Source organism: Pseudomonas sp. PVC-5-1 (assembly GCF_057444345.1).
In genome coordinates, this window is sequence record NZ_CM172024.1 from 3273030 (window position 1) to 3387615 (window position 114586).

A 114586-nucleotide genomic window follows, 5' to 3' on the forward strand; every position below is an offset into this window, starting at 1 on the left:
ACGATGCCGCGGGACATCGTGCTGAAGGTCACCACCGAACGCCTGGACGACGGCACGCTGCTGCGCCACCTGAGCGCCGAACCAGACAGGATCCCCAAGGTAGATGGGCTGATCCGTGTGCAGCAGCTCAACGGCGAGTGGCGGATGAAACCGCTGGGTGAGCGCAGGACCGAGGTGACTTACCAGCTGCAAGCCGACCCTGCCGGGGATGTGCCGGGGTGGCTGGCCAACCGGTTTGTGGTGGATGCGCCAGTGGTGACGTTGCGGACCCTGCGAGCGGTGGCCGAGCGCCAGCCCTAGAGGGTATTGAAAACCTGCACCGGCCTCATCGCCGGCAAGCCAGCTCCCACCTCGACCGCATTGGCCTCAAGCCATACGCAAACACTGTGGGAGCTGGCTTGCCGGCGATGGGCCGCAAAGCGGCCCCAACCCTGTCAGATCCCGCCACCCGCAAGCAATTGCGTCATCACCTCGGCCAGCGCCTTGACCATCACATCCGCCGTCGGCCGGTGGACGATGACGATTTCATAGCTGTCGACCTCAGGTAGCCCCTGCTCCGCACCGAGCACCCGATGCTCGCCGGTCGCCGCCCGTGGCGGCAGCAGGCTGATGCCCATGCCATCGGCGACCGCTGCCTGGATGCCGCTGAGGCTGGAACTGGTGAAGCTGATGCGCCAACGCCGGCCCATGCCTTCGATGGCGGTAATCATGTCGTCGCGGTACAGGCCGCGGGGCGGGAAAGTCACCAGCGGGATCGGGTCCAGTTCGAAGGCGGGCGTGCGCGCGCTGTCGATCCACTGCAGGCGCTCGGGCCAGCAGGCCACGCCTTCGCGGCTATTGCGCCGCTGCTTGAGCAACACCAGGTCGAGCTCACCGTTGTCGTAGGCCTGGCTGAGGTCGCGGCACAGGCCGCTGGTCACTTCCAGCTTCACCTGCGGGTGCAGCCGGCTGAACGCCGACAGCGCATTGGTGGTACGCCCGCCCACGAAGTCCTCGGGCACGCCAAGGCGCACGGTCATGCCAACCATCGCCCCGGCCAAGGCTTCGAGCATCTGGTCGTTGAGGGCCAGCATGTGCCGGGCATAGCCGAGCAGGGTCTGCCCGGCGTCGGTCGGCAGCACGTCGCGATTGCCACGCACCAGCAGACGGTGGCCAACCATATCCTCCAGGCGGCGCACCTTCTGGCTGATGGTCGATTGGGTGGAGTGCAGGCGCGCAGCAGCCGTGGTGAAGCTGCCGCAATCGGCCACCACGACAATGGCACGCAGCAGGTCGAGGTCGAACAGGGCCCTATTCGATTTCACGCTGATGGACATCTTGGTATTCAACTTTTGAATGGCAAGACTGACTTCTATCACGCCACCTGCTGCACCGCAACGCACACCGCTAGTCGCCGACTGCCACGCCTTCGCGCCGAGGGTCGGCACCACCCGACCAACCCTCGCCACTGCGCTGGATGATCTGCATGCCACTGGTCATGATCATCGGCGTCACCTCATGCCCCCAGGCTGCCAACTGCCGGATCAGTGCCGGGCTGGCCAAACCCGCCTCTACTTCGGTGCCGGCATTGCGGCTGCCGAAGTTGGGCAGGCCGGCGGCCTGCTGCGGGTCGAGCTGCCAATCCAGCAGGCCGATCAGCGCCTTGTTCACGTAGCCGATGATCTGCGAGCCGCCGGGCGAGCCCAGGCTGGCCACCAGCTCGCCGGAAGCTTGCGAGAACACCAGGGTCGGCGCCATGGCCGACAGCGGCCGCTTGCCCGGTTGCACCCGGTTGGCCACGGGCTTGCCTTGTTCCCGGGGGATGAACGAGAAGTCGGTCAGGTGGTTGTTGAGCAAGAAGCCCTTGACCATCAGGTGCGAGCCGAACGCTGCTTCCACCGAAGTGGTCATGGCCAGGGCCTGGCCGCGGTCATCCACCGCGCTGAGGTGCGAGGTGGAAATGCGCAGCGGCGAACGGTCAGGCGCCAGGGCCAGGTCGGCCCCCTGCGGCTGGCCCGGGCGGGCGCGCTTCATGCTGTACTCGCCGACCTGCGCGGCGCGGCTGGCCAGGTATGTGGAGTCGGTCAGGGCCTTGAGCGGCACCGGCACGTAATCGCTGTCGGCCAGGTACTGGGCGCGGTCGGCATAGGCCAGGCGCTCTGCCTCGGCAACCAGGTGCACGGCCAGCGGCGGGGCTTCCAGCCCGGCAACGGTCGAAGTGCGCAGCGGCCGCATGGCGGCAAGGTCGCGCTGTGGCGAAGCCCGCTGCAGTGCCTCCAAGATGCCCAGGGTCTGCAGCACCGTCACCCCGCCCGACGATGGCGGTGGCATGCCACAGATGCGCCAGGCCTTGTAGGGGCCACACAGTGGCTCGCGCACCTTGGCTCGGTACTGCTGCATATCCTGCAGCGACAGGTAGCCGGCATTGGCATGGCTGCGCACCTGCGCGACGATGGCTTCGGCGATCTCGCCGCTGTAGAACACCTCGGGGCCCTGCTCGGCAATCTGCTCGAAGGTTTGCGCAAGCTCGGGGTTGCGCAAGGTAGTCCCCACCGCCAGTGGCTTGCCCTGTTCATCCAGGAAGTAGCGGGCCATGGCGGGTGAGCGGGCAATGAACGGGTCGCCCGCCACCAGGGTGTGAAGGCGTTCGGAAACCGCGAAACCGTTGCGCGCCAGCGCAATGGCCGGGGCGAACAGGTCGCGCCAGGGCAGCTTGCCGTGCTGCTCATGGGCCAGCTTCAGGGCACGCAGAACCCCTGGTACGCCCACCGAACGCCCGCCGATCTGCGCCGTCCTGAACGGCATCGGTGAACCATCGGCTTGCAAGAACAAGTTTTCCGTGACCGCCGCCGGGGCTGCCTCGCGGCCATCGAAGGCCTGCACGCGCTGGCCGTCCCAGTAGAGGATGAACGCCCCGCCGCCAATGCCGCTGGATTGCGGTTCGACCAGGGTCAGCACCATCTGCATGGCGATGGCCGCGTCGATGGCGCTGCCACCGGCACGCAGCATCGCCCGCCCCGCTTCGCTGGCCAGCGGGTTGGCAGCTGCGGCCATGTGCCGGCTGGCATGCACCGGCTGCAGGCCAGTGCGGTAGCCGGAGGCCAGTTCCGGTGGCGCGGGCAGCACCTGGTCGGCACAGGCCCAGCCACTGGCAGCTACCAGGCACAAGGCGCCCATCAGGGGGGTGGAGAATGTCATCGTTGTGCTTCCTGCCATTACCTATTCAGCACGGCACTGTCTGTCATGCGCAAACTTAACTTCAAGCCCTGGCGTGTTTTTTCTAGGATGCGGGCAGGTCATCGAGGAGCCTGCCCCATGCGTTCACTACTTGCTGCGATGCTGTTCGCCCTGTGCACCAGCCTTGCCGCCCACGCCGAGAGCACTGCCATGGACAACCGCCTGCACAACGCTGCCCGTCACGATGATGTGCGCACCCTGCAACAACTGCTGGCACAAGGTGCGCAGCTGGAGAGCCGTGACGAGCAAGGGCGCACTGCCCTGCTGGTGGCCACCCACGGCAACCACATTGCGGCCGCGAAAGCGCTGATCGAGGCCGGTGCCAATGTGAATGCCAAGGACAACATCGACGACAGCCCGTACCTGTATGCCGGGGCTCGTGGCCTGAACGACATCCTGAGGCTGACCTTGAGCCACGGTGCCGACCTCAAGAGCACCAACCGGTATGGAGGCACTGCGCTGATACCCGCCGCCGAACGCGGGCATGTCGAGACCGTGCAGTTGCTGATCGATGCCGGGGTGGACGTGAACCATCTCAACCGCCTGCACTGGACTGCGCTGCTGGAGGCGGTGATCCTCGGTGACGGCGGGCCGCGGCATGTGGAGATCGTGCGCCGGCTACTGGCGGCCGGGGCGGATCGGCAGATTGCCGACAAAGATGGGGTGACCGCGCTGGAGCATGCGCGGCAGCGGGGGTATCGGGAGATGGAGGCGTTACTGGCCCGCTAGGCAAGGTTGCATGGCACGGGCTTCGCCCGTGATCGCCGGCAAGCCAGCTCCCACCAGGACCGCATCGACTCCAAGCCATGCGCGGTCCCTGTAGATGCAACTGTCCTGTGTTGCCTGTCCTGGCCTCATCGCCGGCAAGCCAGCTCCCACAGGGATAGCGCCTGGCTCGAGGCCGATGCGGTCGAGGTGGGAGCTGGCTTGCCGGCGATGAGGCCAGGACAAGCAGCACAGGACCTCAGGCCACTTCTTCGAACGGCAGCCCTACATAGTTCTCGGCAATGTTCACCAGCCCCGCCGGCGAGGTCAGGAAGTACTCGCGGTCGGCTTCCTGCATCTTCTGGTCCCAGGCGTCCTTGTGGCTGCCGAAGTCATGCAGCAGCTGGGTCATGAACCAGCTGAAGCGCTCGCCTTTCCACACCCGGCGCAGGGCCAGCGGCGAATACTGCTGCAACAGGTCGGTGCGCCCTTCGCGGTACACCTTGACCAGGATCCGGTACAGGTAGTTGACATCCGATGCTGCCAGGTTCAGGCCCTTGGCGCCGGTCGGCGGGACGATATGCGCAGCATCCCCTACCAGGAACAGGTGGCCATACTGCATCGGCTCGACCACCAGGCTGCGCAGCGGCGCGATGCTCTTCTCCAGGGCCGGGCCGGTCACCAGGCGCGCAGCCACGTCTTCGGGCAAGCGTGCCTTCAGCTCCGCCCAGAAGCGCTCGTCGGGCCACGCCTCCACCTGCTCGTCCAGCGGCACCTGCAGGTAGTAGCGGCTACGGGTGTGCGAACGCTGGCTGCATAGCACGAAACCGCGTTCGTGGTGGGCGTAGATCAGTTCGTGGTTGACCGGTGGCGTGTCTGACAGCATGCCCAGCCAGCCAAACGGGTAGACCCGCTCGTACTGCTTGAGGATGCCCTCGGGGATGCTCTGCCGCGAGACACCGTGGAAGCCGTCACAACCGGCAATGTAGTCGCAGTCCACCCGGTGCATCTGGCCGTCTTTTTCGTAGGTCAGGTAGGGCCGTTCGCCCTTGAGTTCGTGCGGCTGGACATTGCCTGCCGAATAGATGATCGGCGCACCGCTGGCTTCACGTGCCTGCATCAGGTCACGGGTGACTTCGGTCTGGCCGTATACCATCACCGTCTTGCCACCGGTCAGGGCCTTGAGGTCCAGGCGTTGGCGGCGCCCGCCGACCAGCAGTTCGACACCCTCGTGTACCAGGCCTTCACGCTCCATGCGCTCGGCCACACCGGCTTCACGCAGCAGGTCGACCGTGCCTTGCTCCAGCACCCCGGCACGGATGCGGCCAAGCACGTATTCGGGCGTCTGGCGTTCGACGATGACGGTATCGATACCGGCCTTGTGCAGCAGTTGGCCCAGCAGCAGGCCAGACGGACCTGCACCAATAATTGCGACCTGAGTTTTCATTGTTGTTGTCTCTGTGCGGACGATGCCGGCCCTGGACTGGCAGTGGGGCGGCATCTGCTGTTAGGGTTTGCCCTTGCATTTTTACTGGCAAAAACAGCCATTGAAGTGTGCTATCCCATGCATAACCTGCACTTTTACAAAAAACGTTCGATTAACGGACAGGCCTGCACGCATGAAATCCACCCTTCCCGGTGTCCCCTTGTTCAAGTTGTACGGCGAAAACCAGGCCTGGCCCGGCACCGACCTGCTGCACTGCGAGTCGATCCCGGCACGTAGCCGTTTGCATCACTGGGAAATCAAACCGCACCAGCACGCCGAGCTGTTCCAGTTGCTGTATGTGCAACGCGGCCGGGCCGAAGTGGAGATCGAGGGGGTACGCAGCGCCATCAGCGAAGCGGCAATCCAGGTGGTACCGCCGATGACCGTGCACGGCTTTCGCTTCAGCGCCGATATCCAGGGGCATGTGCTGACCTTTGGCACGGCACTGGTGGCCAACCTGGAGCAGCGCCTGGGCGCGCCGCTGGCGGTACTGGCGAAGGCGGCGTGTTACCCGCTGGGCCGGGACCGGGTGCATCTGCGCAGCCTGATCGACACCCTGCAGCAGGAGTACCAGGGCAACGCCCCGGCGCGGGCGGCCTTGCTCGAAGCACTGGTGACGGCGCTGATGGTGTGGATCAGCCGCCGCCAGCAGCTGGTGCAGGCACCGCGCAACCGCGATGAACGTGACCGCCACTTGCTGGGGCAGTACCTGCGCCTGGTCGAGGCGCATTACCGTGAGCACCTGTCGGTGGAGGATTTTGCCGCGCGGTTGAATATTCCGAGTCTGCAGTTGAACCAGCTGTGCCGGGCACTGAGTGGGCAGACCGCGCTGCAGGTGGTGCACCAGCGGTTGCTGCTGGAGGCCCGGCGCAACCTGATCTATACGCGGATGAGCATCGGGCAGTTGTCGGATAGCCTGGGGTTTACCGACCCCACCTATTTTGCCCGGTGGTTCAAGCGGTTGAGTGGGCAGACACCGAATGGGTATCGCAGGTCGGGGTTGTCTGAGTAATTTTTTCGCCTGTGCTGGCCTCTTCGCGGGCTTGCCCGCGAAGAGGCCGGTACAGGCAACACACATTCCGCGCCCCTGCTTGACGTATACGTCAACCTGCCCTCAGGATACCCGCATACCCCACGCCGAGCCCCAGCATGAGCACCCAGACCTACAGCATTTCCGACCTGTCCCGCGAACTGGACATCACCACCCGCGCCATCCGCTTCTATGAGGAACAGGGCCTGCTGAGCCCCGAGCGCCGTGGCCTGGAGCGTATCTATTCGGCGCGTGACAAAGTCAGTTTGAAACTCATCCTGCGCGGCAAGCGCATCGGCTTTTCGCTGGCCGAATGCCGCGAGCTGATCGAACTGTACGACCCCTCCAGCGGCAACCTCAAGCAGCTCAACAGCATGCTGGCGAAAATCGCCGAGCGCCGCGCCCAGCTGGAACAGCAGATGCTCGACATCCACCAGATGCAGCTGGAGCTGGACACCGCCCAGGAGCGCTGCGAACAAGCCCTGGCCGCCACCCTGAACAACAAAGACAACCGCTGAACGCCACAGGAAACCCGCCATGTCCTTGCCCAAACACGTCCGCCTGGTCGAAGTAGGCCCCCGCGACGGCCTGCAGAACGAAGCCCAGCCCATCAGCGTCGCCGACAAGGTGCGCCTGGTGGACGACCTCACCGAAGCGGGCCTGGCCTATATCGAAGTGGGCAGTTTCGTCTCGCCCAAGTGGGTGCCGCAAATGGCCGGCTCCGCCGAAGTGTTCGCCGGCATCCACCAGCGCCCGGGTGTCACCTATGCGGCGCTTGCCCCCAACCTGCGCGGTTTCGAGGACGCCCTGGCCGCCGGCGTGAAGGAAGTGGCGGTGTTCGCCGCCGCCTCCGAAGCCTTCTCGCAACGCAACATCAATTGCTCGATCAGCGACAGCCTCAAGCGCTTCGAGCCGATCATGGAAGCCGCGCGCAACCACGGTGTGCGCGTGCGCGGCTATGTGTCGTGCGTGCTCGGCTGCCCCTATGAAGGCAAGGTCAGCGCCGAGCAGGTCGCCCCGGTGGCCCGTGCCCTGCACGACATGGGCTGCTACGAGGTATCGCTGGGTGACACCATCGGCACCGGTACCGCCGGCGAGACCCGGCGCCTGTTCGAGGTGGTCGCGGCACAGGTACCGCGCGAGCAACTGGCCGGGCACTTCCACGATACCTATGGCCAGGCCCTGGCCAACGTGTATGCCAGCCTGCTCGAAGGCATCAGCGTGTTCGACAGCTCGGTGGCCGGGCTGGGCGGCTGCCCCTATGCCAAAGGCGCTACCGGCAATATCGCCAGTGAAGACGTGGTGTACCTGCTGCAGGGGCTGGGCATTGAAACCGGCATCGACCTGGACCGACTGATCGCCGCCGGCCGCCGCATCAGCAGCGTGCTGGGCCGCGACAACGGGTCGCGGGTAGCACGGGCGCGCAGCGCGCAATAAGTCATACGGGTGTCACATTGGTGTGGGTGAAGTGTTACCGCCCCCACGTTTTGCAGCAAAAAATCGGGTAACAGGGAAACAAATCGGCAGAATTTCAGGCCGGTCGATTTCGACCGAAATCGCCAAGTGCTTGATTTTAAAGGGTTTGAAAAAGTTGGCACGCACCCTGCTATATCTCTGGTACAACAACAAAAAGAATGTGACACCCAATAAAAACAACAGGTAACGGCTCTGACATAACAAGAACAACACGGCAGAGGCGTAGCAAGCAGATTTTTTTGGAGTCGACACGCTTTTCAGGGGTACGCCCCGCGGTCTGGCACAGAACAATAAAACTACCTCCAGGTAGCGGCAGCCAGTTCGGATCAGCAATGATGAAAGCAGGTCAGCGCTCAAAAAAATACGTTTGCTCTTGACCCCGCATGGGGGTCGCCCGCAACACCAGGACAGGCTGACAAAAACAAAAACAGGCCGGTCCCAATAATAAAAAAAGAGCAGGCAACAACGCTTTGAGGGGAGCTTCGGCTCCCCTCAGTGCTTCCTGCCCTCTTCCTCCTCCTGCTTTCCCTCATCCTGCCCTTCGAGCTTGTCCACCAGCAACGGCATCGTGCCCAGCACCAGCAGGGCCAGTATCGTGCTGATCAACGCCGTGGCTTCGCGGCCCATGCCGGCTGCCGTACCGATGGCGGCGGTCATCCACAACCCGGCAGCAGTGGTCAGGCCCTTCACATGGCTGGCGTCCTGGCCGTTACCCTTGAGAATGGTGCCCGCACCCAGAAAACCGATACCGGCGACAATGCCCTGGATCACCCGGCTCAGCGCTTGCTCGTCGGCCCCGGCCATGCTCGGTGTCAGCACGAACAGCGCGGCGCCCAGCGAAACCAGCATATGCGTACGCACCCCGGCGGCCTTGCCCTTGTGCTCGCGCTCGAAGCCCAGCACAGCGCCAAGCAGGGCTGCCATCAGCAGGCGTACGAGGATTTGCGTGACCTCGCGCTCGTCGGTGATATCGGCGAATTCGGCCTGGATTGCTTGCCAGATGAGGTCCATTGCTTTCTTCCCATGTGGAGCATTGTGTTGTCAGGCCCGGCCCGCGAAGAGGCCAGGCCTGCCATCTGCAAGGGTTGACCCCCGAACAAATGACAAAGTGCCGTTCAGCCTGCTGATGCAGCAACCTTCCCCTCAGCACGGTCCACCCTGTAACCACCCCCAGGAGGACCACTCCATGCCCATTGAAATCGACGAAACCACCCGCCGCTGCACCCTGATCGCCGAAGACCTGCGCATCGAGGGTGATGGCCCGTCCATCGAAATCGTCACCGACGAACAGCTGCGCATGTCCGTGGCCCTGCTCGCCGGCCAGCGTGTGCCCATCACCGAAGCCGAGGCCGATGCACTGACTGTGGCAGGTGCGGTGGATAGCCGCAGGCATCTGAAGGCCAGCACGCCAGGCTCGGTAATCTGAGGCCTGGCGGGGCCTGCCGGGAAATCTGATACGGTTTTTATCGCAAAATCTGAGTCTGTGCTGATAACAGCCTCAGGGCCATAGTGCTCATGCCTGATCGAGGCCTGATGAGCACCGAGCCATGAACGATAGAATCCCTTTTACAGAGATCGCCACCGCCCCAGCCAGCCCCCAGCCACGCCGCGCCGACAATGGCATCCATACCCGCAGCTTCACCGGGCTGTACCGCAACCTGCGCATCGGCTTCGCCGGCGCCCTGTTCGTGCTGTTCTTTGGCACCGCCTGGCTGAACTGGAACGGCCGCCAGGCCGTGCTGTGGGACCTGGGCAACAGCAAATTCCACATCTTCGGCGCCACCTTCTGGCCGCAGGACTTCATCCTGCTGTCGGCGCTGCTGATCATCTGCGCCTTCGGCCTGTTCGCCATCACCGTGTATGCCGGCCGCGTGTGGTGCGGCTACAGCTGCCCGCAAAGCACCTGGACCTGGCTGTTCATGTGGTGCGAAAAGGTCACCGAGGGCGACCGCAACCAGCGCATCAAGCTGGCCGCCGCGCCCTGGAGCCTGAACAAACTGGCCCGTCGCACGCTGAAGCACAGCCTGTGGCTGGCCATTGGCGTGCTCACCGGGCTGACCTTCGTCGGCTACTTCACCCCGATCCGCCCACTGGCCGCGGAACTGTTCACCTTGCAACTGGGCGGCGTCGCGCTGTTCTGGGTGCTGTTCTTCACCGCCGCCACCTACATCAATGCCGGCTTGCTGCGCGAAGCGGTGTGCCTGCACATGTGCCCCTATGCACGCTTCCAGAGCGTGATGTTCGACAAGGACACCCTGGCGGTCGCCTATGACCCGCGTCGCGGCGAAGCCCGTGGCCCACGCAAGAAAGGCAGTGACCTCCGCGCCCAGGGCCTGGGCGACTGCATCGACTGCACCTTGTGCGTGCAGGTGTGCCCCACCGGCATCGATATCCGCGACGGCCTGCAAATGGCGTGCATCGGTTGTGCGGCGTGCATCGATGCCTGTGACGGGGTAATGGACAAGATGGGCTACGCCCGTGGCCTGATCGGCTACAAGTCCGAACGCAGCCTGCAAGGTGGCACCACCCATTGGCTGCGCCCACGCCTGCTGGGCTACGCCGCCGCGCTTGGGGTGATGATCGCGGCACTGGTGGTGGCCTTGCAGCTGCGCCCGATGGTGTCGCTGGACGTGATCAAGGACCGCGGCCTGTTCCGCGAGAATGCCCAGGGCCAGATCGAGAACATCTACCTGCTCAAGGTCATCAACAAGACCGAAAGCACCCGGCACTATGAGCTGCGCCTGCTGGACGCCGACGGCTTCAGCCTGCAGGGCAAGACCTCCTTCGTGATCCCGGCCGGTGAAATGAGTGAACTGCCGGTGTCGGTGGCGATGCTCGCCGAGCGCCCGGCCAGCAGCTCGCAGACGCTGAGCTTCGAAATCAGCGAGCGCGACGACCCCGCCATCCGCAGCGTGGCCCACAGCCGCTTCGTCGCGCCGATGAACCGTTGATCCCTTACACTGATTCCACCTTGCCTGCCAGGCTTCGACAGAAGGCCAGAATGAAACGCTACGAACGCTTTGCCGACGACATCGCCGAACTGATCCGCTCCGGGGTGCTGGGCCCCGGCCAGCGCGTGCCCTCGGTGCGCTATGCCAGCCAGACCCACGGGGTCAGCCCGTCCACCGTGTTCCAGGCCTACTACCTGCTGGAGCGGCGCGGGCTGATCCGCGCCCGGCCGCGCTCGGGCTATTTCGTCAATGCCCACGCCCCGCGCCAGTTCAGCGAGCCGCAGGCATTGCAGCCGGTCAGCGAGTCCACCGATGTCGACGTCAGCGCGCTGGTGTTCTCGATCCTCGACTCGATCAAGGACCCCAACACCGTGCCGTTCGGCTCGGCCTTCCCCAGCCCCGAGCTGTTTCCGCTGCAACGCCTGTCGCGCTCGCTGGCCAGCGCCAGCCGCAGCATGGACCCGCGCATGGTGGTGACCGACCTGTCACCCGGCAACCCGCAGCTGCGCCGGCAGATTGCCCTGCGCTACATGGTTGGCGGGCTGATGCTGCCGATGGAGGAGCTGCTGATCACCAACGGCGCGCTGGAAGCCCTGAACCTGTGCCTGCAGGCCGTCACCCAGCCCGGTGACCTGGTGGCCATCGAAGCCCCCGCCTTCTATGCCTGCCTGCAGGTACTGGAGCGTCTCAAGCTAAAGGCCGTGGAAATTCCTGTGCACCCGCGCGAAGGCATGGACCTGGGCGTGCTGGCGCAAACGCTGGAGAAACACCCGGTCAAGGCCGTGTGGTGCATGACCAACTTCCAGAACCCGGTGGGCGCCAGCATGCCGGAGGCGAAAAAACAGGCACTGGTGGAGCTGCTGGCGCGTCATCAGGTGCCATTGATCGAAGACGACGTGTACGCCGAACTGTACTACGCGCAACAGGCACCCAAACCGGCCAAGGCCTTCGACACCCAGGGGCTGGTGATGCACTGCGGCTCGTTCGCCAAGAGCCTGGCACCTGGCTACCGCATCGGCTGGGTGGCAGCCGGGCGCTTTGCACAGAAGATCGAGCGGCTCAAGCTGATGACCTCGCTGTGCGCCTCGATGCCGGCGCAGGCGGCCATCGCCGACTACCTGCAGCACGGCGGCTACGACCGCCACCTGCGCAAGCTGCGCTATGCCCTGGAAGGCCAGCAGGCCAACATGCTGGCGGCCATCGCCCGGCACTTTCCGGCGCAGACGCGGGTCAGCCAACCGTCCGGCGGCTACTTCCTGTGGCTGGAGCTGCCCGAACAGATGGACGCCCTCAAGCTGTTCCACATGGCCTTGGCCCAAGGCATCAGCATCGCCCCCGGGCCGATCTTCTCGCCCACCCGGCGCTTCGGCAACTGCATCCGCCTGAACTACGGCAGCCCCTGGCATGAGGATGCCGAACGGGCCATGGAAACCCTGGGGCGGATCATCCGCTCGTTCTGATGACTGGCGCCCCGGCAGGCGGCTATAGTTGCTTGATCCGCTCACCGGGCCCTCGCCATGCAAGCAGACTCGCTCCCGTCATTGGCACAACTGCAAGCGCGTGTCGCAGAACTGGAAGCTCGCCTGGCAGAGCGCGACGACACTGCACAGGCCCACATCCAGCTACTGGGCGAACTGCTCGACAACAGCCGGGCCAACGTGTTTGCCGCCGACAGCGAGATGCGCCTGGTCGCGATCAACCGCACGGCCCGGGAAACCTTCGAGCATTACCGGGGCTTCGTGCCGCAGATCGGCGATTACGTGCCACAAATTCTGCTCAACCACCCTGACATCATGGGCCGCCTGGCACCGGTGTGGCCACGCGTGCTGGCCGGCGAAGCCTTCATCGACACTATCTCACTCGGCCCCTCCGATGCCCCCCGCCATTACGAAATCCGCTATCACCCATTGCTCGATGCACAACAGCAAGTCCAGGGCGGGTACCTGTTCGCCTATGACATCACCGAGCGCATGGCCGAGCAGGAACGCCTGCGCCAGGCCGAAGAGGCCCTGCGCCAGTCGCAGAAAATGGAGGCGGTCGGCCAGTTGACCGGCGGCATCGCCCACGACTTCAACAACTTGCTGGGTAGCCTGCTTGGCGCGCTGGAGCTTGCAGAGCAGCGCCTGGGCGAGCAACGCCTTGCCGACACCGCCCGCATGCTCGGGCTCGGCCGCAGCAACGCAATGCGCGCCGCAGCGCTGGTGCAGCGGTTGCTGGCCTTTTCGCGCCAACAGACGCTGATGCCACAAGCGGTGGATGTGCACCGCCTGGTCGCCGACATGCATGACCTGATCCGCAGCTCGACCGGCCCGCACATTGACTTCCAGGACCGCACGCTGGCCGCGCAATGGTCGATCCGCATCGATCCGCAGCAGCTGGAAAACGCTCTGCTCAACCTGTGCATCAATGCCCGTGACGCCATGCCGCTGGGCGGCACCTTGCGCATCGGTTGTGAAAACGCCGATCTCGCAGCGGCCGAGGCCAAGCGCCTGGACCTGCCGACGGGGCACTATCTGCACATTCGTGTCGAGGACACCGGCGTGGGCATGCCCAGTGAGGTGCTGCAACACGCTTTCGAGCCCTTCTTCACCACCAAGCCGCTGGGCCAGGGCACTGGCTTGGGATTGTCCATGGCCTATGGTTTTGTTCGCCAGTCCGGGGGGCAGTTGCTGATCGACAGCGTCACCGGGCAAGGCACTTGCGTTCACCTGTACCTGCCCCGTGACCAGAGCGCTTGCGCAACCGGCCACGGCGAGCCAGCCACATCCGCCACCGCGACGTTGCAGCCGCGGATGCACCGGATCATGCTGGTGGCGGACCAACCGGCCCTGCGCCTGGTACTGGTCGAAGTGCTGACGGAACTGGGCTATCAGGTGCAGGCTTTCGAGAGTGGCCACCGGGCTCTGGAATCGTTGCAGAAAGGGCCGCCACCGGACCTGCTGATCACCGATGTCGGCCTGCCTGGGCGACTCGACGGTTACCAGCTTGCAGAGGCCTGCCAGGACCTTGTGGCGGATGCCCCGGTATTGCTGATTACCGGCTACGAAACTGCCGAAACGGTGCACTGTGCCCGGCCCGGCAGGCGCACCGAACTGCTGCACAAACCCCTCGACCTGAACACCCTCGGCGAACGGATCGAGCGCCTGTTGGGCATTGCGTCACACCCGCGTTGACTGGCTATTCGCCTGTTGCCGAACACGCTAAAGTCTGGGCTTCATCCACTGTCGGACGTCGGCATGCCCTCCCGCGACCTGCTTTCACTGCGCCAACAAGTCGAAGCCCTGCAGCAACAGAACGCGCTGCTGGAAGCCCGCCTGGCAAGCCATCAGCAACACGATCAGGACTTCTACCGCTCGCTCTTCGACACCATGGACGAAGGCTTCTGCATCATCGAGTTCTTCGACGGCCCGCACGGCCCACTGAGCGACTATGTGCATGTGCTGGCCAATGCGGCCTATGCCAAGCACGCCGGCATCCCCAACGTGGTCGGGCAGAAACTGCGCGAGATGGTGCCCGATGAGGCCGACGATTGGGTCGCCCGTTATGGCGCGGTGCTGCGCACGGGCGAGCCGCTGCATTTCGAGCAGGAACTGGTCGCCACCGGCCATGTGTTGTCGGTGACCACCTTCCGCGTAGAGCCTGCCGAAAAGCGCCAGGTGGCGGTACTGTTCAAGGACGTCACTGCACGCCGACGGGCAGAGCAGGCCCTGCAGCGCCTGAACGAGGAACTGGAACAACGGGTGAATGCGGCACTGGCAGAACAGGCCAAGGCCGAGGAAGCCCTGCGCCAGGCACAGAAGATGGAAGCGGTCGGCCAGCTCAGTGGCGGCATCGCCCACGACTTCAACAACCTGCTGGGCGGCATCCTCAGTGCCCAGGAGCTGATGCGCCAACGCCTGGAGCAATCCCGTTTCGACGCCCTGGAGCCATTGCTGAAGCTGTCCAGCGGCTCGGCGCAGCGGGCCTCTTCGCTGGTACACCGGCTGCTGGCATTTTCCCGTCAGCAGACCCTGCAGCCCTGCTCCACGCAGGTGGCCACGCTGGTGGGCGGCATGGAAGAGCTGCTGCGCCGCACCATCGGCCCCTCCATCACCCTGACCAGCCAATTCCCCTGCCAGCTATGGCCGACCTTCATCGACCCGCCGCAACTGGAAAGCGCCCTGCTCAACGTGTGCATCAATGCCCGCGATGCCATGCCTGCCGGCGGCGTGATCGATATCCTCGGTGACAACCTGCTGCTCGACGACCAGCAAGCCCGTGCACTGGAACTGCCAGCTGGCGAATACGTACGGCTGAGCATCAGCGACAACGGCAAGGGCATGTCGGCGGAGGTGGCCGAGCGCGCCGTCGACCCGTTCTTCACCACCAAGCCCATGGGCCAGGGCACTGGGCTGGGCTTGTCGATGACTTATGGTTTCGTGCGCCAGTCGGGCGGGCAGCTACGGGTGTTGTCGACACCTGGCGAAGGCACCCGCATCGAGCTGCTGCTTCCCCGCCACCACCAGCACCCCGAAGCCCCGGCACCCAGGCCACTGCACACACTGCTGGAAAAAAGCAGCGGCGCCACGCAGCGTATCCTGCTGGTCGAAGACCAGGCCGCCTTGCGCGTGGTCGTCTGCGAGGTGCTGGAAGAACTGGGTTATCGGGTCGATGCATTCGAGAACGGCCCGGCTGCCCTCGCCCATCTGCAAGCTGGCGAGCGGCCAGACCTGCTGTTGAGCGATATCGGCCTGCCCGGCGGCCTGAATGGCCGCCAGTTGGCTGAACGTTGCCGCGAGCGCCACCCCGACCTCAAGGTACTGTTCATCACCGGCTACGACGAAAGCGCGGCGCTCAGTGACGGCCAGTTGTTGCAAGGCACTGAGGTGCTGACCAAGCCGTTCGAGCTGGCAGTGCTGGCCGAACGGGTACGCACGCTGTTGGAGGATTGACCGGCGCGTTCAGCGCCCGCCGCCCAGGTCGATGAAGCTGCCGGTGGAGTACGAGGCTTTGTCCGAGAGCAGCCAGAGGATGGCCTCGGCCACTTCCTCCGGGCGCCCGCCGCGGCCCATGGGCAAGCCGGGCTCGAGCTTGCTGACCCGGTCGGGGTCGCCCGACAGCGCGTGGAACCCGGTATGGATGTAGCCTGGCCGCACACCATTTACCCGCACGCCCTCGCCTGCCACTTCCTTTGCCAGGCCAATGGTGAAGGTGTCGAGGGCGCCCTTGGAAGCGGCATAGTCCACGTATTCGTTGGGCGAGCCCAGGCGGGCGGCCACCGACGACACGTTGACGATGGCCCCGCCCGGCCCGCCGTGCCGGCGTGCCATGCGCTTCAGTGCGTGCTTGGCGCAGAGCATGGGGCCGACGACGTTGGTCTTCATGACCTTGAGCAGGCGGAACTCGGACATGTCCTCGACCCGGCTTTGCTGGCCAATGGTGCCTGCGTTGTTGACCAGCGCGGTGACCGGGCCGAGTTCTTCGTCAACGCGCTGGAACAGCTGGATGACCTCATCCTCGACACTGGCGTCGGCGCGCACGGTGATGGCCTTGGCGCCCAGGGCTCGGACCTGGCCGAGGATGTCCTCGGCGGCCTGGTCGTCGGCGTGGTAGTTGATGCAGATGCGGTAGCCCTGACGGGCGGCCAGCAGCGCCGTGGCGGCGCCGATGCCGCGGCTGGCACCGGTGATGACTATGACTTGCTCCATGGGTCTGCCAATCGTTTGGAAAGGGAGCATCGACAATAGGGGAAAAGGCAGCGCGTGGGAATGACCTTTCCTTCTGCTACTGCGTGGGTTTGCCTTGCCCGGGAAACAACGTCTCGAACCGCGGCGTCGCCCGCGCAACGAAACCCAGCCCCTGGTGCATGATGAAGTAGGCAGCGATTTCATTCCGCTCGGCGAAGGCATAGCCTTCCTCCGGGCCCAGCACCATCAACAGTGTGTCCAGGGCATCGGCACGCAACACCGAAGGGTCGACCACCGACACTGCCGCCAGCGCGTGCTTGACCGGCCTGCCGACACGGGGATCGAAGGTGTGCGAATAACGCTGGCCACCTTCCTCGAAATAGTTGCGGTAATCGCCGGCGGTGGCAACGCCGTAGCCATCCAGGGCGATGGCGCGCTCCACTTGCTGTTCGCCCCCACCACTCGGTACCTCGAGGGCGATGCGCCAGGGCGAGCCATCCGGTTTGCGGCCAACCCCCTTCAGTTCGCCGGTGATCTCGACCAGATAGGCCTGGATACCCAGGGCCGCAAGCCTGTCACCCACCCGATCCACTGCATAACCGGCGAGCATGCTGTCGAAATCCAGCTGCGCCGCCACATCCTTGCACAGCTTTTCTCCATCCAGGTGCAAGTGCTGCAGGCCTACCCGTGCCTGCTCCCGCGCCAGCGTGCTGGCATCCGGCACCTGTCTGCCGCGTGACTGTGGGCCGAAGCCCCAGAGGTTCATCAAGGGCAAAACCGTCAGGTCGAAAGCCCCGCCACTCTGGCGGAACAGAGAAACACCGTACGCCAGCAATTGCTGCATCTCTTGCGGCACTGCCTGACAGGCGCCGGCCGGCAGGTTGTTGAAGCGGGAAACCACGGAATCGCCGCGCCAGTTGGAGAACTGCTTGTCGAGGGCCTGGAGAACAAGCTCGACTTCGGCCTTTACCTGCCGCGAATCGGGCGTCTGTGCAGTGGGTACGTACTGGATCGAATACGTACTCCCCATGGTCGGCCCGCCAAAGCGTTCAATCCTGTCGCCGCAGCCATACAGCAACGTCACCAGCATCACCAGCAGGCTTGCGCGCATCATTGGACACCTCGCAGACTCTGGCCGCCCGTTCGCGGCGCAGGCTATTTCACCAGAGTTGCGAGATGGCAATTGGCCTACCGTTCATCAGCAAACCTGGTCAAAAACCGAACAAACTCCTCTTCGAACACTCTGATCTGCGCGGGTGATCATTCATCCCCCTCCCTTTCCGCTTAACGTCCCGGAAGCAATAAAACAACCATGTGCATAAGCGCACAGGGGCGTTCTTTGCCCAAAAATTGGAGGACATTACATGTCTAGCCATTCGTTGCAGAGCGTCGAACGCCTGCAGAGCCGCATCCGCGCCCAGCGTCAGCCGCAACAGAAACCTTTCTGGCGCCGTCTGCTGGCCATCGCCTCATCCTCTCAGCGTAGTTGGCACGGAGGGATCGAGCTCAGGGGATACAAGGAACTATCCAACGCCACGACGGTTGCCCCGGTCGTGGTCGGTAAAATCCAGCTGGCGATTCCGCTCGGGCGGGGTCGGCGGTTTGTCCAGCCTTGCGTGCAGCCGGGGCAGCATGTGCGCAAGGGCGAAGTGATCGGTATTGGCGACAACACCACCGCTTGGGTGCATGCCAGTACCTCCGGCATCGTGGACCGGATCGATCACGTCTTCGCGGCCGACTCGGCCGAACCAGTCATGGCCGTCATCCTGAACGCAGATGGCCTGGACGAGTGGCTCGAACGCCCGGCACCGGGCCTGCCGCAAACGCCAGAGGCGCTGGTCGAGCACGCATTGCAGATGGGCATAGTCGGCCTTGGTGGTGCGGGTTTCCCCACGGCCCTCAAGCTGGCCGGCGCACAGCAGCCCGACCTGCTGCTGATCAACGGTGCCGAATGCGAGCCCTTCCTTACCTGCGATGACCGCCTCATGCGTGAAAATGCCGAAGCGTTGATCGAGGCCGCCGACTATGTCGCCGCGCTGCTGGGAATAACGGCAACCCGTTTCGGCATCGAAACCAACAAACCGGAGGCGATGGCCACGTTACGTGCCGCCGCACGCCAGGCGCGCACCCGGGTCGAGATTTGTCCACTTCCGGAGCGTTACCCAGCAGGTGGGCAGCCGTTGATGATCAAGAGCCTCAGTGGCCGCAACCTGGCCCCGGGGAGCCGCCCCGCCGATATCGGCGTCCTCGCCCTGAATGTCGCAACGCTCTACGCGCTGGGCCGGGCCGTCTTCCAGGACGAACCACTGACCAGCCGCGTGCTGACACTGACCGGTGACTGCGAGCGCCCCGGCAATGTGCGGGTGCCGGTGGGTTACCCGGTCAGCGAACTGCGCGCGATTGCTGGCGCGTCCCCCACAGGGCAGTTGACCCAGGTCGGAGGCCCGATGATGGGGCAGCCGCTACCGGACGCCAACGCCTTCGTCAGCAAGACCAGCAGTTGCCTGATTTTCGGCGCCGAGCGCTACCTGCCGGCTGCTCGCCCCGCCAGCAGTTGCATTCGCTGCACGCGCTGTGTGGATGTCTGCCCGATGTCGCTGCGGCCGCTGGACCTCTACGCTGCCGCCGAGCGCCTGGACAAGGCCAGCCTGCAGGAACTGCGCCTGGACGCCTGCATCGAATGCGGCAGCTGCAGCAGCATCTGCCCAAGCAATATCCCGCTGCGCGAACGCTTCCGCCAAAGCAAGACGGAGGTCCGCGCATGAGCCTGATACGCCACCCCATCCCGCAACGGCTGCGCACGGTGATGCTGCTGGTCGTCCTGTGCCTGCTGCCGGGCACCGCCCTGTATGCCTGGCAATTCGGCGTCGTGGTCTGGTTGCAGGTGTTCTGGTGCGTGCTGTTCGCCCTGGGCTTCGAAGCCGCCCTGCTGCGCCTGCGCGGGCATGACGTACGCAAGGGTTTGAGCGACCTCAGCTGGCTGGTGCTGGGCCTGATACTGGCTCGGGCATTGCCGCTGATGGTGCCGTTGTGGATGATCGCCCTGGCCAGTTTTGCTGCTCTGGCACTGTGCAAGCACGCCAGTGGAGGCCTTGGTCGCAACCGTCTCAACCCTGCCATGGTTGGCCTGGGGGTGGTTGCCATCTGCTTCTATCAGCAGTTGTACCCCGCGCCATCGAACCATGCCCCCTGGACCGCAACCCTGGACGCCAAGGCGGTTCTGCTGCAACAGCTACAGTTGGTGCCACGCCTGGAGCTCGATGCGTTCGCCGGCGCCACTCAACTGGCGCAGAACGAGTTCACCCATATCACCCACAATCTTTCGGGGTTCGGCTACATTGCCGGCGGTTTGCTGCTGGCTTCGCTGCGGGTGATCCGTATCGAGATTCCGCTGGCGATGATCGCGAGCACAGTATTGCTGTGCATGGCTGCCGGCCACAGCCTGCAGGAAGCCGTTTACAACCTCAGCCTCGGCGGCTATCTCTTCACCGCCTTCTTCATCGCCACCGATCCGGTCACCAGCCCCGATACCCGCGCCGGTCGCATCCTCTTCGGCGTGACCGTCGGCACGCTGACCGAGCTGATTCGCGAGTTCGGCCTTTACGCCGATGGCCTCTGCTTCGCCGTGCTGGCCGGCAACCTGCTGGTGCCGCAAATCGACCGGTTGGTGCTGCGCATGCAGCGGCCCTGGTACGCAGCAGCGAGTGCCTGACATGGCATTTGGCAAAGAGCCTGGGCCTTGTTCTGGCCCGGCTCAGTGCCCTGCCGACGCCGGCCCCGCCTTGGCGGTAAAGGGCGGTTTGGCGAACCACACCAGCAGGATCAACCCGGCAAACACCCAGGTCATCAGGGTGAAGTAGTCCACCGTCGACATCATGTACGCCTGCCCGTTGAGTATCTGCTCCAGCTGCGCATAGCTCTGCGGGCTGGCCCCGCCCAGCTGCTCCAGGGTATGCCGCGTGGCCGGGTCGAACTGGCTGATGTGCTCGCTCAGGTAGGCATGGTGCTGGTCCGCCCGGCGAATCCAGATCCAGGTGGTCAGCGACGCCGCGAAACTGCCGCCCAAGGTACGCAGGAAGGTCGCCAGGCCCGAGCCATCGGCGATCTGCTGCGGTGGCAGGTCGGACAGCAGGATGCTCAAGGTCGGCATGAAGAACAGCGCAACGCCAATACCCATGAACAACTGCACCAGCGCCACATGCTGGAAGTCCACCTCGCTGGTGAACCCGGCACGCATGTAGCAGCTGCTGCCGATCGCCAGGAACGCCAGCCCGGCCAGCACACGCAGGTCGAAGCGGTGCGCGTACTTGCCCACGAACGGCGACATCAGCACCGGCAACAGGCCGATCGGCGCCACCGCCAGGCCGGCCCAGGTAGCGGTATAGCCCATCTGCGTCTGTAGCCACTGCGGCAGGATCAGGTTGATGCCGAAGAACCCGGCATAGCCCCCTACCAGCACGATGGTGCCCACGCGGAAGTTGCGGTGCGCGAACAGGCGCAGGTTGACCACCGGGTGACGGTCGGTCAGTTCCCAGATCACGAACACCGCCAGGAACACCAGCGAGACCAGGCTTCCGGCAATGATGAACGACGATTCGAACCAGTCCAGATCGTTGCCTTTGTCCAGCACCACCTGCAAGGCGCCAACGCCGATGATCAGCGTCAGCAGGCCGATGTAGTCCATCGGCTGGCGACTGGTGACCACCGGCCGGGTGCGCATCTGCTGGCGGACCACGGCGGCGGCGAACAGGCCGATGGGCACGTTGATGAAGAAGATCCACGGCCAGCTGTAGCTGTCGGTTATCCAGCCGCCGAGAATCGGTCCGGCAATCGGCGCCACCACCGTGACCATCGCCAGCAGCGCCAGGGCCATGCCGCGCTTGGCCGGGGGATAGACGGCGATCAGCAAAGTCTGGGTCATCGGGTACAACGGCCCGGCCACCACACCCTGCAACACGCGAAAACCGACCAGCTCCGGCATCGACTGGGCAATACCGCACAGGAACGAGGCCAGCACGAACAGCAGCGTGGCCCAGATGAACAGCTTCACCTCGCCAAACCGTCGGCTGAGCCAGCCGGTGAGCGGCAAGGCAATGGCGTTGCTCACCGCGAACGAGGTGATGACCCAGGTGCCCTGCTCGTAGCTCACCCCCAGGTTGCCGGAAATGGTCGGCAAGGCCACGTTGGCGATGGTGGTGTCGAGCACCTGCATGAACGTCGCCAGCGACAGGCCGATGGTGGTCAGCAGCAGGCTCGGCGGCGTGAACTGGGCAGCAGCGTTGTTGCTCATCGCTGGGCCGTCTTGCCGGTTGCGCTGTTTTCGTGGATCAGCCGGGCGATCAGGTTGTCGGCTTCGACCAGCTGGCGGTCATACACCTGGGTGGTATAGCTGGCCTGCTGCGGTGGCTGCAGGGCCAAGGTCGGGCCGCTCTGGTCGTGCAGGTCGACCTCGACCACGGTGGACAGCCCGATACGCAGCGGGTGGTCCTTGAGCTGGTCGGGGCTGAGGTGGATGCGTACCGGCACGCGCTGGACGATCTTGATCCAGTTACCGGTGGCATTCTGCGCCGGCAACAGGGCGAAGGCGCTGCCGGTACCAGCGCCAAGGCTGTCGACCGTGCCGCTGTACTTGACCTCGCTGCCGTACAGGTCGGCGCTGATCTGCACCGGTTGGCCGATACGCATGTCGCGCAGCTGGGTTTCCTTGAAGTTGGCATCGATCCACACCTGGTCCAGCGGGATCACCGCCATGGTCGCGGTACCCGGTTGCAGGCGCTGGCCCAGCTGCACGGTACGCTTGGCAACGTAGCCGGTTACCGGTGCCACCAGGGTGGTGCGGGCATGGTCGAGGTAGGCCTGGCGCAGGTCGGCGGCGGCGGCCATCACCTCGGGGTGCGAGGACACCACGGTGTCGTCGACCAGTGCGCTGCTGGTGCTGAGCTGCTGGCGTGCACTGTTGACGGCGGCCTCGGCCACGCTCAGGTCGTCGCGGGCATGGGACAATTCTTCCGCAGCTATCGCGCCGCTGTCGGCCAGTACCTTGCGCCGGTTGAAGTCCTGGCGGGCCTTGCGCAGCTCGGCCTGGCGGGTTTCCAGCTGGGCCTTGAGCGCGTCGACGTTGCTGTACAACCCGCGCACCTGGCGCACGCTGCGCGCCAGCCTGGCTTCGGCGGCCTGCAAGGCCACCTGGCTGTCGGCCGGGTCGAATTGCAGCAATACCTGGCCGGCGTGGACCAGGTCGCCGTCATCGGCACCGATGCTGGTGACAGTGCCGGTGACCAGCGGGGTGATCTCTACCACGTTGCCGTTGACGTAGGCATCGTCGGTGCTTTCGTGCCAGCGCCCGACCAGGCTGTACCAGGCCCAGGCTCCGACGCCGGCAAGAATCAGCAGCAACACCAGGCCAAGCAGCCAGGCCTTGCGCTTGCGCGACGGTTCGGGCGCGGCGGAGGGAGTCGGGGTGTCTGCGGGAGTGGCCATGGCAATACCTTGGATAATTCGTGACAGGGATCAATGATCGCCGAAGCGGCGGATCGTCAACGGGTCGCCGGCAGCGAGCAGGACCTTGGCCAGCAGGCCTTCCAGGGTCGCGAGCTCTTCGGGTGCCAGCGCGCCGCACAGCTCGTTCATGGCCGCCGCGCCGATTTCCGGCAGGCGGTCAGCCAGGCGCTGGCCATCGGCGGTAAGCGCCAGGCGCACCTGGCGACGGTCGTCGGCGCAACGGTTGCGCACGATCAGCTCCTTCTGCTCGAGGCGGTCGAGCATGCGGGTCATCGATCCGCTGTCCAGGCCCAGGTACCGGCACAGCTCGGCCGGGGTGTCCACCTGGTACTGGGTGACGATGATCAGCACCTTGAACTGCGCGGCGGTGACGCCTTCGGATTCGAGGTGCCAGTCGAGAATGCGGTCCTTCAGGATCGCCGCCCGGCCAAGCAGCATGCCGATGGCGCAGGTCTGGAAGTTTTCGGGAGAGAAATGGGCCATCGGAGACTGCTCGGGTAATTGTGTGGAAATATTACTGCCTAGGCAGTGAATGTCAAAGCTTTGATTAGGTTGCTATGGAAAATTTCATGATTTCTGCCCCTTGCGCCCCCCTGTAGGAGCGGCCTTGTGTCGCGATGGGCCGCAAAGCGGCCCCGCAATTTCTGTTGGGGCACAAAACCTGGGGCCGCTTCGCGCCCCATCGCGACACAAGGCCGCTCCTACAGGGCCATGCGTCAAGGCCTGCTACGGTGTTCGCAGGCCCAGTGCCTCCACCGCCCCGCAGGCAATGGCCATGCCCACCAACTCCGCCAGGCTATCGGCCTGCAACCGCTTCATCACCCGCCCCCGGTACAGGTCCACCGTCTTCACGCTGACGCCCAGCCGTTCGGCAATCTCGCGGTTGTTCAACCCTTGGGCCAACGGCACGAACACGTCGCGCTCGCGCGGGGTCAGGCCATCGATGCGCGCCTGCACCCGGGCCAGCGCCTGGTCGTCCTGGCGTGCCCGCCCGGCGCTTTCCAACGCGGCCTGCACGCTGTCGAGCAGCAACTGGTCGTTGTAGGGTTTCTCGATGAAGTCGCAGGCGCCGGCCTTGAATGCCCGCACCACGATCGGCACATCGGCATGCCCGCTGACGAATATCACCGGCAAACCCAGGCCACGCTCGCGCATCGCCTGCTGCACCGCCAACCCGCCCAGCCCCGGCATGCGCACATCCAGCAGCACACAGGCCGGCCCATCGTCGACGCAGGCGTCGAGAAACGCCTGCCCGCCGGCGAACGGCAAGGCCTGCAAACCCACCGACTGCAACAACCACACCGTCGAGTCGCGCATACCCTGGTCGTCATCGACCACATACACCTTCGCTTGCACCGCCATCTCCCCTTACCCCCTGCTGACCGCCAGGCGGCAGCACAGTACCAGACCGCCATTGTCACCGGCTCGCGCCCACAGGCTGCCGCCAAAACCTTCGATCAGGCTACGGCTCATGCTCAGGCCAAGGCCCAGGCCGTCGGCCTTGCTGGTGGTGAACGGCGTGAAGATTTCATCCAGGCACTCGGGCGCCACGCCCGGGCCCTGGTCCGCCACCTCGACCAGCACGCCATCACCATCGCGCGCAGCGCCCAGCAGGATACGTGACGGCCGCTCGCCATGCTGCTCGCGGTTGGCATCGATGGCGTTGCGCAACAGGTTCAACAGCACCTGCTCCAGCAGTACCCGGTCGGCATACACCAAGGGCAGCTGCGCGCTCATGCGCAACTCGACCACCACCTGGTCACGCGCGGCTTCCCAGGCGCACAGGCGCATGGCTTCGCCGGCCACCTCGGCCACGTCCAGAGCCTGCAGGCGGCGCGGCCCCTTGCGCAGGAAGGCGCGCAGGCGGCGGATCACTTCGGCGGCATGGGTGGCCTGTTCGCTGATGCGCTGCAGGCCCTGCCCTACCCGCTCTCGGGCCTGCGGGTCGCGCTCCAGGCCCAGCAGGTAACGCTGGCTTGCGTTGGCATAGTTGACCACCGCGGCCAACGGCTGGTTGATCTCGTGGGCAATGCCCGAAGCCAGCTCGCCCAAGGTGGCCAGCCGGGCACTGTGCGCCAGGCTTTCCTGGGCCTCGATGCGCAGGGTGATGTCGCGAGACACGCTGACCACCTCCACCACCGTGCCGGTGTAGGTTTCGCGGATGGCCCGGCTGGCGATTTCGAACCAGCGGTAGCCGCCTGCGGCCTGGCGCACTCGGCAGGTCATGGTGTGGTAGCCGTCCTGGTCCAGGGCGGCGGCGGCCTGGCGCAGCACCTGGCGGCGCTCGCGCGGGTGCAGCAGGGTATGTACGGCCATGCCGCGCAGTTGCTCGGGCCACAGGCCAAGCAGGCGGAATGCTGCCGGCGAAGCATCGAGAAAACGGCCATCGGGGCTATGCCGGGAGATCAGGTCGGTGGTGTTCTCGATGATCAGCCGGTACAGGCGCCGGGCGCGGCTGGCCTCGCGTGCGCCATGACGCTCGTCGCTGGCGTCGCGGCCACGCGCCAGCACCTGCTGGCCCTGGTCGTCAGGGATGAAGCTCCACAGCACGATGCGTTCACCGACCTGCACCTCGACATCGGCGATCGCCCGGCGCTGGCGCAGGCAGGCGCGCACCAGGGCGGCGCAGTTGCCCGGCAGCCAGCTGGCCAGTGCCGGGCCTTCATCGACCCAGGCCTGCAGCGCCGGGTTGAGTGCCAGCGGCCTGGCGTCGCCGGCCAGCATCAGGCTGGGTTGCGGGTCCTTGGCGAGCAAGGGATAGGCAGTGTTGTCCACGGTAGGCGGCTCGTTGTTATAGTAGTTTTACTATATTGCTATAGTCGATATTCCTAATACCATAGCGACTCGCGTAAAACTGCGACAAGGGGAGCGGCCCACCGTCCGCCTCCCTGCACCCTGAACAGAGCTAACAATCAGCCACCGGGGGTCAAGCGCACAGGTTGTGCCTGCCTCCTCTACAGGATTACCGCATGTCGATCTATGCCCAGGGCCTGATGCCCGCTGCCGTCAACCATGTCGCCCTCACCCCGCTGAGTTTCATCGAACGCACCGCTGCCGTATATGGCGATTATCCGGCGGTGATCCACGGTGCCATCCGCCGTAACTGGCAGCAGACCTACCAACGCTGTCGGCGCCTGGCCAGCGCCCTGGTGGGCCGGGGTATCGGCCGTGGCGACACCGTAGCGGTGATGTTGCCCAACATTCCGGCCATGCTCGAAGCCCATTTTGGCGTGCCCATGACCGGCGCCGTGCTCAATACCCTGAACGTACGCCTGGACGCCGAGGCCATCGCCTTCATGCTGCAGCATGGCGAGGCCAAGGTACTGATCACCGACCGCGAGTTCCACACGGTCATCGAGGCTGCCCTGGCCTTGCTCGAGCACCCGCCATTGGTGGTGGATGTGGATGACCCGGAGTACGGCGAAGGCCGTGCGGTCAGCGAACTGGATTATGAAGCGTTCCTCGCCGAAGGCGACCCGGACTTTGCCTGGGAATGGCCCGATGACGAGTGGCAGGCGATCTCGCTCAACTACACCTCCGGCACCACCGGCAACCCCAAGGGCGTGGTCTACCACCACCGTGGCGCTTACCTGAACGCCCTGGGCAACCAGATGGTCTGGGGCATGGGCCATCGCCCGGTGTACCTGTGGACCCTGCCGATGTTCCACTGCAATGGCTGGTGCTACCCATGGACCATCACCGCGCTGGCCGGCACCCATGTGTTCCTGCGCCGGGTCGACCCGCAGAAGATCCTGACCCTGATCCGCGAGCACCGGGTCAGCCACCTGTGCGGCGCGCCGATCGTGCTCAACGCCCTGGTCAACATGCCCGAGGCAGCCAAGGCGGCCATCGAGCACCCGGTGCAGGCCATGGTCGCCGGCGCCGCGCCACCTGCAAAGGTCATCGGCGCAGTGGAAGAGATGGGCATCCAGGTCACCCACACCTACGGCCTGACCGAAGTCTACGGCCCGGTGACCGTGTGTGCCTGGCATGACGAATGGGATGAACTGTCGCTGGAAGAGCGGGCACGGATCAAGTCCCGCCAGGGCGTGCGCTACCCGACCCTCGACGGCCTGATGGTCGCCGACCCGCAAACCCTCGAGCCGGTACCGCGCGACGGCAACACCCTGGGCGAGATCTTCATGCGGGGCAACACGGTGATGAAGGGCTACCTGAAGAACCCCGAGGCTACCGCCGAAGCCTTCCGGGGCGGCTGGTTCCATACCGGTGACCTGGCCGTGTGGCATACCGACGGCTATGTCGAGATCAAGGACCGGCTCAAGGACATCATCATTTCCGGTGGCGAGAACATTTCCACCATCGAGGTCGAGGACGCCCTGTACAAGCACCCGGCGGTACTGGAAGCCGCGGTGGTGGCGCGCCCGGATGAAAAGTGGGGGGAAACCCCGTGCGCATTCATTGCCCTCAAGCCGGGCCGCGAAGACACCCGCGAAGCCGACATCACCAGCTGGTGCCGCGAGCACCTGGCCGGGTTCAAGGTGCCGAAGACCGTGGTGTTCGGCGAACTGCCCAAGACCTCCACCGGCAAGATCCAGAAGTACGTGCTGCGCGACCGGGCCAAAGCCCTCTGATCCAGTGGTGGCCTCTTCGCGGGCATGCCCGCTCCCACAGGGACCGCACCGGCCTCGCACCCTGTGCTTTACCTGTGGGAGCGGGCATGCCCGCGAAGAGGCCAGCCCATGTTTCCATTATTCCAAGAGCCCCCGATGACTACCTACTCCGCCCCCCTGCGCGACATGCGCTTCGTCCTGCATGACGTGTTCAACGCCCCGGCCCTGTGGGCCCGCCTGCCCGCCCTGGCCGAGCGCATCGACGCCGATACCGCCGATGCCATCCTCGAGGAAGCAGCCAAAGTCACCGGCCAGCTGATTGCCCCGCTCAGCCGCAACGGTGACGAGCAAGGCGTGCGCTTCACCGCTGGTGAAGTCACTACACCCGACGGCTTCCGCGAGGCCTGGCACACCTACCGTGAAGGCGGTTGGGTCGGCCTGGGCGGCAATCCTGAACATGGCGGCATGGGCATGCCGAAAATGCTCGGTGTGCTGTTCGAAGAAATGCTCTACGCCGCCGACTGCAGCTTCAGCCTGTATTCGGCATTGAGCGCCGGCAGCTGCCTGGCGATCGATGCCCACGCCAGCGAAACACTCAAGGCCACCTACCTGCCGCCCCTGTACGAAGGCCGCTGGGCTGGCACCATGTGCCTCACCGAACCCCATGCCGGCACCGACCTTGGGCTGATCCGCAGCCGCGCCGAGCCCCAGGCCGACGGCAGCTATCGCATCAGCGGCAGCAAGATCTTCATCACCGGCGGCGAACAGGACCTGACCGAGAACATCGTCCACCTGGTGCTGGCCAAACTGCCGGATGCGCCCACCGGCGCCAAGGGCATCTCGCTGTTCCTGGTGCCCAAGTACCTGGTCGAGGCCGATGGCCGCCTGGGGGCGCGCAACGCCGCCCATTGCGGCTCGATCGAACACAAGATGGGCATCAAGGCCTCGGCCACCTGTGTGATGAACTTCGATGGTGCCGTCGGCTACCTGGTCGGCGAGCCGAACAAGGGCCTGGCGGCGATGTTCACCATGATGAACTACGAGCGCCTGTCCATCGGCATCCAGGGCATCGGCTGTGCCGAGGCGTCCTACCAGAGCGCCGCCCGCTACGCCAACGAGCGCCTGCAAAGCCGCGCCGCCAGCGGCCCGCAGGCACAGGACAAGGTTGCCGACCCGATCATCCACCATGGCGATGTGCGGCGCATGTTGCTGACCATGCGCACCCTCACCGAAGGTGGCCGGGCGTTTGCCGCCTACGTCGGCCAGCAGCTGGACCTGGCGCGCTACGCCGAAGACGCCGGCGAGCGCGAACATGCGCAGCGCCTGGTGGCGCTGCTGACGCCGGTGGCCAAGGCGTTCTTCACCGACAACGGCCTGGAAAGCTGTGTGCTCGGCCAGCAGGTGTATGGCGGCCATGGCTACATTCGCGAATGGGGCCAGGAGCAGCGTGTGCGCGATGTGCGCATCGCGCAGATCTATGAAGGCACCAACGGCATACAGGCCCTCGACCTGCTCGGGCGCAAGGTGCTGGCCGACGGTGGCCAGGCGCTGGCCGGCTTTGCCGCCGAGGTGCGGGCCTTCAGCGTGGATGCGCCGCTGCACCGTGAAGCCCTGCAAGCGAGCCTGGCGCGGCTGGAGGCGACCAGCGCCTGGCTGCGGGCGCGTGCCGGCGAGGATGCCAACCTGGTCAGCGCGGTGGCGGTGGAATACCTGCAGCTGTTCGGGCTGACTGCGTATGCCTACATGTGGGCGCGTATGGCGGCGGTGGCGTTGGCCAAGCGTGACGAGGATGCCGCGTTTCATGGGGCCAAGCTTGCGTGTGCGGAGTTCTTCTTCCAGCGGGTCTTGCCGCGCGGGTTGGGGCTGGAGGCCAGTATCCGGGCGGGTAGTGGCAGCCTTTATGGTTTGGAGGCGGCGCAGTTCTGAGAGACCATGGGGGCGCTTTGCGCCCCATCGCGACACAAGGCCGCTCCTACAGGGGAACGCGATTCCATGTAATCGATGGACTCGCCCCCGCCGAGGCATCACAGTGCCACGGTGGCGTTCTAAGAAGCCAACGGCAGCGAGGGCGAGACCATGAAAAAGCATAGTTCCAAGCAAGGTTCCCTGTCGTCCACTGATGTGGAGCTTTGCACAACCATCTGTGTAGACCTGGCCAAGCAGGTCTTTCAGTTAGCAGGCGAGGATGCTACCGGTCGGGTGATCTACGAAGATCGCATCAAATCCCGTCAGGCCTTTCATGATTTCCTGCTCAGGTTGCCAGCGACAGTGACCGTCTTGATGGAGTGCGGCCCAGGTGCACAAGCCTGGGCAAGGCTGCTGCAGGCCAAAGGTAATGCGGTTCGCATCCTGCCTGCGCAACGAGTCGCCGAACACCGCAGCGGCGCGAAGAACGACCGTAACGACACCCATGCCATTTTGCGCGCCGGTCGCGATACCAGTATTGCCTCGATATCGATCAAGAGCACCACAGCACTGGCTATTCAAGCACTGCACCGTATCCGCCGCGGCAACATCAAGCGGCATACCGCGCTGGGTAACCAGATACGTGGTTTGCTGCTTGAGCATGGCGTATCCATGCCACAGGGCGACGCTGCGATTGGTAAGCATGTGCCGCGGTCTCTTGAGGATGCCTCTTTACCTTTGCCCGACCTATTGCGTGAGTTGCTCGATGAGCTGTTGACGGACTGGCTGTCTCTGGGTGAACGCATTGCGGGGCTCAGTAGACGGCTCGAAGCGACAGCCCGGGAGGATAAAGTCGCACAGCGACTGGTCACCATTCGTGGCGTAGGCCCTATCATCGCCACGGCGATCGTGGCGAAACAGACCGAGCCCAGCCGCTTCGCCAGTGGCCGAATGTATTCCGCCTTCTTCGGTATCGTGCCCGATCAGCACAGCAGTGGAAACAAAGTCAGATTGGGCAGGATGAGCAAGCGAGGTGACGGCTACATACGTAGCCTGATGATCCAGGGCGCACATGCTGTCTTGAGTCAGCTAAGGCCTGATTCCGATCAGCCAGACGATCGCCGCCTCTTGCGCTGGCTATCCCGCCTTGGGCGCAAGGAAGCGGCGATCAGACTGGCTAATCGAAATCTGCGCATTATCTGGGCCCTGTTACAGAACGACCAGGTTTATCAACACAAACCGAACAGCAACCCGGAGGCTGCCATGAGCCTCTGACCAACCGAGTAATGCCACCGGGGCGCTAAGCGCTCCAACCCCTGCTAGTGAACATTGACCCCTGGTAAGACCGTCGCAGACTGATGCCTCCGCTCCTACAGGCCCGATGCAGTGGCCTCAATGTAAACGGCACGCTGCGAGCTCACCACGATGTCGGCCAGAAGCAAAAAGCTTCCTCGAACAGGCCTGATACATAGATGCAACCGGGTTCCTATGTTCAAAAGCAGCTAGACAGTGTGGGCGAGTCCATACATAGGAGCGGCCTTGTGTCGCGATGGGCTGCAAGGCAGCCCCAACGATTTCAGCCTGAATTTACCTGCGCGAAGGGTTCTCAAACGCTGAAAAACCATCACCAATCCGACGAAAACCGGCACAACTGATAGTCATTCGCCATTACCTCGGTTCTCGGGAGCCCTCCAGCAAGGGTAGAATGCGCAAAACCCGGAGCCGCAATGAACCACGACCGCCTCAATCCCAGCCCAGACGATGCCATCACCGACGCCGCCGCGCACTGGTGCATGCGCCTGCACGCCGAAGATTGCTCGGTGGCCGAGCGCGAGGCGTTCGCCCGCTGGCTGGCGGCCGACCCGCGGCATGCCGAGGAATACCAGGCAATGCTGGAAATCTGGCAAACCGCAGACCTGCTGCCGCGCAATGCCACCGTCATCGACTTCAACCCGCCGCTGCAAAAGGCCGCGCGCCAGCGCAACTGGCGGCCGCTGGCATCCGCCGCCGCGATCGCCCTGGCAGTGCTGCCGCTGGCCGGCTGGGTGGGCTGGGAACAAGGCTGGCTGCCCAATCGCTACCAGCACTTCGAAGCTGGCGCGCACATGCAGACCGTGCAGCTGAGCGACGGCAGCACGGTGCAGCTCAACCTCAACACCGAGCTCACCTACCTCAACTACAAGGACCAGCGCCAGGTCACGCTCAAACGTGGCGAGGCGTTCTTCAAGGTGCAGCACGACAGCAGCCACCCGTTCATCGTGCATGCCGGTCGTGGCCAGACCCGCGTCACCGGCACCCAGTTCAACGTGTGGAAGTACCAGGACCAGGTCAAGGTCACCCTGGTGGAAGGTTCGGTACTGGTATCCAGCGACGGCAGCACCGGTGGCTACCGCCTGGGCCCTGGTATGCAGGCCAGCTATCACAAGGGCGACTTCGAGCCGCAACTGGAGCAAAGCGAGGACTACGGCAACAGCCTGGCCTGGCGCGACGGCAAGCTGGTGCTCGACAACCTGAGCCTGGAACAGGCCCTGCCGATAATCAACCGCTACCTCGACGCACCGCTGCTGCTGGCCGACGCCAGCACTGGCCGCATCCGCATCAGCGGTATCTACAACACCCGTGAGGTGGGGCGCCTGGTCAACAACCTGCCCAAGGTGCTGCCGGTCTACCTGACCCGCAGCAAGGACGGCAGCACCGTGCTCAACCGCATCTCGCCGCCGCCCGACAAGGGCTGACGCCCTCCCCGTCTTACAGCGTCATCGCCGCCAACCAGCCGAACGCCAGCAATGGCAGGTTGTAGTGGATGAAGGTAGGCACCACGGTGTCCCAGATATGGTGGTGCTGGCCATCCACGTTCAACCCCGAGGTCGGGCCCAGGGTCGAGTCCGAGGCAGGCGAGCCCGCGTCGCCCAGGGCACCGGCGGTACCCACGATGCAAACGGTGGCCAGCGGGTCGAAGCCCAGCTGCACGCACAGCGGCACGAAGATCGCGGCCAGGATCGGCACGGTGGAGAACGACGAGCCGATGCCCATGGTCACCAGCAGGCCCACCAGCAGCATCAGCAAGGCACCGACGCCCTTGCTGTGGTCGATCCACTGCGCCGAGGTTTCCACCAGGCTGTTCACCTCACCGGTGGCCTTCATCACGTCGGCAAAGCCTGAGGCGGCAATCATGATGAAGCCGATCATGGCCATCATCTTCATGCCTTCGGTGAACAGGTCGTCAGTGTCCTTCCAGCGCACGATGCCCGACAGCGAGAAGATCAGGAAGCCGACCATGGCGCCGATGATCATCGAGTCCAGCCACAACTGGACGATGAACGCCGAGGCAATCGCCAGCCCGGCCACCAGCAGGGTCAGCGGGTTGTACTGCACGCTCACCTGCTCCACCTGCTCGATGCGCGCCAGGTCGTAGTCACGCTTCTTGCGGTAGCTGACGAATACCGCCAGCAACAGGCCAGCCAGCATGCCAGCGGCCGGGATGGCCATGGCGTGGGTGACATTCACGCCACTCACGTCGACACCCGCGCGGGCGACGTTGGCCAGCAGGATTTCATTGAGGAAGATGTTGCCAAAGCCCACCGGCAGGAACATGTACGGGGTGATCAGGCCAAAGGTGATCACGCAGGCGATCAGCCGGCGGTCGATGCGCAGGCGGGTCAGCACGTACAGCAGCGGTGGCACCAGCAAGGGAATGAAGGCGATGTGGATAGGCAGGATGTTCTGCGACGACACTGCCACCACCAGCATCAGGCCCACCAGCAACCATTTGACCTTGCCGCCACTGGCATGGCCCTGGCGGTCGATCATGGCCAGGGCGCGGTCGGCCAAGGCATGGGCCAGGCCGGACTTGGCGATGGCCACGGCAAACGCGCCCAGCAGTGCATAGGACAGGGCTACCGTGGCCCCGCCGCCGAGGCCGCCGTTGAAGGCCTTGAGCGTACCTTCGATGCCCAGCCCCCCCACCAGCCCACCGGCCAGGGCCCCGACGATCAGGGCGATGACCACGTGCACGCGGGACAGGCTGAGTATCAGCATGATGCCGACCGCGGCGATCACTGCATTCATGGTTGGCTTACCTCATTGCGACAGAAAAAAAGCGCGCACTGTGAAGCAGTGGGCAGCAGATGTCAAAAGCGCCATGTTGCGGCGGATTACACGGAGGGCTGAAATTTAAATTGAATGTTTGAATAAAGAAAAAATGGGATGGGCCGATATGGTGGGAAGGCTGGGAGATGCCTGGCTGGAGATTTCTGTCGCCTGTGATATCGAGCGCCGCCCGCGCGGCGCTTCGCAGCACAAGGCTGCTCCTACATCTGTTTCGGGCCAGTTATTCCTGAGGTGGAGGCGCTCGGCCCCTTGGCGTCCATCTCGATATCGTGTCGGACAAACAAGGCGGTCGCACGCGCTGGCGCAAGCGTTACTGGCCCGAAACAGATGTAGGAGCAGCCTTGTGCTGCGAAGCGCCGCGCGGGCGGCGCTCGATCTCACAGACGACACACATCTCCAGCCAGGCACCTCTCAACCCCGCCCAGCCCCAAAGCCATAACCCTTACTGTCCAAAAAAAGGGATACGCCCCATGCCTTTGCGACAACTTTCCATCCAGTGGAAGATCACCCTGCTCGCCGGTCTCTGCCTGGCCGGCATCGTCACCCTGCTCGTCGGCCTGTCGCTGTATCGCATGGACCACAGCTCGGACCTGGTCAAGGCCAGCAGCATGCAGATGCTGACCGAATCGGCCCAGTCGCGCATCGAGTCGCAGGGCGAGGTGCAGGCGCTGAACATCCGCCGCCAGTTCATGGACGCCTACCAGTACGGCGCCGGTTTCGCCCGCCAGGTGCTGTTCCTGCGCGAGCAGGCGGAAAAGCGCTTTCTCGATGCCTTCGACCTGCGCGAGGACATGACCCGCCAGGTGCGCGCCGCCCTGCAGGCCAACCCTGAACTGCTCGGCCTGTCGCTGGTATTCGAGCCCAACGCCCTGGACAACAAGGACAGCCTGTTCGCCGGCAAGGCAGAACTGGGCAGCAACGAAACCGGGCGCTTCGCCCTGTACTGGTCGCAGCCGCGTGTCGGCCAGCTGACGGCCATGGCCCTGCCCGAACATGACATGGCCAACACCGAGATCGGCCCCAGCGGCCAGCCAGCCAATACCTGGTGGGTGTGCCCGCGCACATCCGGCAAGGTGTGCGTGGTGGAGCCCTACTTCTACGACATCGATGGCCAGCAGGTGCTGATGACCAGCATCGTCTTCCCGCTGGCAGTCGACGGCAAGGTGATCGCCACCCTGTCCATCGACATCAACCTCAACAGCCTGCAGGCCCTGAGCCAGGAGGCCAGCCGCAGCCTGTACGAAGGCCGCACCACGGTCGGCATCCTCAGCCCGGTCGGCCTGCTGGCCGGCTACAGCGCCGATGCCAGCAAGCTGGCCCAGCGCTTCGACCAGGTCGACACCGCCAAGGGTGCCGAACTGGTGCGCAAGCTGGCCGACGGCAAGATGACCATCGTGCACGACCAGCAGCGCCTGAAGGTGCTGGCCGCCTTCCAGCCGATTCCGGATGCCCAGCCCTGGGGCGTGCTGCTGGATGTGCCGGAAAACGCCCTGACCGGGCCGGCCGAAGCGCTGAAACAGGAACTGGACGCGCTGAACACCAGCGGCACCCTGCTGGAACTTGGCCTGGGCCTGGCGGCGGCGATCGCCGGCCTGCTGATGGTGTGGCTGATGGCCCGCGGCGTTACCCGGCCGATCCTCGGCGTGGCAAGCATGCTCAAGGACATTGCCAGCGGCGAAGGTGACCTGACCCGCCGCCTGACCTACCAGAAGCAGGACGAACTGGGCGAACTGGCCGGCTGGTTCAACCGCTTCCTCGACAAGCTGCAGCCGACCATCGCCGAGGTCAAACGCTCGGTGCAGGCCGCCCGTGGCACCGCCGACCAGTCTTCGGCAATTGCCACCCAGACCAGCGCCGGCATGGAGCAGCAGTACCGCCAGGTCGACCAGGTGGCCACTGCCTCGCACGAGATGAGTGCCACCGCCCAGGACGTCGCCCGCAGCGCCGCCCAGGCCGCGCAGGCCGCCCGCGATGCCGACCAGGCCACCCGCGAAGGCCTGGCGGTGATCGACCGCACCACCCACAGCATCGATGCCCTGGCCGCCGACATGAGCAACGCCATGAGCGAAGTGGAGGGCCTGGCGCAGAACAGCGAGAAGATCGGTTCGGTGCTGGAGGTGATCCGCTCGATCGCCGAACAGACCAACTTGCTGGCGCTCAACGCCGCCATCGAGGCGGCCCGCGCCGGTGAAGCCGGCCGTGGCTTTGCCGTGGTCGCGGACGAGGTGCGCAACCTGGCCCAGCGTACCCAGGAATCGGTGGAAGAAACCCGCCAGGTGATCGAGGCCTTGCAGAACGGCACCCGCGAAGTGGTCGGGGCCATGGACAACAGCCACCGCCAGGCCCAGAGCGGCGTGCAGCAGGTTGGCCAGGCAGTCACCGCGCTGCAGCGCATCGGCCAGGCAGTGACGGTGATCACCGACATGAACCTGCAGATCGCCTCGGCCGCCGAGGAGCAGAGCGCAGTGGCCGAGGAGATCAACAGCAACGTGGCGACCATCCGTGATGTCACCGAATCGCTGTCGGGGCAGGCCAACGAGTCGGCGCGGGTAAGCCAGTCGCTGAACAGCCTGGCCAACCAGCAACAGGCGCTGATGGACCAGTTCCGCGTCTGAGTCGCTTGCAGGCCGCTGCCAATCGCGTGCAGCGGCCTTCCTGCCGGGCCTGGAGCCGGTCGTCTACACTTGCGGCAACTCAGTAGCGTCACTCCAAGAGGCCCCATGAAAAAGATTCCGACGCTGCTGGCCGGCCTGCTGCTCGCCGTCGGCCTGGCCAGCACCGACAGCGCCGCCTCCGCAGAACGCACCACGCCCATCCGCTTTGGTGCCATCGGCTGGGAAAGCGGCGCACTCACCACCGAGATCCTGCGCCTGATCGTCGAGCGCGGGTATGGCTACCCCACCGACACCCTGCCCGGCAGTACGGTCAGCATGGAAGTGGCGCTCGCACGCAACGACCTGCAAGTAATCGCCGAGGAATGGGCCGGGCGCAGCCCTGCCTGGGTCAAGGCAGAACAGGCCGGCCAGGTGTTCGCCTTGGGCGACACGGTCAAGAACGCCGAAGAAGGCTGGTGGGTACCGGCCTACGTGATCGAGGGCGATGACGCGCGCAAGCTGAAAGCCGTGGCGCCGGAATTGCGCAGCGTCGAGGACCTGAAACGTTACCCGCATGTGTTCCGCGACCCCGAGTCCCCCGGTAAAGGGCGCTTTCTGAATAGCCCCAGCGGGTGGACATCCGAAACCGTCAACAGCCAGAAACTCAAGGCCTACGGGCTGAATGATCTCTATACCAACTTCCGCAGTGGCTCCGGGGCTGCAATGGATGCCGAAATCGGCTCGGCCATCCGCCGTGGCCAGCCGGTGCTGTTCTACTACTGGAACCCGACCCCTTTGATGGGGCGTTACAAGCTCATACGCCTGCAAGAGCCGCCGTTCGATGCCCAGGCCTGGGCCACCCTCACCGATGCCGGCAACCCCGAGCCCAAGGGCAGCAGCTCGCTGCCGGCCAAGTTGTCGATTGGCGTATCCAAGGCCTTTCGCGAGGGCTACCCGGAGCTGGTGAGCGTGTTCGAGCGGGTCGATCTGCCCATCGACCGACTGAACAAGGCACTGGCCGACATGAGCGAAAAGCGAACGCCGCCCCGCGACGCGGCCCTCACCTTCCTGCGCGATAACCGCGAGGTGTGGAAAGCCTGGTTGCCTGCGGACATTGCCACCAAGGTCGAGGCCAGCCTGTGAGCGGCGGCTTCCCCGAGGCCCTGCAATTCTCCTTTGCCGACAGCGTCAACCGCCTGGTCGACTGGCTGGTACTGCATTACGGCGATCACCTGCGCAGCGTCTCGGACCAGTTGCTGCAACTGCTGGTCGGCCTGGAAACCCTGCTGCGCCTGCTGCCGTGGTGGCTGCTGCTGTTGCTGATCGGCCTGCTTGCCTGGCATGCCAGCCGCAGCGTGCTGCGCAGCGCGGTACTGGTGGCGCTGCTGGCCCTGATCGGCATGCTCGGGTTGTGGGACAAACTGCTGCAGACCATGGCGTTGGTGCTGGTCAGTACCGGCCTCTGCGTGCTGGTGGGCGTGCCGCTGGGCATCCTGCTGGCTGCCCGGCCGCTGGCGAAGCGCTTGCTGTTGCCGGTACTGGATGTGATGCAGACATTGCCGGCCTTCGTTTACCTGATCCCGGTGCTGATGCTGTTCGGCCTGGGCAAGGTGCCCGCCGTGTTCGCCACACTGATCTATGCCCTGCCACCGCTGGTGCGGCTGACCGAACTGGGCCTGAGCCAGATCGACCCTTCGCTGCTGCAAGCCGCCCATGGTCTTGGCGCCAGCCGCTGGCAGCGGTTGCGGCGCATCGCCCTGCCGCTGGCGCTGCCGAGCATCATGGCCGGGCTCAACCAGTCGGTGATGATGGCCCTGTCGATGGTGGTGGTGGCTTCGATGATTGGCGCCCGCGGGCTGGGCGAGGACGTGCTGTCGGGGATCCAGACCCTGAATGTCGGCCAAGGCGTCGAGGCCGGGCTGGCGATCGTCGCCCTGGCCATGGTGATCGACCGGATCAGCCAGGCTTATGGGCGTGGTGGGCGTTGAGGAGTATTGCCGCTACCAGCCTTTCGCAGCACAAGGCGATTCCCTGTGGGAGCGGGCGTGCCCGCGAATGGCCCAACGCGGTGTATGGCACCGGCTACGCCGGTGTTCGCGGGCTTGCCCGCTCCCACAGGAACCGCGCATTTTCTGAGCCTCGCGCCAAACCTGTGGGAGCTGGCTTGCCGGCGATAGGGCCGGGCCTGACAATGCAGCTCTGTCAGCTTGAAACCGGACCTCACCCGCATGTCCCTCAAAGCCTTGCGCACCCTGGTGACCATCGCCCGCCACGGCACCTTCGCCCGTGCCGCCGACCTGCTCAGCCTCACCCCTTCGGCGGTAAGCCTGCACATCAAGACCCTCGAAGACGAACTGCAGGTGACCTTGTTCGACCGCAGCCGCAGGCAGGTGTCGCTGACCGAAGCCGGCCAGTTGGCGGTGGCCCGCGCCGAGACCATCCGGGCTAGCTATGACGAACTGGCCGACGCCCTGGCCAGCGGCCCGAGCCTGCGCGGCCGCCTGCGCCTGGGGGCGATCCACACGGTGCTGGCGCGGCGCCTGCCCAAGGCGCTGGTGTGGATCAAGGCGCACCATCCGCAGCTGCATGTCAGCGTGGCCTCCGGCATGTCGGCAGAACTGGCACGGCGGGTGGAAGACGGCGAACTCGATGCGGCGATCACCACCGAGCCGGTCAGCCCCTACCCGCAAAGCCTGGACTTCACGCCGTTGTTCGAAGACCGCTTCTGGGCGATCGCCAGCCCCGACCTGGCCGGGCTAAGCGTGCCGCAGTTGCTGGCCAGCCAGCCGTTCCTGCGCTTCGACAAGCGTGCCTGGGCCGGGCGGCAGATCGAGCAGGAGCTGCGCCGCCAGCATCTGCAGGTGAGCGAGCAGATGGAACTGGACAGCCAGGAAGCGCTGGCGCGCATGGCGGTGATGGGCCTGGGCGTGGCAATCATCCCCATGGCCGATGACGACCTGCAACGCTTGCCACCGGCTACCTGCCTGCCATTTGGCGAACCACAGCTGACCCGGCGCGTGGTGTTGCTGGAGCATGAGAAGAGCCAGCGGCGGCATTTGAGCGCGGTGCTGAAGACTGCGCTGGAGGCGTGAAGGTTCGCAGGGCCTTGTAGGAGCGGCCTTGTGTCGCGAAAGGGCCGCAAAGCGGCCCCGGCAATTTTGTGGCGATGCCGATATCCTGGGGGCGCTTCGCTCCCCTTTCGCGACACAAGGCCGCTCCTACAAGAGCCAGTATCGACTTCAACCATGCATTTTTTCTCAACGGTCAGTGCAGAAAACAACGTTTTTACAGATCGATCCGCACCCGTAGTCTGTGCCCCGTACCCGACCACGGAACGTCGATCATGCTCCACCTGCTGCTGACTACCCTGCTGCCGATCATCCTGCTGATTGCCCTGGGCACTTTCCTGCGCCTGCGCGGCTTTCTCGCCGATAACTTCTGGCCCGGCGCCGAGCGCCTGAGCTATTACGTACTGCTGCCGTCGCTGTTCCTCCATGGCCTGGCCACCGCCAACCTCGATGGCGTACCGGTGCTGGGCATGGTTGGCGTGCTGATGCTCTCGACCCTGGCCGGGGCCGTGCTGCTGGTGCTGTACCAGGGCGCCATGAACCACGACGGTGCCGACTTCACCTCGGTGTTCCAGGGCGGCATCCGCTTCAACAACTACATCGGCGCCACCCTTGCAGCGGGTATCTACGGCAGCGCCGGCATTGCCCTGGCAGCGGTGGCCAACGCCGCCATCGTGCCACTGGTCAACCTGCTTTGCGTGCTGGTGTTCGCCCGCTTCAGCGCCCGCCATAGCTCACCGGCCACGGTGCTGCGGGCCATCTTCGCCAACCCCTTGATCGTCGGTTGCGCCGGCGGGTTGCTGCTGCGCGCCAGTGGGCTGGGCTTGCCAGCGGGTATCGAACCCACGGTCAAGGCCCTGGGCCAGGCCGCCCTGCCGCTGGGCCTGCTGTGCGTCGGCGCAGCCCTGGGTGGCGCCCGCCTGGGCCAGCAGGTGCGCCCGCTGATGGCGGCGTCGGCATTCAAGTTCCTGGTCATGCCGTTGACCACCTGGGGCTTGTGCCGCCTGCTTGGCCTGGGTGGCCAGGCAGCGGTGGTGGCGGTGCTGTTCCAGGCACTGCCGACCGCATCATCTTCCTATGTAATGGCCCGGCAAATGGGCGGTAACGCACCGCTGATGGCCACCATCATCGCCCTGCAGACCGTGTTGGCTGCCGCCACCCTGCCTTTGGTGCTGATGCTTGCGCTTGGCTAGACTGTGAACCAGCCCACAGTTCGGGAGCTTGCATCATGCGCCTTTCGTGGATGGTGATCGGCCTGGTTTCGGCCCTGCTCGCAGGCCCCTTGCACGCGGCCGACCCGGCCAAGGCTACCGTCGCCGAGGACAAGGCCGAGGTACTCGAGGAAAAAGTGGTGAATGACACACCACCCCCGAAAAAGGCCGAGACCCTCACACCCGGCGAAGCGCAAGCAGTGGACCCGGCCGGCCAGGCGCCGCTGGATGACAGCATCACCTGCCTGGCCCGCACCATTTACTGGGAGGCCAAGGGTGCCGACGCCGAAGACATGGCCGCCGTGGCCAACGTCGTGCTCAACCGCCTGGGCCACGATGGCTTCCCGGATACCATCTGCGGCGTGGTCAAGCAGGGGGTGGAAAGCAAGGCCTGCCAGTTCTCCTGGTGGTGCGACGGGCGCCCGGACCAGGTCGAAGAAGCGCAACGCTACGACATTGCCAAGGAGATCGCGCGCAAGGCGCTCAACCAGCAATTGAGAGACCGCACCGGGGGTGCCTTGTACTTCCATGACCGCAATGTGCACCCGGACTGGGCCAAAGCCTACCGCCGGACGGCGCAGACCAGGCATTTTCTGTTCTACAAACCGAACCAGGCGGTGGCGCGCTGATAGCCGCCGGGCGCCAGCAAACCGGCAGACAGGCGTGATTAGATAGGAATGATTACCAACTATTCGCACTTTTCGGATGAACAGTGGTCTACTCCCTCTTTTGCCGCCAGCAACGAATGTTGGCGTTCTCATTGCTTTGCACGAGCCCGGGCCAAAAGCCCCGGGCTTGTGTAGGATGAGCAGCGCGAACCCCGACGCTGCCAGTCATAGGGAGATCCACATGCGCGTCCTGTCATCCGTTGCCGCCTTGTCGCTGGGCCTGCTCGTCTCGGCCGGGGCCATGGCTGCCACCGGCGAAGAAGCGCAACTGATCGATTCGATCAATGTCTACCGCAGCAAGGCCCAGCCCTGCGGTGGCGAAGCGTCGTTGGAACTGCCGCCGCTCAACAGCGATAACCGCCTGGCGCTGTCGCCAGAGGGTACCCGCGACCTGCAGCAGGCCATGACCCGCGCCGCCTACCCGATGGTCAACGTGCAGGCCATCAGCCTGTCGGGGCCACGTGATGCGCGCGCTGCCATGCATGCCATCGAAGAGAGCTTCTGCCAGGTGGTGCTGGACCCGCAGTTCGTCGATATCGGCGTCAGCCAGGAAGGCCGCGACTGGCGCATCGTGCTTGCCCGGCCGCTGCTCAGTGGCCGCCTGGGCGACTGGCAGGCCGAGGGGCAGAAGGTGCTGCAGGAGATCAACGCCGCGCGCAAGGTGCCGCGCCAATGCGGTGGCCAGCCCTTCGCCGCCGCCCCCGCACTGAGCTGGAGCACGGTGCTGGCCGGGGTTGCCGCCAATCACACCCGGGCCATGGCCAACCAGAATTTCTTCGACCACATCGACAAGGATGGCCGCACCCCTGGGGACCGGGCAGAGTTGGCCGGTTACCTGTACCAGCAGATCGGCGAAAACATCGCCGCCGGGCGTGACACCGCGCGCAAGGTGGTCGATGGCTGGCTGGATAGCCCGGGGCATTGCGCGACGCTGATGAACCCGGACTTCCGTGAGCTGGGCGCTGCGTATGCAGTGGACCCGAAGAGTGATGCGGGGATTTACTGGACAGGGTTGTTCGGGACGCCGCAGTAAGCCCGGCTGACGCGCTTTATGTAGGAGCGGCCTTGTGTCGCGAAAGGGGTGCGAAGCGCCCCCAGGATATCGGCATCGCCACAAAATTGCCGGGGCCGCTTTGCGGCCCTTCGCGACACAAGGCCGCTCCTACAGAGTGCGCGCCGGGCTTCAGGGCGAGATATTGCCGTCACGCAACGCTTGGGCCGTGCAACCAAACCGTCGCCGCACGCACTTGCCCAGGTAACTGGCATCGCCCAGGCCCACTTCATCGGCAATCTGCGCCAGGCTGTGGCTGGAATTGAGCAAACGCCAGCGCGCCTGTTGCAGGCGCATCTCCAGCCACCATGCCTTGGCGCTCATGCCATGGCTGGCGTGAAACTGCCGGTCCAGCTGGCGCCGGCTGATGCCCAGCTCAGCCGCCAACTGCTCCGCGGTCAACGGCGTACCCAGGTGATGACGCATCAATGCCTGCGCACGCTGCACCTGCCGCCCCTGCCCGGCCCCCAGCTCCAACGAGCGCAAGGCATGGCGGCTATCGCGGGTTTCATCCACCAGCATGTCGGCCAGGCCCTTCAGCGCCCTGGCCCTCCCGCAGGCGCGTGACAACAGCGCGACGGCCAGGTCGATGGCCGCGGTGCCGCCGGCGCAGGTGATGCGGCTACCGTCGATGCAATACAGTTGCTCACTCAGTACCTGCAAATGCGGGAAGGCTGCACGGAATTCGGCTTCGTGGCGCCAGTGCACCACTACCTTGTGCCCCTGCAGCAAACCGCAGGCGGCCAACAGGAAAGCACCGTTGTCGACCGCCACCAGCTTGACGCCAGCCTTGCCGGCCTGCCTGAGCAAGGCCCGGTAGCGAGGTGCCAGCGCGGCAGTGGCCATCGCGTTGCGCCCGCCGAACACCACCAGGTAGTCGAAACTGGCCAGCTCGAGCTGGCCAGCGACGGCCTCGACCTGCACCACCGCGCCACTGCTCGAAGGCACCGGGTCGAGGGTCAGCCCTGCCACGGTCCAGCTGCAGTAGCGCTGCTGGCTGTAGTCCTCGTCGTCGGCGCTGAAACGCAACTTGTCGAGAAAGGCGCCGAACGGCAGCAGGGCAAAATCCGGTAACGGCAAGATCAGCAAGCGGATGTCGGGCAGCATTGGCATCGCGTCCAGAAACGACCATTCAATGTCCGGATCATACCCTTGCCCGACAAGATCGGCGCCATAGACTGGCGCCCTCTCCATCAACAAGGCATTCCCCACCATGGCACTCGACACCTGGCTCATCTACCTGCTGGCGAGCATCGGCCTGTCGCTGACCCCAGGCCCCAACAGCCTGCTGGCCCTGACCCACGGCGCCCTGTATGGCGCACGCCGGACGTTGTTCACCATCGTCGGCGGGGTGTTTGGCTTCAGCGCCCTGATCGCCCTGGCCATGTTCGGCCTCAGCGCATTGCTGCAGGCCTCGGCCTCGGTGCTGAGCGTGCTCAAGTGGGCGGGTGGCGCCTATCTGATCTGGCTGGGTATCCAGCTGTGGCGCAGCCCGGGCCTGCACCTGGAACTGACCGCGCAAAGCGCGCGGCTGGGCAATGCCGGCCTGTTCCGCCAGGGCCTGCTGTCGGCCATGGCCAACCCCAAGGTGCTGCTGTTCTACGGCGCTTTCCTGCCGCAGTTCATCGACCCGCAGCGTGGGTTGCTGCTGCAGTTCGTGGTGATGGCGGCAACCTTTGCCAGCGTCGAGTTCCTGGTCGAATACCTGTTGGCACGCCTGGCGTTTCGTATCCGGCCATGGCTGGCCAAGGGGGGCAAGGGCTTCAATCGCTGCTGCGGCAGCCTGTTTGCCTTGATTGGTGTGGCGTTGCCGCTTGGGCGGTAGCACTACGCAAAGGCTGTCGCGATCGTACAGGGATCGCGACAACCTGTGGGCTCGCATTCAACCCCGGCGCGCTTTGGTCAGGAAGATGATCAAGGCCACGCCCGGCAACCCCGCCCCCACCAGCGCCACACCCTGCCAGCCAAACTGGCTGAACACCGCACTGGCCACCGCCGAACCCAGCGCCCCACCCAGGAAGATGCTGGTCATGTACACCGCGTTCAGCCGCCCGCGGCTGGCCGGGTCCAGCGCGTACACTTCACGCTGGCCGATGACCATGTTCATCTGCACCGCAAAATCCAGCAGCACGCCGGTCAGGCCCAGGCCGATCACGCTGTAGCCCGGCACCGTCAGCCCCAGCAACAGTGCCGCCGGTGCCAGTAACAACGCCAACAGCGAACCGGCCCGGGCATGCCCGGCATCGGCCAGGCGGCCGGCCATGGGTGCGGCGACGGCGCCTACCGCGCCCACCAGGGCGAATACCGCGATCTGGCTCTGCGACAGGCCATGCTCGATTGCCAGGGCCATCGGCACCGCCGTCCAGTACAGGCTGAACGCCGCGAACATCAGCGCCTGGTACAGCGAGCGCTGGCGCAGCAAGGGATAACGGCGCAGCAGCGTGAGCAGCGACAGCATCAGCCCGGCATAGCTGGCCTTGTGCTCGGGCACCCGCCGCGGCAAGGTCAGGGCCAGCAGCAGGATGATCGCCAGCATCACCCCGGCAGCGCCAATGAATACCGCCCGCCAGCCGAAGTAGTCGGCCACCAGGCTGGACAACGGCCGCGCCAGCAGGATACCCAGCAGCAGGCCGCCCATGATGTTGCCGACCACCCGCCCACGCTGCTGCTCCGGCGCCAGGTGCGCCGCCAGCGGAATGAGCATCTGCACCGCCACGGAACTGAAACCGATCAGCAGTGCATAGCCGAGGAACAGCTGGCCCTGGCCGCTGCTGCTGGTGCCCGCCAGCAGCAGGCTGACGCAGGCCAGCACGGCGGTAGCCACCATCAAGCGGCGGTTTTCCAACAGGTCGGCCAGCGGTACCAGCAACAGCAGGCCCAAGGCATAGCCCAGCTGCGTGAGCGAAACGATGAGGCTGGCATGCTCGGTGGACAACCCCAGGTCCGGGGCGATCAGCCCGACGATGGGCTGGGCATAGTAGATATTGGCGACGATCGCGCCGCAGCAGAACGCCAGCAGGGCGACCAGGGCCCGGCTGAGGCCGGTGACTGCAGGCTGCGCGGCGGCAAGGGAGGGATTCATGCGAGTGTCCTCGGCAATGGCTGGAATATGCCGGCCACCTTACCCAGACGCACTCCTGGCGAGAATCCAGCGCTGGCGCAACAGGGCTTTGCGCACTGCGCAACACTAGGTGCTGCGCTGTAACAAGTTTTCGCAAAAGTCGATAAAGGCATTCACCCGCCGCGAACCACGATGATTGGGCAGGTACAGGGCGTTGATGCTGTCATTGGCCGCGCCGGGGCTGGCCTGCCAATCGGGAAACAGCCGTTGCAGGCGCCCGGCCGCCACATCCTCACGCACCAGCCAGTCGGCCAACAGCGCGATACCGCTGCCCGCCAGTGCGGTTTCGCGCAGCATGTCGGCATTGGCACTGCGCAACGGCCCGCTCACATCCAGTTCCAGACTGTCCTGCCCACGGGCCAGGCGCCAGGGGCGGCCTTTCTGCCCGTAGCGAAAGCGCAGGCAGGCGTGCTCGAGCAGCTGCCGCGGATGCTCCAGCGCGTCATGCCCGGCCAGGTAGCCCGGGCTGGCCACCAGCCAACGCTGGAAGCGACCCAGCTGGCGGCATACCAGCTCGTCATTGGGCGAGGGGTCGCCCAGGCGGATCGACAGGTCGTAGCGCCCGTCAAGCAGGTCATCCAGGCGGTCGCTGAGGTCGATGTCCAGCTCCAGAGCCGGATGTTGCGCCAAAAACGGCCCCAGGTGCGGGGCGATGACCCGCCTGCCGAACTCCACCGGCAAGCACAGGCGCAGCACACCGACGGGCTCCTCGCCCCGGTCGGCGACACTGGCATCGGCCTCGTCCAGGGCCTCGAAAATACCCCGCGCGCGCTCGTAATAACGGGCGCCGGCCTCGGTCAGGCTGACCTGGCGCGTGGAGCGGTTGAGCAAGGTGGCGCCCAACGCCGCTTCCAGGGCATCGACCAGGCGCGTCACCGACGATGTCGCCAGCCCGAGCCGCCGTGCAGCGGCAGAAAAGCCCTGGGCATCGACGGTGGCCACGAACATCTTCATCGCCAGGAGTTTGTCCATTTGTTGCCCGTCTTCCAAATCCCGGAAAGGTCTTACAAACAGCCGGGCCGGTCAAGAAGCGCGGCGCACGGCAATTGCGTCCATAGTGGAACCACCCCCTTCCAAACGAGGTTTTCCATGATCCCGACCAACCTGCTGACTGCCCTGCCCCCTTGCGACCCCACCAGCGCCGAATGGGTCGACCAACTGCTCAGCCGCCCGGGCGTGCGCGTGGAACGTATCGTCTCCAGCGGCCAGGCCAGCCCGCCCGGTTTCTGGTACGACCAGGCCGAAGGCGAATGGATCGTGCTGCTCAGTGGCGCCGCCGGCCTGCGCTTCGAGCACGAGAGCCACACCCGCCTGCTGGCGCCGGGCGATTGCCTGGACATCCCGCCGCATTACCGCCACCGCGTGGAGTGGACCGCCCCCGGCACCGCCACCATCTGGCTCGCGGTGTTCTACAGCAGCGGCACTCCGTGGCCGGCGTGAATCCGCTAATCGAAAATCGAACGTGGGTTACCCAGCCGACATGAACACCCTGTTTACTCCAATTTTAAGCCCATGATCTAGACTTTTAGCCACACCTTGCAGAGTTCAACCCTGCGACAATCCGCCCCACAAAATTATGTACCAACTTGTTAATTAGCAAGCTAAGAGATTACACTGCGCGCATTCCACCTGCTGAGATCCCTGGCATGAAAGAAACACCGCGCGCCTCTGGCGCCACAAACATCATCCTGGTCGGCCTGGGCGTGATCATCGCCCTGCTCGGCCTCCTCCTGGCTGCGGGCGGCGTCAAGCTGGCCGGCCTGGGCGGTTCCTGGTACTTCCTGATCGGCGGCCTGGCCATGGCCATCGCCGGCGTTCTCATCGCTCGCCGCAAGCCGGCTGGCGCCTGGCTGTACGCGGCGTTCCTGGTCGGCACTGCCATCTGGGCGCTGATCGACGCAGGCCTGGTGTTCTGGCCGCTGTTCTCGCGCCTGTTCATGTTCGGCGCAATCGGCATGGTGGTGGCACTGGTCTACCCGCTGCTGGCCCGTGCCAATGGCACCAGCGCCGGCCGCGGTGCCTATGGCGTTGCCGGGGTTATGGCCGTGCTGCTGGTGATCGCCGCCGGCAACATGTTCGTCGCCCACCCAAGCGTCGCCCCCACCGGCAAAGGCCCGGGCATGACCCCGGTCGAGGCCGGCAAGGCGCAGAAGGACTGGGCTCACTACGGCAACACCGAAGGTGGCAGCCGCTTCGCCGCGCTGGACCAGATCAACCGCGACAACGTCAACAAGCTGAAAGTGGCCTGGACCTACCGCACCGGTGACGTGGCGCTCAGCGACGGCAACGGCGCCGAAGACCAGCTGACCCCGCTGCAGGTCGGCAACAAGGTGTTCATCTGCACCCCGCACAACAACCTGATCGCCCTTGATGCCGACACCGGCAAAGAGCTGTGGAAGAACGCGATCAACGCCCAGTCCAAGGTCTGGCAGCGTTGCCGTGGCATGGCCTACTTCGACGCCACTGCCGCCATCGCCCAGCCGACCCAGCCGAACAGCTCGCCAATCACTGCGGCCAGCGTACCGGCCGGTGCCAACTGCCAGCGTCGCCTGCTGACCAACACCATCGATGGCCGCCTGATTGCCGTCGACGCCGACACCGGCGAGTTCTGCCAGGGCTTCGGCAACAACGGCCAGGTCGACCTCAAGGCCGGCCTGGGCGATGTGCCGGACTCCTACTACCAGCTGTCCTCGGCCCCACTGATGGCCGGTACCACCGTGGTGGTCGGCGGCCGCGTCGCCGACAACGTCCAGACCGACATGCCAGGCGGCGTGATCCGTGGTTTCGACGTGATCACGGGTGAAATGCGCTGGGCCTTCGACCCCGGCAACCCGGAAGATCGCCAGGCGCCGCAGGGCGACAGCACCTATGTGCGCAGCACCCCCAACAGCTGGGCCCCGATGTCCTACGACCCGGCGATGAATACCGTGTTCCTGCCGATGGGCTCGTCGTCCACCGACATCTACGGTGTCGAACGCAGCAAGCTGGACCACACCTATGGCGCTTCGGTACTGGCGCTGGACGCCACCACCGGCAACCAGAAGTGGGTGTTCCAGACCGTGCACAACGACCTGTGGGACTTCGACCTGCCGATGCAGCCGAGCCTGATCGATTTCACCAAGGACGACGGCCAGTCGGTACCTGCAGTGGTAATCGGCACCAAGGCCGGCCAGATCTACGTGCTCGACCGCGCCACCGGCAAGCCGCTGACCCAGGTCGACGAAGTACCGGTCAAGCCAAGCAACATCCCCAACGAGCCGTACTCGCCAACCCAGCCGAAGTCGGTGGGCATGCCGCAGATCGGCGCGCAGACCCTGACCGAATCGGACATGTGGGGCGCAACCCCGTACGACCAGCTGCTGTGCCGCATCGACTTCAAGAAAATGCGCTACGACGGCCTGTACACCGCGCCGGGCACCGACCTGTCGCTGAGCTTCCCGGGTTCGCTGGGCGGCATGAACTGGGGCAGCATTTCCACCGACCCGGTACATGGTTTCATCTTCGTCAACGACATGCGCCTGGGCCTGTGGATCCAGATGATCCCGTCGCAGAACAAGGGCGGTGCCGCTTCCGGTGGCGAAGCGCTGAATACCGGCATGGGTGCAGTACCGCTCAAGGGCACCCCGTATGCAGTGAACAAGAACCGCTTCCTGTCGGTGGCCGGCATTCCGTGCCAGGCGCCGCCATTCGGCACCCTGACCGCCATCGACATGAAGACCCGCCAGGTGGCGTGGCAGGTACCTGTGGGTACCGTCGAGGACACCGGCCCGCTCGGCATCCGCATGCACTTGCCGATCAAGATCGGCCTGCCGACCCTCGGCGGCACCCTGTCCACCCAGGGCGGCCTGGTGTTCATCGCCGGCACCCAGGACTTCTACCTGCGCGCCTACGACAGCAGCAACGGCAACGAAATCTGGAAGGCTCGCCTGCCAGTGGGCAGCCAGGGCGGCCCGATGACCTACGTTTCGCCGAAAACCGGCAAGCAGTACGTGGTGGTCACGGCTGGCGGCGCGCGCCAGTCGACTGACCGTGGCGACTACGTGATTTCTTACGCTCTGCCGTAAGACCGCGTCGCCTTCTTCGCGGGCACGCCCGCTCCCACAGGGACTGCACCGTCCGCTTGGGCAGTGATCATCCTGTGGGAGCTGGCTTGCCGGCGATGAGGCCCTGAAAAACAACCTGAGATTCAGCAATGCCATCCGCAATTCGCATCACCCCCACCCTGCTGCTGGCTCTCGCCAGCAGCACCGCCCTGGCCGACGGCGACCTGATGACCCGCAGCACCCTGACCGGTGACTGGGGCGGCCTGCGTCACCAGCTGGAAGAAGACGGCATCAGGTTCACCGGCGACTACAGCGGCGAAACCGCCTACAACGCCCACGGTGGCCTGCACCGCTCGGCGCGCTACTCGCAAAACCTGAAACTGGGCGTGCAGTTCGACCTGTCGAAACTGTATGGCCTGGACAACGGCGGCAAGGTCCAGCTGACCATCAACGACCGCCGCGGCAACAGCGCCTCGGAAGACCTGGTGGGCAACCGCCTGCCGATCCAGGAAAACTTCGGTGGCCTGTACACCCGCCTGACCGAACTGAGCTACGAGCGCACCCTGTTCACCCCGGCACTCAACGTCAAGCTCGGCTACATGGCCATGGGCAACGACCTCGGCGGCCTGGACAGTGGCATCCTGTGCAACTTCATGAACGCCGGCTTCTGCGGCCACCCGCTGAACATGTCTGGCGGCAGTGGCTGGACCAATTACCCCAATGCCCACCTGGGCGTACGGGTGAAGTACGACCTGTCGCCATCCTGGCAACTGCGTGTGGCGGCGTTCAACGTCGACCCGGAAAGCAACGGCAACTCCAGCCGCGCCTGGCACCTGGGCCCCAAGCACACCACCGGCACCGTGGTACCGGTAGAGCTGGTCTACAAGCTGCAGGGCGAGCTGCCTGGCGAGTACAAACTGGGCTACTACTACGACAGCTCCGACGTGAAGCGCATCGGCAGCGACGAGGAAGTGTCCGGCCGTGGCGGCCACTATCTGCTAGTCGACCAGGCCGTGTGGAACGACCAGGGCTTGCCGGGCCGCAGCCTGCATGCCTTCGGCCAGTACTCGGCGTCGAGCAAGGCCGCCTCGCCATTCACCAAGTGGTATGGCGCCGGCGTGGTGCTGTACAAGCCGTTCGCAGGCCGCCCGAAGGATACTGTGGCCCTGGGCTATGGCCGTGCCGTACCCAACCCGCGTAGCCGCGACGTGCTGGAAGATGCCGCGTTCGATGCCGGGCAGCAGTTCCCCGATATCGACAGCGGCGAGCAGCTGGTCGAGCTGAGCTATGGCTACCAGGCCACGCCATGGCTGAACCTGCGCCCGGATGTGCAGTACATCATCGAGCCGGGCGCGTTCTCCGGGAAGGACATCGACAACGCGCTGGTGGTTGGCCTGCAGGTCAAGGCTACCTTCTGAAACCTTGACTGGGGCTGCTTTGCAGCCCTTCGCGGGCACGCCCGCTCCCACAGGTGTATCACCGGCTGGCCTGGCGGTGCTGTACCTGTGGGAGCGGGCGTGCCCGCGAAGAGGCCAGCGCAATCAACCCTGCCTGAGGTAATCCACCAACCTCAGCAACATGGCATCACACCCCCGCAACTGCTCGACACTGACGAACTCATCCGGCTTGTGCCCCTGGTCCATGCTCCCAGGCCCGCACACCACAGTCGGGATGCCCGCCTGGTCGAACAGCCCACCTTCGGTACCAAACGCCACGGTACCGAACTCATCCGAACCACTGAGCAACGCCACCAGGCGAGCCGCCTCGCTATCCGCTGGCGTGGCCAGCCCCGGATATGCACTCAACGGCTGCAGGCGAATGGCGCTGGCGGCATTGACCTTGCGCATGCGTGGCAGCAATTCGGCCTCGGCATAGGTTTGCAACTGGTCGGCCACTGCCTGCGCCTCGAACCCCGGCAAAGCCCGTACTTCGAAATCGAATTCGCATTCCGCCGGCACGATGTTCAGCGCCCTGCCCCCTTTGATCACACCGGTCTGCACAGTGGAGAACGGTGGGTCGAAGCGCTCGTCGTGATGCTCCGGCAACGCCAGGGCATCACCGATATCACCCAGCTTGCCGATCAGCTTCGCCGCATACTCGATGGCATTCACCCCATACGGCGCGTACGCCGAGTGGCAGGCCGCACCATGCACCTGGCAACGCATCGCCAGCTTGCCCTTGTGCCCCAGCACCGGCTTGAGTTCGGTGGGTTCGCCAATCAGGCACAGCCGTGGCTTGTGCGGGCGCTGCTCCAGCGCGGCCAGCATCGAGCGCACCCCCAGGCAGCCGACTTCCTCGTCGTAGGAGAACGCCAGGTGCACCGGCATGCGCAACGGCTGTGCGAGAAACGCCGGTACAGCCGCCAGCACCGAAGCGATGAAGCCCTTCATGTCGGCCGTACCGCGACCATACAGCCGCCCGCCGCGCTCACTCAGGGCAAACGGCTCGACTGTCCAGGCCTGGCCGTCCACCGGCACCACATCGGTATGCCCGGACAACACCACGCCGCCAACATCCCGGGGGCCGATGGTGGCGAACAGGTTGGCCTTGGTACCTTCCGGGTTATGGAACAGTTCGCTTTCCACCCCCAACTCGGCCAGGTAGTCGCGGATGAAGCTGATCAGTTCGAGGTTGGAATCCCGGCTGACCGTGGCAAAGCCGATCAGCCTGGCCAGCAGCGCGCGACTGGCAAATTCACTCATCGCCCGGCACCCCGTAGCTTGGCGCGGCAGTCGGGTTGAGGGCGCGGGTGACGTAGTCCTGCATCTGCGGCCGATATGCCTGCCACAGGCCATCGAGCACACCGATCGGGTCTGCTTCGGCCCAGTCCACACGCAGGTCCACCAGCGGCCAGGTCAGCTCGCCGGCAATCTTCAACGCCGCCGAGTGCACAGGCCCCGCCTCGCCGCCTGCGGCCATCGCCGCGTGCATGGCCGCCAGCAGGCGGTCGGCCAGATGCCCGCCGGCTTGTTCAAAGGCCTGCACCATCGCCTCGATCACCTGGGTCGAGGCCAACAGGTTGCCTGCCGCCGCACATTGCTCACCGGCCACGGCGTGGTGCGTGCCCAGGGCTTCCTTGCCAGTGAACAGCGCGACCTGGCCATGGCTGTCGATCACCGTGAGCTGGCGGTACTCGCTCCAGCCGTTGGCGCTCAGCACCCGGTCCAGCGCAGCGGCAGGCGGCAACTGGCCCTGTTCCAGGGCATCGAGAATCTGCGGGCCCAGCGCCGGCAAGGTGATGTTCTGGGTGGCGACCGCGCCCACACCGGCACGCACCCACGGGCAGCGGGCGCCCACGGCGATGCTCGAAGAGCTGATGGCGATACCGACCTGGCCGGTTTCCTGGCAACGACCGATGATGGAAAAAGTCATGTCATGGTTCCTGTTGTGCTGTGCGATACACGGCATTCTGGGTTGAACCTTTCGGCCGGCGAAACGACCTTTTTCCGAGGGGTTAGGCAGGAAAAAACTTTGCTCTGGCTGAGATCGAGCGCCGCCCGCGCGGCGCTTCGCAGCACAAGGCTGCTCCTACATCTGTTTCGGGCCAATTATTCCTGTCGGCACAGCGCGCGGTCCCTTGGCGTCCAACTCGCAAGCCACAGAATCCAGGGCCTTCGCCGTTTTATCGGCAAGCCCCAGCTAAATACTATTTTCGCCATTTCCACGGCATCCCTAGTCTGGCCCCAGGCAACGGCGGTCCTCCAAACCGACCTGACAAAAACCGCCTGAACAAGGGCTCGGACATGACACTGAACAACCTCGAAATCGACACCCTCGTCGTCGGCGCCGGCCAGGCCGGCGTGGCCATGAGCGAACACCTGAGCAAGCTTGGCGTGCCGCACCTGGTGCTGGAGCGCAAGCGTATCGCCGAGGCCTGGCGCACCGGCCGCTGGGACTCGCTGGTGGCCAACGGCCCGGTATGGCACGACCGCTTCCCGGGGCTGGAATTCAACCTCGACGCCGACGCCTTCGCCGGCAAGGACCAGGTGGCCGACTACTTCGAGCAGTACGTACGCAAGTACAACCTGCCCGTACGCACCGGCATCGAAGTGAAGAAAGTGCTGCGCAACAGCGACCGCCCCGGTTTTACCATCGAAACCAATGAAGGCGTGATTCGCGCCAACCGCGTGGTCGCCGCCACCGGCCCGTTCCAGAAGCCGGTGATCCCGGCCATCGCGCCGAAAGACAGCAACCTGCACCAGATCCACTCCGCTGCCTATTACAACCCCGAGCAGTTGCCAGAAGGCGCTGTCCTGGTGGTCGGCGCGGGTTCCTCGGGCGTGCAGATCGCCGAAGAACTGATGCGTGCCGGGCGCCAGGTGTACCTCTCGGTCGGCGCCCACGATCGCCCGCCACGCGCTTACCGCAACCGCGACTTCTGCTGGTGGCTGGGCGTGCTGGGTGAGTGGGATGCGGAAATCGCCAAGCCTGGCCGCGAGCACGTGACCATTGCCGTCAGTGGCGCCCGTGGCGGCCACACCGTGGACTTCCGCGCCCTCGCCCACCAGGGCATGACCCTGGTCGGCCTGACCCAGTCGTTCGAGAACGGCGTGGCGCGCTTCCAGGACAACCTGGTCGAGAACATCAACCGCGGCGACGAAAACTACCTGGCCCTGCTGGATGCCGCCGATGCCTACATCGAACGCAACGGCCTGGACCTGCCGGAAGAGCCCGAAGCCCGCAAACGCCTGGCCGACCCGGAGTGCATGCGCAACCCGCTGCAGCAACTGGACCTGGCCAAGGCCGGCGTCACCAGCATCATCTGGGCCACCGGTTACGGTGTCGACTTCAGCTGGCTGCAGGTAGACACCTTCGACGCCAACGGCAAGCCCCAGCACCAACGCGGCGTGGCCCGCGAGCCGGGTGTGTACTTCCTTGGCCTGCCGTGGCTGTCGCGCCGTGGCTCGTCGTTCATCTGGGGCGTGTGGCACGACGCCAAGCACGTCGCCGGCCACATCGCCACGCAACGCACCTATGCCGCCTACCGCGACCGCGAACAACGCGCAGCGGATGAGCAGCAGCAACCCAAGATCAGCAACGTCAGCACCCTCGGAGCCCACTGATGCCTACTCATACCCGCATCCGCATGTTCAACACCAAGGCCACCTACCCCAACCAGACCCTGGACAACGACCTGTGCCAGGCGGTGCGCGCCGGCAACACCATCTACGTGCGCGGCCAGGTCGGCACCGACTTCGAAGGCAACCTGGTGGGCCTGGGTGACCCTCGGGCGCAGGCCGAGCAGGCAATGAAGAACGTCAAGCAACTGCTCGAAGAAGCCGGCTCGGACCTGTCGCACATCGTCAAGACCACCACCTACATCACCGACCCGCGCTTCCGCGAGCCGGTGTACAAGGAGGTAGGCAAGTGGCTCAAGGGCGTGTTCCCGATTTCCACCGGGCTGGTGGTGGCCGGGTTGGCCCAGGCCGAGTGGCTGATGGAGATCGATGTGATCGCCGTGGTGCCTGACCAAGCCTAGCGGGATCACCGGGAGCGGGCTTGCCCTGATATTTGTCAGTCAGTGTTCTTGGGGCTGCTGCGCAGCCCATCGCCGGCAAGCCGGGCTCCCACAGGTACGGCGCAGACCTCAATGCTTGCGAAATCCCTGTGGGAGCCCGGCTTGCCGGCGATGGGCCGCAAGGCGGCCCCCGATTGCTTGATCTGACAGGCATCAGGGCATCAAGCCCGCACATACCGAACCTGCTAGAAACCCACTGTCGCCGACAGCAGGTAGGTACGCGGCGTAGACAGCGTCAGCCCCGGCTCGCTGTCATCCGAAGCTCCGGCCGAGCTCCAGTAGCGGTCGTCCAGCACATTCTCGACACTGGCACGCAAGGTCACCTGAGTGGCATCCACCTTGAACGCATAACGCGCACCCACGTCGTAACGCTCCCAACCGTCGATCTGCTTGCTGTTGTTCTGGTCCAGGTACTGCGAGCTCGAGTGGATGCCCCGCGCCGTCAGGGTCAGGCCGTTCACCCCAGGCACATCCCATTCTGCGCCGAGGTTGACGTTGTACTCGGGCGTGGCCGGCGCGCGGTTGCCATCGTAGGCGCCACCGATGGTGTCGGTCAGTTCGCTGTCGATATACATCACCCCGCCCAGCACACGCACGCCTTGCACGGGCTCGCCGAACACGCTCAGTTCGATACCGCGGTTGTCGCGCTTGCCATTGGGGCCGAACACCCGCGATGTGGGGTTGGTTTCATAGGCGGGCTGGCGGATGCGGAAGGCACTGGCGGTAAAGGCGACCTGGCCCAGGTCGTACTTGGCCCCCACCTCGACCTGGCGGCTGGTGAACGGCGGGAAGATCTGGTCTTCGTTGACCGATGTCGACGGCGCAATCTTGCCCTGGCTCAGGCCCTCCATGTAGTTGGCATACAACGACAGCTGGTCGGTAACCTTGAGCAGCACGCCGCCCGAGGGCGACACCTTCTCTTCATCGTAGGCGGTATCCCCCTTGATGCCGTCGCTCCAGTCATCCACCTGCACCCGCTGCCAGCGCGCGCCCAGGGTCAGCAGCAGGCGGTCGTCGAAGAAGCCCAGAGTGTCGGCCAGGGCCACGCCGGAAAAGCGGTTTTCCGTGTACACCTCGGGGTCGATGCGGGTTGGCGTGCCCGGTGTCGGCGTGGCCACCGGGTGGTAGAGGTTGCTGGGCGCCGAGGCATAGCGGGCGCCGCCGTTGGTGAAGTCCATGTAGAAGTAGGTGGCGGCCAGGTTCAGCTCGTGGCTGACCGGCCCGGTATGGAACCAGTTGCGCACGCCGGCCATGGCGGTACGCACGCTTTCATCCCGGGTGAAGTCGCGCGGCTGCACGGTGAAGTCGCCGGCATCGTTGCTGATGGACACGTTGTGGCGCAGGAAGTCATGGTTGCTCTTGCGCGCGCCGACCGCGCCATAGGCCAGCAGCGACTCGCTGATATCGTACTCGGCATGCAGCGCACCGAAGGTGTCGTTGGTGCGCGCCTTGCTCCAGGCCTGGGCGTAGTTGTGGCGTACGTCGTTGGCATCCGGCACCTTGGCATTGGCACCGACCAGCACCCGCTCCTGCGGTGCATCGGTATCGCGCTCGGTATGGCCAAGGTCCGCCGAAAGCCGCAGGCGCTCGCCGCGAAAGTCCAGGCCCAACACCGCCATTTCACGTTCGACTCGCTGGTGCTCCCATTCGGTATCGCCCGCCTGTTTCACGCCATTGAAGCGCACGCCGAACTGCTGGCCTTCGCCAAAGCGCCGACCAACGTCCACCGCACCGCCTGCCTGGCCGGCCGAGGCATAGCTGCCGGTAAACTCGGTGAGCGGCTGGTCGCCGGCCCGCTTGGGCTGCACATTGATGCCGCCGCCGACACTGCCTCGCGGCGAAATGCCGTTGATCAGCTGGCTGGGGCCTTTGATGATGTCGACCCGGTCAGCCATTTCCATGTCGATCGAGTAGGTCGGCAGGATGCCGTACAGGCCGTTGTAGGCCACATCACTGTTGAACAGGCTGAAGCCGCGAATGGTGAACTGCTCGAAGCGCCCACCCGCCGGGTTGGTGGCGCGTACCGATGGGTCGCTGGCGATCAGCTCGCCCAAGGTTCGCGCCTGCTGGTTCTTCACCAGTTCGCTGGTGTAGCTGGTGATGCTGAACGGGGTTTCCATGAAGTCGCGCGTGCCGAGCAGGCCCTGTGAACCCTCACGGGCCACCTGGCCACCGGCATAGGGTTGCGTTTCGTTGCCTGCGGCCAGGCCACCGACGATGCTGGTCGGGGCGATTTCAAGCGCACCACCCGCCTGGGGTGCCGGCATCAATGTGAAAGCGCCCTCGCCCACCGGCAGCAACTGCAGGCCGCTGCCGCGCAGCAGCTGGGTGAAGCCTTCGTCGACGCTGTAGCTGCCGGAAAGGCCATTGCTCTGCCGGCCGTTGACCAGCGCCGGGTCCAGCGACAGGCTGACCCCGGCCTGGTCGGCAAACTGGGTAAGTGCCGCACCCAGGCTGGCGGCTGACACCTGATAGCTGCGCCGGGCAGGTTCATCGGCCCAGGCCGGTGTACACAACAACAGGCTCATGGCGAACAACGGATGTGCCGCACGCGCCAGTGGGCGCAGGCGGCTGGACATGACAACAGGCATTGAACAAGGCTCCCCTTTATTTGCTCCTACCGGTAATGACCGGTGAGCGAAAAAAAGGGGACAGCCTCATGCGCGATTTTCCCGCGCGGCCAGGCTCACCCAGTAACGCGTGCGCGTGTGCACCTGCAACGGCAGGCTGGCGGCGAGCAAGGCCAGCACCCGGTCGGTGTCGTCGAGGCGGAACGTACCGGTCACGCGCAGGGCCTCCAGTTCGGGCGCCCAGCGCAGCACGCCGGGGCGGTACCTGCGCAGCTCGTGCAGCAGCTCGCCCAAGGGGCGATCCTCCAGGCGCAGCACCCCTTCGCGCCAGCCCAGCAGCCATGCGTCCAGACCGATGACAGGGCCAACCCCGGCCACTTGCAGGCTGGCCTGCTGCCCGGCCTGCAGCAGCAGCGCCGGGCCTTGCCGCGGCTGCAGGTTGGCCGTGCCCTTGAGCACCGATACCCGGCAAGCCTGATCGACCAGGCGCAAGCACACCTCGCCAGCATCCAGCGCGACCTGGCCATAGGGCACCTGCAACGTCAGGCTCAGGTTGCCGGGCAACCTGACTGCCACTTCGCCACGCAGCAATGCCAGGCGACGCGCGCCCAGGTCGATATCCACCGCACTGTCGGTGTTCAACTGCACGAATGTGCCATCGCTCAGCAGCACCTGCCGGCGCTCCCCGACCGCGGTGTGCATGTCGGCGGCCCAGGCCTCCAGCGGCAGTTCGCGGCTTGCCAGCCAGGCCGCCGGCAACAATACCGCCACGCCCAGGGCCTGCTTGAGCAGCGCCCGGCGGCCGCTATCCGGGCGGTCCAGGGTGGCCATGGCCAATGCGCCGGGTAGCGCGGAAAAGCGCTGGCGCAACAGCAGTGCCTTTTGCCAGGCGTGTTCGTGCAAGGTGCTGCTGGTGCGCCATTGTTCCAGGCGCTGCAGGTCACCCTCGCTGGCAGCGCCAGAGTCCACCAGTGCCAGCCAGCGCGCGGCGGCCTGCAGTGCCTCGCGGGTTTCGGGGGAATGGCTGGTCATTACAGTTCGGCCAGCAGGCAATGCTCGTAGGCCTGCGCCATGTAGCGTTTGACCGAACGCTCGCAAACGCCCAGGCGCTTGCCGATCTCGGCATAGCCCAGGCCCTCCAGCTGGCTCCAGAGAAAGGCCTTGCGTACCGGCGCCTTGAGGCCGTCGAGCAACTCGTCGAGGGCTTGCAGGGTTTCCAGCAGTACCCAACGCTGCTCTGGCGAGGGTACATGCTGCTCGGGCAACTGCGCCAGTGCATCGAGGTAGGCTTGTTCCAGGCTGCGCCGCTGGTGGAAGTTGCTCAGCAGGCGCTTGCCCACGGTCAGCAGGTAGGCACGCGGTTCGCGAATGTCTGCCAGCGGCTGGGCGCTGGCCAGGATACGCAGGAAGGTATCCTGGCTGAGGTCGGCGGCATCCCAGGCATTGCCCATGCGCCGCCGCAGCCAGGTTTCCAGCCAGCCGCGGTGTTCCCGGTACAGGGCAGGCAGGCTATGCTCCGGTGGCGGCGCGGCGTCGATCATGGGGAAGGCCCTGCGGTGGCGTAAATAAGATTAATTCTAATTTACAGTACACCACAGAACCAAGCGGTTTGTTACCAGTCAGGCAATCGCCGCATCCACCAGCACTTGCGCTTCCTGCACCAGGCGCTGCAGGTGCGCCTCGTCGATGAAGCTTTCGGCGTAGATCTTGTAGATATCCTCGGTGCCCGAAGGGCGCGCGGCGAACCAGCCATTGGCGGTCATCACCTTCAGCCCGCCGATCGCCTGGCCGTTGCCCGGTGCATGGCTGAGGATCTGCACGATCGGCTCACCCGCCAGCTCGGTCGACTTCACCTGCTCCGGCGCCAGCTTGCTCAGCAAAGCCTTCTGCCGGGCATCGGCCTTGGCTTCGACACGGGTGGCGAACGGCTTGCCCAGCGCCTCGGTCAGGTCGGCGTAGGCCTGGCTCGGGTTGCGCCCGGTGCGGGCGGTCATCTCGGCAGCCAGCAAGGCCGGGATCAGCCCGTCCTTGTCGGTGGCCCAGACCGAGCCATCGCGGCGCAGGAACGAAGCCCCCGCACTTTCCTCGCCACCAAAGCCCAGCGTGCCGTCGAACAGGCCCTGGGCGAAGAACTTGAAGCCCACCGGCACTTCGTACAGTTCACGGCCCAGGCGCTGGGTGACGCGATCGATCAGGCCACTGGACACCACGGTCTTGCCGACGGCGGCATCGCTGCGCCATTGCGGGCGGTGGCGGTACAGGTAGTCGATGGCCACGGCCAGGTAGTTGTTCGGCTGCAGCAGGCCATCGGGGGTGACGATGCCATGGCGATCGTGGTCCGGGTCGCAGGCGAAAGCCACGTCGAAGCGTTCGCGCAGGCCGATCAGGCCCTGCATGGCATAGGGCGAAGACGGGTCCATGCGGATCTGGCCGTCCCAGTCGACAGTCATGAAGCGGAAGGTCGGGTCGACCTCGGTGTTCACCACTTCCAGGTCGAGCTGGTAATGCTTGGCGATCGCCGACCAGTAGCGCACCCCTGCCCCGCCCAGCGGATCGACGCCCAGGCGCAGCTTGGCAGCGCGGATGACGTCGAAGTCGATGACGTTTTCCAGGTCGGCCACGTAGTTGCTCACGTAGTCGTGACGCTGGGTGGTGGATGCCTGCAGCGCCTGGGCATGGTCCATGCGCTTGACGCCCGCCAGGTCAGCAGCCAGCAGTTCGTTGGCCTTGGCCTCGATCCACTTGGTCACGTCGCTGTCGGCCGGGCCGCCATTGGGCGGGTTGTACTTGAAGCCACCGCTTTGCGGCGGGTTGTGCGACGGGGTGATGACGATGCCGTCGGCCAGGCCCTGCTCGCGGCCACGGTTATGGCAGAGGATGGCATGGGAAACCGCTGGTGTTGGCGTGTATTCGTCGTCCTTGGACAACATTACCTGCACGCCATTGGCAGCCAGCACTTCCAGGGCGCTGGCGGTAGCCGGTGCCGACAGTGCGTGGGTGTCAGCGCCGATGAACAGCGGGCCATCGATGCCCTTCTCCTGGCGATACAGGCAGATGGCCTGGGTAATGGCCAGGACGTGGTACTCGTTGAAGCTCAATTCAAGCGAAGTGCCACGGTGCCCAGAGGTGCCGAAGGCCACCCGCTGGGCCGCCACGGCAGCGTCGGGGCGGCCGGTGTAGTAGGCGGTGAGCAGTCGGGGAATATCGACCAGCGCGCTGGCCGGAGCCGGCTTGCCTGCCAAAGGACTGAGCGTCATGCAGTAACCTCGAGTTCAACGGATGTTGGTGTTGGAGCGTGCAGTGTACTGAGAGTTGCAATGCCGTGCGATGGGCGGCAGCAAAGAATCAGTGGGCATACCGCATACCCTGTGGGAGCGGCTTTAGCCGCGAAGAACCCAACGCGGTGCATGGCACCGGCTGCGCCGGTGTTCGCGGCTAAAGCCGCTCCCACAGGGTACTTGCCAGCCACCGCGGTGCCTGCTTCGCGGGCTCGCCCGCTCCCACAATGGACCCGCGCATGTCCCTCATCTCTGTAATGACCGGCTAGAGTGGTACCCATACACTCGAAAACGAGACCCCATGGCTTTCCACCGCCTGACCCACACCCACCCGCGCCTGAGCATCGCCACTGTGGTCGGCCTGCTCGGCGCCTGGCTGATCCCAGCCGGCGACAGCGTTCAGCACATCCTCGCCGGCTGGAACCTTGGCGTGTGGCTATACCTGCTGCTGGTGCTCTACCTGAGCTGGAGCGCCAATGCGGAAAAGGTACGCAAGATCGCCCGCGTCGAAGACGAAAACGCCGGCCTGGTCCTGCTTACCGTGTGTATCGCCGCCATCGCCAGCCTCGCCGCCGTCACCTTGCAACTGGTGTCCAGCCGTGGCCTGCAAGGCACGGCGCTGGCCCTGCACTACCTCTATACCGGCCTGACCGTGGCCGGCTCATGGCTGTTGATCGGCTGCATTTTCAGCCTGCACTACGCGCGGCTGTTCTATACCGGACAAAACCACGAACCGCCGCTGCGCTTCACCGATGGCGAACGCAACCCCGATTACTGGGACTTTCACTACTTCTCGTTCACCATCAGCATGGCCGTGCAAACCTCCGATGTGGGCGTCGCCGGGCGGGACTTGCGGCGGGTGGTGCTGGCGCATTCGCTGGTGGGGTTCGTGTTCAATACGGCGATTTTGGGATTCACCATCAATATCGCTGCTGGCCTGCTGGGCTGAGCCTCCCATCAATTCTGCTAGTTGCAACCGTTCGGCCACCAAGAGACTCTTGATGGCCGAAGTGTAAAAGGGTTAGCCATGAAAACGGCTGGTTCGAAAAGTTTGCTGATTCAAGCCGACACCGCAAGTACGATCATGGGCACGGCTGCAACGCCATCGCAACAGGTGTATTCACCTTATGGGGTTAGTAAGCCGAATTCCGTTGAAAGCTTGTTAGGTTTTACTGGAGTTCTCTATGACGCTGCTTCCAGAACCTATTCGCTTGGAAATGGCCATAGAGTCTATAGCCCTTTACTAATGCGCTTTTACCAACCAGACAGCTTTTCGCCTTTCCATTACGGCGGTCTGAACTGTTATGTCTACTGCCAAGATGACCCTATAAATTTCACCGATCCAACGGGCCGTCGCAAAAAGCCGCTTCGACCAATGGCACAGGCCAGAACAGATGGCGTCACGAAAAATAGCTTCCGCGCATACCAAGGTTTTACTACCCGACGCCCTCCCAGAGCTCAACAAAGGGCCGAGCAACGACAGCAGCAAGGAGCACAACGCCCGCAGGACCGGCCGCAAAGAGAGCCACAAGATAATCACCAGGCCCCGCAGCCGCACCAAGCTCCGGAAATGAACCTTGCACAACTGATACAAATGATGGATCAGGCCGTCTTGCAAGCACAGAATATCGGCCTCCGGGCTGTAATCACTCAACAAATCCACCCTGCTGAGCTAACTCTCGGGGGCATGACGCTCGCCATGTCAGGAGCTTCAATCCTGGAGACGGTCGTTACATGGATGACGACGGGAACCATCAGGAATCCCATGGATACTACCTCTGCGATGGCAAACTACTCGCCCGGTTATTCACTTCAACGTCCTCCCGTCGGCTGAGGAGCAATGCCGCTCGTCCGAAAGGACCATGTCACAGTATCAATTGCCCCTGCAGAGTTCATCGGAATATCTGCCGCCATCGCACGCGGAAAACGTTTGCCAGAGCGCCGGTCTCCAAGTTGCCGTCCCTCACAAGGATGTGACCGCTGTCATGCATTAGCACATTTGTCGTATTTGCAGCCGAGAATACTCCGTGACAGGTGCTATGGTTACCTTCCCGGCGGCCGCATCGATGTGGCCACCCGCTCACCACGTCCAGGTACGGACAAGGAGGCTGGCATGAACAAGATGACGTTCCCCAACGCCTGCCAGGTGATGCGCTGGCATTTCCACCCGCTGGGCTTCGAAGCCAGCATGGATGCGCCGCGCAGCATGGTCGCGCGGCTGTTCGACCGCGCCACCGGCGAAACCCTGCTGGCGATCGCAGGCATTCCCTGCTCGGCAATCATGGCCGCCGCCGACGTAGAGCGCATCATCGAGGCCGTCGAGGCGGAGATGGATACCTTCATGCCCGCCTTCACCTTGCGCGACGCGGTCTAGCCCGCTGCGGTGCTTTCCTGGCGCATGGCCTGCAACTTGCCCATGAACTGCTCGGCCGGCACCGGCTGGCCCAGCAGGTAGCCTTGCAGCGAATCGCAGCCCAGGCGGGTCAGGAAGTCCTGCTGCCTGTCAGTCTCCACCCCTTCGGCAACGATGCGCAGCCCCAGCGCCTGGCCCAGCGCCACGATTGCCGAAACGATCGCCGCATCGTCGCTGTCCTGCTCCAGGTCGCGCACGAAACCGCGGTCGATCTTCAGCTCGTTGGCCGGCAGGCGCTTGAGGTACATCAGGCTGGAATAGCCGGTGCCGAAGTCATCGATAGACAGGTCCACGCCCATGTCGGACAGCCGCTGCAGCACCGTAAGGCTGGCATCGGCGTCGTGCATGGCGGTGGTTTCGGTAATTTCCAGGGTCAGGCAGTTGGCCGGCAGGCTGTTCTGCTGCAGGGCTCGGGCCACGCTCTCGACCAGCCCGGCATGGCAGAACTGGATGGCCGACAGGTTCACCGCCATGCGCCAGCCGTGGTGCCCCTGGTCCAGCCACTGGCGCATCTGCCGGCAGGCCTCGATGAGCACCCATTCGCCAATGGGGATGATCAGGCCGGTCTTTTCTGCCAGGCCGATGAAACGGTCGGGCAGCAACAGGCCCTGCTGAGGGTGCTCCCAGCGCAGCAAGGCCTCGGCACCGATCGGCTGGCAATTCTGGGCGTCGAACTTGGGCTGGTAGTGCAGGCGGAACTGGCGCTGCTCCAGGGCCTGGCGCAGGTCCTGCAGTAGCTGCAATTGCTGGCGGGCGTTGCTGTTCATCGACGCGTCGAAGAAACTGTAGCCATTCTTGCCGGCGCTCTTGGCGTGATACATGGCAGCGTCGGCATTGCGCAGCAGCTCATGCTGGTCCAGGCCATTGCCCGGGTACAGGACGATGCCCAGGCTCGCCGTCAGCTGCAGGTCATGCTCGGCCACGCGGAATGGCCGTGACACCAGGTTGACCTGCTTGACCGCCACATCCATGGCGTCGTTCGGCTCGCGCAGCTCCACCAGCAGCACGAATTCGTCGCCGCCGATGCGCGCCAACGTGTCCTGGCTGTGCAGATGCCCGCGCAGGCGCGCCGCCACGGCCTTGAGCAGCAAGTCGCCGATGTGGTGGCCGAAGGCATCGTTGACTGGCTTGAAGCCGTCCAGGTCGATGAACATCAGGGCAAAGCAGCCGCCCTGCTCCGCTACCTTGGCAATGGCCTGCTCGATGCGGTCGGCCAGCAACGTACGGTTGGGCAGGTCGGTGAGCGTGTCGTGCAGGGCCAGCTGGGTCAGTTCCTGGTTGGCCAGGGTCAGCGAACGGGCCAGCTCGGCGGTGCGTGCCTCCAGGCGGGCATCCAGTACCGAGGTGAGCAAGGCCACCGCCAGTACCGCCAGCGTGGTGATCAGCACCAGGTAGACCAGGCCGTCGCCTTGCAGGCCTCCCGCTGCCAGCGCACCGCAGAAGCTGCCTTCGGGGAAATTCGCCGCGGCCATGCCGGTGTAGTGCATGCCAACGATGGCAAAGCCCATCACCACTGCCGCCAGGCCGCGAATCTGCCTCACATAAGGAGTATGCGCGCGCAGCCGGAAGGCGATCCACAACGCCGCTGCCGAGGCGGCCACGGCAATCAGCAGCGAGGCCCCGAACAGCGTCGGGTCATAGTCGATGCCCGGCAGCATGCGCAGCGCGGCCATACCGGTGTAATGCATACAGGCGATGCCGGCGCCCATGATCAGCGCACCAAACCCCAACTGCAGCCAGGGCAGGCTCGGCTGGCTGACCAGCCACAAGGCAAAGCCTGAAGACAAGACGGCGATCAGCAGCGAGAACGCGGTCAGGGCAAGGTCGTAGCCCAGGTCGATGGGCAGGCTGAAGGCGAGCATGCCGATGAAATGCATCGACCATACGCCGATGCCCATCGCCAGCGCGCCACCCCCCATCCACAGCCAGGCAGCCCGGCCTTTGGCCGTGGCGATGCGGCCGGTCAGGTCAAGGGCGGTATAGGACGCCAGGATCGCCACGCACAGCGAAATCAACACCAGCGAAGAGGAGTAGCTACCGATCAGCATCGAGAGTTCCAGCGGGGCGGGAGGCCCGGAAAAAGCTGACGATTGTACTCAAGGTCAGGCGAAACGCACGGGGTTTTTGCGAATGGGAATGGATCCAAAGCCCGCATGGGGCTGCTGCGCAGCCCATCGCCGGCAAGCCGGCTCCCACCTCGACCGCATCGACCTCAGGGCTTGCACAATACCTGTGGGAGCCGGCTTGCCGGCGATGAGGCCGGTACAGCAATTCGCTGTACTCGAGGCCCAATCAATCCTGCTCGGCAAACGCCTGTTCAGCCTGCCAACCACCACCCAGGGCGGCAACCAGCTGAACGCTTGCAACCAGGCGCCCTTGCAGCAGGTTCAACACACTGCGCTCGTTGCTCAGCGCCGTGGTCTGCACGTTGACCACATCCAGGTAGCCGATCAGCCCGGCGCGGTACTGGTTCTCGGTCAGGCGCAGCGACTCGCGGGCAGCATCCAGTGCCTCCTGGCGCACCACCGCCTCATCGCCATACACCTTCAACTGCACCAGCAGGTTTTCCACTTCCTTGAAGCCGTCGAGCACGGTCTGGCGGTACTGCGCCACGGTCTGGTCATACACCGCCACCGTGCGGTCCACCTCGGCACTGCGCTTGCCGGCGTCGAACAAGGTCAGCGCCAGCTGCGGGCCCACCGACCAGTAGCGGTTGGGCAGTTCGATCCAGTTGCTGAAGCTGCTGCTGGAGTAACCGCCACTCATGCTCAGGCTCAGGTCCGGGAAATACGCCGCCCGCGACACGCCGATGTTGGCGTTGGCAGCCATCACGTTGCGCTCGGCCGCAGCGATGTCCGGGCGTCGCTCCAGCAACTGCGAAGGCAAGGCCACCGGAATTTGCGGAAGCGCCGGAATGGCCTTGCTGTCGGCCAGGGCGAAGTCCGCCGGGGCCTTGCCCAGCAACACGGCAATGGCGTTCTCGAACTGCGCGCGCTGCCAGATCAGGTCGATCAGGTCGGCCTGGGTGCTCTTGAGCTGGGTACGCGCCTGGGCCACTGCGTCCGGGCCGGCGACGCCGGCGCGGTACTGGTTTTCGTTCATCCGCAGCGAGCGCTCATAGGCTGCCACGGTGGCTTCCAACAGGCGCTTCTGTTCGTCGATCACCCGCAACTGCAAGTAGTTCTGCACCAGTTCCGACTGCTGGCTGAGGCGGATCGAGGCCAGGTCGGCCAGGCTGGCTTCGGCACTGGCTTCGTTGGCATTGAGGGTTTCGCGCAGCTTGCCCCACAGGTCGATTTCCCAGCTGACGCCGAGCTGGGCGTTGTAGGTGTTGCGAATGCCGCTGCTGTTGTTGGACAGGCTCGAGCTGGAGCTACCGGTGCCCTGGGCCGAGCGGTTCTTGCTGACGCTCAGGTCCAGGCTGGGGAACAGTGCCGCCCGGCTGCTGCGCACCAGCGCCTGGGCCTGGCGGTACTGGGCCTCCGATTGGGCCACGGTCTGGTTGCTGCGGTTGAGCTCTTCGACCAGTGCATTGAGCCCGGCATCGCCGTAGATTTCCCACCAGGCGCCGCGGGCGATGGCATCGGACGGCGTGGCCTGGGTCCAGCCTTCGGCGTGCTTGAACTGCGCCGTGCTGCTCAGTTCCGGGCGGTGGTAGTCCGGGCTCAGGGTGCAGGCGCTGAGCAAGGCGACGCACAACCCGGCGCCGAGCAAGCGCGAGCCACGCCCACGGGTCAGCGTCTGCAGGGCACGGTGAAGTGGGGTCTGGGCAAAAGTCATAGCGGGGTTTCCAGGGCGGCGTCGGTGCGCACGCCACGCCAACGGTTGAAACGGTGACGCAGGCGGTCCAGGTACAGGTAGACCACCGGTGTCGTGTAAAGAGTGAGGACCTGGCTGAACACCAGGCCGCCAATGATGGTCAGGCCCAGAGGCTGGCGCATTTCCGCGCCTTCGGCCCGGCTCAGCAGCAGCGGCAAGGCACCGAGGATGGCCGCCAGGGTAGTCATCAGGATCGGCCGCAGGCGCAGCAGGCAGGCCCGGCGGATCGACTCTTCCGGTGTCAGGCCTTGGTGGCGCTCCAGCTGCAAGGCCAGGTCGATCATCAGGATGGCGTTCTTCTTCACCACGCCGATCAGCAGGAACAGCCCCAGCAGCGAGATCAGGCTGAACTCGCCGCCAGTGACGTACAGCGCCAGCAAGGCACCGACGCCGGCCGAGGGCAGTGTCGAGAGGATGGTCAGCGGGTGAATGTAGCTTTCGTAGAGGATGCCCAACACCAGGTAGACCAGCACCAGCGCGCCAAGGATCATCAGCGGCTGGCCTTCCTGGGTCTTGGCGAAGGCATCGGCGGTACCACCAAGCTTGGCAATCACTTCCTCGGGCAAGCCCAGCTTGGCCACCGCACGCTCCAGCGCCGCCATGGCCTGGTCGGGGCTGTAGCCTTCGGCGACGTCGAAGGCGATGCTTTCGGCGGCGAACTGGCCTTCGTGGCTGACCCGGTCGTTGGCCAGGCTGTTCTCGTAGTGGGCGATGGTCGACAGCGGTACGCGGGCACCGTCGGCGGTAATCACCTGTACCTGCTCGAGGGTGCTCGGGTCCCAGGCGTACTTCGGGTTGATCTCGAGCACTACCTGGTACTGGTTGAGGCTGTCGTAGATGGTGGATATCTGCCGCTGGCTATAGGCGTTGTTCAGCACCGAGGTGACCATGTCCATGTCGATGCCCAGGCGCTTGGCCTGGTCACGGTCGACCACCAGAGTCACCTGCTGGGTGCCAGCACCGTCGCGGGCGTCGATGGCAGTCAGTTGCGGCAGTGCACGCAGCGCCGCCACCACTTTCGGGAACCATTCGCGCAGGGCCGCCAGGTCTCCGCTCTGCAGGGAGTACAGGTACTGCGAAGAGGTCTGGTCACGGCCACCACCGCCCAGTTGCAGGTCCTGGTCGGCCATCAGGAACAGGCGCCCGCCGGGTACCTTGGGCATTTCCTTGCGCAGGCGTTCGATCACCTTCTGGGCGTCGAGCTTGCGCTCGCTGATCGGCTTCAGGCGCACCAGCACAAAGGCATTGTTGGTCCCGCTGTTGCCACCGATGAAGCCGGCAACGCTCTGCACTGCCGGGTCGGCCAGCAAGGCGCGGCGGTAGATTTCCATTTTCGGCTGCATGACGCTGAACGACAGGCCATCGTCGCCACGGATGAAGCCTATCAGCTGGCCGGTATCCTGCTGCGGCATCAGCGTTTTCGGCACCACCACGTACAGAGCGATGTTGATGCCGATGGTGGCCAGCAGGCTGATCAACGTCAGGCGTTTGTGGCGCAAGGCCCAGCCCAGGCTGCGGTCATAGGCATCGACCATGCGCTGGTGCAACTGTTCGCTCCAGCGCTGCAGACGTGTCGGCTCGGCCTGGTGCGGTTTGAGCCAGCGGGCGCACAGCATCGGCGTGAGGGTCAGCGACACCACCAGCGACACGATGATCGCCGCCGCCAGGGTGATGGAGAACTCCTGGAACAGGTTGCGCACGATGCCACCCATGAACAGGATGGAGACGAATACCGCCACCAGCGACACGTTCATCGACAGCAAGGTGAAACCCACTTCCTTGGCGCCCAGGAAGGCCGCTTTCAAAGGTGGTTGGCCGTCCTCGATGTGCCGGGATATGTTCTCCAGCACCACGATGGCATCGTCCACCACCAGACCGGTGGCGAGAATCAGCGCCATCAGCGACAGGTTGTTGAGCGAGAAGCCGCACAGGTACATGACCGCGAAAGTGCCCACCAGTGACACCGGCACCGCCAGGCTGGGGATCAGCGACGCCCGCAGGCTGCCGAGGAACAGGTAGACCACCAGGATCACCAGCACCACGGCGATCAGCAGGGTGTGCTCGGCTTCCTTGAGGGTGGCCTTGATCACTGGCGAACGGTCCATGGCCACGTTCAGTTGCACGCTGGCCGGCAGCAACGACTGCAGGGCCGGCAACTGCGCCTTGATCTGGTCGACCGTTTCAATGATGTTGGCGCCTGTCTGGCGGTTGACCACCAGCAGCACCGCGCTCTGGTCATTGAAGAAGCCGCTGTTGTAGCGGTTCTCGACGCCGTCGGTGATGGTCGCCACATCGGAAAGGCGCAGGATGGTGCCGTTCTGCTGGCGGATCACCACAGGCTCGTAGTCCTTGGCGCTTTCCAGCTGGTCATTGGCGCGCACCTGCCAGTTGCGCTCGGCGTCTTCGACAAAGCCCATCGGCCGGCGCTGGTTGGCGTTGGACACGGCAGTACGTACTTCATCCAGCGACAGGCCGTACTGGTTGAGCAATTGCGGCTCGACGGCAATGCGCACCGCCGGCAGCGAACTGCCGCCGATCTGCACCTCCCCTACCCCGGGCACCTGGGCCAGGCTCTGCGACAGGATGGTGTCGGCCAGGTCGTACAGTTGGCCCTTCTGCAGCACGTCCGAAGTCAGCGACAGCACCATGATCGGTGCCTGCGACGGGTTGATCTTCTTGTAGGTGGGCATGCTGCGCATACCGCTGGGCAGCAGGTTGCGGGTGGCGTTGATCGCCGCCTGCACCTCGCGCGCCGCACCGTCGATGTCGCGGCCCATCTCGAAGCCGATGATCACCCGTGTGGAGCCCTGGTTGGAGCTGCTGGTCAGGGTGGTCACGCCGGCAATGCTGCCCAGCTTGCGCTCCAGCGGCGTGGCCACGGTGGACGCCATCACTTCCGGGCTGGCGCCTGACAGGTTGGCCGACACCACGATTACCGGGAAGTCCATCTGTGGCAGCGGTGCCACCGGCAGCAGGCCGAAGCTGACCCCGCCCAGCAGCATGATCGCCAGGCTCAACAGCATGGTCGCAACCGGGCGACGGATGAAAGGACCGGACAGGTTCATGCCTCGGCCTGCTTCACGTCAGTGGCCGGGCGCCAGCGGCGGGCCAGGCGGTCGAAGTACAGGTAGATGACCGGGGTGGTGAACAGCGTCAGGACCTGGCTGACCAGCAACCCGCCGACCATCACCAGGCCCAGCGGCTGGCGCAGCTCGGCACCGGAACCGGTGGCGAGCATCAGCGGCACGGCGCCGAACAGCGCGGCCAGGGTAGTCATCAGGATCGGCCGGAAGCGCAGCAGCGCCGCCTGGTAGATGGCATCGCGCGGGCTCATGCCCTGCTGGCGCTCGGCCTCGAGGGCGAAGTCGATCATCATGATCGCGTTCTTCTTGACGATGCCGATCAGCAGGATGATGCCGATGATAGCGATCATGCCCAGGTCGTTGCCGCTGATGAGCAAGGCCAGCAAAGCGCCGACCGCTGCCGACGGCAGGGTCGAAAGAATGGTCACCGGGTGGATGTAGCTCTCGTACAGCACGCCCAGCACGATGTACATGGTCACCACCGCCGCCAGGATCAACAGCAAGGTGCTCGACAGCGATGCCTGGAAGGCCTCCGCCGCGCCCTGGAAGCGGGTCTGCACGCCCAGCGGCATGCCGATGTCCTTCTGCACCTGCTCGATCACCTGCACCGCCTTGCCCAGCGAAGCGCCGTGGGCCAGGTTGAACGACAAGGTCACCGCCGGGAACTGACCGATGTGGGAAATGGCCAGCTGGGCCTGGCGCTGCTCGATGCGCGCCAGCGCCGACAGGCGCACCTGGCCGCCATCGGTGGCCTTGACGTGGATCGACTCCAGCGCCTGCGGGCCGATCACCGCCGCATCCTGCGACTGCAGCACCACGCGGTACTGGCTGGCCTGGGTGTAGATGGTCGAGATCTGACGCTGGCCGAAGGCGTCATACAGGGCGTTGGTGATTTGCGACACGCTGATGCCCAGGCGGCCGGCCATGTCGCGGTCGATCACCAGGTACACCTGCAGGCCCTTGTCCTGCAGGTCGCTGGCCACGTCGGCCAGTTCCGGGCGCTGCTGCAGCGCCTGCACCAGCTTGCCGCTCCACTGCGCCAGCAGGTCGGCGTCGGGCGACGACAGGCTGAACTGGTACTGGGTCCGGCTGACCCGGTCCTCGATGCTCAGGTCCTGCACCGGCTGCATGAACAGGCGGATGCCCACCAGCCGATCGACTTGCGGCTGCAGGCGGTTGATCACCTCGCTGGCAGTGACATCACGCTCGCCATGGGGTTTGAGGTTGATCAGCAGGCGGCCGCTGTTGAGCGTGGCGTTGTCGCCATCGACACCAATGTAGGACGACAGGCTCTGCACCGCCGGGTCCTGCAGGATCACCTTGCTGAGCGCCTGCTGGCGTTCGCTCATGGCGGCGAACGAGGTGGACTGCGGCGCTTCGGAAATGCCCTGGATCACCCCGGTGTCCTGTACCGGGAAGAAGCCCTTGGGCACCACCATGTACAGGAATACGGTGAGCGCCAAGCTGGCCACGGCCACCAGCAGCGTCAGCGGCTGGCGCTTGAGTACCCACTGCAAGGCGCTGCCGTAGTGCCTGATCAGCCAGTCGATCCAGGCGCCACTGGCGCGGTAGAACCGGCCCTGTTCCTCTTCCCTGGGCTCGCGCTTGAGCAGGCGCGCGCACATCATCGGCGTGAGGGTCAGCGATACCACCAGGGAAATCAGGATGGCTACCGCCAGGGTGATGGCGAACTCGCGGAACAGGCGGCCGACCACATCGGCCATGAACAGCAGCGGGATCAGTACCGCGATCAGCGAGAAGGTCAGCGAGATCAGGGTGAAGCCGATTTGCCGGGCGCCCTTGAGCGCCGCCTGCATGGGCGTCTCGCCCTCCTCGATGTGCCGGGAGATGTTCTCCAGCATGACGATGGCGTCGTCGACCACGAAACCGGTGGCGATGGTCAGGGCCATCAGGGTCAGGTTGTTGACCGAGAAACCGGCCAGGTACATCACGCCGAAGGTGCCGATCAGCGACAACGGCACGGCGATCGACGGAATGAGGGTGGCGCTGAAACGGCGCAGGAAGACGAACGTGACCATTACCACCAGGGCGATGGCGATCAGCAGTTCGTGCTGCACGTCCTTGACCGCGGCGCGGATGGTCTGGGTGCGGTCGGTGAGTACCGACACATCGAGGCCGGCCGGCAGGTTGTCGGTGATCGACGGCAGCAGGGCCTTGATGCGGTCGACCACTTCGATGACGTTGGCGCCCGGCTGGCGCTGGATGTTCAGCAGCACGGCGTGGTTTTCGTTGGCCCAGGCAGCCAGGCGCTCGTTTTCGGCGCCGTCGACGATTTCTGCAACATCCTTCAGACGCAGAGGCGCGCCATTGTTGTAGGCCAGGATCAGGTTGGCGTATTCCTCAGGGGAACGCAGCTGGTCGTTGGCGTCGAGCATCGACACCCGGGTCGGGCCGTCGAAGTTGCCCTTGGGCTGGTTGACGTTGGAAGCGCCGATCAGGGTGCGTACGTCCTCCAGGTTCAGGCCGTTGGCGGCCAGGGCATCGACGTTGACCTTGATCCGCACCGCCTGGCGCTGGCCACCGGCGATGCTGACCATGCCCACACCGCTGATCTGTGCGAGCTTCTGTGCCACACGGGTATCGACCAGGTCGTTGAGCTTGGGCAGCGGCATGGTCTTGCTGGAGATGGCCAGGGTCAGCACCGGGGTGTCGGCCGGGTTGACCTTGTTGTACACCGGCGGCGCCGGAAGGTCGCTAGGCAGCAGGTTGCTGGCGGCGTTGATCGCGGCCTGCACCTGTTGCTCGGCAACGTCCATGTTCATGTCGAGGTTGAAGCGCAAAGTCAGCACCGAGGCGCCGCCGGAGCTGGTCGAGGCCATCTGCTCCAGGCCTGGCATCTGGCCGAACTGACGTTCGAGCGGCGCGGTAACCGCGCTGGTCATGACCTGCGGGCTGGCGCCTGGGTACAGGGTCATGACCCGGATGGTCGGGTAATCCACCTGCGGCAATGCGGAAACCGGCAGCAGCTTGTAGGCGATCAGGCCGGCCAGGACGATGGCCAGCATGCTCAGCGTGGTGGCAACCGGCCGCAGGATGAACAGACGCGAGAGGTTCATGCGCCCGCCTTGCCTGCTGCGCTACCAGGCTGTGCTTCACCGGGCTGCACATCGCCAGTGCTTGCCGAACCCTTGGCTTCCTGGCCTTGCAGGTGCCGGCCCGGGGTGGTCGGCACCTGCGAGCTGTCTTCGACAACTTCCACCTTGGTGCCTTCGCGCAGGCGGTCGGTGCCTTCCAGCACCAGGCGGTCGCCGGCCTTGAGGCCCTCGAGAATGACGCTGTTCTCGCCGTCGCTGGCGCCAACCTTGAGCTTGCGGATATTGACCGTGTTCTGGTCATTGACTACATAGGCGAAGGAGCCGTCATTGCCGAACTGGATGGCCGCCGCCGGGGCCATGGTCACCTGCTTGAGGGTGTCGGCCAGCAGGCGCACGTTGACGAACTGGTTGGGGAACAGGGCCAGGTCCTTGTTCTCGAAGCGGCCCTTGAACTTGAGGGTGCCGGTGGTGGTGTCGATCTGGTTGTCGATGCTGCCCAGCACGCCGGTGGACTGCAGCTTGCTGTCACTGCGGTCCCAGGCTTCGACCGGCAGGCTGGCGCCGCTGCGGTAGCGTTCCAGCACGGTGCTCAACTCGGTTTCCGGCAGGGTGAAGGCAACGCTGATCGGCTCGGTCTGGGTGATCACCACCAGCGCGGTGGTGTCGTTGGCCGCCACCAGGTTACCCAGGTCGAGCTGGCGCAGGCCCACGCGGCCATTGATCGGCGCGCGGATCTGGGTGAAATCGAGGTTCAGGCGGGCGTCGTTGACCTGCGCCTGGTTGGTCTTCACCAGCCCCTGGAACTGTGCCACCTGCGCTTCGGCGGTGTCGAGGGTTTGCTTGGCGATGCTGTCTTCGGCGTACAGGCCTTTATAGCGGGCCAGGTCGACCTGGGCGTTCTTCAGTTGCGCCTGGTTCTGTGCCAGGGTGCCCTCGGCCTGCTGCAGGGCAATGCGGTACGGGCGCGGGTCGATTTCGGCGAGCAGGTCGCCGGCCTTGACCTGCTGGCCTTCCTTGAAGTGGATCTTGACCAGCTCGCCAGCCACGCGGCTGCGCACGTTGACGGTGTTGGTCGCGGTGACTGTGCCCAGGGCCTTGTAGTACAGCGGGAAGTCGCCCACCCGCACCGGCTCGACGCGCACCGGCACCGGGTCGCTGGAGCCGCCGAAGCCCGGGCGACCGCCCATCATGCCCATGCCCTTGCCACCGCGCCCGCCACCGGCTTCTTTATGCGCAGGCGTCGCTGCGGGCCACAGCCACCAGGCCAGTGCAGCCACCAGCAGCAGGATCAGCAGGCCGACGAGCCAGCGACGAGGGGAGCGGGAATTGGACACTTGCATGGGTTGAACGAACCTTGTTCGGAATGACGGCTTGGGGAGAATGAACGATAAGCACTGGCATCGTTTTAGCAAAGCGCCTTTACCAGAGGTTTACCTTTGCCTGACGTTGCCAAGGGGTTGAACTTTAAATGAAAACGGCCCGGAAAGCGTTCCGGGCCGTTTACAGGGTGTTGCTTGAGCGGTGGCGGGCTGAAAGGTTTCGGTTGCCTGTGCCGGCCCCTTCGCGGGTAAACCCGCTCCTACAGGGATATCACAGCTTTTGAAACCTGTGCCGTACCTGTAGGAGCGGGTTTACCCGCGAAGAGGCCGGTACAGGACTCAGCCGACCTACCCCACCCTTACTTCAGCACAGCCAGCGCTGCATCGTAGTTCGGCTCATCAGCGATTTCGCCAACCAGCTCGCTGTGCAGCACCTTGTCGTTTTCGTCCAGCACCACCACGGCACGGGCAGCCAGGCCGGCCAGCGGGCCATCGGCGATGGCCACGCCATAGTTTTCGAGGAACTCGCGGCCACGCAGGGTCGACAGGTTCTTCACGTTGTCCAGGCCTTCGGCGCCGCAGAAGCGTGCCTGGGCGAACGGCAGGTCGGCGGAGATGCACAGCACCACGGTGTTAGCCACATCGTTGGCCTGGGCGTTGAACTTGCGCACGGAGGTAGCGCAGGTCGGGGTGTCGACGCTCGGGAAGATGTTCAGCACCTTGCGCTTGCCGGCAAAGTCTTTCAGCGACTTGTCAGCCAGGCCTTCACCGACCAGCGAGAAAGCCGGAGCCTGGGCGCCGGTTTTCGGCAGCTCGCCGTTGACCTGAACCGGGTTGCCTTTGAGAGTCACTTGAGCCATGACGAAATCCTTATGCGGGTTTGAAAAGGACACTGAGTTAAGCATGAAGGCGGCCGGGTGCCTATGGGGGCAGTGAAATTGTTCTATTACCGGACAATTCTTGTGGACAAAAAAATGCCCGGGTGGCTACAAGCGCCCCGGGCATTACTTTTGCGGATGACGTATCAGCCCAGCAGGCCGTATACCACCGAGGTCAGCGCAACCAGGCCGACTACCACCACGAACACGTTGGAGGCGGCACCGCTGTACTTGCGCATGGATGGCACGCGGCGAATGGCGTACATCGGCATCAGGAACAGCAGCACCGCGAGGATCGGGCCACCGAGCGACTCGATCATGCCGAGGATGCTTGGGTTGAGGGTGGCGACGATCCAGCACACCACCAGCATCAGCGCGGCGACCACGCGGTCCAGGGCCTTGGCCCCCGGGCGTGCGCCAGCCTTGGTGATGATGCCTTTCAGGCCTTCGCTGGCGCCGATGTAGTGGCCGAGGAACGACTTGGCAATGGCCACGAAGGCGATCAGCGGCGCAGCGAACGCGATGGTCGGGTTGCTGAAGTGGTTGGCCAGGTACGACAGGATCGACAGGTTCTGCGCCTTGGCCTCGGCCAGCTGGGCGCTGCTCAGGGTGAGCACGCAGCTGAACACGAAGAACAGCACCATCACCACCATCAGCAGGTGGGCACGGCGCAGGATCTGGCCGCTACGCTCATCGGCATGCTCGCCGTAGCGGCGCTTCTGGTCGACGGCAAAGGCGGAGATGATCGGCGAGTGGTTGAACGAGAACACCATCACCGGAATCGCCAGCCACAGGGTGTGCAGGAAGGCCGAGGCCGGTGGCACCTGGGTGGCGCTGTCGAGAATGCCACCGGTCCAGTGCGGCACCAGGTACAGGCCCAGCAATGCCAGGGCAACGATGAACGGGTAGACCAGCAGGCTCATGACCTTGACCGTGGCCTGCTCCCCGCAGCGCACGATGGCCAGCAGACCGAGAATCAGCACGAACGACAGGATGGCCCGTGGCGGCGGCTGCATGTGCAGCTGGTGCTCCATGAAGCTGGACACGGTGTTGGTCAGCGCCACGCTATAGATAAGCAGGATCGGGAAGATCGCGAAGAAGTACAGCACGGTGATCGAGGCGCCGGCGGTAATACCGAAGTGCTCCTTGACCACTTCGGTGATATCGCCGTCATTGCGCCCGGAAAGGACGAAACGGGTCAGCCCGCGGTGAGCGAAATAGGTCATCGGGAAGGCCAGCATGGCCAGGATCAGCAACGGCCAGAAGCCGCCAAGGCCGGCGTTGATCGGCAGGAACAGGGTTCCGGCGCCGATCGCTGTGCCGAACAGGCCCAGCATCCAGGTGGTGTCGTGACGCGACCAGCTGCCGAGGGTGGCGGGGGTCGATTCTGCAAAGCGTTGTTCAACGCTTGGGGCCTGCTCATTCATTCCGGGTGAAGCTCCACTCGCAAGACTGCAACAGGCTGAGAATGGCGAAATAGACGTTTCGCCCAACTCAACCGAAAAAGGGAGCGCGATTGTGCACGGAAAGGTTGCACTTGCGAAGCCCTTTTCCGAGGAGCGGTTGCACTTGTCTTTACAAGCGGATGCAACCAGAGGCTGCACGCAGCCTGATCGCCGGCAAGCCGGCTCCCACACCGACCGCGCAGTGCTTGAGCCTTGCGCTACCTCTGTGGGAGCCGGCTTGCCGGCGAAAGGGCCGCAAAGCGGCCCCGTGCGGTGTTACTTCTGGACGGCGGCGAAGGCTTCGGCAACCCGTTGCAGGTTGGCCGGGCGCAGGCCGGACATGCATACGCGGCCGCTGTCGATCAAGTACACGCCGAACTCGTCACGCAGGCGGCGCACCTGCTCGACGCTGAAGCCGGTGTAGCTGAACATGCCGCGCTGGCGCAGGAAGAACTGGAAGTCCTGGCCTGGCAGCAGCACGGCCAGGGCATCGACCAGCGCCTGGCGCATGTCGAGGATACGTTTGCGCATCACTTCGACTTCCTCGGCCCAATGGGCATTGAGGGCGGCATCGCCGAGCACGCCAGCAACCAGCTGGGCGCCGAAGTTGGGCGGGCTGGAGTAGTTGCGGCGCACGGTAGCCTTCAGCTGGCCGAGCACGCTCTGGGCAGTGGCTTCATCGTCGCAGACCACCGACAGGCCGCCGACACGCTCGCCGTACAGCGAGAAGATCTTCGAGAACGAGTTGCTGACCAGGCACGGCACGCCGGCGCGGGCCATTTCGCGGATGGCGTAGGCGTCTTCCACCAGGCCTTCGGCGAAGCCCTGGTAGGCGATGTCGAGGAACGGGATCAGTTGGCGTGCCTTGACCACTTCAACCACCTGTTGCCACTGGTGCTGTTCCAGGTCGGCGCCGGTGGGGTTGTGGCAGCACGGGTGCAGCAGCACTACGCTGTTGGCCGGCAGGGTCTGCAGGGTGGCCAGCATGCCGTCGAAGTCCACGCCACGGGTGGCCTGGTCGAAGTACGGGTAGGTGTGCACCTTGAAGCCGGCGCCTTCGAAGATGGCGCGGTGGTTGTCCCAGGTCGGGTTGCTGACCCAGACTTCGGACTGCGGGAAGTAGCGCTTGAGGAAGTCGGCGCCGACCTTTAGGGCGCCGGAACCGCCTACGGTCTGCACGGTGGCCACGCGCCCGCCGGTAACAGCCGGGTGATAGGCACCGAACAGCAGCGCCTGGATCGCCTGGCGGTAGCTGGCCAGGCCTTCCATCGGCAGGTACAGAGAGGCTTCGTGGTCCTGGCCGGCGATGCGTTTCTCCACCGCATCCACAGCCGCCAGTTGCGGCACCACGCCGGCCTCATCGTAGTACAGGCCGATACTCAGGTTGACCTTGTCGGCGCGCGGGTCGGCCTTGAAGGTTTCCATCAACGAGAGGATCGGGTCGCCGGCATAGGCATCGACATGTTTGAACACAGCGTGCAGCTCCTTGGATCAGGACAGTTCGAAAAGGCAGCCCTGAGCATACCCGGAGTGCGGGCTCAGGAACATCAACTATTGTGCAAGGTTGTCTATGCAACATTGCATGGCTGAGGATTGGTGCTGGATTCTTCGCGGGCATGCCCGCTCCCACAGGTACTGCACAGGTCTCAAGGGCGGTGCTATCACTGTGGGAGCGGGCGCGCCCGCGAAGAGGCCGGGTCAGCCAAGCAGCTCTTTCAGGCCTTGCAACTCCTGCTCGGTCAGCGCCACCCCTTCCTCCTCGGCCACCTCGCGCTCGCGGTAACGCCGCTCGCCCGGCATGCGCGTCAGCCCCACCGCCTGCATCTGCTCGACCAGCTCGCGGCTGCGCTGGGCAAACCGCTCGCCCTCGGCCTTGTTCGGGTCGATGACGATGATCAACTGCCCGGTCCACGGCGTCTTCGCCCCCGGGTGCCCCGACCAGTCGAACTCCCAGGAAAAATTCCCGCCGGTCAGCGCCGCCGCCAGCAACTCGACCATCATCGACAAGGCCGAGCCCTTGTGCCCGCCAAATGGCAGCAAGGCGCCGCCTTCCAGAATCGCCTTGGGGTCGGTTGTCGGCTCACCATTGGCATCCACCCCCATGCCCTGCGGCAATTGCTGGCCAGCACGTGCGGCAATCTGCACGTCGCCATGGGCCATGGCGCTGGTGGCCATGTCGAAGACGATCGGGTCATGTTCGGCGCAAGGTGCGGCAAAGGCGATGGGGTTGGTGCCGAACAGCGGCTTGCGGGCGCCGTGCGGCACCACACAGGTCATGCTGTTGACCACGCTCAGGGCTACCAGGCCTTCGTCGGCGAAAGGCTCCACATCCGGCCACAGCGCGGCGAAGTGGTGCGAGTTGTGGATCGCCAGCACGGCGATGCCAGCGTTGCGCGCCTTCGCCACCAGAAGTTCACGGGCCGCCGCCAGCGCCGGCTGGGCGAAGCCGCCTGCGGCATCGACGCGAACATAACCGGGCGCCACGTCGCTGACCTTCGGCGTGGCCTGGCCATCGACCCAGCCGCTGGCCAATGTCGAAACATAGCCGGGCATGCGGAACACCCCATGGCTATGGGCACCATCGCGCTGGGCGCTGGCGCAGTTGTGGGCCAGCACCCGGGCCACGCTTTCGCTGCAGCCATGGCGCTGGAAAATGCTCTGCAACAGGCCCTGCAGCTCGGTAAAAGGCACACGCACGACGGTGCTGGTGGAAGGTGCGGACATCTGAAGCTCCTTGTTGGAATTGGAATGGCTACAGCGTTGCAACGACAAAAACTTTCCTGCATGTGACAGCTATCTGTCAAATGTTGACTTGATGACAGAAAACAGCCATTTTCTTTCGCAAGCCTTACCCCTGGAGCCGCAGCATGAGCCAACCGATCAAGCAACGCCTGGAAAACAGCCTCGAAGGGGCCGCTGCTTCGGGCCGCAAGATCGCCACCTACATGCTCGCCAATCTGCAGGAACTACCGTTCCAGACCTCGGCCAGCATTGCCGCCAAGCTGGGCGTCAGCGAATCCAGCGTCGGCCGTTTCTGCCGCTCATTGGGTTATGCCCATCTCAAGGCGTTGAAGCAAGACCTGCAGAACGACCTGGGCGATGGCCCGTGGCTGGTGGGCGACCGCCTGCAAGATTACCGCCAGAACCAGGACGCCAGCGACAACGCCGGCAGCCTGGAGTTGGAAATCGCCGCCCTGGTGCGCGTGCACGAGTATCGCCAGAGCAGCGCCTGGCACAGCGTCGCCCAGCGCCTGGCAAGCAAGCAGCGGGTGTTCATTGCCGGCTTCCAGACCGAGCGCGGCATCGCCATGTGCATGAGCCACCTGCTGCAGTACCTGCGCGATGGCGTGCAGCTGGTGGATATGAGTGCCGGGCACTTTGGCGAAGTATTGCTGGGCCGCGCCGAAGACAGCGCCCTGGTGGTGTTCGAAGCCCGCCGTTATTCCCGCCATGCCCTGCTGTTGTGCCAGAAGGCGCGCGAGGCTGGCATAGCGGTCACCCTGGTGACCGACACCTTCTGTGACTGGGCCGATGCCAACGCCGACGAGGTGTTCCGCATTCCCACCGAGTTCAACCTGTTCTGGGAGTCCACCTCGACCATGCTGTCGTGGGTGCACCTGATGGTCAACGAGGTCTGCAAGAAACTCGGACCGGATGTTGAAAAGCGCTTGGAAGCAACTGCCGCTCTACATAACGAATTCGTCGGCTACACCTCGTGGTCGACGGGAAAACAACAATAGCAAGAGTGCAATGAGGTGCGAGATGAAAAAGACCATGGCCTTGGTGGGTGCGTGTGCCCTGCTGCTGTCGGGTGCCGCCAGTGCCGAAACCCTGCGCTTCGCCACCGAGGGCGCCTACCCGCCCTTCAACTATGTCGACGCCAATAACCAGTTGCACGGCTTCGACATCGACATCACCCATGCCCTGTGCGAGCAGATGAAAGTCGAGTGCACGCTGGTGGCCCAGGACTGGGAAGGCATCATCCCGGCGCTGATGGCACGCAAGTACGACGCAGTGGTCGCGTCGATGATCAACACCGAAGAACGGCGCAAGAAAATCGCCTTCACCGACCACTACTACCGCACCCCGCTGACTGTCGCCGTGGCCAAGGACAGCAAGATTACCGACGCCCAGACCAACTTCGACGGATACACCGTTGGCGCCCAGTCGTCCTCCACCCAGGCCATCTACGCCGAAGACGTCTACGCCAAGGCCGGTGCCGACGTGAAACTGTACCCGACCATGGACGAAGCCAACGCCGACCTGGCCGCGGGCCGCCTGGACGGGGTGATTGCCGACAAATTCCCACTGAACGAGTGGATGACCAAGAACGGCGGGGACTGCTGCAAGATCCTCGGCGACGTGGCCAACACCAAGGCCGATGCCGCCATTGCCGTGCGCAAGGACGACGAAGCCCTGCGCCAACGCCTGAACACCGCGCTGCAACAGATCGTGGCCAACGGCACCTACCAGAAGATCGCCAGCAAGTACTTCGCTTTCGATATCTACAACTGATCTTCAAGCCCTCATTGCCTGACCGGGCCCTATCGCCGGCAAGCCAGCTCCCACAGGTTGCTCACTGACCTGAAGAACAGCGGTGTACCTGTGGGAGCTGGCTTGCCGGCGATGAGGCCGGTGAGGTCAACACAAGGTGTTCGTCATGCTCGATCAATTATCCTTGCTGTCCTTCGCCAGTGGAGGCTGGGGCCAGGCGTTGCTGGCCGGCGCCCTGGTCACCGTTTCCCTGGCCCTGGCCTGCCTGCCCATCGGCCTGCCGCTGGGCCTGGTGGTCGCCCTTGCAGCACGCTCGCGCAAGCGCTTGCCGCGTGCCTGGGCCACCACCTTCTCCACCGTGTTCCGTGGCCTGCCCGAACTGCTGACGCTGCTGATCATCTATTACGGCTGCCAGATCGCCGCACAGAAAATTCTCGCAGCCATGGGCTACCAGGGTGAGTTCCTGATCAATACCTTCCTCGCCGCGATGATCGCCTTCAGCCTGGTGTTCGCCGCGTTCTCCAGCGAGATCTGGCTGGCAGCCTTCAAGACCCTGCCCAAGGGCCAGCTGGAAGCCTGCTCGGCGCTGGGCCTGAGCAAGCGCACCGGCTTCTTCAAGGTGCTGCTGCCGCAATTGACCCGCATCGCCCTTCCCGGCCTGTCCAATAACTGGCTGTCGCTGCTCAAGGACACCTCGCTGGTATCCACCATCTCGCTGGTCGACCTGATGCGCCAGACCAACCTGGCCGTCAGCGTGACCAAGGAGCCGATGTTCTTCTATGGCGTCGCCTGCCTGGGCTACCTGCTGTTCGCCGCCATTTCCGGGCGCGTGTTCGCCTTCATCGAACGGCGCAGCAACCGCCACCTGCAAGGAGCACGCGCATGAGCTTCGAACAACTGCTGGCGCTGGTACTCGACCCCGACCTGCTGGAACGCTACGGCCCACGCTTCCTCGATGGCCTGCTGGTAACGGCCAAGCTGGTGGCGATTTCCTTCAGCCTGGGTGCCGTGCTCGGCCTGTTGCTGGCCCTGGCGCGCATGTCGCGCAGCCTGCTGCTGCAGCGCATGGCCGCCGGCTATGTGTACTTCTTCCGCGGCTCGCCGCTGCTGGCCCAGCTGTTCCTACTGTATTACGGCCTGGGTTCGCTCAAAGGCTTCTGGCAGGACGTAGGCCTGTGGTGGTTCTTCCGCGAGGCGTGGTTCTGCACCCTGCTGGCGTTCACCCTGAACACCGCCGCCTACCAGGCCGAGATCTTCCGCGGCAGCCTGATGGCCGTCGCCCCCGGCCAGCATGAGGCGGCTCGGGCGCTGAACCTGAAGCGCTCGACCACCTTCTTCAAGGTGATCCTGCCGCAGTCGCTGCTGGTGGCCATCGGCCCGCTGGGCAACGAACTGATCCTGATGATCAAGGCCAGTGCGATCGCCTCGCTGGTGACCATCTACGACCTGATGGGCGTGACCAAACTGGCCTTCTCGCGCAGTTTCGACTTCCAGATCTACCTGTGGGCCGCCGTGCTCTACCTGCTGATCGTCGAACTGGTGCGGCGCCTGCTGAAACACCTGGAAGCCCGTCTGGGCCGCCACTTGAACTGACCGAAGGATACGTTCCATGCATTGCCAGACCCTTGTCCTCGGCGCCGGCATCGTCGGCGTCAGCACCGCGCTGCACCTGCAGGCCCGCGGGCGCCAGGTGATCCTGATCGACCGCGACGAACCGGGCTGCGGCACCAGCCACGGCAACGCCGGGCTGATCGAGCGCTCCAGCGTCATCCCCTATGCCTTCCCGCGGCAACTGGGCGCGCTGCTGCGCTATGGCCTGAACCGCCAGCCCGACGTGCGCTACAGCCTGCTGCACCTGCCCAAGGCCGCACCCTGGCTGTGGCGCTACTGGCGCCAGTCTGCCCCCGGGCGCCTGGCCGGGGCCGCCGCCGACATGCTGCCGCTGGTGCAGCGCTGCGTCGAGGAGCACGACGTATTCATTGCTGCCGCCGGCCTGGAAGGGCTGGTGCAGGCCAAAGGCTGGATCGAAGTGTTCCGTGACCCGGCGCTGTTCGAGCAGGCCAAGGCCGACGCCAAGGGCCTGAGCCGATATGGCCTGCAGTTCGAAATCCTCGAATGCGGGCAGTTGCAGGCCCGCGAGCACCAGCTGGACGCCAGCGTGGTCGGCGGCATTCACTGGCTCGACCCCAAGACCGTGAACAACCCCGGCGCCCTCACCCGCGGCTACGCCACCCTGTTCACGCAGCGCGGCGGGCAGTTCCTGCATGGCGATGCGCGCAGCCTGCGCCAGGTCGACGGCCAATGGCGGGTCGACAGCCGCCGCGGCCCGATCACCGCCGACGAGGTGGTGGCCTGCCTCGGCCCGCAGTCAGCCGACCTGTTCAGTGGCCTGGGCTACCAGATACCGCTGGCGATCAAGCGTGGCTACCACATGCACTACAGCACCCGTGACGGCGCGCAACTGGAGCATTCCATCTGCGACACCCAGGGCGGCTACGTGCTGGCGCCGATGGCCCGCGGCGTGCGCCTGACCACCGGCATCGAGTTCGACGCCAGCAGCGCGCCGGGCAACCAGATCCAGCTGGGCCGTTGCGAAGCCCTGGCGCGCAAGCTGTTCCCGGCCCTGGGTGAGCGCCTGGACGACACCCCGTGGCTGGGCCGCCGCCCGTGCCTGCCCGACATGCGCCCGGTGATCGGCCCGGCACCGCGCCACCCGGGGCTGTGGTTCAACTTCGGCCACGCCCACCACGGCCTCACCCTGGGCCCGGTCAGCGGCCGGCTGGTGGCCGAACTGGTCACCGGCGAACGCCCCTTCACCGACCCCGCGCCCTACAGCGCGACCCGTTTCGACTGACCCCCTGCGGGAGAACAACAAGATGACCGCACCACTGAGCCTTGCCACCCTTGCCCCCGAACCCGACCCACGCCCGGTGCTGATCCGCATCGAAGGCCTGAACAAGCACTACGGCGCGTTCCACGTGCTGCGCGACATCGACCTGCAGGTGCGCGAAGGCGAACGCATCGTGCTGTGCGGGCCGTCCGGCTCGGGCAAGTCGACCCTGATCCGCTGCATCAACCGCCTGGAAGTGGCCCAGCAGGGCAGCATCAAGGTGGATGGCATCGACCTGGCGGCCACCACCCGCGAAGCGGCGCAGGTGCGCAGCGACATCGGCATGGTGTTCCAGCACTTCAACCTGTTCCCGCACATGAGCGTGCTCGACAACTGCCTGCTGGCCCCCACCAGCGTGCGCGGCCTGTCGCGCAAGGACGCCGAGGAGCGGGCGCGCATGTACCTGAGCAAGGTCGGCATCGAAAGCCAGGCGCACAAGTACCCCAGCCAGCTGTCCGGTGGCCAGCAGCAGCGCGTGGCGATTGCCCGGGCACTGTGCATGAAGCCGCGGATCATGCTGTTCGACGAGCCCACCTCGGCGCTTGACCCAGAGATGGTCGCCGAGGTGCTGGATGTGCTGGTGCAACTGGCCGGCACCGGCATGACCATGCTTTGCGTCACCCATGAAATGGGCTTTGCCCGCCAGGTAGCCGAGCGGGTGCTGTTCCTTGAGGGCGGGCAGATCATCGAAGACAGCCCGCCGCAGGTGTTCTTCAACCAGCCGCGTACCGAGCGGGCCAAGGGGTTCCTGGCGCAAATACTGCACTGACACCTGTTCCGGCCTCTTCGCGGGCTCGCCCGCTCCCACAGGATCACCTCGGCCTTCGAGACCGGTGATCAACCTGTGGGAGCGGGCATGCCCGCGAAGAGGCCGGAACAGGCGACACCTTCATTGCACCGCTGCAAAGACCCAACTGCATCGTTAAATATTATTGACCTTACCCCCCGCCAAACCCACGCCACCACAGGCTCGCAACGGTTTCAGCCCCCAAAAACCGGCGCATTCGCTGCCATCAAGCCCTGCTCCGTCGTTTGACATATCGAACGGCTCTGGCAAGCTATCTACAAGCCCCGACCGGAATCGTCGCCTCCGACGAGCCGGCAGTGCTCGGGGCTACAGGTTGCACCCATGGCCCCGCGCCGTGCACCTGCACAACAACGACAGGCCGAACCTGTCCCAAGGTGACATATGTCCAACAGCAACATTGGCAACAAGCAACCCTCCCTGCGCAAACCCGTCGTCCTGATGACCATGGGCAGCCAAGAGCGCAAAGGCCATGACTATCAGGTCATGACCCACAAATACATCACCCCGCTGGTCGAGTTTTCCGATTGCGTCCCGGTGCTGGTGCCCACCTGCTGCGGCATCGAAGACCTCGAGACCTATCTGGACATGGCCGACGGCGTGTACCTGACCGGCGCCGGCAGCAACATCGACCCGGCCCTGTACGGCCAGGAAAACGAGACCCCCGGCAAAGGCCAGGACCAGAACCGCGACCTGTTCGACATCCCGCTGGTCAAGGCCGCGATCAAGCGTGGCCTGCCGATCTTCGGCATCTGCCGTGGCATGCAGGAAATCAACGTGGCCCTGGGTGGCGACATCTACCAGAAGGTGTACGCCGAGCCTGGCTTCAATGACCACCGGGAAAACCCGGAAGACCCGGTCGAGGTGCAATACGCCCAGGTGCACGGCGTGAAGATCAAGCCGGACAGCTGGCTGCGTGACACCCTGGGTACCGATGAGATTCGCGTCAACTCGCTGCATGGCCAAGGCCTGCACAAGCTCGGCGCCGGCATCGAGGCCATCGCCCACGCCGAAGACGGCCTGGTCGAGGCGATCCATGCCCCGAGCATCTCGCCATTCCTGTTCGCCGTGCAGTGGCACCCGGAGTGGCAAGCGGCGAAGAACCCGGATTCGATCAAGATTTTCCAGGCTTTCGGCGACGCTTGCCGGGCCCAGGTACGCAAGGCGCAGATCAAGCGCCAGCACGCTGCCTGACCCCAGTTTCCTCTGCTTTGATCGCGGGGCGGCGCAAGGCCGCCCCCGTGTTCCCCGGTCACCCTCTGCTGGTCCCAGAACACTTCCCGTGGAAACGGGCGGCGGGCTTGTGCCTGTCTCCGCGATCGTTTTTTTCCTGCCCCATAAAGAGATACGATGACTGATCGCAGTGAGTCTGCCATCTATGTCTCATGCATCTCTTGTTGTCGCCTGTGCTGGCCTCTTCGCGGGTAAACCCGCTCCTACAAGCGCGACGCGGTCCCTGTAGGAGCGGGTTTACCCGCGAAGAGGCCGGCACAGGCAACACACTCCTTCCGCCCCTCCACAAAAAAATCTCCCCAAGGGACTAGTCATCGTACAGGTTGTACGATAACTTACCTCAAACGCAAAACATCACCCTTCACCCAAGCGCCACAGGATGCCAACAACAATGACTCCACAAGAACTCAAATCCATCCTCTCCCACGGCCTGCTGTCTTTCCCGGTCACCGACTTCAACGCCCAGGGCGACTTCAACCCGGCTGGCTACGTCAAGCGCCTGGAATGGCTGGCCCCGTACGGCGCCAGCGCCTTGTTCGCCGCCGGTGGCACCGGTGAGTTCTTCTCGCTGGCTGCCAGCGAATACAGCCAGGTGATCAAGACCGCCGTCGACACCTGCGCCAAGTCGGTCCCTATCCTCGCCGGCGTCGGTGGCTCCACCCGCCAGGCCATCGAATACGCGCAAGAAGCCGAGCGCCTGGGTGCCAAGGGCTTGCTGCTGTTGCCGCACTACCTGACCGAAGCCAGCCAGGAAGGCGTCGCCGCCCACGTCGAAGCCGTATGCAAATCGGTAAACATCGGCGTAGTCGTCTACAACCGCAACGTCTGCCGCCTGAACGCCGACCTGCTGGAAAAACTGGCCGAGCGCTGCCCGAACCTGATCGGCTACAAGGACGGCCTGGGTGACATCGAGCTGATGGTGTCGATCCGTCGCCGCCTGGGCGACCGCTTCAGCTACCTGGGTGGCCTGCCGACCGCCGAGGTGTATGCAGCCGCCTACAAGGCCCTGGGCGTGCCGGTGTACTCCTCCGCCGTGTTCAACTTCGTGCCGAAGACCGCCATGGACTTCTACAACGCCATCGCCCGTGACGACCACGCCACCGTGGCCAAGCTGATCGACGACTTCTTCCTGCCTTACCTGGACATCCGCAACCGCAAGGCCGGCTATGCCGTGAGCATCGTCAAGGCCGGCGCCAAAATCGCCGGTTACGACGCCGGCCCGGTGCGTACTCCGCTTACCGACCTCACCGCCGACGAGTACGAAAAACTCGCCGCGCTGATGGACAAGATGGGCCCGCAGTAAGCGCCGCCCGCGGCCTGCCAGATGCCGCGCCCGGAGTGGGCCAGCCCCGCTCCGGTTACAATTCGTAAGCCCGCACAAAAATAACTAGTGGGAGTACTACCAGCATGCAAGCGACGAAGAAGACGCATGTGCGCTACCTGATCCTGTTCATGCTGTTCCTGGTGACCACGATCAACTACGCTGACCGCGCCACCATTGCCATCGCGGGCTCCAGCCTGCAGAAAGACCTCGGCATCGATGCCGTGACCCTCGGCTACATCTTCTCCGCCTTCGGATGGGCATACGTGGCTGGCCAGATTCCTGGTGGCTGGCTGCTCGACCGCTTCGGTTCCAAGAACGTCTACGCCTTCAGCATCTTCACCTGGTCGCTGTTCACCCTGCTGCAGGGTTTTGTCGGTGGTCTGCCGGTGGCCTGGGCGGTGGTGACGCTGTTCACCCTGCGCTTTTTGGTCGGTTTTGCCGAAGCCCCGTCGTTCCCCGGCAATGCGCGCATCGTCGCGGCCTGGTTCCCGACCCAGGAACGCGGCACCGCCTCGGCCATCTTCAACTCGGCGCAGTACTTCGCCACCGCACTGTTCGCACCGATCATGGGCTGGATCGTGTTCAGCTTCGGCTGGGAGCACGTGTTCGTGGTCATGGGCGCACTGGGCATCGTGTTCTCCATGGTGTGGCTGAAGACCATCTACAACCCGCGCCAACACCCACGTATCAGCCCAGGTGAACTCGAACACATCGAGCAGAATGGCGGGCTGGTGGACATGGACCAGAAACGCGGCAACGACGGCCCGAAATGGGGCTACATCAAGCAACTGCTGACCAGCCGCATGCTGCTGGGCGTGTACCTGGGCCAGTACTGCATCAACGCCATCACCTACTTCTTCCTCACCTGGTTCCCGGTGTACCTGGTGCAGGAGCGCGGCATGACCATCCTCAAGGCCGGCTTCATCGCCTCGCTGCCGGCGGTCTGCGGCTTCATCGGTGGTGTGCTGGGCGGGGTGATCTCCGACTGGCTGCTGCGCCGCGGCAACTCGCTGACCTTCTCGCGCAAGCTGCCGATCGTCTGCGGCCTGCTGCTGTCGACCACCATGGTGTTCTGCAACTACGTCGACGCCGAGTGGATGGTGGTCGGTTTCATGACCCTGGCGTTCTTCGGCAAAGGCATCGGCGCGCTGGGCTGGGCGGTGGTCGCCGACACCTCGCCGAAACAGATCGCCGGGCTGTCGGGAGGGCTGTTCAACACCTTCGGCAACATCGCCTCGATCACCACGCCAATCGTGATCGGCTACATCATCAGCGCCACGGGTTCGTTCAAGTGGGCCCTGGTGTACGTCGGCGCCAACGCCCTGGTGGCGGTGTTCAGCTACCTGGTGATCGTCGGCCCGATCAAGCGCATCGAGCTGCGTGAAAGCCCAAAGCCTGACGCCGAGCCAGTGGCCGGCAGCGAACTGGCCGGCTCGCGCCACTGAGTGAACACGCCCGCGGCGGCCACCCGCCGCGGGCGGATGTACAAAAGCCTGAGAACCTGACAAGTAGGGCCCGAACATGCAGTTGATCGAACATTCCGACTCGCCCCGCTACGTCCGCCTGCACGACGACGACAATGTCGTGGTGGTGGTCAATGATGGCGGCCTGGGCGAAGGCGCCCGCTTCGCCGACGGCCTGACCCTGGTCGAAGGCGTGCCACAGAGCCACAAGGTGGCCACCGTAGCCATCGCCAAGGGCGAACCGGTGCGCCGCTACGGGCAGATCATAGGCTATGCGCTGGAAGACCTGCGCCAGGGCAGCTGGGTGCAGGAGAGCCAGCTGGCCATGCCGGCCGCACCGGAGCTGGACAGCCTGCCACGCTGCGACGCCGTCCCGCAGCCGCTGCCGCCGCTCGAAGGCTTCACCTTCGAAGGCTACCGCAACGCCGACGGCACCGTCGGTACCCGCAACATCCTCGGCATCACCACCACCGTGCAATGCGTGGCCGGCGTGCTGGAGCATGCGGTAAAGCGCATTCGCAGCGAGTTGCTGCCCAAGTATCCCAATGTCGATGACGTGGTGGCGATCACCCACAGCTACGGCTGCGGTGTGGCGATCAACGCGCGCGATGCCTACATCCCGATCCGCACGGTGCGCAACCTGGCGCGCAACCCCAACCTGGGCGGCGAGGCCCTGGTCATCAGCCTGGGCTGCGAAAAGCTGCAGGCCGGCCAGGTGATGCACGACAACGACCCGTCGGTGGACCTCAGCGACCCGTGGCTGTACCGCCTGCAGGACGCCAGCCTGGGCTTTGTGGAAATGATCGAGCAGATCATGGAACTGGCCGAGACCCGCCTGAAGAAACTCGACCAGCGCCGCCGCGTAAGCGTGCCGGCCAGCGAACTGATCCTGGGTATGCAGTGCGGGGGCAGCGATGCCTTCTCGGGCATCACCGCCAACCCGGCGCTGGGCTACGCCGCCGACCTGCTGGTACGCGCCGGCGCCACCGTGCTGTTCTCGGAGGTGACCGAAGTGCGCGACGCCATCTATATGCTCACCTCGCGGGCGGAAAACCAGGAGGTCGCAGACGCCCTGGTGCGCGAAATGGACTGGTACGACCGCTACCTGCAGCAAGGCGCCGCCGACCGCAGCGCCAACACCACGCCGGGCAACAAGAAAGGCGGCCTGTCGAATATCGTCGAGAAGTCCCTGGGGTCGATCGTCAAGTCCGGTAGCGGCGCCATCCAGGGCGTGCTCGGCCCGGGCGAGCGGGTCAACCGCAAAGGCCTGATCTTCTGCGCCACCCCGGCCAGCGACTTTGTCTGCGGCACCCTGCAACTGGCTGCCGGCATGAACCTGCATGTGTTCACCACCGGCCGCGGCACGCCATACGGTCTGGCCATGGCGCCAGTGGTCAAGGTATGCACCCGCAGCGAGCTGGCCCAGCGCTGGCCCGACCTGATCGACATCGACGCCGGGCGCATCGCCAGCGGCCGCTCGACCATCGAGGAGCTGGGCTGGGAGCTGTTCCACTACTACCTGGACGTGGCCAGCGGCCGCAAGCAGACCTGGGCCGAACAGCATCGCCTGCACAACGACATCACCCTGTTCAACCCGGCACCGATTACCTGATGACCCGGCTTCTCGACAGTGTCGCGATCCCTGTGGGAGCGGGCGAGCCCGCGAAGCAGGCAACCCGGTGTATGGCACCGGCTGCGCCGGTGTTCGCGGGCTCGCCCGCTCCCACAGGTCATGCGACAACCTGCCAGATTTTCTCTCAACCTACAGGAGCACCCCATGCCTGAAATCCTCGGCCACAACTTCATCGCCGGCCAGCGCAGCGCCGCTGGCCCGCAGCGCCTGCAGAGCCTGGACGCCAGCACCGGCGAGGCCCTGCCCTACAGCTTCGCCCAGGCCACCGAAAGCGAAGTGGACCAGGCCGCCAAGGCCGCGGCCGCCGCTTTCGCCGAATTCCGCCAGCTGGCCCCGGCGCGGCGCGCCGAATTCCTTGACGCCATCGCCGCCGAGCTGGACGAACTGGACGACACCTTCGTCGCCATCGTCTGCCGTGAAACCGCCCTGCCCCCCGCCCGTATCCAGGGCGAGCGCGGCCGCACCAGCGGCCAGATGCGCCTGTTCGCCCAAGTGCTGCGCCGTGGTGACTTCCTCGGTGCACGCATCGACCTGGCCCTGCCCGAGCGTCAGCCCCTGCCACGCGTGGACCTGCGCCAGATGCGCATCGGCGTCGGCCCGGTCGCCGTGTTCGGCGCCAGCAACTTCCCGTTGGCCTTCTCCACCGCCGGTGGCGATACCGCTGCGGCCCTGGCCGCCGGTTGCCCGGTGGTGTTCAAGGCCCACAGCGGCCACATGGCCACCGCCGACCTGGTTGGCAGTGCCATCCAGCGCGCCGCCGAGCGCACCGGCATGCCCAAGGGCGTGTTCAACATGGTGTTCGGTGGCGGCGTCGGCGAGTGGCTGGTCAAGCACCCGGCCATCCAGGCGGTCGGCTTCACCGGCTCGCTGAAAGGCGGTGACGCCCTGTGCCGCATGGCCGCCGAGCGCCCGCAGCCGATCCCGGTGTTCGCCGAGATGTCCAGCATCAACCCGGTCATCATCCTGCCGGGCGCCCTGGCCAAGCGTGGCGAAGCCATCGCCCGAGAACTGGCCGGTTCGGTGTGCCTGGGCGCAGGCCAGTTCTGCACCAACCCGGGCCTGGTGATCGGCCTGCAGTCGCCGCAGTACAGCCAACTGCTGGCCGAGCTTGGCCAGCACCTGAGCCAGCAGGCCGGCCAGACCATGCTCAACGCAGGTGGCCTGCGCAGCTACGTCGGTGGCCTGGAGCACCTTCACGCCCATGCCGGTATCGAGCACCTGGCCGGCCAGGCGCAGGCAGGCAGCCAGGCGCGCGCCCAGCTGTTCAAGGCCGATGCCCGCCTGTTGGTGGAGTCTGACCCGCTGCTGCAGGAAGAAGTGTTCGGCCCGACCACTGTTGCCGTGGAAGTGCAGGACAACGATCAGTTGCGCGCCGCCCTGCTCGGCCTGCGCGGCCAGCTGACCGCGACCCTGATTGGCGAGCCGGAAGACCTGCAGGCCTTCGCCTGGCTGGTACCGCTGCTGGAAGAGAAGGTCGGGCGGATCCTGGTCAACGGCTACCCGACCGGTGTCGAGGTGTGTGATGCGATGGTGCACGGCGGGCCTTACCCGGCCACATCGGATGCGCGCGGCACGTCGGTCGGCACCCTGGCCATCGACCGCTTCCTGCGCCCGGTGTGCTACCAGAACTACCCGCAGGCACTGTTGCCTGAGGCACTGCGCGACGGCAACCCGCTTGGGCTGCGCCGGCTGGTGAATGGCCAGTGGAGTGAGGGCGCGATCTGATCGCCCCTTGAAACCAGAAAGCCCCGCGCATGGCGGGGCTTCTATTTTGGCTGTACCGGCCTCTTCGCGGGCACGCCCGCTCCCACAAGTATCGCTGCACCCTCAAGATAAGGTGATCCCTGTGGGAGCGGGCGCGCCCGCGAAGAGGCCGGCACAAGCGACGAAGGCCTCAGGCCCCCTGCGCCTCGGCCTCTTCATGCGCCTGGCGCAAGCGCTCGCGGCTGTTGCTCAGGTGCATGCGCATGGCCATCTTCGCCCCTTCGCTATCACGCCGGGCGATGGCTTCGTAGATCGCCTCGTGCTCATGCATCAGCCGGCTCATGTAGTGCGCCTGGTCATCATGGGCCAGCCGCGCCGAGTTCAACCGGGTACGCGGGATGATGCTGGTGCCCAGGTGGTTGATGATGTCGGCGAAGTAGTGGTTGCCGCTGGCCTGGGCAATGCGCAGGTGGAACTGGAAATCCGCCGACACCGCATCCGTGGCGTGAGCAGCCCCTTCGTTGAGTTCGTCCAGCGCCGCACGCATGCCGGTCAGCTCTTCATCGCTGCGCCGCTGCGCCGCCAGGCCCGCCGATTCGATCTCCAGGGCAATGCGCAACTCCAGCACCGCCAACACTTCGCGCAGGGTGACCACGGTCGCCGGGTCGATACGGAAACCACCCGTGGCTGGCGCGTCCAGCACGAAGGTGCCGATGCCGTGGCGAGTCTCGACCTGCCCGGCAGCCTGCAGCCGCGAGATCGCTTCACGCACCACCGTGCGGCTGACACCCTCTTCGGCCATGATCTGCGATTCGGTCGGCAGCTTGTCGCCGCGCTTGAGCTGGCCGCTGCGAATGCGCTCGGTCAGCACCGTGACCAGTTCCTGGGCCAGACTGCGCGGCTTGCGCCGGGTCTTTGCCTGTACCTGCTGCTCTGTCATTGCCCTGTATTTCACCTTGAAAGACAGCGCTCATCATAGCGCAAGCAGTTGTACGATCACATACACGCAGTGCGGTATTTCTCGGCGTCCGTAGGCGACACGCAGCCCTGAACGAAACACTGGAATGCTGGCGCCTCGCAGTTGCAAGGCTGTACTGTGCGGTTTCACGCTCATCCATGGAAGGAAAACACCGCATGAAACCCCTCGACCGCCTGTTGCTCGCCAGCGGCCTGTTGATCCCCTTCTGGCTGCTCGCAGGCGTATGGTTCACCGCCTTGGCCTACCCCGGCTACGATCACCTGCAACAGGCCATGAGCCAGCTCGGCGCCGTTGGTTCGCCGACCCAGAACTGGTCGCCGTTGGTCAACAACTTCCCCCTTGCCATGCTGTTCACCCTGTTTGCCTGGGGCCTGGCGCGGCGCTGGCGTGGTTCGAAGCTGGCATTGCTGAGTGCGGCGCTGGTGCTGTTGCATGGTCTGGGCAGCCTGGGTACCGGCTGGTTTCCCTGCGACCAAGGTTGCGCTCCGGCGCAGCCTTCCCCTTCACAGCAGCTACACAACCTGTTCGGCTTGCTGATGTTCCTTTCGCTGACCCTTGCAAGCGCACTGTGGGCCTGGTTGGGCAATCGCGTTGCCGGCTCCAGGGCACTGGGGCTGTTTTCCCTGGCTTGCGTGGTGCTGGCGATCGTGACCGTCGTACTCATGGGCAAGGCAGCGCAAAGCGGCCAATGGTTCGGCCTGTACCAGCGCCTGAACTACGGCGTATCGGTGATCTGGGTCGCCAGCCTGGCCTGGACCAGCCTGCGCACACACCGCGCCAGCCCGTTGCGGATGACAACAACCTGACGGCAATTTGCTGGCCCCCGGTAGCTGCTTGTGAAGGCAAACTTCGTTTTCCTTCAGATGCTTAGGACAGCAACATGCGAGTACTTCTAGCAACGATGGCCGGCTGCCTGCTAGCCACGCTCGCTTTCGGCGCCCAGGCACGGGCGCTGAGCCAGAACGATCGCCACACTTGCGGCTGGGGCGCGCAGATAGCCGCCGAGGCGCAGCAGGCCAAGCTTTCCGGGGTAACCCTGTATGCCACGCGCAAGAAGCTGCAGGCGCGCAAATTCCCCAAACCGTGGATGCGCATGACCGCCTTCGGCATTACCGAACAGACCTACAACAGCCGCTCGCGGCTAAAGCCTGCAGCGATCAAGCAGACCTATTACGAGCAGTGCGTGCAACATGCGGTAGCAAGGCGATAAAGCTCTGGCTCTTTGGGCTGCGCTGTCGCGCAGAAAACAAATATCGCTCGTTTGAAGCGTCCTCTGCAGGAGCAGCCTTGGGCATTTGTTAAACTGATGAAAACTGTCGGACGCAACCAAGACCATTCGCAACATGGATGAACTACGCAAGATCGACCTCAACCTGCTGCTCGCCCTGCACGCCCTGCTGAGCGAAAAGCACGTCACCCGCGCCGCCTTGCGCCTGCACCGCAGCCAACCGGCGGTAAGCCACGCCCTGGCGCAGTTGCGCAAGCACTTCGACGATCCCTTGCTGGTGCGCCAGAACGGCCGCATGACCTTGACCCCCCGCGCCCAATCGCTGGCCAAACCGCTGCACGACGCCCTGGGCAACCTCAACGGCCTGCTGGCCGCCCCACAGTTCGAACCGGCCAAGGCCCAGCGTCGCTTCAGGCTCTCGCTGTCCGACTATTCCTCGCGGATCATCCTGCCACCCCTGCTGCGCCACCTGCGCCAGGTCGCGCCCGGGGTGGACCTGGCCATCAGCCAGGCCAGCCGCGAAACCATGCTGGCCCAGTTGCTCGATGGTGAACTGGACCTGGCCCTGGGCATCTTCCCGGACCTGCCCCAGGCCATCACGGCGCAGCCGCTGTTCACCGACAGCTTCATCAGCGTTGCCGACCGCCAGGTGCTACCGGCCAGCGGCGGCCTGGCCCTGGACGACTGGCTGGCCCGTCCGCATGTGCTGATGGCCATGCACCCGGATGCCTTCGATGAAATCGAACGCGCCCTGGCCGCGCAAGGCCTGCGTCGGCGGATTGCCCTGGCCTTGCCGCACTGGAGTGCGGCGGTCGAGGTGCTGGCCGGCACCGACCTGATCCTCACCGTGGCCAGCCGCGCGGTGGGCTCGCTGCACCAGCACAAGACATTGCGCCAGTTCGAGCCGCCACTGGCGATTCCTTCGTTCGATTACCAGCAAGCCTGGCATAGCCGCAAGGACGACGACCCCGGGCATCGCTGGCTGCGGGAAACCGTGTGGGCGTGCAGCCAGCCGGGGCGCTGATCAGCCTTCCGACTGTTTCTCCACGGCAGGGGCATTGGCCGGCGAGCCTGCTCCCCAGGTGCCCTGCACCAGCAGAACGCCGCAGAGGATCAGCACCACACCCGCCAACCTGGCCAGACTGAGCGGCTTGCCTCCCAACCCCATCACCCCAAAGTGGTCTGCGACCACCGCCGTGATGATCTGCCCCGCCACCACCAGCACCAGGAACCCCGCTGCCCCAAGCCGGGGGGTGAGCGCAGCAGCACCGGCCACGTACAGCGCCCCCAGCACACCACCAACCCACAGCCACCAGGGCCCCTGCAAGGCCTTGCTCATGTCCGGCGCCGGTACCCTGAGGATCAGCAGCGCGAAAATCACTACCAGCGAACTTACCGTCAATGACGTGAACGCGCCCCATAACCAATGCCCCAGAGCCCGGCCGACGGCGGCATTACTCGCAGCCTGGAACGGCAGCACGGCACCGGCAAGCAACGCCAGGGCAAAGGGAAGCACCAGAAGGCACAAGGTCTTGCTGAACATGGCAGTCCTCATTCGTGACAGATGTTCAGGCGATGATCGGAAAATTCCCTTCATCCATGGAAATCGAAAGTGTGCACTCATGCTATTCGTTGCATGGATACCAGCCGATTGGGCTAGGATGCTGCCCAGCCTCGGCGCCCAAGGCTCGAACCGGCGGACTCACGGCTGAGGCCAGACCAAACCGTATGTGATGGAGCACATTCGATGACAGATGAACGTACAACCCTGATCGACCATGGGCAGTTGCCCACCCGCAACCTGGCCGAATGTCTGGCAGTGGATCAAAGGACCTTGGTCAGTGCACTGGCAGGCCAGTTGCCCGACACGCTGATCGAACAGCTGGCTACCTGCGCCGAAGAAACCTGCTCGCAGGGCCTGTCAAAAAAAATTACGGGGATCGGCCTTGCCCTTGGGCAGTGGCTGGAACCCGCACCTGCGCACCAGCGCCAGCAGGTGTTGGAGCAGTGCAGCGCGCACAGCTCCGATACGGTGCGCAGCTGGGCGGCCTTCGCCCAGGCGCACCTGTCGCGCACGGTCGATCTCGAAGCCGCATTGCTGGCCCAGCTGCGTTTTGCTCGCGATGAACATTTTGGTGTGCGCGAATGGGCCTGGATGGCCCTGCGCCCGCGCCTGGCTCAAGCGCTGGATGATGCCCTGGCCCTGCTTGCCCGGCATGCCGGCGACAGCAACCCACTGGTACGACGCTTCTGTATCGAGGTGCTGCGCCCACGTGGCGTGTGGTGCGAGCACATCGCCGCACTCAAGCAAGCGCCCGAAGTGGCCGAGCCACTGTTGGTGCCGCGCCTGGCTGAAGCAGACAAGTATGCCCAGGACTCGGTTGCCAATTGGCTCAACGATGCCAGCAAGACTCGGCCCGATTGGGTGATGCAGCTGTTCGAACGACATCCGCCGTCATGCAAGGCATCACGGCGGATCCATACGCGGGCAACCCGTAGCCTGCCCCAATGAATGGTCAGCGCGAGGTTTCGACGCGCAGCACTTCGGTGTAGATCGCGTCGACCGTCTGGCCGACCTTGAGGTTCTTCATGCGTGCCTGCAGGTCAGGGTTCTCGACCTTGACCACCTGCAGCTTGCCCTCCGGCGGCAACAGGCTCACTTCATGCGTCTTGAGGTCGATCTTCTTGATCTGCGAGGTCACCCTGACCTGGCGGAACGCCTCGCCGCCCGGGTTGGGGTTGTCTGCCGTGGCGCGAATGGTACCGGACTCTTCAGTCGCCTTCGGTGCACCGCCCACCTCCGGGTTGAGCACATAGGCCACCGCACGGGTCACGTAGATGTCGACTTGGTCACCCACCTTGAGGTTGGGCAGCGCCTTGGCCTTTTCAGTGAGCTGGAAGGTCACATCCTTCTTGGCGTCAGGGCCTTTCACCGTGACCTGTCGGTTAGCCAGGTCGATGGCCGTGACCTGCGTGGTGACGTGGCTTTCCAGCGCCTCGCTACCAATGGGAATACCGGCAGCCTGCACCGTGAAGCTGAAGGCAGACGCCAGGGTGGCAACGGCAATGGCACGAGCGAGAGAGCGAATTGGATTCATAGGCCTGCTTCCATGTAATCGAGACCGGGTAGGGACGTGAAATCATCACGCGCCAACAAGCATAGCCCTTGCCTGACACATTGCCGGCCCTTCCCCCTCACGACGCGTTTTGTCGCTTTTTCTGCCAGCTGCATTCTTGCAATAGCAAATACGAACTCTTTACACTTGCTTTACATTTGCAAATCATTACTATTCGTGACCTTCAAATACAACAAAGAGTCACCTGTAATGGCAAAAAAGTCTGTTGTCCCAGCATCCATTTCCGTGCTGGGTATTCTGGTTGTACCTGCTGTTCACGCGGTCCAATCTGAATCGCAGGGTTCCCTCGCCTTGCCCGCCACTGCGGTCACCAGCGCCTACGAGCAGCAAAGCTACAAGGCCAGCGAAAGCCGCAGCGCCATGAAGATCGACGCCCCGCTGCGCGACATCCCGCAAACCGTCAACGTCGTGCCCGAAAGCGTGATCAAGGACCAGGGTGCGCAGTCTATGGAAGACGTGCTGAAGAACGTGCCCGGCGTCGGCCTGTCCAACGGCGACGGCCAGCGTGACCAGGTGACCATTCGCGGCTTCAGCGCCATTGGCGACATGTACATCGACGGCGTGCGCGACGACGCGCTGTACTTCCGCGACCTGTCCAACATCGAGCGGGTCGAGGTGATCAAGGGCCCTGCCGCCGTGCTGTATGGCCGCGGCTCTTCGGGCGGCCTGATCAACAGCATCAGCAAGAAGCCGAGCTTCACGCCCAAGCGCGAAGTCGGCATGAGCTTCGACAGCGAAGGCAAGCGCCGCACCCAGTTCGACACCGGCTGGGCCGACCCGCAAAGCAACCAGGCCTATCGCGTGACCGGCGCCTTCGAAGACAGCGACACCTTCCGCGACGATGGCTACATCGACCGCAAGGCCATCGCGCCGTCGGCCTACTTCCGCCTCTCCGACGACCTGGAACTGAACCTGGGCGCCACCTACCTGTACGACAAGCGCCTGATCGACTTCGGCATCCCGGCGCTGGGCAACCGCCCGGTAGATGTGGACCGCGACAAGCGCTTCGGCTCCGGCGATGCCGACCAGGACTACGCCCGCAGCGAAGTGTTCTCGCTGACTGCAAGCCTGGACTACCGCATCAACGACGACTTCACCCTGACCAACACCAGCCGGTACTACCGCTACGACCTGGACCGCAACAACACCTTGGCCGACAGCAGCCCGACGCGCTTCGTCACCGCGCCTGACGGCGAACTGCTGGTCAAGCTCAACCGTGGCAACGTCGCCCGCGACGAGTACGGCATGTTCAACCAGACCGAACTCAAGCAACAGGCGCAGCTTGCCGGCATGCAGCACAACCTGCTGTATGGCGTTGAAGTGGGCTTCCAGGACAAGCACCAGCGGGTGCTGAGCCAGAACAACGTGGCCCAGGTGCCGGTGTACCGCGACGCCCTGGTGCCGGTGCCGGAGCACGCCGCCAACCTGTCGTCCAAGGGCACCAACTTCCAGCAGACCGCCGGCCTGTATGTGCAGGACATGATCGAGCTGAACGAGCACTGGAAGGCCCTGGTCGGTGTGCGTTATGACATCTTCGGCCAGGAGTACGACGACGACCGCGCGCAGAACGTCGACCTCGACCGTACCGACAAGACCTGGAGCCCACGTGCCGGCCTGGTGTACCAGCCGGATAACATCCAGTCCTACTATGTGTCGGTCAGCCGCAGTTACCAGCCTTCGGGCGAAGTGTTCGCGGTCAGCCCGACCAACCAGCATCTGGAGCCGGAAGAAACCACCAACTACGAAATCGGCGCCAAGTGGGACCTGCTCGACAGCCGCCTGTCGGTGACCGCAGCGGTATTCCGCCTCGAGCGCACCAACATGAAGACCGCCGACCCGGCCAACCCCAACCTGACTGTGCTGGCCGGCGAACAGCGCACCGACGGTTTCGAAGCCACCGTCAGCGGGCAGCTCACGGACAAGTGGCAGATCTACGCCGGCTACGCCTACCTGGATGCCGAGATGACCAAGTCCAACAGCAAGACCAATGGCGTGGCCAACGAAGGCCAGACCCCTACGCTGACGCCGCGTAACAGCGCCAACGTCTGGCTGGTGCGCACGCTGACCCCGGAATGGCGCGTGGCCGCCGGCGCCAACTACGTCGACGAGCGCTACACCGCACTCGACAACGTGGTGGTGATGCCGGGCTACACCACCTTCGACGCCGCGCTGCTGTACAGCGTGCCGCAGTGGGATGCCGCGCTGCGCCTCAAGAACGTGTTCGACCGCGACTACTATGCCTCCGCGCACGGTTCGGTTGACCTGATCACCCCGGGTGCACCGCGTACGCTGGAAGCCAGCTTCAACTACCGGTTCTGATCGTTGCCCCAGGCGCAAGGCCTTGCCATGGTGCGAGGCCTTGCGCTGCTTCTGATACAACGCAAGCGTTCACCGCTTCGCTTGAATGCAATATCCTGTGCAGTGTATGGCACCGGCCTTGCCAGTGTTCGCGGCGCTTCGACGCCTCGGTAAACCCACTCCCACAGGGGCAGCACCTTGCTTGCGATCGCAGAGTCCTGCACCTCGGTAAGGAGAGCATATGAGCAGTAAACCGATTCGCCCCTCCACGTCCTGGGCGCTGACCACCCTGCTCGCCTTCAGCCTGGCACTCACCGCCGGCTGCTCCAGCAAAGCCAGCAAGGCCAGGTACGCAACGCCCGCAACGGGCTCCAACTGCTTCGCCAAGGCCGTCCCCACCACCGGCGAAGGCGGCCTCGCGTGGGGCAATACGCTGAGCATTGCCCGGCAGAAATCGCTGAACAACTGCGTGCGTTATGCAAGCCGGTCAGGAGGCACACCGAAAACTTGCCAGGTGGTGATGGCCAAGTGCAAGAACTGAGCGCTTGGCCCGTGGGCTCAACCTCGAATGATCACCACTTCAAGGTACTCACTCGGCACCACCAACGACGACGAGCCGCCCACATTGCTTTCGTTCAGCAACTGGGTCAGATCCCGCTCCAGCGCCCCGGCCGCTTCCGGCTCCAGCGAGGCAAACGCTTTGTGCACCGGCCCGTACCAGGTGCGGAACACCTCGATGAAATGCGCCGCCGAGCGATAGCGGAAGTTGAAGTGCTGGCGGCTGACCTTCAATTCGCCCAGCGCCCCCTCGAACATCACGCGCAACTGTTCTTCATCACCCCAGCGTGAAGGCGGCAGAGCCCCGGCTGGTGGCGGTACATGCCGCCCGAGGGTCTTGAACATCTGCCCGACGAACCCTTGCGGGGTCCAGTTGGCCAGACCGATCCGGCCACCGGGCCGGCACACCCGGCTCAGTTCGCGTGCGGCCTGGGCCTGGTCGGGCGCGAACATCACGCCGAAAGTGGACAGCACTGCATCGAAGGTGCCATCGGCAAACGGCAGCGCTTCGGCATCGGCGACCTGGAACACCACATTGAGGTGCTCGGCCCGCGCGCGTTCTTCACCGCGCTTGAGCAGGTCGGGCACATAGTCGGTGGAGGTGACACGGCAGCAGCCAGGGTGGCATTGCCGTTGCCGGCGGCGACATCCAGCACCTGCTCGTCCCAGCGCAGGTCACAGGCTTCGGCCAGGCGCTCGCCAACCAGTTGCAGGGTAGTGCCGATTACCGCGTAGTCGCCACTGGCCCACGCGGCTTGCTGGCGGGCTTTGAGGGCATTGGTATCCAAAGGGGTGCTCATGGTCTGCGCCTTCTTGTTGTGCGCGGCCGAGGTCCTTCTGGCGGTCAACGCGCCATGGATCGAGAGGATGGGAGCAAAACGCTACGCGCCTGGCAGGCGAAGCGGCAAGACAGATTGGGGATAGCGAGTATTTGAAACCGATATATGAAGGCGATCGACGTCGCTGTAGGAGCGGCCTTGTGTCGCGATGGGCCGCAAAGCGGCCCCCGTTTTGGCATTGAAGCTGATATTGCCGGGGCCGCTTTGCGGCCCATCGCGACACAAGGCCGCTCCTACAGGAGTCAGGCGAAGTTGGCCCGGGCCGCGTGCAGCTTCTTGTAGCTTTCGATCAGGCGCAGGTGGCGATCGAGGCCTTCGAGCTTCATGCTGGTCGGGGTCAGGCCATGGAAGCGCACGCTGCCGTCCACCGAACCCAGCACCGCGTCCATGCGCGGGTTACCGAACATGCGGCGGAAGTTGGCTTCGTAGTCGTCCATTTCCAGTTCATCGTCCAGCAGCACTTCCAGCACCACGTTCAGCGCCTGGTAGAACAGGCCGCGCTCGACGGTGTTGTCGTTGAACTGCAGGAACGCCTCGACCAGTTCCTTGGCGTCCTCGAAGCGCTGTACCGCCAGGCAGATCAGCAGCTTCAACTCGAGAATGGTCAGCTGGCCCCACACCGTGTTCTCGTCGAACTCCACGCCGATCAGCGTGGTGATGGTGGTGTAGTCATCCACATCGCAGTTGTCCAGGCGCTTGAGCAGCAGCTTGAGGGAACGGTTGTCCAGGCTGTGCAGGTTGAGGATGTCGGCGCGGAACGACAGGGCGCGGTTGGTGTTGTCCCAGATCAGGTCCTCGACCGGGTAGATCTCCGAGTAACCCGGCACCAGGATGCGGCAGGCGGTGGCGCCAAGGTTGTCGTACACCGCCATGTACACTTCCTTGCCAAGGTCCTCGAGGATGCCGAACAGGGTGGCGGCTTCCTGCACGTTGGAATCCTCGCCGTGGCCGGAGAAGTCCCACTCGACGAACTCGAAGTCGGCCTTGGCACTGAAGAAGCGCCACGACACCACGCCACTGGAGTCGATGAAGTGCTCGACGAAGTTGTTCGGCTCGGTCAGCGCGTGGCTTTCGAAGGTCGGTTGCGGCAGATCATTCAAGCCTTCGAAGCTGCGGCCCTGCAGCAGTTCGGTGAGGCTGCGCTCCAGCGCCACTTCCAGGCTCGGGTGGGCGCCGAACGAAGCAAACACGCCGCCGGTGCGCGGGTTCATCAAGGTCACGCACATCACCGGGAACTCGCCACCCAGCGACGCATCCTTGACCAGCACCGGGAAGCCCTGCTCTTCCAGGCCCTGGATGCCGGCGACGATGGCCGGGTACTTGGCCAGTACCTCCTGCGGCACATCCGGCAGGCACAGCTCGCCTTCGAGGATTTCGCGCTTCACGGCACGCTCGAAGATTTCCGACAGGCACTGCACCTGTGCCTCGGCCAGGGTGTTGCCGGCGCTCATGCCGTTGCTGAGGAACAGGTTCTCGATCAGGTTGGACGGGAAGTACACCACCTGCTGGTCGGACTGGCGCACGAACGGCAACGAGCAGATGCCGCGCGCGGTGTTGCCCGAGTTGGTGTCGTACAGGTGCGAGCCACGCAGCTCGCCGTCCGGGTTGTAGATTGCCAGGCAGTGCTCGTCGAGGATCTCGGCCGGCAGCGCATCGCGCGGGCCGGGTTTGAACCACTGCTCGTTCGGGTAGTGCACGAACGGCGCGTTGGCCAGGTCCTCGCCCCAGAACTGGTCGTTATAGAAGAAGTTGCAGTTCAGCCGCTCGATGAACTCACCCAGCGCCGAGGCCAGCGCAGCCTCCTTGGTCGCGCCCTTGCCGTTGGTGAAGCACATCGGCGACTGGGCGTCGCGCACATGCAGCGACCACACGTTAGGCACGATGTTGCGCCACGAGGCGATCTCGATCTTCATCCCCAGCCCGGCGAGGATGCCCGACATGTTGGCGATGGTCTGTTCCAGCGGCAGGTCCTTGCCGGGGATGTAGGTGCTGGTGTCCGCCACCGGCATCAGCAGGCCCTGGGCATCGGCATCGAGGTTGTCGACCACTTCGATCACGAACTCGGGGCCGGTCTGCACCACTTTCTTCACTGTGCAGCGGTCGATGGAGCGCAGGATGCCCTGGCGGTCCTTGTCGGAAATGTCCTCGGGCAGCTCGACCTGAATCTTGAAGACCTGGTTGTAGCGGTTTTCCGGGTCGACGATGTTGTTCTGCGACAGGCGAATGTTTTCGGTGGGAATGTCGCGGGTCTGGCAGTACAGCTTGACGAAGTAAGCCGCGCACAAGGCCGAAGACGCCAGGAAATAGTCGAACGGCCCCGGGGCCGAGCCATCACCCTTGTAGCGGATCGGTTGGTCGGCGATCACCGTGAAGTCGTCGAACTTGGCTTCGAGACGGAGATTGTCGAGAAAATTGACCTTGATTTCCATGCGGGATTACCGTGATTTAAACGTGCAAAACGAAATTGGCCGGCATTATCCGGGTTTTCGTTGCGGAAGTCCTCCTCACCTCCAAATGCGCTTTCTTGTAGGAGCGGCCTTGTGTCGCGATGGGCCGCAAAGCGGCCCCTTACAATACTGCATGCTGCCAAGACCCCGGGGCCGCTGCGCGCCCCATCGCGACACAAGGCCGCTCCTACAGGCGATAGCGCACATCGCCGCTTGCGCATTTCACCGAATTGCTTGCCTGATCCTCTGAACCTGCCCCCGTCAGCAGACCGGCGGTCACCCCGCTGTGCTAGCGTTTCTGCACTGGGGAGCACCGTATTCCCCGATCACAAGAAACCAAGCGACAGCAACCGTTGACGGGCAGGTGAACCATGGAACTACGCATCAACCAGAAGACCTACCAGGTCGAGGCAGACGCCGACACGCCCCTGCTATGGGTGATCCGCGATGACCTGGGGCTGACCGGCACCAAGTATGGCTGCGGCCTGGCCCAGTGCGGCGCCTGTTCGGTGTTGGTGGACGGCAACGTGGTGCGCGCCTGCGTCACCCCGGTGGCCGGCGTGGTCGGGCGCGAGGTGACCACCATCGAGGCGATCGAGGCCGATGCCGTCGGCAAACGGGTGGTCGCGGCCTGGGTCGAGCACCAGGTGGCCCAGTGCGGCTACTGCCAGTCCGGCCAGGTAATGGCCGCCACGGCGCTGCTCAAGCACACGCCCAAGCCCAGTGACGCACAGATCGAGGCAGCCATGGTCAACCTGTGCCGCTGCGGCACCTACAACGCCATCCATGCTGCCGTGCATGAGCTGGCCCAAGGGGAGAAGGCCTGATGAACACACCAGTCGATTCCCCCGCCGAACTGCTCAAGCTGCAACTGGGCGAAACCGTCAACCTGTCGCGTCGGCGCTTTCTTGCCGGCACGGCTGTCGGTGCCCTGGTGCTGGGTTTCGGCCTGCCCATGGGCTCGGCCCGCGTGCAGGCAGCTGCCGCAGCAACCCCGGAGCGCGGCACCCAGGTGCCGGCGTTTCTGGAGATCCGCCCGGACGGCAAAGTGCGCCTGCTCAGCCCGTTCATGGAAGGTGGCCAAGGCCCCTTCACCGCCATGGCGCAGATCGTTGGTGAAGAGCTGGACGTCGACCCGGCCAATTTCGTGGTCGACAGCGCGCCGCCCGGCGAAGCCTATGTAGTGATGGAAAACGGCATGCGCATCACCGGCGGCAGCATGTCGGTGCGCATGAGCTACCCGACCATGCGCCGCCTGGGAGCCCTCGCCCGGGCCATGCTGCTGCAGGCGGGTGCCGAGCAGCTGGGCGTGCCGGTCGAAGAACTCTCCACCACGCCGGGTCACGTGGTACATACCACGACTGGCCGCTCCATCCCCTACGGAGAACTGGCCGGGCGGGCCATGGACCTGCCGGTGCCGGACCCGGCCAGCGTCAAGCTGCGCGACCCCAGCCAGTTTCGCTGGATCGGCAAGCCGGTACGTCGCCTGGATGCCTACGACAAGTCCACCGGCAAGGCGGTGTACAGCATCGACATCAAGGTCGACGGCATGCTCCACGCTGCCGTGCAGCACGCGCCACGCCTGGGCATGACCGTCGGCAGCCTGCGCAACGAAGACCAGGTCAAGGCCATGAAGGGCGTGCATTCGGTGCATCAGCTGCCGGGCGCCGTGGCCGTGGTAGCCGAACGCTGGTGGCATGCCAAGCGCGCGGTCGAGGCCATCCAGGTTGACTGGAAGGAGCCTGCGGCCGACAGCCCGGTACGGCCGATGCCGGCCGACTTCTCCAGCGATGGCTGGCGCGAGCACCTGGCCACGGTCACGGGCCCGGCGCGCGACGACGAAAACCAGGGCGATGTGGCCGGCATGCTGGCCAATGCCAAAACCCGGGTCGAGGCAACCTACCATAACCAGTACCTCAACCACGCCCAGTTGGAGCCGCCGTCGGCACTGGCGCGCTTCAACCCGGACGGCACCCTGGAGGTGTGGCTGCCCAACCAGGCGCCGGACATGTTCCGTGACGACATTGCCAAGCGCACCGGCCTGGCCCCGGCACAGATCACCCTGCATTCGCCGTTGCTGGGCGGTTTCTTTGGCCGCCACTTCCTGTACGACTCGGCCAACCCCTACCCACAGGCCATTGCCTTGGCCAAGGCGGTCGGCCGGCCGGTGAAACTCATCTGGAGCCGCGAGGAAGAATTCCTCCGCGATGTGCTGCGCCCGGTCGCCGTGGTGAAGTTCCGTGCCGGGCTGGATGCCGACGGCCTGCCGGTGGCCCTCGAAGCCGTGAGCGCCACCGAAGGCCCGACTGAGGCCCTCGCAGGCAAGCAAGGCGAAAAGCTCGACCCGACCGCGCTCGAAGGCCTGTCGGGCAAGTCCTACGCCATCGCCAACAAGCGTATCGCGCAGATCTACGTGAAAGGCCCGGCCATGCTCGGCTACTGGCGCTCGGTGGGCAACTCGCTGAACGACTTCTTCTATGAGTCGTTCCTCGACGAACTGGCCGACAAAGGCGGCAAGGACCCGTTCGAACTGCGCCTGCACCTGCTGCGCGACAACCCGCGCCTGACCAACCTGCTGCAGGCCGTCGCCGAGCTTTCCGGCGGCTGGAAGCGCGGGCCGTTCACCGCCGAGGACGGCAGCAAGCGGGCGCGTGGCGTGGCCATGGCCTCGCCGTTCGGCTCGGAGGCAGCGGTCATTGCCGAGGTATCGATCGAGAACGGCCAGGTCAAAGTGCACGACATCTGGCAGGCCATTGACCCGGGCAGCATCGTCAACCCGGCGATCATCGAGCATCAGGTCAACGGCGCCGTCGCCCTGGGCCTGTCGCAGACACTGCTGGAAGAAGCGGTGTACGTGGATGGCAAGCCGCGCGCGCGCAACTACGACCTGTACCCGATCTTGCCGCCGTCGCGCATGGCCAGGGTGCATGTGCGCATTGTCGAAAGCGGGGCGAAGATGGGCGGCATCGGCGAGCCACCGTTGCCCGCGGTGGCACCGGCGGTAGCCAACGCAGTCGCGCAGCTGACCGGCCAGCGCGTGCGCAGCCTGCCATTGAGCCGCCATACCTTCAGCTGAGCACACAAGGACGCCCCATGACCCACCGTTTCGCAAGAACCGCTGGCTGGCTGGCGCTGCCGTGCCTGGTCGCGGCAGGCCTGCTGGCCTGGTACGTCACCCGTGAGCCCGCCTCGCCATTTGCCGGTACGCAAGCCACCGCTGCCGACCCGGCGCTGGTCAGCCGTGGCGAATACGTGGCCCGCCTCAGCGACTGCGTGGCCTGCCACAGCCTGGCGGACGGCAAACCGTTCGCCGGCGGGCTGGAAATGGCCACCCCGCTGGGGGCGATCCACGCCACCAACATCACCCCCGACCGCGACACCGGCATCGGTGGCTACAGCCTGGCTGACTTCGACCGTGCCGTGCGCCACGGCGTAGCCCCCGGTGGCCGACGGCTGTACCCGGCCATGCCCTACCCGTCCTACGCCAAGCTCAGCGATGACGATGTAAAGGCGCTGTATGCCTTTTTCATGCAAGGCGTGCAGCCGGTGCAACAGGCCAACCTGGCCAGCGACATTCCCTGGCCGCTGAACCTGCGTTGGCCCATCGCCTTGTGGAACGGCCTGTTCGCCGCCACCACGCCCTACACCAACCAGGCCGGGCAGGACGCCCAGTGGAACCGCGGCGCCTACATCGTCCAGGGCCCAGGCCACTGTGGCAGCTGCCATACGCCGCGTGGCCTGGCCTTCAACGAAAAGGCCCTGGATGACAGCGGCAAGCCGTTCCTCGCTGGTGCCCTGCTCGATGGCTGGTATGCACCGAGCCTGCGTGCCGACCCCAACACCGGGCTGGGGCGCTGGAGCGAAGCCGAGATCGCGCAGTTCCTCAAGACCGGGCGCAACCGGCATGCGGTGGTATTCGGCTCGATGACCGAGGCCTTCAACAACTCCACGCAGTTCATGAGTGACGACGACCTGGCCGCCATCGCCCGCTACCTGAAGTCGCTGCCCGGCGACCCGCAACGCGACGGTGCGCCGTGGCAATACCAGGCCGAAACGACGGCGGCGCGGCTCGACAGCCCTGGGGCGCATACCTATGTAACCCGCTGTGCGTCGTGCCACGGCCTGGACGGCAAGGGCCAGCCCGAATGGATGCCGCCTTTGGCCGGCGCTACTTCGGCACTGGCCAAGGAAGACGCCTCGGCGATCAACATCACCCTCAATGGTTCGCAGCGGGTGGTGACGGCCGGGTTGCCCGACGCCTATCGCATGCCGGCCTTCCGTAAGCAACTGAGTGACCAGGAAATTGCTGATGTGCTGGGTTTCGTGCGCAGTGCCTGGGGGAACAATGGTGGCGCGGTGAATGCGCAGGCGGTGGGCAAGTTGCGTGGGCATACCGACCCGGCCAGCAGTAGCCCGATCATTTTGCACATGCGCTGAAATGGGTAATGCCTGTACCGGCCTCTTCGCGGGCTTGCCCGCTCCTACAGGTATGGCGCTGCCCTCCAGGACTGTGGGGTCCCTGTGGGAGCGGGCAAGCCCGCGAAGAGGCCGGTACAGCCAACATCAGGTTTAATGGAGTCCCCATGGAAAGCATCGACCTGCTGGTCCTTCGCACCACCCGAGACTGGCTCGCCGCCGGCCACCGCACCCTGCTCGCCACGGTCGCCCGTACCTGGGGTTCCTCCCCCCGCCCGGTGGGCTCGATGATGGCCCTGCGCAGCGACGGCCGTGTGGTCGGCAGTGTCTCTGGTGGCTGCATCGAGGACGACCTCATTCACCGCTACACCAGTGCCTACTGCGGCCCCGGCATGCCCGGCGGCCTGCCCCAGGTGGTGCGCTATGGCGTCAGTGCCGACGAGGCCCACCGCTTCGGCCTGCCCTGTGGCGGCACCCTCGAACTGGTGCTGGAATTCGCCCCGTCGCTGCCACACCTCGAGCAACTGCTCGCCGGCCTCGACGGCGGCAACCTGGTACGGCGTGGGCTCGACCTGCGCAGCGGCAAAGCCAGCCTCAGCGCCACCACCACGCCCGAACTGTTCAGCTTCGATGGCCAGCACATGCTCAGCACCCTCGGCCCCGGCTACCGCCTGCTGTTGATCGGTGCCGGCGCGCTGGCCGAATACCTGGCGACCATGGCCCTGTTCAATGGCTTCAGCGTTTCACTGTGCGACCCGCGCCCCGAGTACACGGCAGGCTGGAACGTTGCCGGCGTCAACCACCTTGCCGGCATGCCGGACGACGTCGTCCGCGCCTTTGCCCCGGACCTGCGCAGCGCCATCGTCGCTGTCAGCCACGACCCCAAGCTGGACGACCTGGCACTGCTCGAAGCGCTGCACAGCCCGGCGTTCTATATCGGTGCCATCGGCTCACGGCGCAACAGCCAGCTGCGCCGCGAGCGCCTGATCGAACACTTTGGCGAAAGCGAAGCGTCGTTGCGGCGCCTGCACGGCCCTATCGGCATTTATATCGGTAGCAAGACCCCGGCCGAGATTGCCGTCAGCGTCATGGCCGAGATCCTCGCGGCGAAGAACGATGTCACCCTGCCCGGCGCAGTCAGCGTGACCCGGGCCAAGGAAGCCGAGCAACTGGCCCGGTCCCTGTAGGAGCGGCCTTGTGTCGCGATGGGGCGCGAAGCGGCCCCGGCGATATCTGCGGCGAAGCTGAAAACAGGGGCCGCTGCGCGCCCCATCGCGACACAAGGCCGCTCCTACAAGGGACCGCATACCAGGCTGCTATTGCCAACGCTCCAGGTTTTGCTGCACCAGTTGCTCCGGCAACGCCCCGGCAACGATCTTTTCCATCTCCCTTGTCAGTGCCTCACGCAGCTTCGGCTGATTGCAGGGCGAGTCATGCGAAAGCGCCAGGTACAGCCCTTCGCTGGATACCGGTGGTTCCAGCACCTGTAAATTGTCGGCAATCCCCAAGGTGCGTGCCAGCGCCAAGCCGGGATACTGCTCGTACACCACATAATCGCTGCGCTTGTGCATCAACTTCTCGAATGCCTGCCTGGCACCGGGTACCGCTTCGAGGGTGAGGTTGGTCCTGGCGTAGTCGTCGAACTGCTGGCCGTGGCTGTTGTTGACCAGCGTGCCGCCTTTGCGGCCCTTCAGGTCGGCCCATTGCTGGTAGGCAAAGGTATTGTCCTGGCGCACCCAGATAACACTTGGGGTATACAGGAATGCCGGGGTAATGAAGTCCATCTGCTGCTGACGGGTCTTGGTCAGGAAGTACCCGGCCATCAGGTCGATCCGGCCCGTGCGCACTTCTTCCTGGGCGCGCGACCACGGCCCGCCATAGACCACCTCGATTTCCAGCCCCAGTTGTTTGCCCAGGTACTTGAGCAGGTCGGCATTGGCACCGATCAGTTGCTGGGGGTTTTGCGGGTCGCGCCACAGGTAGGGGGGGTATTCCGGGTTGCCGGTGGCAGTCAGCCGCCGGCATTCCTCATGCGCTACCGCCGCCAGCGGCAGCAGCAGGCACGGCAACAGCAGCAAGGCGTGGCGAAAGCAGCGCTCGATCATCGACAACCCTCGGCACATGTGACATCTGCAGACCCGGAGCGGTGGCCAATGGTTGCCACGTCCTGTGGTCGACTGCAGCACCCATCTGTGCGTGCTGCAGACAGTCTGGACCATGTATGGCCATCAGGTTGGCCTTTTATCGGCCAGATGGAGCGCCCCTCGTACTTCAGGCCCCCTGCCGGCGCATCGCCAGGATTGCCGCGCCAAAACCGATAAAGGTGGTGCCCACCACCCGGCTCACCCAGCGCGACAGGGACGGCCGGGTCAGCACGCCCTTGGCCCGCGCCGCCAGTGCGGCATACAGGCTCAGCGAAACCAGCGACAACGCTACGAATATCCCGGTCAGGATCAGGAACTGCGGCAACAGCGCCGCCCCTTGGTCGATGAACTGCGGGAACAGCGCGGTGAAGAACATGGTCGCCTTGGGGTTGGTCACTGCCGTGAGGAAGGCCGACTTGTATAGCTTCAGCGGCGTGGGCCGAACCTTGGCCACACCCTCTGCGTCGCCCTGCGCCAGCATCGGGCTCTTTTTCAGCAATTGCCGCGCGCCCAAATAGAACAGGTAGCCCGCCCCCAGGATCTTCACGGCGTTGAACAGCATTTCGGAACTGGCCAGCAGCGCGCCCAGCCCCAGCATGGCGGCTGCCGACAGGCAGAACAGGCCCGAGCCATTGCCCAGCGACGACCAGATCGCGCTGCGCTGGCCATGGGCAAGGCTGTTGTTGATGGCCATCAGGGTGGCAGGGCCGGGGCTGGCGATCGCGATGGCAGCGACCAGGGTAAAGGCAAACAGCGAGTGAGAATCCATTTTCAGGCTCATCAGACAATCAGGAAAAATTGCGCACAGGGTGCGCAGGTTCAGTCGCCATTCTGCCGCTTGGCCGCCTTCTTGGCGATAGCCTTCATCCGCGTTGCCGCCCGCTGCACGGTGGCCATCTTCTCGGGGCGCTTCATGCCCCGCCATTTGCGAATTTCGTCACGGCTGCGCCCGCAGCTCACGCACAGCTCGCTATTGAGCTGGCACAGCGAGACGCAGGGGTTGTCGATGTCTTTGGCCATGCCGCCACTCAGCCGGGCATTTCAGCCTGCGCGCGCTCGGCGGCAGCGTGGAACACCTGGCGTACTTCTTCGGCCTTGACCTTGGTGACCGACCTGGCAGCCAGCAGCTCGTCGACCACGCGCAAGCCCTGTTCCAGGGCGGTGGCCAGTTGCTCGCGGTCGGAGGCGTCAGCGATATCACCCAGATAAGGAGCGATGAGATACACATAACGGTCCTGCAGCTTGAGCGCTTCCAGCGCGTCGAGGGCTTTCTGGAACCGATCGGCAGCGGCAGGGCTCATGCTCAATTTATCGAAATGAATCAGGCTCACACGGTCAGTGGCCATCTGGACGAATCTCCGTTTCCTGGTACGGCCAGGCCCACAAGCGGCAGCGCTTCTACGATGCCCGGATGTGCAGGCCTGGGTAATGCCCACAGGGTACCAGAACCCGAGGCAGAAAGGGCCATCGCCCCCAGAACTAAAAGTATCTGGCAGGTCGCGCAATGGACGTCCCGGGGCGTTATCGGGACAGGAGCCGCCGTTTAGTGCGCAGGATAATCCCGCCAGCAATCTCCCCGCCGAGGCAGTCATCGAACTCGGTAGCCCACACAAAACTACAAGCCTGCACCAGCCGGTAAGCCAGAAAGGGGCCTCATCATTCATGGCAAAGGAACACATCACCGAAACGCTCGACCTTGGCGTGACGGATCCCTCGAAAACCGCGGAAGCACGCCAGGACCGGCGTTTCGAGGGCAAGCTCGACTGGATCGTCTTTGGTTTCACCAGCCTCCTGGCCATCGCTTTCGTCCTCTGGGGCTTCCTCAACCAGGCAAGCCTCGCCAGCAGCGCCTCCAGCGCACAATCCTGGGTCATTCTCAACTTCGGCTGGTTCTTCGTGCTTACCTCCACGCTGTTCGTGGTGTTCGTGCTGTGGCTCGCCGCCAGCCGGTACGGTCGGGTCCCGCTGGGCCGTGATGGCGAACAGCCAGAATTCCGCACGGTGTCGTGGGTGGCGATGATGTTCAGCGCCGGCATGGGCATTGGCCTGATGTTCTTCGGCGTTGCCGAACCGCTGTCGCACTATGTATCGCCACCACCAGGGACGGCCACCGGGCAGTCCAGCGAAGCGATGCAGGTGGCCATGGCCACAACGTTGTTCCACTGGACCCTGCACCCCTGGGCCATGTACGCCATCGTCGGCCTGGTGATTGCCTATGGCACCTTCCGCCGCGGCCGCTCGCAGCTGATTTCCGCCGCCTTCCGGCCGTTGATCGGCAAGCATGCCAACGGCCCGCTCGGCCGCCTGATCGACATGATGGCGATCTTCGCCACGCTGTTCGGCTCGGCGGCCTCGCTGGGCCTGGGCGCGCTGCAGATTGCCGGTGGCCTGGAGTACAACGGCTGGATCGAAAGCCCCGGCAAGCTGTTCTACATCTCGATCATCACCCTGCTGACCATCGCCTTCGTCACCTCGGCGGTGTCGGGCATCGGCAAGGGCATCCAGTGGCTGTCCAACACCAACATGGTGCTGGCGCTGGTGCTGGCGGTGTTCGTGTTCATGGTCGGCCCGACCCTGCTGATGCTCAACCTGCTGCCAACCTCGATCGGCATCTACGTCAAGATGCTGCCGGAAATGATGGCCCGTACCAACGCCAGCGGCGGTGAACAGATGAACAACTGGCTGGCCGGCTGGACCGTATTCTACTGGGCCTGGTGGATTTCCTGGACGCCGTTCGTGGGCATGTTCATCGCCCGCATCAGCCGCGGCCGCACCATCCGCCAGTTCGTTACCGGGGTGCTGCTGGTACCGAGCCTGGTCAGCCTGGTGTGGTTCACCATTTTTGGCGGCGCGGGTATCGACGCCCTGCGTGAAGGCGCCTTCCAGCTGGCCAATGGTGCGGTCAACAGCAACCACGCGCTGTACCAGTTGCTGGACAGCTACCCGCTGGCCTCGGCGACATCAGTGCTGGTGATGGTTCTGGTGGGTATCTTCTTCGTCTCCGGTGCCGACGCGGCCTCGCTGGTGATGGGCACGCTGTCGGAACACGGCACCACCACGCCATCGCGACGTACGGTGATCTTCTGGGGTGCGCTGACCGGTACGGTGGCGGCGATCATGCTGGCAATCGGCGACCCGCGCGACCCCGGCGAGGCACTGACCGGCCTGCAGAACCTGACCATCGTCGTGGCCCTGCCGTTCGTGGTGGTGATGGTGCTGCTGTGCCTTGCGCTGTACCGCGACCTGCGCAAGGACCCGATGATGCTGCGCCACCTGCGCGGCAACGAACTGATCGAGAAGGCCGTGTTGTATGGCGCGGTGAAGCATGGCGAAGAGTTCTACATCGTGGTGCAGGAGAAGAAGACTTCGACCAAGCCGGCGTCGGCAGAGGCCGAAGTGACCGGCAACTGACCTGGCAAGTTTGTGGAATCGGGGGCTGCTGCGCAGCCCCCGATCAAGATGCCTTCACTGCCGTGATCAGCCCTTCAACGCCGCCTCTATCCTGGCCACATCGATCTTGCCCATCTGCATCATGGCATCAAACGCCCGCTTGGCCGCCGCCCGGTCGGGGTGGCCGATGGCTTCGATGAGGATGCGCGGGGTGATCTGCCACGAAATCCCCCATTTATCCTTGCACCAGCCGCAGACACTGGCCTCCCCGCCGTTGCCGACAATGGCATCCCACAAGCGGTCGGTCTCGGCCTGGTCCTCGGTGCTGACCTGGAATGAAAACGCCTCGCAATGCGTGAAGGCCTTGCCTCCGTTGAGCCCCACGCAGGGAATACCCATGACGCTGAACTCCACGGTAATCACGTCACCCTGTTTCCCGGATGGATAATCAGCAGGTGCCTGATGCACCGCTATCACTGTCGTGTCAGGGAAGACGCTGGCGTAAAAGTTCGCGGCTTCCTCGGCGTCGTTGTCGTACCAGAGGCAGATTGTGTTCTTGGCTGTCATGGTCTTGTTCCAAGAAAGGGTGTGAGCCTTTGAGTCTAGTCTCACAGTCGCCGGTTGAAGTCCTGCAACATCCTGCAGACATTTCCGACATCAGGTAGTGAACCTGCTGACAAAAAAACGGTCTTTCGCTGACGGTCAACCCACCGACCGGTTCATCGGCCCAGTCACCGGGCCTACTTTTTGTCCTGTTTCAGCGAAGACCCAACATGCCCGATTCCCGCCCAACTGCTTCCGCCCTCACTGCCCTGCGCGGCGGCCTGATCGCCACCCTGGTGGCCCTTGCCG

General features: G+C 64.7%; 94 protein-coding genes and 2 pseudogenes (2 of these 96 only partly in view). 56 read left to right on the forward strand and 40 right to left on the reverse strand.

Features of this window, described 5'->3' with window-relative positions; translation table 11 throughout:
• A protein-coding gene (locus AC2T3R_RS14810) for an START domain-containing protein (RefSeq protein WP_085591431.1) crosses the window boundary here: on the forward strand, positions 1 to 300 show its 3' end. 300 nt of this gene lie to the left of the window's left edge; the window shows 300 of its 600 coding nt (coding positions 301-600); its start codon lies beyond the left edge, outside the window; its stop codon occupies positions 298 to 300.
• Between the two features lie 134 nt (positions 301 to 434).
• On the opposite strand, the gene AC2T3R_RS14815 is transcribed toward AC2T3R_RS14810, so the two are convergent.
• A complete protein-coding gene (locus AC2T3R_RS14815; RefSeq protein WP_015270644.1) occupies positions 435 to 1316 on the reverse strand; it encodes a LysR substrate-binding domain-containing protein in 882 nt (293 codons plus the stop codon).
• Between the two features lie 70 nt (positions 1317 to 1386).
• A complete protein-coding gene (gene ggt, locus AC2T3R_RS14820; RefSeq protein WP_486743846.1) occupies positions 1387 to 3177 on the reverse strand; it encodes a gamma-glutamyltransferase in 1791 nt (596 codons plus the stop codon).
• A 117-nt stretch (positions 3178 to 3294) separates the two neighbouring features.
• On the opposite strand from ggt, the gene AC2T3R_RS14825 reads away from it, so the two are divergent.
• On the forward strand, positions 3295 to 3945 hold the full coding sequence (locus AC2T3R_RS14825; protein ID WP_410953639.1) for an ankyrin repeat domain-containing protein: 651 nt from the start codon (positions 3295 to 3297) through the stop codon (positions 3943 to 3945).
• A 235-nt stretch (positions 3946 to 4180) separates the two neighbouring features.
• On the opposite strand, the gene pobA is transcribed toward AC2T3R_RS14825, so the two are convergent.
• Positions 4181 to 5368: a 4-hydroxybenzoate 3-monooxygenase gene (pobA, locus tag AC2T3R_RS14830; protein ID WP_410953388.1), complete on the reverse strand. Its 1188-nt coding sequence runs from the start codon at positions 5366 to 5368 to the stop codon at positions 4181 to 4183.
• A gap of 172 nt (positions 5369 to 5540) precedes the next feature.
• On the opposite strand from pobA, the gene AC2T3R_RS14835 reads away from it, so the two are divergent.
• The 3 genes from AC2T3R_RS14835 to AC2T3R_RS14845 all read left to right on the forward strand — a co-directional run bounded on the left by AC2T3R_RS14835 (position 5541) and on the right by AC2T3R_RS14845 (position 7874).
• Positions 5541 to 6419: a helix-turn-helix domain-containing protein gene (locus AC2T3R_RS14835; RefSeq protein WP_191472583.1), complete on the forward strand. Its 879-nt coding sequence runs from the start codon at positions 5541 to 5543 to the stop codon at positions 6417 to 6419.
• 137 nt (positions 6420 to 6556) lie between these two features.
• On the forward strand, positions 6557 to 6955 hold the full coding sequence (locus AC2T3R_RS14840; RefSeq protein ID WP_013972930.1) for a MerR family transcriptional regulator: 399 nt from the start codon (positions 6557 to 6559) through the stop codon (positions 6953 to 6955).
• Positions 6956 to 6974: 19 nt separating this feature from the next.
• On the forward strand, positions 6975 to 7874 hold the full coding sequence (locus AC2T3R_RS14845; RefSeq protein ID WP_015270649.1) for a hydroxymethylglutaryl-CoA lyase: 900 nt from the start codon (positions 6975 to 6977) through the stop codon (positions 7872 to 7874).
• 531 nt (positions 7875 to 8405) lie between these two features.
• Here AC2T3R_RS14845 and AC2T3R_RS14850 read toward each other — a convergent pair.
• The gene (locus tag AC2T3R_RS14850; protein WP_015270650.1) at positions 8406 to 8924 is read right to left on the reverse strand and encodes an MgtC/SapB family protein; all 519 of its coding nucleotides are present in this window, start codon (positions 8922 to 8924) and stop codon (positions 8406 to 8408) included.
• A 175-nt stretch (positions 8925 to 9099) separates the two neighbouring features.
• On the opposite strand from AC2T3R_RS14850, the gene AC2T3R_RS14855 reads away from it, so the two are divergent.
• The 5 genes from AC2T3R_RS14855 (at position 9100) to AC2T3R_RS14875 (ending at position 15795) form a co-directional block, all read left to right on the forward strand.
• Positions 9100 to 9339, forward strand: coding sequence for a DUF3203 family protein (locus AC2T3R_RS14855; RefSeq protein ID WP_013972933.1), 240 nt, complete (start codon positions 9100 to 9102; stop codon positions 9337 to 9339).
• Positions 9340 to 9460: 121 nt separating this feature from the next.
• Complete coding sequence (ccoG, locus tag AC2T3R_RS14860) at positions 9461 to 10864, forward strand: cytochrome c oxidase accessory protein CcoG (protein WP_039614218.1); 1404 nt, start codon at positions 9461 to 9463, stop codon at positions 10862 to 10864.
• A 50-nt stretch (positions 10865 to 10914) separates the two neighbouring features.
• Positions 10915 to 12324 carry a GntR family transcriptional regulator MpaR gene (gene mapR / locus AC2T3R_RS14865; protein WP_013972935.1) on the forward strand — a complete coding sequence of 470 codons (1410 nt, stop codon included), beginning with the start codon at positions 10915 to 10917 and terminating at the stop codon, positions 12322 to 12324.
• 57 nt (positions 12325 to 12381) lie between these two features.
• Positions 12382 to 14037 (forward strand): PAS domain-containing sensor histidine kinase, encoded by a 1656-nt coding sequence (locus tag AC2T3R_RS14870; protein WP_031324575.1) that lies wholly within the window; start codon positions 12382 to 12384, stop codon positions 14035 to 14037.
• A gap of 63 nt (positions 14038 to 14100) precedes the next feature.
• On the forward strand, positions 14101 to 15795 hold the full coding sequence (locus AC2T3R_RS14875; RefSeq protein WP_486743847.1) for a response regulator: 1695 nt from the start codon (positions 14101 to 14103) through the stop codon (positions 15793 to 15795).
• A 9-nt stretch (positions 15796 to 15804) separates the two neighbouring features.
• Here AC2T3R_RS14875 and AC2T3R_RS14880 read toward each other — a convergent pair whose 3' ends face one another.
• On the reverse strand, positions 15805 to 16551 hold the full coding sequence (locus AC2T3R_RS14880) for an SDR family oxidoreductase (protein WP_024087260.1): 747 nt from the start codon (positions 16549 to 16551) through the stop codon (positions 15805 to 15807).
• A gap of 76 nt (positions 16552 to 16627) precedes the next feature.
• Positions 16628 to 17644, reverse strand: a complete 1017-nt coding sequence (locus AC2T3R_RS14885) for an FAD:protein FMN transferase (protein WP_043935679.1) — start codon at positions 17642 to 17644, stop codon at positions 16628 to 16630.
• A gap of 250 nt (positions 17645 to 17894) precedes the next feature.
• On the opposite strand from AC2T3R_RS14885, the gene rsxC reads away from it, so the two are divergent.
• Positions 17895 to 19295 (forward strand): electron transport complex subunit RsxC, encoded by a 1401-nt coding sequence (rsxC, locus tag AC2T3R_RS14890; protein WP_015270656.1) that lies wholly within the window; start codon positions 17895 to 17897, stop codon positions 19293 to 19295.
• Positions 19292 to 20242: an RnfABCDGE type electron transport complex subunit D gene (locus AC2T3R_RS14895; protein WP_015270657.1), complete on the forward strand. Its 951-nt coding sequence runs from the start codon at positions 19292 to 19294 to the stop codon at positions 20240 to 20242. The genes rsxC and AC2T3R_RS14895 overlap by 4 nt, the downstream gene beginning before the upstream one ends.
• Positions 20243 to 20284: 42 nt before the next feature.
• Here AC2T3R_RS14895 and AC2T3R_RS14900 read toward each other — a convergent pair whose 3' ends face one another.
• The 5 genes from AC2T3R_RS14900 to AC2T3R_RS14920 all read right to left on the reverse strand — a co-directional run bounded on the left by AC2T3R_RS14900 (position 20285) and on the right by AC2T3R_RS14920 (position 25806).
• Positions 20285 to 21820 carry a DHA2 family efflux MFS transporter permease subunit gene (locus AC2T3R_RS14900; protein WP_013972942.1) on the reverse strand — a complete coding sequence of 512 codons (1536 nt, stop codon included), beginning with the start codon at positions 21818 to 21820 and terminating at the stop codon, positions 20285 to 20287.
• Positions 21817 to 23010: an HlyD/EmrA/EmrK family protein gene (locus AC2T3R_RS14905; RefSeq protein WP_054573535.1), complete on the reverse strand. Its 1194-nt coding sequence runs from the start codon at positions 23008 to 23010 to the stop codon at positions 21817 to 21819. Before AC2T3R_RS14905 ends, AC2T3R_RS14900 begins: the two co-directional genes overlap by 4 nt.
• 30 nt (positions 23011 to 23040) lie before the next feature.
• Positions 23041 to 23514, reverse strand: coding sequence for a MarR family winged helix-turn-helix transcriptional regulator (locus AC2T3R_RS14910; RefSeq protein ID WP_486743848.1), 474 nt, complete (start codon positions 23512 to 23514; stop codon positions 23041 to 23043).
• Between the two features lie 243 nt (positions 23515 to 23757).
• Positions 23758 to 24393 (reverse strand): response regulator transcription factor, encoded by a 636-nt coding sequence (locus AC2T3R_RS14915; protein WP_054573537.1) that lies wholly within the window; start codon positions 24391 to 24393, stop codon positions 23758 to 23760.
• A gap of 6 nt (positions 24394 to 24399) precedes the next feature.
• Complete coding sequence (locus AC2T3R_RS14920; protein ID WP_191472576.1) at positions 24400 to 25806, reverse strand: sensor histidine kinase; 1407 nt, start codon at positions 25804 to 25806, stop codon at positions 24400 to 24402.
• 194 nt (positions 25807 to 26000) lie between these two features.
• Between AC2T3R_RS14920 and AC2T3R_RS14925 the strand changes: the two genes are divergently transcribed.
• The 4 genes from AC2T3R_RS14925 (at position 26001) to AC2T3R_RS14940 (ending at position 32242) form a co-directional block, all read left to right on the forward strand.
• Positions 26001 to 27623 (forward strand): acyl-CoA synthetase, encoded by a 1623-nt coding sequence (locus tag AC2T3R_RS14925; RefSeq protein WP_015270661.1) that lies wholly within the window; start codon positions 26001 to 26003, stop codon positions 27621 to 27623.
• 135 nt (positions 27624 to 27758) lie between these two features.
• Complete coding sequence (locus tag AC2T3R_RS14930; protein ID WP_015270662.1) at positions 27759 to 29528, forward strand: acyl-CoA dehydrogenase C-terminal domain-containing protein; 1770 nt, start codon at positions 27759 to 27761, stop codon at positions 29526 to 29528.
• Between the two features lie 195 nt (positions 29529 to 29723).
• Positions 29724 to 30782 (forward strand): IS110 family RNA-guided transposase, encoded by a 1059-nt coding sequence (locus tag AC2T3R_RS14935; RefSeq protein ID WP_085665802.1) that lies wholly within the window; start codon positions 29724 to 29726, stop codon positions 30780 to 30782.
• A gap of 452 nt (positions 30783 to 31234) precedes the next feature.
• Positions 31235 to 32242: a FecR family protein gene (locus AC2T3R_RS14940; RefSeq protein ID WP_085720667.1), complete on the forward strand. Its 1008-nt coding sequence runs from the start codon at positions 31235 to 31237 to the stop codon at positions 32240 to 32242.
• Between the two features lie 13 nt (positions 32243 to 32255).
• Here AC2T3R_RS14940 and AC2T3R_RS14945 read toward each other — a convergent pair whose 3' ends face one another.
• The gene (locus tag AC2T3R_RS14945) at positions 32256 to 33575 is read right to left on the reverse strand and encodes a Na+/H+ antiporter family protein (protein ID WP_013972950.1); all 1320 of its coding nucleotides are present in this window, start codon (positions 33573 to 33575) and stop codon (positions 32256 to 32258) included.
• 833 nt (positions 33576 to 34408) lie between these two features.
• Here AC2T3R_RS14945 and AC2T3R_RS14950 point away from each other — a divergent pair.
• The 8 genes and pseudogenes from AC2T3R_RS14950 to AC2T3R_RS14985 all read left to right on the forward strand — a co-directional run.
• Positions 34409 to 35374, forward strand: a pseudogene (locus AC2T3R_RS14950) (methyl-accepting chemotaxis protein); the annotation flags it as partial.
• A 102-nt stretch (positions 35375 to 35476) separates the two neighbouring features.
• On the forward strand, positions 35477 to 36232 hold the full coding sequence (locus AC2T3R_RS14955; RefSeq protein WP_371034575.1) for a methyl-accepting chemotaxis protein: 756 nt from the start codon (positions 35477 to 35479) through the stop codon (positions 36230 to 36232).
• Positions 36233 to 36337: 105 nt separating this feature from the next.
• Entirely contained in the window at positions 36338 to 37354 is a 1017-nt protein-coding gene (locus AC2T3R_RS14960; protein WP_486743849.1) for an ABC transporter substrate-binding protein, read from the forward strand.
• The gene (locus tag AC2T3R_RS14965) at positions 37351 to 38199 is read left to right on the forward strand and encodes an ABC transporter permease (RefSeq protein WP_013972953.1); all 849 of its coding nucleotides are present in this window, start codon (positions 37351 to 37353) and stop codon (positions 38197 to 38199) included. The genes AC2T3R_RS14960 and AC2T3R_RS14965 overlap by 4 nt, the downstream gene beginning before the upstream one ends.
• 240 nt (positions 38200 to 38439) lie before the next feature.
• Complete coding sequence (locus AC2T3R_RS14970) at positions 38440 to 39303, forward strand: LysR family transcriptional regulator (RefSeq protein ID WP_486743850.1); 864 nt, start codon at positions 38440 to 38442, stop codon at positions 39301 to 39303.
• Between the two features lie 251 nt (positions 39304 to 39554).
• Complete coding sequence (locus tag AC2T3R_RS14975; RefSeq protein WP_013972955.1) at positions 39555 to 40472, forward strand: AEC family transporter; 918 nt, start codon at positions 39555 to 39557, stop codon at positions 40470 to 40472.
• 35 nt (positions 40473 to 40507) lie between these two features.
• The gene (locus AC2T3R_RS14980; RefSeq protein ID WP_486743851.1) at positions 40508 to 41119 is read left to right on the forward strand and encodes a cell wall hydrolase; all 612 of its coding nucleotides are present in this window, start codon (positions 40508 to 40510) and stop codon (positions 41117 to 41119) included.
• Positions 41120 to 41339: 220 nt separating this feature from the next.
• Entirely contained in the window at positions 41340 to 42191 is an 852-nt protein-coding gene (locus AC2T3R_RS14985; RefSeq protein ID WP_486743852.1) for a CAP domain-containing protein, read from the forward strand.
• A 150-nt stretch (positions 42192 to 42341) separates the two neighbouring features.
• Here the strand turns inward: AC2T3R_RS14985 and AC2T3R_RS14990 are convergent, their stop codons facing one another.
• Positions 42342 to 43316, reverse strand: a complete 975-nt coding sequence (locus tag AC2T3R_RS14990; protein WP_486743853.1) for a GlxA family transcriptional regulator — start codon at positions 43314 to 43316, stop codon at positions 42342 to 42344.
• A 106-nt stretch (positions 43317 to 43422) separates the two neighbouring features.
• Between AC2T3R_RS14990 and AC2T3R_RS14995 the strand changes: the two genes are divergently transcribed.
• The gene (locus AC2T3R_RS14995; protein ID WP_486743854.1) at positions 43423 to 44034 is read left to right on the forward strand and encodes a LysE family translocator; all 612 of its coding nucleotides are present in this window, start codon (positions 43423 to 43425) and stop codon (positions 44032 to 44034) included.
• Positions 44035 to 44091: 57 nt separating this feature from the next.
• Here the strand turns inward: AC2T3R_RS14995 and AC2T3R_RS15000 are convergent, their stop codons facing one another.
• Positions 44092 to 45291: an MFS transporter gene (locus AC2T3R_RS15000; RefSeq protein WP_486743855.1), complete on the reverse strand. Its 1200-nt coding sequence runs from the start codon at positions 45289 to 45291 to the stop codon at positions 44092 to 44094.
• A gap of 105 nt (positions 45292 to 45396) precedes the next feature.
• The gene (locus AC2T3R_RS15005; RefSeq protein WP_085617015.1) at positions 45397 to 46302 is read right to left on the reverse strand and encodes a LysR family transcriptional regulator; all 906 of its coding nucleotides are present in this window, start codon (positions 46300 to 46302) and stop codon (positions 45397 to 45399) included.
• A 117-nt stretch (positions 46303 to 46419) separates the two neighbouring features.
• On the opposite strand from AC2T3R_RS15005, the gene AC2T3R_RS15010 reads away from it, so the two are divergent.
• The 3 genes from AC2T3R_RS15010 to AC2T3R_RS15020 all read left to right on the forward strand — a co-directional run bounded on the left by AC2T3R_RS15010 (position 46420) and on the right by AC2T3R_RS15020 (position 50791).
• Positions 46420 to 46770: a cupin domain-containing protein gene (locus AC2T3R_RS15010; RefSeq protein WP_046615410.1), complete on the forward strand. Its 351-nt coding sequence runs from the start codon at positions 46420 to 46422 to the stop codon at positions 46768 to 46770.
• 206 nt (positions 46771 to 46976) lie between these two features.
• Positions 46977 to 49394 carry a glucose/quinate/shikimate family membrane-bound PQQ-dependent dehydrogenase gene (locus AC2T3R_RS15015; protein WP_024087275.1) on the forward strand — a complete coding sequence of 806 codons (2418 nt, stop codon included), beginning with the start codon at positions 46977 to 46979 and terminating at the stop codon, positions 49392 to 49394.
• A gap of 128 nt (positions 49395 to 49522) precedes the next feature.
• The gene (locus AC2T3R_RS15020) at positions 49523 to 50791 is read left to right on the forward strand and encodes a carbohydrate porin (RefSeq protein ID WP_486743856.1); all 1269 of its coding nucleotides are present in this window, start codon (positions 49523 to 49525) and stop codon (positions 50789 to 50791) included.
• 123 nt (positions 50792 to 50914) lie between these two features.
• Here AC2T3R_RS15020 and argE read toward each other — a convergent pair whose 3' ends face one another.
• Complete coding sequence (gene argE / locus AC2T3R_RS15025; RefSeq protein ID WP_486743857.1) at positions 50915 to 52075, reverse strand: acetylornithine deacetylase; 1161 nt, start codon at positions 52073 to 52075, stop codon at positions 50915 to 50917.
• Entirely contained in the window at positions 52068 to 52745 is a 678-nt protein-coding gene (locus AC2T3R_RS15030; protein ID WP_013972966.1) for a DUF1028 domain-containing protein, read from the reverse strand. The genes argE and AC2T3R_RS15030 overlap by 8 nt, the downstream gene beginning before the upstream one ends.
• A gap of 371 nt (positions 52746 to 53116) precedes the next feature.
• Between AC2T3R_RS15030 and AC2T3R_RS15035 the strand changes: the two genes are divergently transcribed.
• Together AC2T3R_RS15035 and AC2T3R_RS15040 are read left to right on the forward strand one after the other, a co-directional pair.
• Complete coding sequence (locus tag AC2T3R_RS15035; protein WP_015270678.1) at positions 53117 to 54436, forward strand: flavin-containing monooxygenase; 1320 nt, start codon at positions 53117 to 53119, stop codon at positions 54434 to 54436.
• Positions 54436 to 54852: a RidA family protein gene (locus tag AC2T3R_RS15040; protein WP_085599032.1), complete on the forward strand. Its 417-nt coding sequence runs from the start codon at positions 54436 to 54438 to the stop codon at positions 54850 to 54852. Before AC2T3R_RS15035 ends, AC2T3R_RS15040 begins: the two co-directional genes overlap by 1 nt.
• A gap of 224 nt (positions 54853 to 55076) precedes the next feature.
• On the opposite strand, the gene AC2T3R_RS15045 is transcribed toward AC2T3R_RS15040, so the two are convergent.
• The 4 genes from AC2T3R_RS15045 to pgm all read right to left on the reverse strand — a co-directional run bounded on the left by AC2T3R_RS15045 (position 55077) and on the right by pgm (position 60718).
• Positions 55077 to 57482, reverse strand: coding sequence for a TonB-dependent siderophore receptor (locus tag AC2T3R_RS15045; protein ID WP_486743858.1), 2406 nt, complete (start codon positions 57480 to 57482; stop codon positions 55077 to 55079).
• A 66-nt stretch (positions 57483 to 57548) separates the two neighbouring features.
• Positions 57549 to 58493, reverse strand: coding sequence for a FecR domain-containing protein (locus AC2T3R_RS15050; RefSeq protein WP_486743859.1), 945 nt, complete (start codon positions 58491 to 58493; stop codon positions 57549 to 57551).
• On the reverse strand, positions 58493 to 59002 hold the full coding sequence (locus tag AC2T3R_RS15055; protein WP_013972971.1) for a sigma-70 family RNA polymerase sigma factor: 510 nt from the start codon (positions 59000 to 59002) through the stop codon (positions 58493 to 58495). The genes AC2T3R_RS15050 and AC2T3R_RS15055 overlap by 1 nt, the downstream gene beginning before the upstream one ends.
• 78 nt (positions 59003 to 59080) lie before the next feature.
• Complete coding sequence (gene pgm / locus AC2T3R_RS15060; protein WP_486743860.1) at positions 59081 to 60718, reverse strand: phosphoglucomutase (alpha-D-glucose-1,6-bisphosphate-dependent); 1638 nt, start codon at positions 60716 to 60718, stop codon at positions 59081 to 59083.
• Between the two features lie 322 nt (positions 60719 to 61040).
• On the opposite strand from pgm, the gene AC2T3R_RS15065 reads away from it, so the two are divergent.
• From AC2T3R_RS15065 to AC2T3R_RS15075, 3 genes are all read left to right on the forward strand, one after another.
• The gene (locus AC2T3R_RS15065) at positions 61041 to 61688 is read left to right on the forward strand and encodes a DUF1345 domain-containing protein (RefSeq protein ID WP_085665637.1); all 648 of its coding nucleotides are present in this window, start codon (positions 61041 to 61043) and stop codon (positions 61686 to 61688) included.
• Between the two features lie 78 nt (positions 61689 to 61766).
• Positions 61767 to 62573 (forward strand): RHS repeat-associated core domain-containing protein, encoded by an 807-nt coding sequence (locus tag AC2T3R_RS15070; RefSeq protein ID WP_410953527.1) that lies wholly within the window; start codon positions 61767 to 61769, stop codon positions 62571 to 62573.
• 279 nt (positions 62574 to 62852) lie between these two features.
• The gene (locus AC2T3R_RS15075) at positions 62853 to 63113 is read left to right on the forward strand and encodes a DUF1652 domain-containing protein (RefSeq protein ID WP_013972974.1); all 261 of its coding nucleotides are present in this window, start codon (positions 62853 to 62855) and stop codon (positions 63111 to 63113) included.
• Here AC2T3R_RS15075 and AC2T3R_RS15080 read toward each other — a convergent pair.
• The 9 genes from AC2T3R_RS15080 to AC2T3R_RS15120 all read right to left on the reverse strand — a co-directional run bounded on the left by AC2T3R_RS15080 (position 63110) and on the right by AC2T3R_RS15120 (position 79476).
• Positions 63110 to 65200, reverse strand: a complete 2091-nt coding sequence (locus AC2T3R_RS15080; protein WP_486743861.1) for a putative bifunctional diguanylate cyclase/phosphodiesterase — start codon at positions 65198 to 65200, stop codon at positions 63110 to 63112. The genes AC2T3R_RS15075 and AC2T3R_RS15080 overlap by 4 nt on opposite strands.
• A 244-nt stretch (positions 65201 to 65444) precedes the next feature.
• Entirely contained in the window at positions 65445 to 66932 is a 1488-nt protein-coding gene (locus tag AC2T3R_RS15085) for an efflux transporter outer membrane subunit (protein WP_486743862.1), read from the reverse strand.
• The gene (locus tag AC2T3R_RS15090; RefSeq protein ID WP_038409770.1) at positions 66929 to 70036 is read right to left on the reverse strand and encodes an efflux RND transporter permease subunit; all 3108 of its coding nucleotides are present in this window, start codon (positions 70034 to 70036) and stop codon (positions 66929 to 66931) included. The genes AC2T3R_RS15085 and AC2T3R_RS15090 overlap by 4 nt, the downstream gene beginning before the upstream one ends.
• A complete protein-coding gene (locus tag AC2T3R_RS15095; protein WP_013972978.1) occupies positions 70033 to 73131 on the reverse strand; it encodes an MdtB/MuxB family multidrug efflux RND transporter permease subunit in 3099 nt (1032 codons plus the stop codon). The genes AC2T3R_RS15090 and AC2T3R_RS15095 overlap by 4 nt, the downstream gene beginning before the upstream one ends.
• A complete protein-coding gene (locus AC2T3R_RS15100) occupies positions 73128 to 74450 on the reverse strand; it encodes an MdtA/MuxA family multidrug efflux RND transporter periplasmic adaptor subunit (RefSeq protein ID WP_410953524.1) in 1323 nt (440 codons plus the stop codon). The genes AC2T3R_RS15095 and AC2T3R_RS15100 overlap by 4 nt, the downstream gene beginning before the upstream one ends.
• Before the next feature lie 338 nt (positions 74451 to 74788).
• Positions 74789 to 75289, reverse strand: coding sequence for a thiol peroxidase (gene tpx / locus AC2T3R_RS15105; RefSeq protein WP_015270689.1), 501 nt, complete (start codon positions 75287 to 75289; stop codon positions 74789 to 74791).
• Between the two features lie 164 nt (positions 75290 to 75453).
• Positions 75454 to 76734 carry a serine/threonine transporter gene (locus AC2T3R_RS15110; protein WP_410953523.1) on the reverse strand — a complete coding sequence of 427 codons (1281 nt, stop codon included), beginning with the start codon at positions 76732 to 76734 and terminating at the stop codon, positions 75454 to 75456.
• A 294-nt stretch (positions 76735 to 77028) separates the two neighbouring features.
• The gene (locus AC2T3R_RS15115) at positions 77029 to 78225 is read right to left on the reverse strand and encodes an amino acid aminotransferase (protein WP_486743863.1); all 1197 of its coding nucleotides are present in this window, start codon (positions 78223 to 78225) and stop codon (positions 77029 to 77031) included.
• Between the two features lie 225 nt (positions 78226 to 78450).
• Positions 78451 to 79476, reverse strand: a complete 1026-nt coding sequence (locus AC2T3R_RS15120; RefSeq protein WP_100413475.1) for an Ldh family oxidoreductase — start codon at positions 79474 to 79476, stop codon at positions 78451 to 78453.
• A 143-nt stretch (positions 79477 to 79619) separates the two neighbouring features.
• Between AC2T3R_RS15120 and AC2T3R_RS15125 the strand changes: the two genes are divergently transcribed.
• The 11 genes from AC2T3R_RS15125 to AC2T3R_RS15175 all read left to right on the forward strand — a co-directional run bounded on the left by AC2T3R_RS15125 (position 79620) and on the right by AC2T3R_RS15175 (position 92319).
• Positions 79620 to 80492 carry a MurR/RpiR family transcriptional regulator gene (locus AC2T3R_RS15125; protein WP_410953521.1) on the forward strand — a complete coding sequence of 291 codons (873 nt, stop codon included), beginning with the start codon at positions 79620 to 79622 and terminating at the stop codon, positions 80490 to 80492.
• Positions 80493 to 80514: 22 nt separating this feature from the next.
• Positions 80515 to 81267 carry a transporter substrate-binding domain-containing protein gene (locus AC2T3R_RS15130; RefSeq protein WP_410953520.1) on the forward strand — a complete coding sequence of 251 codons (753 nt, stop codon included), beginning with the start codon at positions 80515 to 80517 and terminating at the stop codon, positions 81265 to 81267.
• 145 nt (positions 81268 to 81412) lie between these two features.
• Positions 81413 to 82132 carry an ABC transporter permease gene (locus tag AC2T3R_RS15135; RefSeq protein WP_004376260.1) on the forward strand — a complete coding sequence of 240 codons (720 nt, stop codon included), beginning with the start codon at positions 81413 to 81415 and terminating at the stop codon, positions 82130 to 82132.
• Entirely contained in the window at positions 82129 to 82839 is a 711-nt protein-coding gene (locus AC2T3R_RS15140; RefSeq protein WP_004376258.1) for an ABC transporter permease, read from the forward strand. Before AC2T3R_RS15135 ends, AC2T3R_RS15140 begins: the two co-directional genes overlap by 4 nt.
• A 16-nt stretch (positions 82840 to 82855) precedes the next feature.
• Complete coding sequence (locus AC2T3R_RS15145; RefSeq protein WP_054573560.1) at positions 82856 to 84100, forward strand: NAD(P)/FAD-dependent oxidoreductase; 1245 nt, start codon at positions 82856 to 82858, stop codon at positions 84098 to 84100.
• 22 nt (positions 84101 to 84122) lie between these two features.
• A complete protein-coding gene (locus tag AC2T3R_RS15150; RefSeq protein ID WP_013972988.1) occupies positions 84123 to 84905 on the forward strand; it encodes an amino acid ABC transporter ATP-binding protein in 783 nt (260 codons plus the stop codon).
• 420 nt (positions 84906 to 85325) lie between these two features.
• Positions 85326 to 86135 carry a gamma-glutamyl-gamma-aminobutyrate hydrolase family protein gene (locus AC2T3R_RS15155; protein WP_015270696.1) on the forward strand — a complete coding sequence of 270 codons (810 nt, stop codon included), beginning with the start codon at positions 85326 to 85328 and terminating at the stop codon, positions 86133 to 86135.
• A gap of 430 nt (positions 86136 to 86565) precedes the next feature.
• A complete protein-coding gene (gene kdgD, locus AC2T3R_RS15160; RefSeq protein WP_039615340.1) occupies positions 86566 to 87477 on the forward strand; it encodes a 5-dehydro-4-deoxyglucarate dehydratase in 912 nt (303 codons plus the stop codon).
• Between the two features lie 104 nt (positions 87478 to 87581).
• Complete coding sequence (locus AC2T3R_RS15165) at positions 87582 to 88943, forward strand: MFS transporter (protein ID WP_023660766.1); 1362 nt, start codon at positions 87582 to 87584, stop codon at positions 88941 to 88943.
• A 76-nt stretch (positions 88944 to 89019) separates the two neighbouring features.
• Positions 89020 to 90573 (forward strand): galactarate dehydratase, encoded by a 1554-nt coding sequence (gene garD / locus AC2T3R_RS15170; RefSeq protein ID WP_486743864.1) that lies wholly within the window; start codon positions 89020 to 89022, stop codon positions 90571 to 90573.
• A 165-nt stretch (positions 90574 to 90738) separates the two neighbouring features.
• Positions 90739 to 92319, forward strand: a complete 1581-nt coding sequence (locus tag AC2T3R_RS15175; RefSeq protein WP_486743865.1) for an aldehyde dehydrogenase (NADP(+)) — start codon at positions 90739 to 90741, stop codon at positions 92317 to 92319.
• 169 nt (positions 92320 to 92488) lie between these two features.
• Here the strand turns inward: AC2T3R_RS15175 and AC2T3R_RS15180 are convergent, their stop codons facing one another.
• Positions 92489 to 93238, reverse strand: coding sequence for a FadR/GntR family transcriptional regulator (locus AC2T3R_RS15180; RefSeq protein ID WP_024087290.1), 750 nt, complete (start codon positions 93236 to 93238; stop codon positions 92489 to 92491).
• Between the two features lie 194 nt (positions 93239 to 93432).
• Here AC2T3R_RS15180 and AC2T3R_RS15185 point away from each other — a divergent pair, with 194 nt between their 5' ends.
• The 3 genes from AC2T3R_RS15185 to AC2T3R_RS15195 all read left to right on the forward strand — a co-directional run bounded on the left by AC2T3R_RS15185 (position 93433) and on the right by AC2T3R_RS15195 (position 95529).
• Positions 93433 to 94083, forward strand: coding sequence for a DUF998 domain-containing protein (locus AC2T3R_RS15185; protein ID WP_486743866.1), 651 nt, complete (start codon positions 93433 to 93435; stop codon positions 94081 to 94083).
• A gap of 74 nt (positions 94084 to 94157) precedes the next feature.
• The gene (locus tag AC2T3R_RS15190; RefSeq protein WP_023660807.1) at positions 94158 to 94487 is read left to right on the forward strand and encodes a hypothetical protein; all 330 of its coding nucleotides are present in this window, start codon (positions 94158 to 94160) and stop codon (positions 94485 to 94487) included.
• 133 nt (positions 94488 to 94620) lie between these two features.
• A complete protein-coding gene (locus tag AC2T3R_RS15195) occupies positions 94621 to 95529 on the forward strand; it encodes a LysR family transcriptional regulator (protein WP_486743867.1) in 909 nt (302 codons plus the stop codon).
• On the opposite strand, the gene AC2T3R_RS15200 is transcribed toward AC2T3R_RS15195, so the two are convergent.
• Positions 95530 to 96048: a DMT family transporter gene (locus AC2T3R_RS15200; RefSeq protein ID WP_100413470.1), complete on the reverse strand. Its 519-nt coding sequence runs from the start codon at positions 96046 to 96048 to the stop codon at positions 95530 to 95532. It lies immediately after the preceding gene.
• A 204-nt stretch (positions 96049 to 96252) separates the two neighbouring features.
• Between AC2T3R_RS15200 and AC2T3R_RS15205 the strand changes: the two genes are divergently transcribed.
• A complete protein-coding gene (locus AC2T3R_RS15205; RefSeq protein WP_100413469.1) occupies positions 96253 to 97017 on the forward strand; it encodes a hypothetical protein in 765 nt (254 codons plus the stop codon).
• 4 nt (positions 97018 to 97021) lie between these two features.
• Here AC2T3R_RS15205 and AC2T3R_RS15210 read toward each other — a convergent pair whose 3' ends face one another.
• The gene (locus AC2T3R_RS15210) at positions 97022 to 97603 is read right to left on the reverse strand and encodes a hypothetical protein (protein WP_013973000.1); all 582 of its coding nucleotides are present in this window, start codon (positions 97601 to 97603) and stop codon (positions 97022 to 97024) included.
• A gap of 228 nt (positions 97604 to 97831) precedes the next feature.
• On the opposite strand from AC2T3R_RS15210, the gene AC2T3R_RS15215 reads away from it, so the two are divergent.
• Both AC2T3R_RS15215 and AC2T3R_RS15220 read left to right on the forward strand, forming a co-directional pair.
• Entirely contained in the window at positions 97832 to 99961 is a 2130-nt protein-coding gene (locus AC2T3R_RS15215; RefSeq protein ID WP_486743868.1) for a TonB-dependent receptor, read from the forward strand.
• A gap of 220 nt (positions 99962 to 100181) precedes the next feature.
• Complete coding sequence (locus tag AC2T3R_RS15220; protein WP_003260568.1) at positions 100182 to 100481, forward strand: hypothetical protein; 300 nt, start codon at positions 100182 to 100184, stop codon at positions 100479 to 100481.
• A 17-nt stretch (positions 100482 to 100498) separates the two neighbouring features.
• Here AC2T3R_RS15220 and AC2T3R_RS15225 read toward each other — a convergent pair.
• Together AC2T3R_RS15225 and AC2T3R_RS15230 are read right to left on the reverse strand one after the other, a co-directional pair.
• Positions 100499 to 101298 (reverse strand): annotated as a pseudogene (locus AC2T3R_RS15225) (class I SAM-dependent methyltransferase).
• A gap of 281 nt (positions 101299 to 101579) precedes the next feature.
• Positions 101580 to 103766: an OsmC domain/YcaO domain-containing protein gene (locus AC2T3R_RS15230; RefSeq protein ID WP_486743869.1), complete on the reverse strand. Its 2187-nt coding sequence runs from the start codon at positions 103764 to 103766 to the stop codon at positions 101580 to 101582.
• Positions 103767 to 104155: 389 nt separating this feature from the next.
• Here AC2T3R_RS15230 and AC2T3R_RS15235 point away from each other — a divergent pair, with 389 nt between their 5' ends.
• The 4 genes from AC2T3R_RS15235 (at position 104156) to AC2T3R_RS15250 (ending at position 109387) form a co-directional block, all read left to right on the forward strand.
• Entirely contained in the window at positions 104156 to 104611 is a 456-nt protein-coding gene (locus tag AC2T3R_RS15235; protein ID WP_003259224.1) for a (2Fe-2S)-binding protein, read from the forward strand.
• Complete coding sequence (locus AC2T3R_RS15240) at positions 104611 to 106860, forward strand: xanthine dehydrogenase family protein molybdopterin-binding subunit (protein ID WP_486743870.1); 2250 nt, start codon at positions 104611 to 104613, stop codon at positions 106858 to 106860. The genes AC2T3R_RS15235 and AC2T3R_RS15240 overlap by 1 nt, the downstream gene beginning before the upstream one ends.
• Before the next feature lie 17 nt (positions 106861 to 106877).
• Positions 106878 to 108221 carry a c-type cytochrome gene (locus AC2T3R_RS15245; protein ID WP_486743871.1) on the forward strand — a complete coding sequence of 448 codons (1344 nt, stop codon included), beginning with the start codon at positions 106878 to 106880 and terminating at the stop codon, positions 108219 to 108221.
• Positions 108222 to 108367: 146 nt separating this feature from the next.
• Positions 108368 to 109387 carry an XdhC family protein gene (locus tag AC2T3R_RS15250; protein WP_410953626.1) on the forward strand — a complete coding sequence of 340 codons (1020 nt, stop codon included), beginning with the start codon at positions 108368 to 108370 and terminating at the stop codon, positions 109385 to 109387.
• A gap of 129 nt (positions 109388 to 109516) precedes the next feature.
• Here the strand turns inward: AC2T3R_RS15250 and AC2T3R_RS15255 are convergent, their stop codons facing one another.
• The 4 genes from AC2T3R_RS15255 to AC2T3R_RS15270 all read right to left on the reverse strand — a co-directional run bounded on the left by AC2T3R_RS15255 (position 109517) and on the right by AC2T3R_RS15270 (position 111690).
• Entirely contained in the window at positions 109517 to 110305 is a 789-nt protein-coding gene (locus AC2T3R_RS15255) for a substrate-binding periplasmic protein (protein WP_024087296.1), read from the reverse strand.
• 166 nt (positions 110306 to 110471) lie between these two features.
• Positions 110472 to 111113: a LysE family translocator gene (locus tag AC2T3R_RS15260; RefSeq protein WP_015270713.1), complete on the reverse strand. Its 642-nt coding sequence runs from the start codon at positions 111111 to 111113 to the stop codon at positions 110472 to 110474.
• Positions 111114 to 111163: 50 nt separating this feature from the next.
• Complete coding sequence (locus AC2T3R_RS15265; protein ID WP_003259230.1) at positions 111164 to 111364, reverse strand: DUF1289 domain-containing protein; 201 nt, start codon at positions 111362 to 111364, stop codon at positions 111164 to 111166.
• A gap of 8 nt (positions 111365 to 111372) precedes the next feature.
• A complete protein-coding gene (locus tag AC2T3R_RS15270; protein WP_003259233.1) occupies positions 111373 to 111690 on the reverse strand; it encodes a hypothetical protein in 318 nt (105 codons plus the stop codon).
• A gap of 316 nt (positions 111691 to 112006) precedes the next feature.
• Here AC2T3R_RS15270 and AC2T3R_RS15275 point away from each other — a divergent pair, with 316 nt between their 5' ends.
• Complete coding sequence (locus tag AC2T3R_RS15275; protein ID WP_054572573.1) at positions 112007 to 113755, forward strand: BCCT family transporter; 1749 nt, start codon at positions 112007 to 112009, stop codon at positions 113753 to 113755.
• A gap of 66 nt (positions 113756 to 113821) precedes the next feature.
• Here AC2T3R_RS15275 and AC2T3R_RS15280 read toward each other — a convergent pair whose 3' ends face one another.
• Positions 113822 to 114301 (reverse strand): VOC family protein, encoded by a 480-nt coding sequence (locus AC2T3R_RS15280; protein ID WP_015270715.1) that lies wholly within the window; start codon positions 114299 to 114301, stop codon positions 113822 to 113824.
• Between the two features lie 206 nt (positions 114302 to 114507).
• Here AC2T3R_RS15280 and AC2T3R_RS15285 point away from each other — a divergent pair, with 206 nt between their 5' ends.
• On the forward strand, positions 114508 to 114586 hold the 5' end (the start) of the coding sequence (locus tag AC2T3R_RS15285; protein ID WP_410953627.1) for a TIGR04211 family SH3 domain-containing protein. 572 nt of this gene lie beyond the right edge of the window; 79 of the gene's 651 nt are visible here — the first part of the coding sequence; its start codon is at positions 114508 to 114510; its stop codon lies off the right edge, out of view.

Coding starts and splice junctions, on each gene's coding strand:
- AC2T3R_RS14815 (WP_015270644.1), bottom strand. CDS start 1,316: ATGTCCATCAGCGTGAAATCGAATAGGGCCCTGTTCGACCTCGACCTG.
- ggt (WP_486743846.1), bottom strand. CDS start 3,177: ATGACATTCTCCACCCCCCTGATGGGCGCCTTGTGCCTGGTAGCTGCC.
- AC2T3R_RS14825 (WP_410953639.1), top strand. CDS start 3,295: ATGCGTTCACTACTTGCTGCGATGCTGTTCGCCCTGTGCACCAGCCTT.
- pobA (WP_410953388.1), bottom strand. CDS start 5,368: ATGAAAACTCAGGTCGCAATTATTGGTGCAGGTCCGTCTGGCCTGCTG.
- AC2T3R_RS14835 (WP_191472583.1), top strand. CDS start 5,541: ATGAAATCCACCCTTCCCGGTGTCCCCTTGTTCAAGTTGTACGGCGAA.
- AC2T3R_RS14840 (WP_013972930.1), top strand. CDS start 6,557: ATGAGCACCCAGACCTACAGCATTTCCGACCTGTCCCGCGAACTGGAC.
- AC2T3R_RS14845 (WP_015270649.1), top strand. CDS start 6,975: ATGTCCTTGCCCAAACACGTCCGCCTGGTCGAAGTAGGCCCCCGCGAC.
- AC2T3R_RS14850 (WP_015270650.1), bottom strand. CDS start 8,924: ATGGACCTCATCTGGCAAGCAATCCAGGCCGAATTCGCCGATATCACC.
- AC2T3R_RS14855 (WP_013972933.1), top strand. CDS start 9,100: ATGCCCATTGAAATCGACGAAACCACCCGCCGCTGCACCCTGATCGCC.
- ccoG (WP_039614218.1), top strand. CDS start 9,461: ATGAACGATAGAATCCCTTTTACAGAGATCGCCACCGCCCCAGCCAGC.
- mapR (WP_013972935.1), top strand. CDS start 10,915: ATGAAACGCTACGAACGCTTTGCCGACGACATCGCCGAACTGATCCGC.
- AC2T3R_RS14870 (WP_031324575.1), top strand. CDS start 12,382: ATGCAAGCAGACTCGCTCCCGTCATTGGCACAACTGCAAGCGCGTGTC.
- AC2T3R_RS14875 (WP_486743847.1), top strand. CDS start 14,101: ATGCCCTCCCGCGACCTGCTTTCACTGCGCCAACAAGTCGAAGCCCTG.
- AC2T3R_RS14880 (WP_024087260.1), bottom strand. CDS start 16,551: ATGGAGCAAGTCATAGTCATCACCGGTGCCAGCCGCGGCATCGGCGCC.
- AC2T3R_RS14885 (WP_043935679.1), bottom strand. CDS start 17,644: ATGATGCGCGCAAGCCTGCTGGTGATGCTGGTGACGTTGCTGTATGGC.
- rsxC (WP_015270656.1), top strand. CDS start 17,895: ATGTCTAGCCATTCGTTGCAGAGCGTCGAACGCCTGCAGAGCCGCATC.
- AC2T3R_RS14895 (WP_015270657.1), top strand. CDS start 19,292: ATGAGCCTGATACGCCACCCCATCCCGCAACGGCTGCGCACGGTGATG.
- AC2T3R_RS14900 (WP_013972942.1), bottom strand. CDS start 21,820: ATGAGCAACAACGCTGCTGCCCAGTTCACGCCGCCGAGCCTGCTGCTG.
- AC2T3R_RS14905 (WP_054573535.1), bottom strand. CDS start 23,010: ATGGCCACTCCCGCAGACACCCCGACTCCCTCCGCCGCGCCCGAACCG.
- AC2T3R_RS14910 (WP_486743848.1), bottom strand. CDS start 23,514: ATGGCCCATTTCTCTCCCGAAAACTTCCAGACCTGCGCCATCGGCATG.
- AC2T3R_RS14915 (WP_054573537.1), bottom strand. CDS start 24,393: ATGGCGGTGCAAGCGAAGGTGTATGTGGTCGATGACGACCAGGGTATG.
- AC2T3R_RS14925 (WP_015270661.1), top strand. CDS start 26,001: ATGTCGATCTATGCCCAGGGCCTGATGCCCGCTGCCGTCAACCATGTC.
- AC2T3R_RS14930 (WP_015270662.1), top strand. CDS start 27,759: ATGACTACCTACTCCGCCCCCCTGCGCGACATGCGCTTCGTCCTGCAT.
- AC2T3R_RS14940 (WP_085720667.1), top strand. CDS start 31,235: ATGAACCACGACCGCCTCAATCCCAGCCCAGACGATGCCATCACCGAC.
- AC2T3R_RS14945 (WP_013972950.1), bottom strand. CDS start 33,575: ATGAATGCAGTGATCGCCGCGGTCGGCATCATGCTGATACTCAGCCTG.
- AC2T3R_RS14955 (WP_371034575.1), top strand. CDS start 35,477: ATGGAGCAGCAGTACCGCCAGGTCGACCAGGTGGCCACTGCCTCGCAC.
- AC2T3R_RS14960 (WP_486743849.1), top strand. CDS start 36,338: ATGAAAAAGATTCCGACGCTGCTGGCCGGCCTGCTGCTCGCCGTCGGC.
- AC2T3R_RS14970 (WP_486743850.1), top strand. CDS start 38,440: ATGTCCCTCAAAGCCTTGCGCACCCTGGTGACCATCGCCCGCCACGGC.
- AC2T3R_RS14975 (WP_013972955.1), top strand. CDS start 39,555: ATGCTCCACCTGCTGCTGACTACCCTGCTGCCGATCATCCTGCTGATT.
- AC2T3R_RS14980 (WP_486743851.1), top strand. CDS start 40,508: ATGCGCCTTTCGTGGATGGTGATCGGCCTGGTTTCGGCCCTGCTCGCA.
- AC2T3R_RS14985 (WP_486743852.1), top strand. CDS start 41,340: ATGCGCGTCCTGTCATCCGTTGCCGCCTTGTCGCTGGGCCTGCTCGTC.
- AC2T3R_RS14990 (WP_486743853.1), bottom strand. CDS start 43,316: ATGCTGCCCGACATCCGCTTGCTGATCTTGCCGTTACCGGATTTTGCC.
- AC2T3R_RS14995 (WP_486743854.1), top strand. CDS start 43,423: ATGGCACTCGACACCTGGCTCATCTACCTGCTGGCGAGCATCGGCCTG.
- AC2T3R_RS15000 (WP_486743855.1), bottom strand. CDS start 45,291: ATGAATCCCTCCCTTGCCGCCGCGCAGCCTGCAGTCACCGGCCTCAGC.
- AC2T3R_RS15005 (WP_085617015.1), bottom strand. CDS start 46,302: ATGGACAAACTCCTGGCGATGAAGATGTTCGTGGCCACCGTCGATGCC.
- AC2T3R_RS15010 (WP_046615410.1), top strand. CDS start 46,420: ATGATCCCGACCAACCTGCTGACTGCCCTGCCCCCTTGCGACCCCACC.
- AC2T3R_RS15015 (WP_024087275.1), top strand. CDS start 46,977: ATGAAAGAAACACCGCGCGCCTCTGGCGCCACAAACATCATCCTGGTC.
- AC2T3R_RS15020 (WP_486743856.1), top strand. CDS start 49,523: ATGCCATCCGCAATTCGCATCACCCCCACCCTGCTGCTGGCTCTCGCC.
- argE (WP_486743857.1), bottom strand. CDS start 52,075: ATGAGTGAATTTGCCAGTCGCGCGCTGCTGGCCAGGCTGATCGGCTTT.
- AC2T3R_RS15030 (WP_013972966.1), bottom strand. CDS start 52,745: ATGACTTTTTCCATCATCGGTCGTTGCCAGGAAACCGGCCAGGTCGGT.
- AC2T3R_RS15035 (WP_015270678.1), top strand. CDS start 53,117: ATGACACTGAACAACCTCGAAATCGACACCCTCGTCGTCGGCGCCGGC.
- AC2T3R_RS15040 (WP_085599032.1), top strand. CDS start 54,436: ATGCCTACTCATACCCGCATCCGCATGTTCAACACCAAGGCCACCTAC.
- AC2T3R_RS15045 (WP_486743858.1), bottom strand. CDS start 57,482: ATGCCTGTTGTCATGTCCAGCCGCCTGCGCCCACTGGCGCGTGCGGCA.
- AC2T3R_RS15050 (WP_486743859.1), bottom strand. CDS start 58,493: ATGACCAGCCATTCCCCCGAAACCCGCGAGGCACTGCAGGCCGCCGCG.
- AC2T3R_RS15055 (WP_013972971.1), bottom strand. CDS start 59,002: ATGATCGACGCCGCGCCGCCACCGGAGCATAGCCTGCCTGCCCTGTAC.
- pgm (WP_486743860.1), bottom strand. CDS start 60,718: ATGACGCTCAGTCCTTTGGCAGGCAAGCCGGCTCCGGCCAGCGCGCTG.
- AC2T3R_RS15065 (WP_085665637.1), top strand. CDS start 61,041: ATGGCTTTCCACCGCCTGACCCACACCCACCCGCGCCTGAGCATCGCC.
- AC2T3R_RS15070 (WP_410953527.1), top strand. CDS start 61,767: ATGAAAACGGCTGGTTCGAAAAGTTTGCTGATTCAAGCCGACACCGCA.
- AC2T3R_RS15075 (WP_013972974.1), top strand. CDS start 62,853: ATGAACAAGATGACGTTCCCCAACGCCTGCCAGGTGATGCGCTGGCAT.
- AC2T3R_RS15080 (WP_486743861.1), bottom strand. CDS start 65,200: ATGCTGATCGGTAGCTACTCCTCTTCGCTGGTGTTGATTTCGCTGTGC.
- AC2T3R_RS15085 (WP_486743862.1), bottom strand. CDS start 66,932: ATGACTTTTGCCCAGACCCCACTTCACCGTGCCCTGCAGACGCTGACC.
- AC2T3R_RS15090 (WP_038409770.1), bottom strand. CDS start 70,036: ATGAACCTGTCCGGTCCTTTCATCCGTCGCCCGGTTGCGACCATGCTG.
- AC2T3R_RS15095 (WP_013972978.1), bottom strand. CDS start 73,131: ATGAACCTCTCGCGTCTGTTCATCCTGCGGCCGGTTGCCACCACGCTG.
- AC2T3R_RS15100 (WP_410953524.1), bottom strand. CDS start 74,450: ATGCAAGTGTCCAATTCCCGCTCCCCTCGTCGCTGGCTCGTCGGCCTG.
- tpx (WP_015270689.1), bottom strand. CDS start 75,289: ATGGCTCAAGTGACTCTCAAAGGCAACCCGGTTCAGGTCAACGGCGAG.
- AC2T3R_RS15110 (WP_410953523.1), bottom strand. CDS start 76,734: ATGAATGAGCAGGCCCCAAGCGTTGAACAACGCTTTGCAGAATCGACC.
- AC2T3R_RS15120 (WP_100413475.1), bottom strand. CDS start 79,476: ATGTCCGCACCTTCCACCAGCACCGTCGTGCGTGTGCCTTTTACCGAG.
- AC2T3R_RS15125 (WP_410953521.1), top strand. CDS start 79,620: ATGAGCCAACCGATCAAGCAACGCCTGGAAAACAGCCTCGAAGGGGCC.
- AC2T3R_RS15130 (WP_410953520.1), top strand. CDS start 80,515: ATGAAAAAGACCATGGCCTTGGTGGGTGCGTGTGCCCTGCTGCTGTCG.
- AC2T3R_RS15135 (WP_004376260.1), top strand. CDS start 81,413: ATGCTCGATCAATTATCCTTGCTGTCCTTCGCCAGTGGAGGCTGGGGC.
- AC2T3R_RS15140 (WP_004376258.1), top strand. CDS start 82,129: ATGAGCTTCGAACAACTGCTGGCGCTGGTACTCGACCCCGACCTGCTG.
- AC2T3R_RS15145 (WP_054573560.1), top strand. CDS start 82,856: ATGCATTGCCAGACCCTTGTCCTCGGCGCCGGCATCGTCGGCGTCAGC.
- AC2T3R_RS15150 (WP_013972988.1), top strand. CDS start 84,123: ATGACCGCACCACTGAGCCTTGCCACCCTTGCCCCCGAACCCGACCCA.
- AC2T3R_RS15155 (WP_015270696.1), top strand. CDS start 85,326: ATGTCCAACAGCAACATTGGCAACAAGCAACCCTCCCTGCGCAAACCC.
- kdgD (WP_039615340.1), top strand. CDS start 86,566: ATGACTCCACAAGAACTCAAATCCATCCTCTCCCACGGCCTGCTGTCT.
- AC2T3R_RS15165 (WP_023660766.1), top strand. CDS start 87,582: ATGCAAGCGACGAAGAAGACGCATGTGCGCTACCTGATCCTGTTCATG.
- garD (WP_486743864.1), top strand. CDS start 89,020: ATGCAGTTGATCGAACATTCCGACTCGCCCCGCTACGTCCGCCTGCAC.
- AC2T3R_RS15175 (WP_486743865.1), top strand. CDS start 90,739: ATGCCTGAAATCCTCGGCCACAACTTCATCGCCGGCCAGCGCAGCGCC.
- AC2T3R_RS15180 (WP_024087290.1), bottom strand. CDS start 93,238: ATGACAGAGCAGCAGGTACAGGCAAAGACCCGGCGCAAGCCGCGCAGT.
- AC2T3R_RS15185 (WP_486743866.1), top strand. CDS start 93,433: ATGAAACCCCTCGACCGCCTGTTGCTCGCCAGCGGCCTGTTGATCCCC.
- AC2T3R_RS15190 (WP_023660807.1), top strand. CDS start 94,158: ATGCGAGTACTTCTAGCAACGATGGCCGGCTGCCTGCTAGCCACGCTC.
- AC2T3R_RS15195 (WP_486743867.1), top strand. CDS start 94,621: ATGGATGAACTACGCAAGATCGACCTCAACCTGCTGCTCGCCCTGCAC.
- AC2T3R_RS15200 (WP_100413470.1), bottom strand. CDS start 96,048: ATGTTCAGCAAGACCTTGTGCCTTCTGGTGCTTCCCTTTGCCCTGGCG.
- AC2T3R_RS15205 (WP_100413469.1), top strand. CDS start 96,253: ATGACAGATGAACGTACAACCCTGATCGACCATGGGCAGTTGCCCACC.
- AC2T3R_RS15210 (WP_013973000.1), bottom strand. CDS start 97,603: ATGAATCCAATTCGCTCTCTCGCTCGTGCCATTGCCGTTGCCACCCTG.
- AC2T3R_RS15215 (WP_486743868.1), top strand. CDS start 97,832: ATGGCAAAAAAGTCTGTTGTCCCAGCATCCATTTCCGTGCTGGGTATT.
- AC2T3R_RS15220 (WP_003260568.1), top strand. CDS start 100,182: ATGAGCAGTAAACCGATTCGCCCCTCCACGTCCTGGGCGCTGACCACC.
- AC2T3R_RS15230 (WP_486743869.1), bottom strand. CDS start 103,766: ATGGAAATCAAGGTCAATTTTCTCGACAATCTCCGTCTCGAAGCCAAG.
- AC2T3R_RS15235 (WP_003259224.1), top strand. CDS start 104,156: ATGGAACTACGCATCAACCAGAAGACCTACCAGGTCGAGGCAGACGCC.
- AC2T3R_RS15240 (WP_486743870.1), top strand. CDS start 104,611: ATGAACACACCAGTCGATTCCCCCGCCGAACTGCTCAAGCTGCAACTG.
- AC2T3R_RS15245 (WP_486743871.1), top strand. CDS start 106,878: ATGACCCACCGTTTCGCAAGAACCGCTGGCTGGCTGGCGCTGCCGTGC.
- AC2T3R_RS15250 (WP_410953626.1), top strand. CDS start 108,368: ATGGAAAGCATCGACCTGCTGGTCCTTCGCACCACCCGAGACTGGCTC.
- AC2T3R_RS15255 (WP_024087296.1), bottom strand. CDS start 110,305: ATGATCGAGCGCTGCTTTCGCCACGCCTTGCTGCTGTTGCCGTGCCTG.
- AC2T3R_RS15260 (WP_015270713.1), bottom strand. CDS start 111,113: ATGGATTCTCACTCGCTGTTTGCCTTTACCCTGGTCGCTGCCATCGCG.
- AC2T3R_RS15265 (WP_003259230.1), bottom strand. CDS start 111,364: ATGGCCAAAGACATCGACAACCCCTGCGTCTCGCTGTGCCAGCTCAAT.
- AC2T3R_RS15270 (WP_003259233.1), bottom strand. CDS start 111,690: ATGGCCACTGACCGTGTGAGCCTGATTCATTTCGATAAATTGAGCATG.
- AC2T3R_RS15275 (WP_054572573.1), top strand. CDS start 112,007: ATGGCAAAGGAACACATCACCGAAACGCTCGACCTTGGCGTGACGGAT.
- AC2T3R_RS15280 (WP_015270715.1), bottom strand. CDS start 114,301: ATGACAGCCAAGAACACAATCTGCCTCTGGTACGACAACGACGCCGAG.